At 50.3% G+C, this 115,343-nt stretch carries 110 protein-coding genes, 2 tRNA genes and 1 pseudogene (2 of these 113 only partly in view); 49 read left to right on the top strand and 64 right to left on the bottom strand.

Features of this window, described 5'->3' with window-relative positions:
• The 3 genes in view from NWE93_09345 to wecB are tightly spaced (each overlapping or abutting the next) and all read left to right on the top strand, a layout consistent with a single transcriptional unit that may run on beyond the window.
• On the top strand, positions 1-269 hold the 3' portion of the coding sequence (locus tag NWE93_09345; GenBank protein ID MCW4000432.1) for a hypothetical protein. It extends 250 nt beyond the left edge of the window; the window shows 269 of its 519 coding nt (coding positions 251-519); its start codon lies off the left edge, out of view; the stop codon is at positions 267-269.
• Positions 266-2,296: a minichromosome maintenance protein MCM gene (locus NWE93_09340; protein MCW4000431.1), complete on the top strand. Its 2,031-nt coding sequence runs from the start codon at positions 266-268 to the stop codon at positions 2,294-2,296. Before NWE93_09345 ends, NWE93_09340 begins: the two co-directional genes overlap by 4 nt.
• Positions 2,297-3,400 (top strand): UDP-N-acetylglucosamine 2-epimerase (non-hydrolyzing), encoded by a 1,104-nt coding sequence (wecB, locus tag NWE93_09335; protein ID MCW4000430.1) that lies wholly within the window; start codon positions 2,297-2,299, stop codon positions 3,398-3,400.
• Here wecB and NWE93_09330 read toward each other — a convergent pair.
• The 6 genes from NWE93_09330 to NWE93_09305 form a co-directional block, all read right to left on the bottom strand.
• Positions 3,397-4,167, bottom strand: a complete 771-nt coding sequence (locus NWE93_09330; GenBank protein ID MCW4000429.1) for a PAC2 family protein — start codon at positions 4,165-4,167, stop codon at positions 3,397-3,399. The two genes, wecB and NWE93_09330, sit on opposite strands and share 4 nt — an antisense overlap.
• Positions 4,148-4,330 carry an RNA-protein complex protein Nop10 gene (locus tag NWE93_09325; GenBank protein ID MCW4000428.1) on the bottom strand — a complete coding sequence of 61 codons (183 nt, stop codon included), beginning with the start codon at positions 4,328-4,330 and terminating at the stop codon, positions 4,148-4,150. Before NWE93_09325 ends, NWE93_09330 begins: the two co-directional genes overlap by 20 nt.
• Entirely contained in the window at positions 4,330-5,115 is a 786-nt protein-coding gene (locus NWE93_09320; GenBank protein MCW4000427.1) for a translation initiation factor IF-2 subunit alpha, read from the bottom strand. The genes NWE93_09325 and NWE93_09320 overlap by 1 nt, the downstream gene beginning before the upstream one ends.
• Before the next feature lie 12 nt (positions 5,116-5,127).
• Entirely contained in the window at positions 5,128-5,325 is a 198-nt protein-coding gene (locus tag NWE93_09315; GenBank protein MCW4000426.1) for a 30S ribosomal protein S27e, read from the bottom strand.
• A 20-nt stretch (positions 5,326-5,345) separates the two neighbouring features.
• Positions 5,346-5,621, bottom strand: a complete 276-nt coding sequence (locus NWE93_09310; protein ID MCW4000425.1) for a 50S ribosomal protein L44e — start codon at positions 5,619-5,621, stop codon at positions 5,346-5,348.
• Positions 5,622-5,756: 135 nt separating this feature from the next.
• A complete protein-coding gene (locus tag NWE93_09305; protein MCW4000424.1) occupies positions 5,757-6,854 on the bottom strand; it encodes a hypothetical protein in 1,098 nt (365 codons plus the stop codon).
• Between the two features lie 193 nt (positions 6,855-7,047).
• Here NWE93_09305 and NWE93_09300 point away from each other — a divergent pair, with 193 nt between their 5' ends.
• Positions 7,048-8,292: a hypothetical protein gene (locus NWE93_09300; protein MCW4000423.1), complete on the top strand. Its 1,245-nt coding sequence runs from the start codon at positions 7,048-7,050 to the stop codon at positions 8,290-8,292.
• 142 nt (positions 8,293-8,434) lie between these two features.
• Here the strand turns inward: NWE93_09300 and NWE93_09295 are convergent, their stop codons facing one another.
• Genes NWE93_09295 through NWE93_09285 form a run of 3 tightly spaced genes read right to left on the bottom strand, consistent with a single transcriptional unit; the run spans position 8,435 to position 9,434 of the window.
• Entirely contained in the window at positions 8,435-8,776 is a 342-nt protein-coding gene (locus NWE93_09295; protein ID MCW4000422.1) for a cupin domain-containing protein, read from the bottom strand.
• An 11-nt stretch (positions 8,777-8,787) separates the two neighbouring features.
• Positions 8,788-9,138, bottom strand: a complete 351-nt coding sequence (locus NWE93_09290; GenBank protein MCW4000421.1) for a DUF86 domain-containing protein — start codon at positions 9,136-9,138, stop codon at positions 8,788-8,790.
• Positions 9,135-9,434 (bottom strand): nucleotidyltransferase family protein, encoded by a 300-nt coding sequence (locus NWE93_09285; protein MCW4000420.1) that lies wholly within the window; start codon positions 9,432-9,434, stop codon positions 9,135-9,137. Before NWE93_09285 ends, NWE93_09290 begins: the two co-directional genes overlap by 4 nt.
• Positions 9,435-9,980: 546 nt before the next feature.
• Here NWE93_09285 and pcn point away from each other — a divergent pair.
• From pcn to NWE93_09265, 4 genes are all read left to right on the top strand, one after another.
• On the top strand, positions 9,981-10,736 hold the full coding sequence (pcn, locus tag NWE93_09280; protein ID MCW4000419.1) for a proliferating cell nuclear antigen (pcna): 756 nt from the start codon (positions 9,981-9,983) through the stop codon (positions 10,734-10,736).
• Between the two features lie 11 nt (positions 10,737-10,747).
• Positions 10,748-11,776 (top strand): hypothetical protein, encoded by a 1,029-nt coding sequence (locus tag NWE93_09275; GenBank protein ID MCW4000418.1) that lies wholly within the window; start codon positions 10,748-10,750, stop codon positions 11,774-11,776.
• A 53-nt stretch (positions 11,777-11,829) separates the two neighbouring features.
• Positions 11,830-12,573 carry a polyprenol monophosphomannose synthase gene (locus NWE93_09270; GenBank protein ID MCW4000417.1) on the top strand — a complete coding sequence of 248 codons (744 nt, stop codon included), beginning with the start codon at positions 11,830-11,832 and terminating at the stop codon, positions 12,571-12,573.
• A gap of 71 nt (positions 12,574-12,644) precedes the next feature.
• Entirely contained in the window at positions 12,645-14,336 is a 1,692-nt protein-coding gene (locus tag NWE93_09265) for a hypothetical protein (protein MCW4000416.1), read from the top strand.
• 507 nt (positions 14,337-14,843) lie between these two features.
• Here the strand turns inward: NWE93_09265 and NWE93_09260 are convergent.
• Entirely contained in the window at positions 14,844-16,055 is a 1,212-nt protein-coding gene (locus tag NWE93_09260; GenBank protein MCW4000415.1) for a hypothetical protein, read from the bottom strand.
• Positions 16,056-16,355: 300 nt separating this feature from the next.
• Between NWE93_09260 and NWE93_09255 the strand changes: the two genes are divergently transcribed.
• Together NWE93_09255 and NWE93_09250 are read left to right on the top strand one after the other, a co-directional pair.
• On the top strand, positions 16,356-17,597 hold the full coding sequence (locus NWE93_09255; GenBank protein MCW4000414.1) for a DNA primase small subunit PriS: 1,242 nt from the start codon (positions 16,356-16,358) through the stop codon (positions 17,595-17,597).
• Positions 17,590-18,210 carry a hypothetical protein gene (locus NWE93_09250; protein ID MCW4000413.1) on the top strand — a complete coding sequence of 207 codons (621 nt, stop codon included), beginning with the start codon at positions 17,590-17,592 and terminating at the stop codon, positions 18,208-18,210. The genes NWE93_09255 and NWE93_09250 overlap by 8 nt, the downstream gene beginning before the upstream one ends.
• On the opposite strand, the gene NWE93_09245 is transcribed toward NWE93_09250, so the two are convergent.
• The 5 genes from NWE93_09245 to NWE93_09225 form a co-directional block, all read right to left on the bottom strand.
• A complete protein-coding gene (locus NWE93_09245) occupies positions 18,173-19,219 on the bottom strand; it encodes an archaeosortase/exosortase family protein (GenBank protein MCW4000412.1) in 1,047 nt (348 codons plus the stop codon). The two genes, NWE93_09250 and NWE93_09245, sit on opposite strands and share 38 nt — an antisense overlap.
• Positions 19,220-19,306: 87 nt before the next feature.
• Positions 19,307-19,660, bottom strand: a complete 354-nt coding sequence (locus NWE93_09240) for a transcription factor S (protein ID MCW4000411.1) — start codon at positions 19,658-19,660, stop codon at positions 19,307-19,309.
• 66 nt (positions 19,661-19,726) lie between these two features.
• Complete coding sequence (locus NWE93_09235) at positions 19,727-20,308, bottom strand: DUF99 family protein (protein ID MCW4000410.1); 582 nt, start codon at positions 20,306-20,308, stop codon at positions 19,727-19,729.
• 60 nt (positions 20,309-20,368) lie between these two features.
• Positions 20,369-20,650 carry a DNA-directed RNA polymerase subunit L gene (locus NWE93_09230; protein ID MCW4000409.1) on the bottom strand — a complete coding sequence of 94 codons (282 nt, stop codon included), beginning with the start codon at positions 20,648-20,650 and terminating at the stop codon, positions 20,369-20,371.
• Positions 20,651-20,663: 13 nt separating this feature from the next.
• On the bottom strand, positions 20,664-21,251 hold the full coding sequence (locus NWE93_09225; protein MCW4000408.1) for an exosome complex RNA-binding protein Csl4: 588 nt from the start codon (positions 21,249-21,251) through the stop codon (positions 20,664-20,666).
• A gap of 156 nt (positions 21,252-21,407) precedes the next feature.
• Here NWE93_09225 and NWE93_09220 point away from each other — a divergent pair, with 156 nt between their 5' ends.
• On the top strand, positions 21,408-21,995 hold the full coding sequence (locus NWE93_09220; GenBank protein MCW4000407.1) for a DUF4256 domain-containing protein: 588 nt from the start codon (positions 21,408-21,410) through the stop codon (positions 21,993-21,995).
• Between the two features lie 8 nt (positions 21,996-22,003).
• Here the strand turns inward: NWE93_09220 and NWE93_09215 are convergent, their stop codons facing one another.
• From NWE93_09215 to NWE93_09200, 4 genes are read right to left on the bottom strand one after another with little or no spacing between them, the layout of a single operon-like run.
• Positions 22,004-22,702 carry an METTL5 family protein gene (locus tag NWE93_09215; GenBank protein ID MCW4000406.1) on the bottom strand — a complete coding sequence of 233 codons (699 nt, stop codon included), beginning with the start codon at positions 22,700-22,702 and terminating at the stop codon, positions 22,004-22,006.
• Positions 22,663-23,664, bottom strand: a complete 1,002-nt coding sequence (dph2, locus tag NWE93_09210) for a diphthamide biosynthesis enzyme Dph2 (GenBank protein MCW4000405.1) — start codon at positions 23,662-23,664, stop codon at positions 22,663-22,665. Before dph2 ends, NWE93_09215 begins: the two co-directional genes overlap by 40 nt.
• A 53-nt stretch (positions 23,665-23,717) precedes the next feature.
• Entirely contained in the window at positions 23,718-26,138 is a 2,421-nt protein-coding gene (ppsA, locus tag NWE93_09205; GenBank protein ID MCW4000404.1) for a phosphoenolpyruvate synthase, read from the bottom strand.
• Positions 26,135-26,680 carry a 50S ribosomal protein L16 gene (locus NWE93_09200; protein ID MCW4000403.1) on the bottom strand — a complete coding sequence of 182 codons (546 nt, stop codon included), beginning with the start codon at positions 26,678-26,680 and terminating at the stop codon, positions 26,135-26,137. The genes ppsA and NWE93_09200 overlap by 4 nt, the downstream gene beginning before the upstream one ends.
• Before the next feature lie 169 nt (positions 26,681-26,849).
• Between NWE93_09200 and NWE93_09195 the strand changes: the two genes are divergently transcribed.
• Both NWE93_09195 and NWE93_09190 read left to right on the top strand, forming a co-directional pair.
• On the top strand, positions 26,850-28,142 hold the full coding sequence (locus tag NWE93_09195) for a methyltransferase domain-containing protein (protein ID MCW4000402.1): 1,293 nt from the start codon (positions 26,850-26,852) through the stop codon (positions 28,140-28,142).
• Positions 28,143-28,213: 71 nt separating this feature from the next.
• On the top strand, positions 28,214-28,714 hold the full coding sequence (locus NWE93_09190) for a cytidine/deoxycytidylate deaminase family protein (GenBank protein ID MCW4000401.1): 501 nt from the start codon (positions 28,214-28,216) through the stop codon (positions 28,712-28,714).
• A 66-nt stretch (positions 28,715-28,780) separates the two neighbouring features.
• On the opposite strand, the gene NWE93_09185 is transcribed toward NWE93_09190, so the two are convergent.
• The gene (locus tag NWE93_09185; protein MCW4000400.1) at positions 28,781-29,713 is read right to left on the bottom strand and encodes a hypothetical protein; all 933 of its coding nucleotides are present in this window, start codon (positions 29,711-29,713) and stop codon (positions 28,781-28,783) included.
• 613 nt (positions 29,714-30,326) lie between these two features.
• On the opposite strand from NWE93_09185, the gene NWE93_09180 reads away from it, so the two are divergent.
• On the top strand, positions 30,327-30,863 hold the full coding sequence (locus NWE93_09180; GenBank protein ID MCW4000399.1) for a hypothetical protein: 537 nt from the start codon (positions 30,327-30,329) through the stop codon (positions 30,861-30,863).
• 230 nt (positions 30,864-31,093) lie between these two features.
• Positions 31,094-31,906 carry a hypothetical protein gene (locus NWE93_09175; protein MCW4000398.1) on the top strand — a complete coding sequence of 271 codons (813 nt, stop codon included), beginning with the start codon at positions 31,094-31,096 and terminating at the stop codon, positions 31,904-31,906.
• 148 nt (positions 31,907-32,054) lie between these two features.
• Here the strand turns inward: NWE93_09175 and NWE93_09170 are convergent, their stop codons facing one another.
• From NWE93_09170 to NWE93_09150, 5 genes are read right to left on the bottom strand one after another with little or no spacing between them, the layout of a single operon-like run.
• A complete protein-coding gene (locus tag NWE93_09170) occupies positions 32,055-32,459 on the bottom strand; it encodes a 30S ribosomal protein S19 (GenBank protein MCW4000397.1) in 405 nt (134 codons plus the stop codon).
• A gap of 16 nt (positions 32,460-32,475) precedes the next feature.
• Positions 32,476-33,216, bottom strand: a complete 741-nt coding sequence (locus NWE93_09165; protein MCW4000396.1) for a 50S ribosomal protein L2 — start codon at positions 33,214-33,216, stop codon at positions 32,476-32,478.
• A gap of 18 nt (positions 33,217-33,234) precedes the next feature.
• On the bottom strand, positions 33,235-33,495 hold the full coding sequence (locus tag NWE93_09160) for a 50S ribosomal protein L23 (GenBank protein ID MCW4000395.1): 261 nt from the start codon (positions 33,493-33,495) through the stop codon (positions 33,235-33,237).
• A complete protein-coding gene (gene rpl4p, locus NWE93_09155; protein MCW4000394.1) occupies positions 33,495-34,280 on the bottom strand; it encodes a 50S ribosomal protein L4 in 786 nt (261 codons plus the stop codon). The genes NWE93_09160 and rpl4p overlap by 1 nt, the downstream gene beginning before the upstream one ends.
• 12 nt (positions 34,281-34,292) lie before the next feature.
• Positions 34,293-35,306, bottom strand: coding sequence for a 50S ribosomal protein L3 (locus tag NWE93_09150; GenBank protein ID MCW4000393.1), 1,014 nt, complete (start codon positions 35,304-35,306; stop codon positions 34,293-34,295).
• A gap of 609 nt (positions 35,307-35,915) precedes the next feature.
• Here NWE93_09150 and NWE93_09145 point away from each other — a divergent pair.
• The 3 genes from NWE93_09145 to NWE93_09135 all read left to right on the top strand — a co-directional run bounded on the left by NWE93_09145 (position 35,916) and on the right by NWE93_09135 (position 38,976).
• On the top strand, positions 35,916-37,463 hold the full coding sequence (locus NWE93_09145) for a HEAT repeat domain-containing protein (GenBank protein MCW4000392.1): 1,548 nt from the start codon (positions 35,916-35,918) through the stop codon (positions 37,461-37,463).
• Between the two features lie 34 nt (positions 37,464-37,497).
• On the top strand, positions 37,498-38,484 hold the full coding sequence (locus NWE93_09140) for a radical SAM protein (GenBank protein MCW4000391.1): 987 nt from the start codon (positions 37,498-37,500) through the stop codon (positions 38,482-38,484).
• Positions 38,485-38,851: 367 nt separating this feature from the next.
• Positions 38,852-38,976: transfer RNA gene (locus NWE93_09135), tRNA-Ser, on the top strand.
• Between the two features lie 155 nt (positions 38,977-39,131).
• Here NWE93_09135 and NWE93_09130 read toward each other — a convergent pair.
• The 4 genes from NWE93_09130 to NWE93_09115 all read right to left on the bottom strand — a co-directional run bounded on the left by NWE93_09130 (position 39,132) and on the right by NWE93_09115 (position 46,486).
• Entirely contained in the window at positions 39,132-41,702 is a 2,571-nt protein-coding gene (locus tag NWE93_09130; protein ID MCW4000390.1) for a PQQ-binding-like beta-propeller repeat protein, read from the bottom strand.
• A 141-nt stretch (positions 41,703-41,843) separates the two neighbouring features.
• Complete coding sequence (locus NWE93_09125; protein ID MCW4000389.1) at positions 41,844-42,641, bottom strand: hypothetical protein; 798 nt, start codon at positions 42,639-42,641, stop codon at positions 41,844-41,846.
• Positions 42,642-42,763: 122 nt separating this feature from the next.
• Positions 42,764-43,567: a hypothetical protein gene (locus NWE93_09120; GenBank protein ID MCW4000388.1), complete on the bottom strand. Its 804-nt coding sequence runs from the start codon at positions 43,565-43,567 to the stop codon at positions 42,764-42,766.
• A gap of 405 nt (positions 43,568-43,972) precedes the next feature.
• Positions 43,973-46,486, bottom strand: coding sequence for a PQQ-binding-like beta-propeller repeat protein (locus NWE93_09115; protein ID MCW4000387.1), 2,514 nt, complete (start codon positions 46,484-46,486; stop codon positions 43,973-43,975).
• A 257-nt stretch (positions 46,487-46,743) separates the two neighbouring features.
• Here NWE93_09115 and NWE93_09110 point away from each other — a divergent pair, with 257 nt between their 5' ends.
• Both NWE93_09110 and NWE93_09105 read left to right on the top strand, forming a co-directional pair.
• Complete coding sequence (locus NWE93_09110; protein ID MCW4000386.1) at positions 46,744-47,481, top strand: hypothetical protein; 738 nt, start codon at positions 46,744-46,746, stop codon at positions 47,479-47,481.
• Positions 47,482-47,538: 57 nt separating this feature from the next.
• Positions 47,539-48,114, top strand: a complete 576-nt coding sequence (locus tag NWE93_09105) for a nucleoside 2-deoxyribosyltransferase (protein ID MCW4000385.1) — start codon at positions 47,539-47,541, stop codon at positions 48,112-48,114.
• On the opposite strand, the gene NWE93_09100 is transcribed toward NWE93_09105, so the two are convergent.
• The 7 genes and pseudogenes from NWE93_09100 to treZ form a co-directional block, all read right to left on the bottom strand.
• Positions 48,109-49,092, bottom strand: a complete 984-nt coding sequence (locus NWE93_09100) for a radical SAM protein (GenBank protein MCW4000384.1) — start codon at positions 49,090-49,092, stop codon at positions 48,109-48,111. The genes NWE93_09105 and NWE93_09100 overlap by 6 nt on opposite strands.
• Positions 49,093-49,196: 104 nt before the next feature.
• Positions 49,197-50,177, bottom strand: coding sequence for a radical SAM protein (locus NWE93_09095; protein ID MCW4000383.1), 981 nt, complete (start codon positions 50,175-50,177; stop codon positions 49,197-49,199).
• Between the two features lie 205 nt (positions 50,178-50,382).
• Entirely contained in the window at positions 50,383-51,135 is a 753-nt protein-coding gene (locus NWE93_09090; protein ID MCW4000382.1) for a hypothetical protein, read from the bottom strand.
• Positions 51,136-51,197: 62 nt separating this feature from the next.
• Positions 51,198-52,670 (bottom strand): annotated as a pseudogene (malQ, locus tag NWE93_09085) (4-alpha-glucanotransferase).
• Positions 52,671-52,683: 13 nt separating this feature from the next.
• Entirely contained in the window at positions 52,684-55,269 is a 2,586-nt protein-coding gene (treY, locus tag NWE93_09080; protein ID MCW4000381.1) for a malto-oligosyltrehalose synthase, read from the bottom strand.
• A gap of 3 nt (positions 55,270-55,272) precedes the next feature.
• Positions 55,273-57,708 (bottom strand): DUF3536 domain-containing protein, encoded by a 2,436-nt coding sequence (locus tag NWE93_09075; GenBank protein MCW4000380.1) that lies wholly within the window; start codon positions 57,706-57,708, stop codon positions 55,273-55,275.
• Complete coding sequence (gene treZ / locus NWE93_09070; GenBank protein ID MCW4000379.1) at positions 57,701-59,533, bottom strand: malto-oligosyltrehalose trehalohydrolase; 1,833 nt, start codon at positions 59,531-59,533, stop codon at positions 57,701-57,703. The genes NWE93_09075 and treZ overlap by 8 nt, the downstream gene beginning before the upstream one ends.
• 174 nt (positions 59,534-59,707) lie before the next feature.
• Between treZ and NWE93_09065 the strand changes: the two genes are divergently transcribed.
• Positions 59,708-60,976 carry a glycosyltransferase gene (locus NWE93_09065; GenBank protein ID MCW4000378.1) on the top strand — a complete coding sequence of 423 codons (1,269 nt, stop codon included), beginning with the start codon at positions 59,708-59,710 and terminating at the stop codon, positions 60,974-60,976.
• A 49-nt stretch (positions 60,977-61,025) separates the two neighbouring features.
• Here NWE93_09065 and NWE93_09060 read toward each other — a convergent pair whose 3' ends face one another.
• The gene (locus NWE93_09060) at positions 61,026-61,418 is read right to left on the bottom strand and encodes a hypothetical protein (GenBank protein MCW4000377.1); all 393 of its coding nucleotides are present in this window, start codon (positions 61,416-61,418) and stop codon (positions 61,026-61,028) included.
• 75 nt (positions 61,419-61,493) lie between these two features.
• Between NWE93_09060 and NWE93_09055 the strand changes: the two genes are divergently transcribed.
• The 5 genes from NWE93_09055 (at position 61,494) to NWE93_09035 (ending at position 67,910) form a co-directional block, all read left to right on the top strand.
• Positions 61,494-63,587 carry a radical SAM protein gene (locus NWE93_09055; protein MCW4000376.1) on the top strand — a complete coding sequence of 698 codons (2,094 nt, stop codon included), beginning with the start codon at positions 61,494-61,496 and terminating at the stop codon, positions 63,585-63,587.
• 347 nt (positions 63,588-63,934) lie between these two features.
• Positions 63,935-64,705, top strand: coding sequence for a hypothetical protein (locus NWE93_09050; GenBank protein ID MCW4000375.1), 771 nt, complete (start codon positions 63,935-63,937; stop codon positions 64,703-64,705).
• 358 nt (positions 64,706-65,063) lie between these two features.
• Positions 65,064-66,227 carry a magnesium transporter gene (locus NWE93_09045; GenBank protein ID MCW4000374.1) on the top strand — a complete coding sequence of 388 codons (1,164 nt, stop codon included), beginning with the start codon at positions 65,064-65,066 and terminating at the stop codon, positions 66,225-66,227.
• A 123-nt stretch (positions 66,228-66,350) separates the two neighbouring features.
• On the top strand, positions 66,351-67,505 hold the full coding sequence (locus NWE93_09040) for a hypothetical protein (GenBank protein ID MCW4000373.1): 1,155 nt from the start codon (positions 66,351-66,353) through the stop codon (positions 67,503-67,505).
• A 51-nt stretch (positions 67,506-67,556) separates the two neighbouring features.
• Positions 67,557-67,910: a hypothetical protein gene (locus NWE93_09035; protein MCW4000372.1), complete on the top strand. Its 354-nt coding sequence runs from the start codon at positions 67,557-67,559 to the stop codon at positions 67,908-67,910.
• Positions 67,911-67,991: 81 nt separating this feature from the next.
• Here the strand turns inward: NWE93_09035 and NWE93_09030 are convergent, their stop codons facing one another.
• Entirely contained in the window at positions 67,992-68,306 is a 315-nt protein-coding gene (locus NWE93_09030; GenBank protein MCW4000371.1) for a hypothetical protein, read from the bottom strand.
• Positions 68,307-68,384: 78 nt separating this feature from the next.
• Complete coding sequence (locus tag NWE93_09025) at positions 68,385-69,641, bottom strand: adenosylhomocysteinase (GenBank protein MCW4000370.1); 1,257 nt, start codon at positions 69,639-69,641, stop codon at positions 68,385-68,387.
• Between the two features lie 153 nt (positions 69,642-69,794).
• Here NWE93_09025 and NWE93_09020 point away from each other — a divergent pair, with 153 nt between their 5' ends.
• Both NWE93_09020 and NWE93_09015 read left to right on the top strand, forming a co-directional pair.
• Entirely contained in the window at positions 69,795-70,403 is a 609-nt protein-coding gene (locus NWE93_09020) for an ATP-binding protein (GenBank protein ID MCW4000369.1), read from the top strand.
• A 10-nt stretch (positions 70,404-70,413) separates the two neighbouring features.
• Positions 70,414-71,277, top strand: coding sequence for a PHP domain-containing protein (locus NWE93_09015; GenBank protein ID MCW4000368.1), 864 nt, complete (start codon positions 70,414-70,416; stop codon positions 71,275-71,277).
• Here NWE93_09015 and NWE93_09010 read toward each other — a convergent pair.
• From NWE93_09010 to NWE93_09000, 3 genes are all read right to left on the bottom strand, one after another.
• Positions 71,274-72,278, bottom strand: a complete 1,005-nt coding sequence (locus NWE93_09010) for a phosphotransferase (GenBank protein MCW4000367.1) — start codon at positions 72,276-72,278, stop codon at positions 71,274-71,276. The genes NWE93_09015 and NWE93_09010 overlap by 4 nt on opposite strands.
• 216 nt (positions 72,279-72,494) lie before the next feature.
• Positions 72,495-73,118, bottom strand: a complete 624-nt coding sequence (locus tag NWE93_09005; protein MCW4000366.1) for an orotate phosphoribosyltransferase — start codon at positions 73,116-73,118, stop codon at positions 72,495-72,497.
• Between the two features lie 193 nt (positions 73,119-73,311).
• A complete protein-coding gene (locus NWE93_09000) occupies positions 73,312-74,283 on the bottom strand; it encodes a phosphate uptake regulator PhoU (protein ID MCW4000365.1) in 972 nt (323 codons plus the stop codon).
• Positions 74,284-74,500: 217 nt separating this feature from the next.
• On the opposite strand from NWE93_09000, the gene NWE93_08995 reads away from it, so the two are divergent.
• Positions 74,501-76,105 carry a DNA-directed DNA polymerase II small subunit gene (locus NWE93_08995; GenBank protein ID MCW4000364.1) on the top strand — a complete coding sequence of 535 codons (1,605 nt, stop codon included), beginning with the start codon at positions 74,501-74,503 and terminating at the stop codon, positions 76,103-76,105.
• Here NWE93_08995 and NWE93_08990 read toward each other — a convergent pair.
• Complete coding sequence (locus tag NWE93_08990; protein ID MCW4000363.1) at positions 76,097-77,338, bottom strand: orc1/cdc6 family replication initiation protein; 1,242 nt, start codon at positions 77,336-77,338, stop codon at positions 76,097-76,099. The genes NWE93_08995 and NWE93_08990 overlap by 9 nt on opposite strands.
• Positions 77,339-78,136: 798 nt before the next feature.
• Here NWE93_08990 and NWE93_08985 point away from each other — a divergent pair.
• Positions 78,137-78,568: a hypothetical protein gene (locus NWE93_08985; GenBank protein MCW4000362.1), complete on the top strand. Its 432-nt coding sequence runs from the start codon at positions 78,137-78,139 to the stop codon at positions 78,566-78,568.
• Positions 78,569-78,611: 43 nt separating this feature from the next.
• On the opposite strand, the gene NWE93_08980 is transcribed toward NWE93_08985, so the two are convergent.
• The 4 genes from NWE93_08980 to NWE93_08965 form a co-directional block, all read right to left on the bottom strand.
• Positions 78,612-79,358 (bottom strand): MarR family transcriptional regulator, encoded by a 747-nt coding sequence (locus NWE93_08980; GenBank protein MCW4000361.1) that lies wholly within the window; start codon positions 79,356-79,358, stop codon positions 78,612-78,614.
• Between the two features lie 328 nt (positions 79,359-79,686).
• Entirely contained in the window at positions 79,687-80,166 is a 480-nt protein-coding gene (locus tag NWE93_08975) for a hypothetical protein (GenBank protein MCW4000360.1), read from the bottom strand.
• 507 nt (positions 80,167-80,673) lie between these two features.
• Positions 80,674-81,507, bottom strand: a complete 834-nt coding sequence (locus NWE93_08970) for a carbon-nitrogen hydrolase family protein (protein MCW4000359.1) — start codon at positions 81,505-81,507, stop codon at positions 80,674-80,676.
• 10 nt (positions 81,508-81,517) lie between these two features.
• Positions 81,518-82,333: an NAD+ synthase gene (locus NWE93_08965; protein MCW4000358.1), complete on the bottom strand. Its 816-nt coding sequence runs from the start codon at positions 82,331-82,333 to the stop codon at positions 81,518-81,520.
• 124 nt (positions 82,334-82,457) lie between these two features.
• On the opposite strand from NWE93_08965, the gene NWE93_08960 reads away from it, so the two are divergent.
• The 3 genes from NWE93_08960 (at position 82,458) to NWE93_08950 (ending at position 86,578) form a co-directional block, all read left to right on the top strand.
• On the top strand, positions 82,458-82,721 hold the full coding sequence (locus tag NWE93_08960; GenBank protein ID MCW4000357.1) for a hypothetical protein: 264 nt from the start codon (positions 82,458-82,460) through the stop codon (positions 82,719-82,721).
• A 120-nt stretch (positions 82,722-82,841) separates the two neighbouring features.
• A complete protein-coding gene (locus NWE93_08955) occupies positions 82,842-86,270 on the top strand; it encodes a DNA polymerase II large subunit (protein MCW4000356.1) in 3,429 nt (1,142 codons plus the stop codon).
• Positions 86,271-86,401: 131 nt separating this feature from the next.
• On the top strand, positions 86,402-86,578 hold the full coding sequence (locus NWE93_08950; protein MCW4000355.1) for a hypothetical protein: 177 nt from the start codon (positions 86,402-86,404) through the stop codon (positions 86,576-86,578).
• On the opposite strand, the gene NWE93_08945 is transcribed toward NWE93_08950, so the two are convergent.
• Complete coding sequence (locus NWE93_08945) at positions 86,575-86,862, bottom strand: nucleotide pyrophosphohydrolase (GenBank protein MCW4000354.1); 288 nt, start codon at positions 86,860-86,862, stop codon at positions 86,575-86,577. The genes NWE93_08950 and NWE93_08945 overlap by 4 nt on opposite strands.
• 356 nt (positions 86,863-87,218) lie before the next feature.
• Here NWE93_08945 and NWE93_08940 point away from each other — a divergent pair, with 356 nt between their 5' ends.
• A complete protein-coding gene (locus NWE93_08940; protein ID MCW4000353.1) occupies positions 87,219-87,389 on the top strand; it encodes a preprotein translocase subunit Sec61beta in 171 nt (56 codons plus the stop codon).
• Between the two features lie 12 nt (positions 87,390-87,401).
• Here NWE93_08940 and NWE93_08935 read toward each other — a convergent pair whose 3' ends face one another.
• Positions 87,402-87,698 carry a hypothetical protein gene (locus tag NWE93_08935; protein MCW4000352.1) on the bottom strand — a complete coding sequence of 99 codons (297 nt, stop codon included), beginning with the start codon at positions 87,696-87,698 and terminating at the stop codon, positions 87,402-87,404.
• Positions 87,699-87,946: 248 nt separating this feature from the next.
• Between NWE93_08935 and NWE93_08930 the strand changes: the two genes are divergently transcribed.
• On the top strand, positions 87,947-89,752 hold the full coding sequence (locus NWE93_08930) for a DUF2070 family protein (GenBank protein ID MCW4000351.1): 1,806 nt from the start codon (positions 87,947-87,949) through the stop codon (positions 89,750-89,752).
• Here NWE93_08930 and NWE93_08925 read toward each other — a convergent pair.
• Positions 89,749-90,288, bottom strand: coding sequence for a ribonuclease VapC (locus NWE93_08925; GenBank protein ID MCW4000350.1), 540 nt, complete (start codon positions 90,286-90,288; stop codon positions 89,749-89,751). The genes NWE93_08930 and NWE93_08925 overlap by 4 nt on opposite strands.
• Positions 90,285-91,124 carry an NAD(+)/NADH kinase gene (locus NWE93_08920; protein MCW4000349.1) on the bottom strand — a complete coding sequence of 280 codons (840 nt, stop codon included), beginning with the start codon at positions 91,122-91,124 and terminating at the stop codon, positions 90,285-90,287. Before NWE93_08920 ends, NWE93_08925 begins: the two co-directional genes overlap by 4 nt.
• A gap of 213 nt (positions 91,125-91,337) precedes the next feature.
• On the opposite strand from NWE93_08920, the gene glgP reads away from it, so the two are divergent.
• The 3 genes from glgP (at position 91,338) to NWE93_08905 (ending at position 95,253) form a co-directional block, all read left to right on the top strand.
• The gene (glgP, locus tag NWE93_08915; GenBank protein MCW4000348.1) at positions 91,338-93,503 is read left to right on the top strand and encodes an alpha-glucan family phosphorylase; all 2,166 of its coding nucleotides are present in this window, start codon (positions 91,338-91,340) and stop codon (positions 93,501-93,503) included.
• Position 93,504: 1 nt separating this feature from the next.
• Entirely contained in the window at positions 93,505-94,704 is a 1,200-nt protein-coding gene (locus tag NWE93_08910; protein MCW4000347.1) for a PAS domain S-box protein, read from the top strand.
• A gap of 156 nt (positions 94,705-94,860) precedes the next feature.
• Positions 94,861-95,253 carry a translation initiation factor IF-5A gene (locus tag NWE93_08905; protein ID MCW4000346.1) on the top strand — a complete coding sequence of 131 codons (393 nt, stop codon included), beginning with the start codon at positions 94,861-94,863 and terminating at the stop codon, positions 95,251-95,253.
• Between the two features lie 47 nt (positions 95,254-95,300).
• Here NWE93_08905 and NWE93_08900 read toward each other — a convergent pair whose 3' ends face one another.
• Complete coding sequence (locus NWE93_08900; protein ID MCW4000345.1) at positions 95,301-95,507, bottom strand: hypothetical protein; 207 nt, start codon at positions 95,505-95,507, stop codon at positions 95,301-95,303.
• Between the two features lie 491 nt (positions 95,508-95,998).
• Here NWE93_08900 and NWE93_08895 point away from each other — a divergent pair, with 491 nt between their 5' ends.
• The 8 genes from NWE93_08895 (at position 95,999) to NWE93_08860 (ending at position 101,791) form a co-directional block, all read left to right on the top strand.
• Positions 95,999-97,345 carry a signal recognition particle protein Srp54 gene (locus NWE93_08895; protein MCW4000344.1) on the top strand — a complete coding sequence of 449 codons (1,347 nt, stop codon included), beginning with the start codon at positions 95,999-96,001 and terminating at the stop codon, positions 97,343-97,345.
• 15 nt (positions 97,346-97,360) lie between these two features.
• Positions 97,361-98,695: a tRNA pseudouridine(54/55) synthase Pus10 gene (locus tag NWE93_08890; GenBank protein ID MCW4000343.1), complete on the top strand. Its 1,335-nt coding sequence runs from the start codon at positions 97,361-97,363 to the stop codon at positions 98,693-98,695.
• A gap of 10 nt (positions 98,696-98,705) precedes the next feature.
• Positions 98,706-99,002 carry a 50S ribosomal protein L21e gene (locus NWE93_08885; protein MCW4000342.1) on the top strand — a complete coding sequence of 99 codons (297 nt, stop codon included), beginning with the start codon at positions 98,706-98,708 and terminating at the stop codon, positions 99,000-99,002.
• Between the two features lie 11 nt (positions 99,003-99,013).
• A complete protein-coding gene (locus NWE93_08880) occupies positions 99,014-99,352 on the top strand; it encodes an RNA polymerase Rpb4 (GenBank protein ID MCW4000341.1) in 339 nt (112 codons plus the stop codon).
• 63 nt (positions 99,353-99,415) lie between these two features.
• Positions 99,416-99,982, top strand: a complete 567-nt coding sequence (locus NWE93_08875) for a DUF655 domain-containing protein (GenBank protein ID MCW4000340.1) — start codon at positions 99,416-99,418, stop codon at positions 99,980-99,982.
• 10 nt (positions 99,983-99,992) lie between these two features.
• Positions 99,993-100,811 (top strand): 16S rRNA (adenine(1518)-N(6)/adenine(1519)-N(6))-dimethyltransferase RsmA, encoded by an 819-nt coding sequence (gene rsmA / locus NWE93_08870; protein MCW4000339.1) that lies wholly within the window; start codon positions 99,993-99,995, stop codon positions 100,809-100,811.
• Positions 100,795-101,409: a class I SAM-dependent methyltransferase gene (locus NWE93_08865; GenBank protein ID MCW4000338.1), complete on the top strand. Its 615-nt coding sequence runs from the start codon at positions 100,795-100,797 to the stop codon at positions 101,407-101,409. Before rsmA ends, NWE93_08865 begins: the two co-directional genes overlap by 17 nt.
• Before the next feature lie 52 nt (positions 101,410-101,461).
• On the top strand, positions 101,462-101,791 hold the full coding sequence (locus tag NWE93_08860; protein ID MCW4000337.1) for a hypothetical protein: 330 nt from the start codon (positions 101,462-101,464) through the stop codon (positions 101,789-101,791).
• A gap of 138 nt (positions 101,792-101,929) precedes the next feature.
• Here NWE93_08860 and NWE93_08855 read toward each other — a convergent pair whose 3' ends face one another.
• Positions 101,930-102,571, bottom strand: a complete 642-nt coding sequence (locus tag NWE93_08855; protein ID MCW4000336.1) for a class I SAM-dependent methyltransferase — start codon at positions 102,569-102,571, stop codon at positions 101,930-101,932.
• 102 nt (positions 102,572-102,673) lie between these two features.
• Between NWE93_08855 and NWE93_08850 the strand changes: the two genes are divergently transcribed.
• Positions 102,674-103,279, top strand: a complete 606-nt coding sequence (locus NWE93_08850; protein ID MCW4000335.1) for a hypothetical protein — start codon at positions 102,674-102,676, stop codon at positions 103,277-103,279.
• A 90-nt stretch (positions 103,280-103,369) separates the two neighbouring features.
• Here the strand turns inward: NWE93_08850 and NWE93_08845 are convergent, their stop codons facing one another.
• From NWE93_08845 to NWE93_08795, 11 genes are all read right to left on the bottom strand, one after another.
• Positions 103,370-104,155 (bottom strand): fibronectin type III domain-containing protein, encoded by a 786-nt coding sequence (locus NWE93_08845; GenBank protein ID MCW4000334.1) that lies wholly within the window; start codon positions 104,153-104,155, stop codon positions 103,370-103,372.
• Between the two features lie 404 nt (positions 104,156-104,559).
• Entirely contained in the window at positions 104,560-105,345 is a 786-nt protein-coding gene (locus tag NWE93_08840; protein MCW4000333.1) for a hypothetical protein, read from the bottom strand.
• Positions 105,346-105,455: 110 nt separating this feature from the next.
• Positions 105,456-105,534: transfer RNA gene (locus tag NWE93_08835), tRNA-Arg, on the bottom strand.
• An 85-nt stretch (positions 105,535-105,619) separates the two neighbouring features.
• Positions 105,620-107,230 (bottom strand): ATP-binding protein, encoded by a 1,611-nt coding sequence (locus tag NWE93_08830; GenBank protein ID MCW4000332.1) that lies wholly within the window; start codon positions 107,228-107,230, stop codon positions 105,620-105,622.
• 120 nt (positions 107,231-107,350) lie between these two features.
• Positions 107,351-108,952: a lysine--tRNA ligase gene (gene lysS, locus NWE93_08825; GenBank protein MCW4000331.1), complete on the bottom strand. Its 1,602-nt coding sequence runs from the start codon at positions 108,950-108,952 to the stop codon at positions 107,351-107,353.
• Positions 108,953-109,029: 77 nt separating this feature from the next.
• Positions 109,030-109,368, bottom strand: coding sequence for a hypothetical protein (locus NWE93_08820; protein MCW4000330.1), 339 nt, complete (start codon positions 109,366-109,368; stop codon positions 109,030-109,032).
• Positions 109,369-109,379: 11 nt separating this feature from the next.
• On the bottom strand, positions 109,380-110,360 hold the full coding sequence (locus NWE93_08815) for an SPFH domain-containing protein (GenBank protein MCW4000329.1): 981 nt from the start codon (positions 110,358-110,360) through the stop codon (positions 109,380-109,382).
• The gene (locus NWE93_08810) at positions 110,360-110,899 is read right to left on the bottom strand and encodes a hypothetical protein (protein MCW4000328.1); all 540 of its coding nucleotides are present in this window, start codon (positions 110,897-110,899) and stop codon (positions 110,360-110,362) included. The genes NWE93_08815 and NWE93_08810 overlap by 1 nt, the downstream gene beginning before the upstream one ends.
• Positions 110,900-110,968: 69 nt before the next feature.
• Entirely contained in the window at positions 110,969-111,706 is a 738-nt protein-coding gene (locus NWE93_08805; GenBank protein MCW4000327.1) for a hypothetical protein, read from the bottom strand.
• 10 nt (positions 111,707-111,716) lie between these two features.
• A complete protein-coding gene (locus NWE93_08800; GenBank protein ID MCW4000326.1) occupies positions 111,717-113,102 on the bottom strand; it encodes an NAD(P)/FAD-dependent oxidoreductase in 1,386 nt (461 codons plus the stop codon).
• Positions 113,103-113,185: 83 nt separating this feature from the next.
• Complete coding sequence (locus tag NWE93_08795; GenBank protein MCW4000325.1) at positions 113,186-113,536, bottom strand: cupin domain-containing protein; 351 nt, start codon at positions 113,534-113,536, stop codon at positions 113,186-113,188.
• Positions 113,537-113,602: 66 nt separating this feature from the next.
• Here NWE93_08795 and NWE93_08790 point away from each other — a divergent pair, with 66 nt between their 5' ends.
• Both NWE93_08790 and NWE93_08785 read left to right on the top strand, forming a co-directional pair.
• A complete protein-coding gene (locus tag NWE93_08790; GenBank protein MCW4000324.1) occupies positions 113,603-114,061 on the top strand; it encodes a PadR family transcriptional regulator in 459 nt (152 codons plus the stop codon).
• A gap of 323 nt (positions 114,062-114,384) precedes the next feature.
• Positions 114,385-115,343: the start of a PQQ-binding-like beta-propeller repeat protein gene (locus NWE93_08785; protein MCW4000323.1), read on the top strand. Its footprint extends 1,513 nt past the window's final position; the window shows 959 of its 2,472 coding nt (coding positions 1-959); its start codon is at positions 114,385-114,387; the stop codon falls past the right edge of the window.

Below are 115,343 nucleotides of genomic sequence, written 5' to 3'. Positions count from 1 at the left end.
TCCGCAGGTTCCTACGGGACTTAAAAGATCAAGCTGCGCAAACCCAGCAGTCAGAAAAATTCCAGGAATACGACCGCACCAAGCATCTGGCACGGGACATAACCAATTTGCGCCTCAAAAAAATCGTTGCTCTTGCAGCGGGTCCAGGGCAAGGTGAACAGGTTATAGGTAAACTTACTAAGGAGGAGAAAATCCTCTACGAGCAGCTTGTCAAAATCATCTCTCAGTGGAAAGCAAGAATTCTCGAGAACGGAGCAGATAAGCAATGACGCTGGAAGCGATGGATCCCCAGCAGCGATTCCAAGAGTTCTTCAAAAAAGAGAAATACAGAGAGAGAATCGCGCAACTCGCCATAAGCGGCAAAGGCTCATTAACCATAGAGTTTGAGGAACTCTACAACTTCGACCAGGCCTTAGCTGAGTTGTTGCTGGCTAAACCCGAAGAGTACCTCCAGCACGCCGGCAAAGGCGCCTACGACCAACTTAAAATCGAAGATGCCGAATACGCAGAGAAAATCGAGAAAATCATCGTCCGCGTTGTCAAGCTGCTGGGCAAAGAGCAGCTCCGCCGATTAGGCTCACGAAACATGAGTCGCCTTGTGATGATAGAAGGCATCGTTGTCCGCGCTACACCAGTGCGTCCGATGGTGCAGATCGCCGCCTTCAAATGCAAACGCTGCGGCACCGTAAACCACATCGAGCAGACAGGACAGTTCCTCAAAGCCCCCGCCGTGTGCATGGCGCCTGACTGCGGCAGAGATGGCCCCTTCGAATTCAGCCAAGAAGAATCCCAGTTCATCGACTCACAGGACCTGCGGCTGCAGGAAAAACCCGAAGACCTCCCGCCTGGGCAGTTGCCACGTGTTTTGGCGGTTAAACTCATCGGGGACGAAATCGTGGACATCGCCCGCCCCGGAGACCACGTTTCAATCGTAGGTATCGTACGCGCCTTTGCGCCTTCGCTTATGGGCATGGGGAAACTACGCACCTTCATCCTGCAGCTTGACGCCAACTCCGTGGAGCTACTGGGCAAAGAACCAGAAACCTCGCCACCCACCCCCGAGGAAGAAGCGCAGATTCTGCGGCTTTCCCGCGACCCCAAAGTCCACAGCAAAATCATCGCCTCCATTGCACCCTCGATTTTTGGTAACGAGCACCTCAAAGAGGCAGTGATGTATCTGCTCTTCGGAGGAGTCTCAAGAAGCCTTCCGGACATGAACATCAGAGGCGAAATGAATGCTTTAATAATTGGAGATCCTGGGACAGCAAAAAGCCAGATGCTCCAGTATGTTTCCCGTATTGCGCCCCGTGGACTCTACACTTCAGGCAGAGGAACCACCGCAGCAGGCTTAACCGCAGCCGTCGTACGCGAGAAAGGCGGTTCCATGTCGCTGGAAGCAGGAGCTTTGGTGCTAGCCGACAAAGGAATTGCCTGCATCGACGAAATGGACAAAATGCGTCCTGAGGACCGCGTTGCCATCCACGAAGCCATGGAGCAGCACACGGTTTCCGTCGCGAAAGGCGGCATCGTCGCCACCCTTAACGCCCGTACAGCCGTTTTGGCAGCCGCCAACCCCTCGCTAGGCCGCTATGAACCCAACCGCACCGTCGCCGAGAACATTTCGTTACCAGTCACCATCCTTTCCCGTTTCGACCTTATCTTCGTCTTGCGCGACGTGCCTAACAAGGAATCAGACAGCAAAATGTCGCGGCACATCCTAGAAATGCACCGCAAAGGCCTCAGCCCCGTCGAAGCCCAAGTGAACGCTGAACTACTGCGCAAATACGTCAGCTACTCCAAATCCGTCAAGCCTGAACTCAGCGAGGATGCACTTAAGCGGCTAAGCGACTTCTACTTAGCTATGCGTTCCGCCAGCGAAACCGAGGGGTCACCCGTCGCCATCACCGCCCGCCAGCTTGAATCGCTTGTCCGCGTCGCCGAAGCCCGCGCACGCGTTGCCCTGCGCCCCACAGTTACCGCGGAGGATGCAGAAGCAGCCATAGCTATCATGAAACGCTCGCTTGAGGAAGTCGGCATCGACTTATCCAGCTTCAAAGTGGACATTGACTTGATTATGACGGGTCGCCCCAAGAGTATCCGTGACCGCTTGGGCATAGTGATCTCCACTATCATGGAGATGGAGAAGGTCACCGGCATCGTGGAACGTGATGCCTTAGTTAACGAGTTGGAGACCAAGCATAAGATTCCACGGGGAGAAATTGAGCGTATGATTAGCCAGTTGCTGCGTGAGGGCACGGTTTATGAGCCGCGAGAGGGTTCTTTAAAGAAGACGTAGATGGAGGCTTATGGCGTGGAGCCCGTTGTTGTGGTAACCGGGACTAGACCCGAGATAATTAAGATGGCGCCTATCATCCGCGCCCTACAGAAAGCGGCTTTGCCCTACATGTTTGTGCACTGCGGCCAGCACTACGACTACAACATGGCTCAGCAGTTCATCGAAAACCTCGAGTTGCCCGCGCCCAGTCACTGGCTTAAAATCGAGTCTTCCTCGCCGGGTGCGCAGACCGCTGAGATCATGATGCGGATGGATGAGTTGCTGTCAAAGAACCCATGCAGCATCGTTTTGGTTGAAGGCGACACCAACACGGTGCTTTCTGCGGCGTTGGCGGCGAATAAGCGGGTGGTTCCGATTGGGCATGTGGAGGCTGGGCTGCGGAGTTTTGATTTACGCATGCCCGAGGAGCATAATCGCCGCTTAACCGACCACATATCCAACTATCTCTTCGCGCCCACACAGCGCGCCATCGCTAACTTGGAAGATGAGAAGGTGTGGGGTAAGGTTTTTCTCACCGGCAACACCGCCATCGACGCCGTCAATGAGCATTTGCCGATTGCCGAGAAGAAATCGAGGATAATGGAGCAGGTGAGGTTTGGCGAGTTTGTGTTGGCGACTGCGCATCGCGCCGAGAATGTGGATGACCCCGCGGTTTTGGAGTCGTTCATCGGGGTTTTTGAGGAGTCGCCTTTGCCCATTGTTTATCCGATGCATCCAAGGACCAAAAGGCGGCTGGAGGAAAACGGCAAACTCTCCGCGCTCATGGAGATGCCTAACGTGCTGGTTTTGCCGCCGCTGGGGTACCTGGATTTCTTGATGCTGGAGAAGATGTGCCGCTTAATTATCACTGATTCAGGCGGCATCCAGGAAGAAGCCACCGCGCCCCAAATTCGCAAGCACGTGCTGGTTATTCGCCTCAGCACCGAGCGCCCCGAAGCTGCGGAGGCAGGCTTTGCCAGGGTGGTGGGTACAGATAAAAACCGCATCTTAGCAGCCATGAACGAGGCGCTTGCATCAGAAACGCCCTTGCCCTCTGCGTCTCCGTTTGGCGGCGGCCATGCTGCCCAGAGAACAGTGGAGATAATAAAAGAAAATTTTGTTTAGGAAATATAGGTGGTTTTCTTGTCTTCTTGCTTGCGGTTTTCTTCAGCTTCAAGCACGCGTTTGGCTTCGATCTGCTGGAGCTTAGTCACCATGGTTTCGGCTTTCTGGATTTCCTCGTCTAGGCCTTTAAGGTCAAGGTCGAAGTTGAAGGTGGCGCTGAGCACTTCAAGAACGCTTTTGGCGGCTTGGGGATCGGGGAGGTAACCGCGGGTTTCGCCGAGCAGGCAGATGGCTTCGATTTGCTTGAATTTGGAGAGTCCCAGGATGAGGCCTGCGGTGCCGACGATGGGGCTGCCGGATTCGCTTAGGGTGGCGCCGCCGTCAAGGGCTTTTTGGAGTAGGCTGGGGTCGGTTGCGGCTATGTAGACTTTGGGTTTCTCTTTGGGTTCCATGCGGTAGCCGCCGATGGTGGCGATGGTTTTTACGCCGTGGCGCTCAGAGAAGTCGAGCATGCGGTCGGCGATTTCGTATTGTCCCTCGATGGTTTGGGATTGGCTGTCGCCGGTGAAGAGGAGGATGTCGTTGCCTTTGGGGTTTTGGTAGTAGTAGAATGCGCCGCGTAGCAGCCGCACGTCGCCCTTCTTGTTTACGAGCACAAAGTAGGGGAAATGCGGGGAGTAGAGGTAAGCGATTTTTTTGGCTTTCAGCTGCTTGATGAGGTAGCGCAACGCGATTTTGCCCACAAGGCCCAGGCCGGGCAGGCCTTCGATGAGCACGGGGTTGCTGGGTTGGATCTGCGCGAATTCTTTAATGTAGGTTTCCTTCACTTTCTTGGCTCCTTTTTGCCGCCATGCGGTACTTGAAGTATTTGTCGTCGGGTGAAAATTTGGGTGGATGAGGAATATGCACTGCGCCGCCGCATACTGGGCACACCGTCTTGTTGAGGGTGTATGCGCTGCATTTTACGCATCGGCGTAGCTGCCAAACCACTATTTTTCCCTTCTAAAAGTGCCCTGTCCGCCGGCTTTGGTTACGTTGCCGATGACGTTGTCGGCGGTTTTCTGGATAACATCCTCTGCGCGTTTATAGTTCTCCGCCTGCACCTCGATGCTGTATTTTGGGGCGGCGATGACGTAGAAGGTGATTTTGGCGTCCTTGATTTTTTCGCCCTTTGCTTTGCCGAAGGCTTCCTTGATGACTTTTACGCCGTTGGGTTTAGAAACTTTGATTTCCAGTACGCCCCGCACCTTGACCATCTTTACGTGGATGCGTTCCTCGGCGACTTGGCTGAAGGCCTCCGCGATTTCCTGGGGAACGCCGATTTCGGTGAGTGCTTCGGGGCCTTCGATGGCTGCTTTTTCGAAGCCCTCGTAGAGGTCATATTTTGCCTCGATGACGGTGCCGGCTTTCTGGTAAACTTCCTCGCTGGTCATGCCCAGTTTCTCTGCGACGCCTCGGAGTAATGCGTCGGCTTTGCGTTCTTTTTTCCAGGACATGACTTTTTCGATGCGTTCCCGTTTGGTGACGCGGCGCAGCGAGAGGTCTATGTGGCCTTTATCGTGGTCGACTCTGAGAACTTTGAGGACGAGTTTTTGTCCTTCCCGCACGAAGTCGCGGATGTTTCTGATCCATGAGGAAGAAATTTCGGATACGTGTAGAAGGCCGCGTTTGTCGAATTCGTCGAGTTTAGCGTAAGCGCCGTAGTCCGTGACGGTTTCTATGGTGGCGATGACGAGGTCGCCGACTTCGGGCCATTGGGGCTTACGCTCAGCCATCTTGGCGGTCTCCTACTCGAGGACGGTGAGGACTTCGCCGTTGATGTTTGCTCTTCCGCCGGTGGGTTCAGCTAAAACTTCGCCGCATACGTTGCAGCTGATTTTGTTAACTGTGTTGCTGAAGACGAGTTGCTCGTTGCCGCATTTCTGGCATTTAACGCGCAGAAACACGCTTCGGGGCTTGGGGATAAGTTTATTCCAATCAGACATAACTTTTTTCTCCTATAAATCTAAACTAATGCTAGTTTCCTTAGGCGTATACCGTCTTTATGGTACATGAAATTGCATTTCTTGCACTTCATACGCAGAGTCTGCTTCTTAGTGGTTTTAGCAAACTCATGCTGCAACGGATACTTTTGTCCGCCGTATCCTTCCTTTTCGCGTTCATGGTGGCGTTCGCCCCGCGCGAGGGCTCGGCGTTTACCGGCTTTATAGAGGGATACAGTGTGGATTGTGTGAGCTTTACATTTAGGACAGTACGTGTTGATTTCTTTAGGAACGTTCACGTTATTCACGACCAGCTTCCAATTAAGGAAACACACATACACTTATACTTTATGACATATAAACAAAAAAGACTACCCCTCTACTTAAGACGCGGTTGTCAAAACGATCTGCAACCATCGGACGATCTTTTACTGTTAAGTGTATTTTGAGGGATTTATAATACTCTCAAGATTTGTTGCACGATTAGAATGATTCTTTTCTAGATCGTTGATCAACTCTTTCTCTCGTTCGTCTGCGTATTGTTTTATTTCATGTATTTTTGGCAAATACCTTTCTCTAATCAGATTTGATGCAAGCGTAAGCGCTTTGATGTTGTTTTTGGTCAAATCTTCGTAGTTCTGAACAACTCCATAACCTTTCAATGAATCAGGCAAGTTTTCGTTCCCTGATAGGGCTTCTATTTCAAAGGGGTCCTCGGGAGGATGAACAGAAGTTAATTCCTCAATTATTTTTTCAGTAATCCTTTTGCCAGGTATGTCATCAAGTAAAGCTAACGTTTGATTGTACGAAACCGTTGACAGCAAATAGTTTCTAAACCTATTGGTTTCGGAGTACTGATAGTGAACCGGCTCTTGAGCAAGCAGTCGTTCAATAGATTTAAGATGCTCAGATACATGGTTTTCTAGGTACTTTGAATCGGTATACAGCCAAGCCTTATAGTTAATCAGGTATAAAATCTCTTTCAAGTAATCTCTGTCTTTGCTATTCGTTTTATAGGCTTTTTTTACTAAATCTCTACTTTCGGCAAATTCCTCATAATTTCCTCTCATTGCAGCATTACGCCCAAGTCCAACACAAGTGAAATTGGTGGAGCCAAAGAAAGTACCGTATTGAACAACCTGTTCGGATAAACAAAAATTATAATAAAGTAGAAACTTCGCATGATTCAAAAACTCTCGATAAGGAGAAAAAACAACAACATAACATTTGTTTCTCAAAGTGTCAAGAGCCGTTTTCTGCAAAAGCCTCATTCTTCCCCTAAAATATTCGGGGGTTGTTGTCCTAACCAGACAAATACAATTGGGATAGAGATTTGCAATATCAACTAATCGATCAATTAATCTTACACCAGCCAAAACCACGTTCGGCATTATTAAAAGACTAGAAGCGTAGATAATAGAAGTGGCATTATGCTTGTTGGCAGCACAATTCCTAAATGCAAACTCTGCCTCATCCAGATGATGCCAAAGTGATACTATAGGGTCGTTAGATTGAGGTTGCTTAATCTTCATACGCTTGTCTCAAATAGCTCTGGTATAGTTTGACATATTTGGTTTTTGGTAACGATAGTATAAAATCGAAAGCCCCTTTACAGGGTATTAGCAAAGTCACCATAGCCTGAATGGTACGTATATAGCAAGTAACATAGCGATGCAAAAATTTATAGCTGTAATACGATTGAAAGGATAGTTTGAGGAAAAAGAGATGAAGCGCTCCTTACTAGCAACCGTTGCCGGGATTATTATTTTCGCAATCCTGATTGGGTTTATGGTTGGTTGGATGTGGTTTGTTGTTACTATTAGAATTCACACAACCTCAGGAGTTAACGTTATAACAAACTGGGGCATTTCAATAAATGACACAATCACCAATACGACGACGCTAAATGAGATTTCAGCTCAAACAGCGCCTACGGTAGTCAATGGAATTATTGCGTCAACGAGTGTCATAATAGGGTTTATGGCAACTTTTAGCGGCATTTTTTTAACGAATATTTCCAAAGATGACCGTAAAACAGTAGCCTTTATCATTACTGTATTGGCGAACATTCCCTTAATAGTTATTTTCCTTTTCTTCAGCCTTTTGAATATCGCTGGCGGCGAGGTATTTTTTGGGCTTGCTATAAAACTTGCTTGGATGGCTTTCCTTCTCGCCCTATTTATGATTGTCAGTATCTTCATAGTTGCAACATACGTTATCCATGAAAGAGAACGCCTAAGCGGAAGCAAGAAAGAAGAACTAACGCAAACACCACTTAGTCATAAAATTACGTTAAAATGTAATGGTTGTGAGTTAGAAGTAACTGGGATGAACTCAGAAGAAATTGATAAGGTCTTACGTAGTTGGAAGGATAACATCAACGTAGCCGAAAACAAACTTTCAAACAATCCTTCTGTTGCACCAGAAACAAACGGCGATAAAACTTTGGGATGCCCATATCCAAGTAAGCTGCAAGGAGGCGCACAAGCGCAATCAAACAATTTCAAAATTGGCTTAAAAGGGACAATAAAACCTAGAAACATATTGGGAATAGTGGTAGGTTCCGAGATTGAAGTTTCATGGGAGATAACTAATCTAGATTCACGACCTTTTCCGGGAGACACGCTTTATATCATAATGAAGCCACCAAACGATCAGTTTGTCCAGTTTAAATACCCAGTTAAGCCTCTTCAACCAGACGAAAAAACTATAATTAATAAGAATGAAGAGGGCAATCCCCTAACTACGAACGTTCTTGCACCGGGTTTTACACTATTTTCAGCCCATATAGCTAATGTGGACATTTACTCGCCGCCCAATCAATATAGACATCCAGCAACGAGTTTTCTTTCGATGTTAGGTAAGTCCAAAGAGGAGTTATACTCTCTTTATGGTTTGCTTATCGCTTCATCAGGATTACTAATTACATCAATAATAGGTCTTATACAACTCTTCCTGAATTCCACGTAATTTAAAATGACAATACGGCGAAGTTTGGTAACGAATTTCCTTTTTCTGATTGAGGCTATAAGCCATTCGTCGTGTTCTTTTTTATGGTTTGGCGGTTTTTACTTGTTGGTGGGCTTGGTAGCTTGGTCAGGTTTTGTTGAGGCTATTTTTGTATGCGTTGTCCTCCGAATGCGTGGATGGTTCTTGTTCCTGCCGTGCGTTTGCAGGCGTGTGGTGTGTCTTTTGGGATGTGATATTCGTCGCCGGGCAATAGGTCGATTTCGCGGTTGCCGATGAGCAGGGTGTATTTGCCTTGGATGCAGACTACGTATTCGTCGTAGGGGTGGCTGTGGGTTTTGCTGGTGCCTTCTGTGTGGGCGGTCCAAAAAGCGATTTGCGCGCCGTTGTTGGCGGTGTAGTAGTAGCCTTCGATGCCATCGCTGTATTGGTTTTGGGCGGGGACTTGGTTTTGGGGGTTTTTCATAAACGCTGGGAAATCATCCATTGACAAGCACCTTATGTTTCTTTTTCAATCATTTCTTTAATTAGTGGTTTTAGAGGCGGAAGCTCATATTTCACTATTGACCATAAAACTTCGGGTTTTACGTTGTAGTATTCGTGGGCTAGCTCGTTTCTGGTTTCGCGCATTCGTTCCCATGTCCGCCAAGGAATCTTCCGAAACTCATACTTGACGGTCTTTGGAATTTTGTCTACCGCTTCCCCGATAATGATTAAGTCAGTTATTATGCCACGGACAACCAACCTGTTTTTGGTGAAGTCTTGTTCTGTTAGGTCTTTTGTGAATTGCTCTATCTCATCAATCGCATCATAGATGTCTTTGAGAAATAGGGCGTAGCTTCTTGTCATATTGGGATGGCTTCTTGGAGGATTTGTTCCTTCAGTATTGGTTTAATCGAGTCCTTTGGGACTAAATCCACTTTTATCCGAAGTTTTGCAGTTAAAAACTCTTTTACGTCCAGTAGTTCCCAGAGGCTGTAGGGCTTTGAGAAGGTTATGAGTAGGTCCAGGTCGCTTTTTTGGGATTGCTCTGCTCGGGCGTAGGAGCCGAAGATTTCGATGGATGAGACGTGGTATGTCTGCTGCAGGGTAGGCATCAGGGTTGCAAGTTTGTTTTTTATTTGTTTGGTTGTCTGCAGAGGCATCACCTTTGCGAACCCTATCCTAGTGCTTCCATCCCACACGTGCGGGCATCATTGCTTCGGATAGGCACTTACTCGCAAATACTACTAGTGCAGTAATCATTTAAAATTTTGCGCTAGCACAAGTAATCATCGCCTAAGGGTCAGAGGCCGCGGGATGAGATGCGATCTGAAGATGCCAGGTAGCTGCTTGGAAATCAGCGGGCTTTTGGCCCCGCCGTGGGGTCGTGTAGGGTACAAAACGGTTTATAGGAGCCGGCTGGGTTGTCTGCTGTTACGGGCGAATATACCGAATGGGCCATGCTAGTGCCCGACTGCACTGCGCTGTTCACTGTTTTCTGTTGCCTACATCCTCATCGCCGATTTAGCCTATAAATAGAGGGGGGGTAGAGGTGGCAGAGCAACAGCGACTGGGCGTATGTAGCCCTTTGCGGCTTAAGCGGCTGTTTTGGGGGTTTTTGCAGGCTAAATTTATATTGGAAGACTGTACTGATAAGCTAATATAACGCTGTACTGTATGCATAGGCGAGGAAGAGAGGTATAAACTTCATGTTTAAGCTTAAAGTTTCAGATGCAAAGCTCCTAAGAGACATGGCAACCGCCATCTCCATCCTTGTGGACGAAGCAACCTTCAAAGTCGAGCCCGATGGACTCAAGCTACGCGCCATGGATCCCAGCCGCGTCGCCATGATCGACTTCGAATGGCCCAAAGCCATATTCCAAGAGTACGAAGCAGCTGAACCCAGCAAAATGTGCCTCAACATAAGCGAACTCTTAAAACTCCTCAAACGCGCCGGAAAAGACGAAGCCGTCGAATTATCCCTCGACGACAAAACCGGCAAACTCCTCGTCAAAATCACAGGCAAATACAGCCGCAACTTCACCATGCCCACGCTGGAAGCATCCGAGGAAGAGGTGCCGACGCCCAAAATCAGCTTCAACGTCAAAGCCAAAACCACCACGTCGGGGCTAAGCCAAGCCATCGAAGACGCCCAGCTCGTCTCAGACCACGTACGCATCGAAGCAGACCCAGAAAAAATGACACTTTCCGCATCGGGCGACTTGATGGGCGCAAACATCATCATCCCCAAAGGCAGCGACGCACTCCTCGACCTCGAAGTCAAAGAGAACGCCAAAGCCACCTTCAGCCTCAGCTACCTCAGCGAAATCATCAAAGCCGCATCAGCCACAAGCGACATCGCCACCCTCGAATTCAGCTCGGATATGCCCATTAGAATCGATTTCCAGCAAACTAAAGAGGGCAAACTCACCTTCTTTTTGGCGCCAAGAATCGAAACGGAATAGTGCGGCAACCCATGGAGTTGGCGTCTGCATTATCCGTCGAGGACTACGCCAAATATCCCTTTCTAAAAAAAGCCTCCAGCAAAATCCAGGAACTCGAACTCACCATCCAAAACATCGCCGAAGACCCCCAAGTGCTGGACCGCGCCCAAAACCGCGTGGAAAAAGCCATCATGGAAGCCCACACCGGCGAACCCGCACGGGACAAACGCACCGAAATCTCCTCGTATGCAGCCTCGCTGATTCTGGTTATCGCCACCAAAAACAGCTGGATAAAAAAACGCTACGCCCTCGCCGTCGCCAAAACCGCCTACACCCAGCTGCGACTCGAGAAAGCCTCTAAACAAAAAATCTACGCGGTTGCACAGGACTTCAGCTGGGACATAAACGATGGCGCACCCTACAAGGACTTCAAGTTGGGCTTCAATTTTTACCTCAAAAACGCCGGGCACCTCCACGGCGCAACCTGGAAACTCACCAACCAAATCCTCGACCACGGCATGATTTACCTCGGCAAAGACAAAGCCGCACGGCTCCTGCAGGAGGAAATCAAAAGCCGCGTGGAAAAACGCCTCGACATCGGCGACCTCAAAAACCTCCCCGAGGACATAAACCTCATCGCCAACCACCTTTCCGAGTTGGCGCAGCAAATCATGGGGCAGGAAGTGGAAGAGATGCCTAAAACCGTGGTGCAAGCAGCGTTTCCACCCTGCATAAACGCGCTCTACGCCGACGCCGCCGCAGCACATCACCTCAGCCACATCGGCCGCTTCACCTTAACCTCGTTTCTGGTTAACATCGGCATGTCCGCGGAAGCCGTCAACGAGATGTTTAAAACCTTCTCAGATTACAACGAACGCTTAACCCGCTACCAAATCGAACACATCGCCGGCGAACGCGGCTCAGGCACACATTACACGCCGCCGCAGTGCTCGGTTCTGCAAACCCATGGCGTATGCAAAAACCGCGACGAACTCTGCCGCCGCATCTACCACCCCCTCAAATACTATTTAGTGAAGCAGAAGGCAAAAGATTCAGCCTGAATAGCCCGTTAAGGTTTATTAATTTACAGTCACTGCTATAAGTTGAGAAATTTATGGGCGACCAATTATCTGGAGATTTCTCTTCAAACAGCGAGATAGGCGTGATTTTACCCACCTACAACGAAGCAGATAACATAGCCCGTTTGATAAAGGATATTCAGCAGCTGAATTTAAACGCGGCGATTCTGGTCATCGACGACTCCAGCCCCGACGCAACCGCTGACATCGTCAAACAAAACCAAGCCAACTATGAGAATCTGGTGCTTCTTTGTCGACCAAAAAAATCGGGGTTAGGCACCGCAATCACGGATGGCTTTAAGATTTTTCTCTCAGCCCCCAAACCGCCCAGATACGTCTTCACTATGGACGCTGACTACTCCCATGACCCCAAAGACATACCAAAACTCTTAGAGGTCATGCGGGAATCCGAATCCGCCATAGTTATCGGCAGCCGATACAGCAGAGGAGGAAAAATAGACGGCTGGCCGCTGTCACGTAAAATCATCAGCCGAACCGCCAACGCCATCGCAAGGGCCTCTTTGGGGCTGAAACTGCAGGATTGCACCAGCGGCTTTCGCTGTTACTCCACGGGGTTTCTTCGGGAAGTCATCGGGAACCTGCATAGCCACACCTATGAAATTCAGATTGAGACGGTTCGGCAGGCTGCGTTGCGGAATTTTCATGTTAAGGAGACTCCGGTGTTGTTTGTGAATCGGAAGCGGGGTAAATCTAAGCTGACTTGGACGGAAATAGAGAGTTTTCTGTCTTACACTTTCAGGGCTGTTCTGCGGTCTTAGATTCGTTTTTTATCTGGATATTAATTAAAATATAGCTGGAACCATTTTTAGTGAGAGGACAGGCTGGCGGTTTGAGGCTTAAAGTAGACGGCAAGTTTAGGGTTGTTTTCTTTGCTGCATTGGCTTTGCTAGTGCTGGGGGTAATGTTCGGTGTCGTAAGCATCTACCCCGCTGCCACAATCCACACGCGGTCAAACGTGATGGTTAATCAAACCTTCCGCTTAAGTCCCCATGAAATCCACCATCAAGGGCTAGGAGCATTCGAAGGAAACGAAAAACTCACCTTAACCGCCACTAGCTCAGACATATTTGTCAAAGAATTTTCTCTATCCACCTACAATGGCTCCCGATACAACCTCACCACATCCGAAAACATAACCTACAGTTTCCAAGCCGCCGCAGACTACTACGAAGCCGTTTTCTCCACAAACCAATCAGGCACAATCCACTTCGAAGCGCAAGTGGAGCGTCCATTGGTTCTTTTCCCCTTTGAGGCACTTAACCTGGCAGGCAAAATCCTCTTTGTCGCCGGTTTAGCTTTGGCGACGCTGGCGATTTTAGGTGGGGGTCTTTCAAAGTTGATTTCTAATCAGGCCATCAAGACCTCTTTGCCCTCGCTTGAGGGGGTTGATCGACGCCGATTGTTGGCGCTTGTGGGGGTTTCGCTTGCGTTTTGGTTTTTGGCTACCTGGGTGCTTTTGCCTGCGCTTGCGCCGAATTCTCTTGGAACCCTGGAGAACTGGTACACTGACCATGCTCGCCATTCGTATGTTTCAAGCCTTTTCCTCAAAGACGGCTTCGCCGTGTTTGGGCAACCGCTGGAAACGCTTGCAAGCCACGATAACTCATTTTACATGTTTGTAACGTGGCCTGAAATGTCGCATCTTTATCCGCTGGGCAGCATCTTCATCTTCTTGCCGTTTGGGGTTATGTTGCAGAATGGGGTCTTGCCGCTTCTGGTTTTCCAGCTGGAAATCTCGTTTTTCCTGCTTGTTGCGCATGTTTGCCTTTTCTTTTTCATGGTTTACTTCCTAAAGCAGCCCATTCATGTGAGCCTAAAACTGGTGGGTTTTCTGATTGTTTATTTGTCGCTGGTTATTTACGCTGCCAACGGCATGTTTGATTCTGTCGCCTTCTTTTTTTCGCTTTTCGCCGTCTTCATGTTCATGACCGGCCGCTACGACAGGTTCTTTTTGTTTATCGCTGTTTCGATTTTCATCAAGTACCAAATGGCGCTTTTCTTGTTTCCTTTGATGATTGTGGGGATTTTGATGCTCCTTAAAAACAACAGCCTACCCCGCCTGCTGCGTAACTGGGCGGTGGTGCTGGGGACAATATTCTTGCTTATCAGCGGCGCCACTGCATACGTAAGTGCACCCTATCTGATGGGGACTAGACCTGAAATGGTCATGAACGGCGTCAACGCCTTTGCGCCTCGCCCCCAAATCACATGGAATATACATGCCTTCGCTGTGCTTTTCACGCTTGCCGCCACAGTAGTTTATGCGCTCTATATGCTAAACAAAAATCGTCTCCTTACGCTTTCAGCGCTCTTCCTGCTCGTGCCCAGCTTCTTTTTGCCGTATTTCCAGAACTGGTACATACCCTTCATTTACGCCAACGTTTTTCTGGCGCAGGACAAAAAGCAAGCCACAGCAACCGTCCTTTGGTTAACTGTCCTTGTCGGAGTGCTATATACTGGCGGGTTAGGCTTCAATTTTATGCAGTTAATCGGCAACTTTGTTGGGTTTTTTTGGGGTTGACAGGTGGACTTGGGGTGTTCTACGATGAGTCTGCTGCTTTGTCTTGGATTGGTCAAAATTTGCCGGGTCCCTTTTTTCTTTAGTTGTGTTGTGGGCAAGGCGCCTTTACACAACAACTACCTGCGGCTTTTGGGAGCGGCTGCTTTTCCGCTTTAGGCTGTTTAGGCGGTTGCTGGCGGGTTGTGCAGTATGCCACAAGCAGAACACCAAAAACTTTAGTCTCCTACATATAGAGTCATAACTGCTGCGTCTGCTGCTCCAACAGCCTCTACCCCCCTCTATTTATAGCAACATAGAAGCGGCATCTGCTGCTCCACCACTACCTCCCTCCCCATATAAAAAGAACAAAAATCTGGCGCTTACTGTTTTTCGGTAGTTGTTGTGGGGCACCCCTCTTTACTCAACAACAACCCAAGGTTTGCCTAAAACAACGCTTTTTGGAAATAGACTTTAAGGTTTATGCAGATTGGTGGTGCAAGCTGCCACAAGCTGAACGGGCAGAAGAATCTATTTTGCTTTAGGCTGTTTCCCTTTCACAAACAGTATAACGCCTACCGTGGTGGCTAAAACTGCAGCTAGCGCTACCCAAACGATTGGGTTAGCGAGGAAAGAAAACAGGTCCAGCAGGCTTCCTAAGGGACCACGCGACCTGGTTGTGTCACCTGAACTTGTCGGCGAAGCCGAGGGCAGCGGAATTTCATCTGAGCTGTTCCAGTAAACAACTGACGCGTACTGCCGGCTGCTTATTAATCCAAGGGCATCATCATAGATTATATCCAGGTTAGAGCCATGCTGCTCTATTATGCCGCTTAATTCAACACTGATCGGGGTGGACAAGAGGTCTGCTTCCCAGAGCCCCCAGATTTTGTCGTTTGGACCCCTAAAACCATAGGCGTATGCTTGGGGCAGCACATAGGCGGCGCGCTCACCAACCGGAACAGGGTTTCTGGGGTTCTGTTTTGTGTACTGCCAGAACTGCTTTAACGCAGCATGATGCTCCTCCTTTAGGGTGCCAGCTGTGTATTGTTTGTTTGAATCGAAGACCATTATGTATTTTGCTCCGCTATCGTAAGCCAGTACAAGGTCAGCGTAGAGTTCAGGGCCCGATTCCATGTACGGCGGCTGCTTGAATGTCCAAGTTATCATTGCGCCCCAGTCTTTGTTCTGGGCGGTTGCGGCGCCTCTGCAGAGGGCAACATTTAGTTGCCTGCTGTAGTTCCAGCCTAACTGGGCTAAAACAACATCGTATCCGGCTTGATAATCAAACCAGTAAAGGGCATAATCGGAGGTGAACAAAGTAACCTCGTCGCCGCCGCTGTAGCCATCCCTAAACCAGCTGACGGCATCGCTTGCTTTCTGGTTAAATTGTAGTGTTGCATCAGAGTAGTTTTCTGCCTGCTCCACAGTCATCCACCCATAAACATGATCCAGCTGGCGCCCCCCAATCTCGTCAGTGAAGTAAATACCCAGAAACTGATTGCCCCACCGCTCCTTAGCGGTCTGGACCCACTCTGACTTGGACGCGGAGAGCCAATTGTAGTCCACCGGGTACTCTTGATAGACAACGAAATAGAGGCCTTTATCGTAGAGGTACTGGCAAGCCTCCTCAAGTTTCAACCGGTCATGAGTGACGGCAGTGCATCCCAGCACAAAGAGGTTAGTGTAGGGGCTCACCTGGTCAGCTAACTGCTTAACATCTTCCACGTCGCCATATGCCATATCGATTCCAACGAAAAAATCAGGCGAACCCTCAGCCTGGGCAGTAAAGAGGGGAAAAGCGCCTATGAACATAGAGCAAAGTAACAGGAAAAGCAAGGAGAAACCGTACATTCGAGGCTGCATTAACCGTCTAGGGACCCTAAACCTATTTTAAACTTGCCCAAAAACGGCTAATGTGGGGGCTCTGCGCTTTGTCGATGAAAATTCAGAGGCTTCACCGTGTTTCTGGTTTGGGTAGGGTATAGTTAAATTGTTGAACCATACAATACCATACCAGATTTAGCTTAGGAAGCGTTGGGGTTGGAGGCTGCCAGAGAATTCGTTTACCAGAAATTCAGCGAATTCTACCGTGACCCCGCCAACCCGGTCCCGTCTCCACCTTCTCCAGAGCAACGTGAATTCGGCTACCTCATGTTCAGGGAACGCTTCATGGTGCGGCACCGCAGATTCAACGACATCAAAAACCTCCGAGCCGTCCTCGCCGACACAGTGCCCTCCGACGTCTACCACAGCTGCGCCTACTATGAAAACCCCGACTACGACATGGACAAGAAGGGCTGGGTAGGCAGCGACGTAGTCTTTGACATAGACGCCGACCACATCCCCACCGCCTGCGACAAAATGCACGATGAATACCGATGCGTCAAATGCGGGTTCAGCGGCAGAGGCATCACCCCCGAGGTCTGCCCCAACTGCGAAAGCACCAAATTCGAAGCCAAAACCTGGCCCTGCGAACTCTGCATCCAATCCGCCCGCGAAGAAACCGCCAAGCTCCTCGACATGCTCCAAAACGATTTTGGCTTCTCCCAAAGTGAGGTCCGAGTGTTTTTTTCGGGGCACCGCGGCTACCATGTGCATCTGGAAAGTGAGGTGGTGCGTGGGTTGGATGCGATGGCCCGCAAAGAAATCGTGGATTACGTGACGGGGCTGGGGGTTTCGGTTCTTGATCCGGAGGCAAAAGAGGATAAGAGGGGTGGTGGCAAGCGTGGAGGAGCAAAGAAGTTTATGCTGCATGACTTCGGCTGGAACCGCCGAATAAAGGTGGGGATGGAAAAGTTTCTGCAGACCGCCAGCCAAGAGGACCTTAAAGCCGTGGGGCTCCGTAACAAAGCGCTCTTCGACAGCAAAGAAGTCGCTATAAAACGTGCCATAAACGAGGGGTTATGGGAAAGCGTCCCCGGCGTCAGCAGCCAAACATGGCTTAAACTTGCCGAGCACATCCGCGAAACCCAAACCGCCAAAATCGACACCGTCGTCACCACCGACATCCACCGCCTCATCCGCATGAACGGCACCCTGCATGGCAAAACGGGACTCAAAAAAGTCGAGTTTGCCCCAAATGAACTGCAAGATTATGACCCCTTTGTTGGAGCGGTAGCTTTTAAAAAGGGCAACGTGAAAGTGTTTGTGTCTGATGCGCCGGAGTTTAGTTTAGGGGGAGAAACGTTGGGTCCTTTCAAGAAGCAAACTGTGTTGTTGCCGACTGCAGCGGCGGTTATGCTTATCTGCAAGAAACGAGCGGAGATTTTAAGCGATGTATGACCTGCTGTATGCGGCTTGGAGACGCGAAATCGACGACGTCACGCTGGGCGGGTTGCAGCCGGACTTCTACGTTAAAATCGCGGCGTACCTTGCGCACCTCAAAGAGGACCAAAGTAAACCCGCGGAGAAGAAAACCGTTAAAACCAGCCTGCTTGAGCATGAAGCCCGCAACGTCGATCGGATGCTTGGGGAACTGCTGGATATGCGGTACAGAAAAATCCTTAAAACCATAACTAAACTCCACAAGGCACCCTTAGAGCTGCTTACAGCAGAGGAAGCTAAAATGTGCGAGGGCTTTGTTGGCTTCTCTGAGGCATACCGCGTTTTCGCCAAGAACCTCAAGCAGGGCGAGCATATAGTGCATGTTGAACCTCCGCCCCAGCAGCCGCAGCAGATGCAGGATATCCCCACTGTTAAAGTCATCATTAAACCCGAAGCCCACGTCACCCACAAGCGCCTTACGCTGCGCTTCACCAAAAACATCCCCGCCATCATGGGAGCCGACATGAAGTCTTATGGCCCCTACCAAGCTGAGGATGTGGCGTCTTTGCCCTCGATGAACGCGCAGATATTGGTTAAGCAGGGGCTGGCGGTTTTGGTGGACGCTGCATAAATTTCTGGTAGGCAGCGGTGGCGGCGATGATTATGAGGGGGTAAGCCACTATCCAGGTCATGGCGTAGAGGGGGCCATAGTAGAAGTGGAACATGTCAACTTCATGCGAGTACACGCCGTACTGCATGCCTAAAACGAATATGTTAGCGATCCGCAGCACATTAATCAGGTAGGTGACAGCGGCGCCGAACACAAAAAAGCCCACTTTTGCCTGCCAGCTGATGTTGAGGCGTTTTAGGAAAAGCAGCGCCACCGCAGTGAAGATAAGGAGGCTTTCAATGCCGGCGCAGGGCCAAGCAATCGCAAACGTCGCCGACCCCACAGACCCCGAAACCGACAGCGTAGGCATGCCGCTTACGAAATCGGTTCCCGAAGCCACCTGATAACCCATCAAGCCCAGGACGCCGCCGGCAAGCGATGCCGTGGTGGGAACCAATAGCTGAAACGGCGTGAATTCCCCGTAGGGAAACATGTTGTCGATGGTGTAGAGGACGCCGATGAGGGCGACGAAAAGCGCGGGGAGAGCAAACCCCAAGAGACCCCGTTTGCCGAAAGCTGCGAAAACAACCACGCAGAACAGACCACAGAAGGCAAGGTACTCGATGGCAAGCGGCATAGAAGCGGCGAATGCTACCCCAGCCTGCTGCATCCAAGCCGCGATGGCGCCGTTTAACCCCAAATAGTACTCCAAGACAACGTAGACTGAGGGAAGCAAAAGAACCAGTGCGTAAGCTGCGGCGGCTGCACGGTTTTGGAGGTTGATTCTATTTTTTATCGATTCCCAGCCTAAAATGAACTCTAAGGAGATAAGCCACACAAAGAACAGCTGGAACGTCCTGCCCTTCCACATCAACTCAAAGGATTGCTGCGCTGAAACGTTAAGGTAGGGGTCAGGGGGATTGAGGAGGTAGAGCAGCGCCAGGGGAGCAACGAAGGCTATAAGCGGCAGGGTTTTAACCAGAAAATCCTTCTGCAGCAGGCGTCTGGGTTGGGCTGGAGTATCTTTCACGCCGAACACAACCAATCCATGTGGATGCGGTTTAAAAAAGGATTTGTCCAAGACACGCCATGGCATGCCCTGGAGAAAAAAAGCGGTTTAACTGTATTCCCTAAAGGTGTAGTTGCATTTGGTGCACCTGAGGAACTGCGTCGAGGACTCGTCGGCTCCGCGGGTCTGTACCTGCCAGACATAGGCGGTGTTGTTGCCGCATTTGGGACATTCTATCCTGACGGTCGGTAGGGTGCTTAGTTTCTGCTCTTCCTTGCCGATTACAGCTACGAACTGCTGAGGGCTATGCTGGATGACCTTAGCCACTTTAGGCTCAATCTTCTCTGCCTCTTCAGGTTTCTTGTAGCCGCATTTAGCACAGGCAAGAACCAGAGTTGCTTCCTTGCCAGCCTTGGATTTCTTGGGCTCAAGACGCGAGCCGCATTTAGGGCAAAACTCCATAGTTCTTCACACTGGGGGGATTTCCTTAGCACAGACGAATTTATACCTTTTCTAGGTTTCAAAACTCTAATGCGTGATCCCCGAGGCGATGAGGTGGGCAACACGCAGCGGTTCAGGGTAGCCGCCCCTTTTAGAAGTTAACTCGAGAAGTACCTGGGCATCCGTCAGCGTCAACCCCGCCAGTCCCACGTAAAGTTTAGCGCCCCTGTTCCTTACCGCGTGGACCTCGCCGGCGGCCTGTATGATGCGCCAGCGCTCCTCCGAGTTGGGCAGATGAGAGAGGGCACGGTGGATGTCGTCTAAGTCTGGCTTGTTCTGGGTCACCGCCACCACAGGCAACCCCACGTCAGCATGGAGCTTTTGGATGTCCACGACGTTAAATCCCGCGAAGGTAACTCCGCTAAGCATCACCAGCCGCAGCTGCCGCCGATGCGGCGAAGCCTTAATCATCTCCGCGATTTTCTCGGTGGCGTCTAAACCATCTAAGGCGATTTTAGTGTGCATAACGCCTTCTATGGAGCAGCCGCCGCGGAAAACCACGCCGACTACGAGCACCTGCCCCTCGGTGTGTGGAGTGAATTTGCCGTCGTCTACTCCGAGTACCCGGATTTCGGGTTTTATGGTGCCTAAGGGTTTGGGGCTGCTCAAAGACAGTTACCACTAGAGCATAAGGGAGGTTGGGTTAAAAACAGTTAGGGAAAGGGGAAGTTAAGCGGTTACGGCGCGCTCAAGCTCTTTGCCGAAGGCGTCGTTGAGTTCCCGAATCTTTGCCACTGCATCCACCAGTGCATCGACGGGTTTGCCGCCTTCCTTCATGCGCAGGTAAATGATGGGGCTTGACGCCAACGGATGCGGCACATCGTAGCCTGCGAAGTCCACGCGGGAATCCTCAAGGAGCCGCTTTTGGATCAGGTTACAGAGGCCATGGCTGGAGCCTTCGATTTCGATTTTAAGCTCAGTTTCAGATTTCTTCAACACGTTAATTTTCACTTGCTATTCCCTCTCAGAGTGGTTCTTTCCCGTAATCTGGAGCGATCTTGCGTCCCTCCACGTTTCCGCATTTGGGACACCGCAAATCATAGCGCTGTGGCTGCTGTTCAAGCAGGGTTCCGTCGCGGCTGCAGAAAGCATGAATAATCCCCAGGTTCTTATCGTTGGTGGACAGATGGAAAATCTGGTTTTTCTCGCTGATCACTTTTGCCCTGACGATGTCGCCGGGTTTGCATACATCGCTCATGGAGTCTATGTAGCGGTCGGATACGTCGCTGACGTGGAGGATGCCGCCGAAGCTGCCGGATATCTGTTTTTTGCCGACGCGGAAGATTTTGACTAAGACGTTGTCGGATTGTGCGTTGCCTATTTGCCCGATGACGACTGTGCCTGCTTTGGGAACCGTCGCCGATTTAGCTACGGGGTAGACGCTGACGCGGCGGTTCTGCAGATCCACCAGGGAGCGCCCCACGATTTTGCTGAATATAACGCCGTCTTTCACGAAGGTTCCTGAGTCAGGAATGAACTCTTCGATAACGCCCAATCGTTCGCCGGGCAAAACTAGTTGTCCGCTTTTTTCTTGAGGAGCTTTCAATGCCATGTTACTTCATCACTACAGGGTAAATTATAAAGCTTAATTTGATAAGTGCATATGCTTAGTTTCCAATCTGCGCAATAAACCTTTTGATAAACAACAGAATAAGCCGCAGACGATTAACGCCTGATTTCTTATAAGCTCCAATGCTAATAAAGAAGTATGCCTAAATCATCTGTTGCTTCTACATCCAAACAGTTGCCGCCAACCCAACGCCAAGAACTCCTCAGCGCTCTTGAAGCCCGTTTTCAGAAAAACACTAACCGCCATATGGGACTTGAATGGGCTAAAATAGAAGCGAAGCTGGAAGCGAACCCTGAAAAGTTGTGGTCACTTGGCGAAATGGAGCGAACCGGGGGCGAACCAGATGTTGTATGGTGCGACCAAAAAGCGGATGAATACGTTTTCTGTGACTGCTCCCCAGAGACCCCGCAAGGACGACGCAGAGCCTGCTATGACAGCAAGGCGGAGGCGGAAGCAGCGAAAAAAGGGGCTCGACCAGCAGGCAACGCCGTTGACATGGCAGCAGCCATGGGCATTAAGTTGTTAACTGAAGAGCAATATCGGGAGCTGCAGAAACACGGAGAATTCGATACGAAAACGTCAAGCTGGATAAGTACTCCTGCTGAAATTAGGGACCTAGGCGGAGCCCTTTTTGCAGACCGCCGCTACAACCATGTCTTTGTCTATCATAACAGTGCGCCGTCATGGTACAGTACAAGGGCGTTCCGCGGCGTTCTCAGGGTTTAATGTTTGGGTTAACTTGGCTTTTGGATAACGTATAGGTCTATGACGAAGTCATGTTTGGCTTTGCTGTGGAACTCAAACATCCGGGGAATCGTCATGAGCATCGCATACACTGCCTCGACTTCGCCGCCGTGTTTTGCTATGAAGTGCTCCAGAAAGCCGTTGGGCTGCACCTGCACCATGCCCCCACCTGACTTAAGCAGGCGGATGAGGCGCTGGTCAACTTCGGGGTGACTATGCAGCGAGTAAACGCGGCTGGCAACTTGCAGCGCCTTCACCAAGAAAGCGCGATCGGCTTCGCGGGTTTGCACGCCAAAGGGCGGATTCTGCAGCACCACATCAAACTGCCCTGCGACGGCGGATATATCCCCCAGAATCCATTGCACCCTCTCCTTTAAGCCTGCCTTCTCCGCGTTTGCCCTCGCGGTCCTTATGGCTTGGCGGTCAACATCAACGCCCACAACCTCTTTTGCGCCCAGAAAAGCTGCGCCCAACGCCAGCCGCCCCGTCCCGCAGCCTAAATCCAGAATCCGCTTGCCCTCGATGTCGCCGAAACTGTATGCGGCCAGATAGAGCATGTTGGCGGCGATTTGCTCAGAACTGGTGTACTGTTCAAGATGCGCCTGCGGATTAGGCATAGCCGCCAGCGAGCCAAGGAAAAGTTCAAGGTCTAGTTTTCGAATAAGCCTTTTTTGAGCATGTCCGTCCATGAGACCTCGCCGCAGACCACCCTGAACTCGTTAACCGTTAACATCGGCTTCTTGAATTTGCCGGGAGCATCCAGCGAGATCCTTGGGCACGCTGTGTTCACATAAGCGTCGATTGAGGTGAAATCAAGCAGCACCTCAGGGGTTAATTCTCTGCCAGCCAACACAAACGCGGCGCGCCCAGTTTTTTCAGCCATCGCCTTCACTTGCAGGGCATAGTCGAGGTGTTTCTGCCCGGGTTTTAAGCCCACCAAGATGCTGATGGATTTGGCGTTTTTGGCTTCCTGGATGCCTGCGTAGCGTTGTTTTAGGATGCGACCTGCCTCGTCATCGACTGTGTAGGCTCGGCTGTCGTAGGGGTCAGCGACGACTGTGGGTTTGCCGGTGGCTAACGCGACGCCGAGGGCATGGAACATGCCGCCTCCCAGGAAAAGGAAGGCGTCGACCTGCCGCGTGATGGCGGTGGCGTTGCTGTAGTTGCAGCCTATAACTTGCCCAGCGTAACCCATTTGGCCAGCGTCGCCTACAAACACAACTTTGCCTGCTTGGGTAAGAAGCTGCTTGGCGGTTTCCACTGTTAGGATATGCTGGATTGAGGTAACTAAGCCGACGCTGCGGTAGGAACTCAAAAGCGGAAGTGCTTGAGTTACGGCGGCGTCGATTTTGATATCGGAGTAGGCTTCTATGTAGAGCGTGGGGGTTTTTTCTTCCTTAACGAGCCGTGTATGCCCAAAATGCACGATTAAGTCCACGCCTAAGCTTGCAGCCTCGGTTTCGGCGATGTCGCAGGCGCCATAGCAGGGATCAGAGGAAATGATGGGTACGGCCCCGTAGTCCTCCACCAGCTTAGCAAGCCGGGTAGCCTGAGGCTTAAGTCCCTGAGGCATCTGCAGCAGCACCCGTTTAGCGTCAAGTCTAACTATCTGCTGCTTTATTCTCTGTTCCTCAAAGTCGAATCCTGACATCTTCTATCCACTGATAGGTGAAGATAAAATAAAAGAAATGGGGTAAAGTGGGGCTATGGAGTCCATTCCCAGTCGGGTTTGGGCTTTTTGAGGGGTTGACCCCGTGCAAGAGCAGCTTGCTCGGCGAGACGCTCAAGGATGATTTTCTGCTCGACGCTAGCTACGTTTTTGCGGGTGGCGACGACTGCGTCGTTGTTGACTGAGATGCTGTCGATGCCTACGCGGACCAAAAACTCTGCGAAGTCAGGCAGGTTGCTGGGGCCTTCGCCGCAGATGCTTACGGTGCAGCCGTTTTCGTGGGCGGCGCGGATAAGGTGTGCGATGATGCGTTTAACTGCTGGGTCGCGTTCGTCAAAGTAGCCCATTTGGCCCAATCGTTCGCTGTCGCGGTCAATCATGAGGACACCCTGGGTCATGTCGTTTGAGCCTATGCTGAAGCCGTCGACGAGTTTGCTGAATTCATCAGCCATGATGCCGATAGAGGGGGTTTCAGCCATAAACCAGATTTTGAAGTCCCGGTTGCGTTCCAATCCCTCTTGCTTGAGGATTTCCAGCACCGCCTTGGCTTCCCAGAGCGTGCGGACCATCGGAAGCATAACGTAGACGTTTTTAAGGCTCCATTCTGAGCGGCACTTCTTGATGGCTTTGCATTCCAGCCGGAAAGCCTGCTCATACCATTTGCTGATGTAGCGGCTGCAGCCTCTCCAGCCCAGCATCGGGTTTTCCTCTAGGATTTCGTATTTGTCGCCGCCTTTCAGGTTGCGGTACTCGTTGGTTTTGAAGTCGCTGAGACGCACCACGACGGGGCGGGGTTGAATTGCTCGTGCAACATGGGCGACTGCGTCTGCGAATTTATCGATGAATTCTTGGCCTTTGCCCTCCTCGATGAATTCCATCGGGTGCTTGCCGATGCTGCTTGCCATGATGAATTCGGTGCGCATCAAGCCTATGCCCTCAAAAGGCAGATTCTTGTATTGCTCAATCATCTCGGGGGTGCCTAGGTTCATGTAGATTTTTGTCGCGGTTACCGGCGCTGCTTCCGCAGCAACCGTCACGGAGTTGCCGTTGCTCTGGGATTTTGTTGCCTGCTCGAGGTAGCCATCGTAGATTATGCCGTTCTGTGAGTCAACGGTGTATTCGGTTCCTGTCTTCATGACCTGTGTGCCGATTTCGGTTCCGACGACGCAGGGGATGTTGAGTTCTCGGCTGACGATGGCTGCGTGGCTGGTGATGCCGCCTTTATCGGTGACTATGGCCGATGCCATCTTCATGAATGGGACAAAGTCGGGGTCAGTCATGGCTGTGACGAGGATGTCTCCTTTCTGCATCTGTTTGCTGGCGTCTTCGAGGTTAAGCACAACTTTAGCTATGCCTGTGCCGTAGCCTCTGCGGCCAGCGGAGATGCCTCGCACAACAACTTTTAGTGGACCTAAATTGTTTTCTTCCGTTTTGGTTGCCTCCTGTGACTTTAAACCGAAAATTGTTTCTGGACGCGCCTGAACCAGCATCATGTTCTGGGGGTAGGTGAGGTCCTGATCGATTGCCCACTCGATATCCATGGGTTTGTTGTAGTGGGCTTCGATGCGTTTAGCTAAGCCTGCAAGGTAGAGGAGTTCAGTGTCGGTTACGCAGACCTGCTTCTGCTCCGCCTCGGGGATGTCAAGGTGGATGGTTTTGCCCGTTTTGGGGTCACGGATGTACTTCACCGTTTTCTTCGCGATACGCCGCTGCTTAATCTTCATGGCGGCTTTGTCAATCACGAAGTCATCGGGGTTCACGGCGCCCGACACTACGGTTTCGCCGAGTCCAAAGTTGCCTTCGATGACGATTTCGTCATGGTTGCCCGTGACGGGGTTAATTGTAAACATGACGCCGGCAGCGCGGCTGTTAACCATCTTCTGGACGCCGACGCTAATGAAAACCTTCTCATGGGGGAAACCCTTTTCGTTGCGGTAAAAGATGGCTCGGGGCGTAAATAGGCTGCTCCAGCACTTCACGACTTTCTCGATGAGGTCGTCGGAGCCCTTCACGTTAAGGTAGGTTTCCTGCTGCCCCGCAAAGGATGCGTCAGGCAGGTCCTCGGCGGTTGCGCTTGAACGCACAGCCACAAAGGTGTCTTTAAGGCTGAATCGCTGGTTTAGTTCGATGTAGGCGGCTCTTATGGCTTCCTCGATGTCTTTAGGCATCTGGGTTTTCTCGATGAGTTCCCGGATGCGTTTGGATGCTGCCTCGTACTGCTTGGGGTCGTTGGGGTCAATTACGGTGGCTTTGATAATTTCGTAGATTTTCTCAGCGATTTTCTTTTCGACGATAAAGCGTTCATACGAGTAGGCTGTTACTGCAAAACCAAAAGGAACAGGGAGCCCAGCATGAATCATTTCGCCGAGGCTGGCGTTTTTGCCGCCAACAATGGATACGTCAGTGTTTCTTAAATTATCAAACCATAAAACAAGCTCTTTGTCTTTGGCGCTCAAGCGGTCTCCGTCTCCGGGGAGGCTTTCTCAACAGGGGCTGCTGGGGAAGCTTGAATCTTGGAGATTACAATCTTGCAGGCTATGGGGAGTTTTGCGCTGCCTCGCTTGAGGGATTCTTTGGCTAATTCTGCTTGCCCCGCCTTTACGCGGACGGTAATGAGGGTTTGGCCGTCTTCGACTTTAGCGGCTGTGCCCACGGCTGTGCCAAAAGACCGCCTCATTCCCTGTTGAAGTCGGTCTGCGTGTGCTCCGAAGATCATTTTGTTTTCGCGTAGGATAATGTGTGGGTAAGGATGGACAATCATGAGGTAATCGTTAACTAGTTTATCCATCAAGACACGGTTGGTTGCGACGCGTGCTGCTTCCAGTGCGCAGTGGCGAATTTGAACTCGCTGGGTTGATATAAGCTGGCCCTCTATGTCGAATTGGCCTCTAGTATCGCCCATTGTGAACTTGACGATTTTTGGTGGCGGAAAACCTCGAGCGTACTCTTTGCGTGTGTATGCTCGGTTCTTTACGTGTCTATAATTTCTTGCGTGCATGCGACGTCACTTTCGGTAGCAATACTCACACCTTTAAATATTTAAACGATTTGTAAAAATATTGCGTTGCCCCCGTGCTTTTCTGGTATTCTAACCCATCCCCAACAAACATTCAACCGCGACGCGTCCGTCATTTACTTATATAGGCTGAGTGCTTTTCTTTTCCCAAATGTCCACGCAGTTGTTTATCGCAGGCAAAAACTGGGTTCTCTCGCTAGCGGAGCTGGCAGCCTACTATAAAACCCGCAACGTACCCTTCAAAATCGAGTATTTCTCAAGGGAATTCTTCACCCTCACCTTCCCAGAGGCCACGGGCGCCAAAGTCATCGATGACCTCGGAGGAACCATAAAAATCGCAGAAGCAAAAAACACCCTGCCCACCCAAACAATCAAAGAAGCGTTCCTGCAGAAAAACAAGGCAGCCCAAAAACAACTTGCGCAAACCATAGCCCAAAGCCCCATCTTTGGCGGCATGCTCGCATCGCCCCAAAAAGTGCTCTTCGGCGTCAGCGTCTACTTCACCGACAACACCCTTCACCCCGTTGCGGGGCGCATGCAGCGCTTTGTCGGCAGCGCCATCAAAGACGAGTTGGCAGCCAAGGGCAAAAAATCCGATTTTATGGGTTACTCCAGTGACCGCAGAGTCCAACTTAGCCACGTGGAAGTTCTCAAAAAGCAGCTGGTGGAAAACCAGGCTGAGGTGCTGGTTTGCATCGGCAAAAAAACCACCTGGATAGCCTCCACAGTGGCGGTGCATAACCCCTTTGAGTTCCAGAAAAGAGACATCTACAAACCCAACCAACGCAAAATCTTCGCCATGCCCCCGCGGCTGGCAAGGATGATGGTGAATCTTTCCGCCTGCACCAAAGGCAAGACGCTGCTGGATCCATTCTGCGGCGTCGGCACCATACTGCAGGAGGCGCTGCTGGAGGAGGCATCCGTTGTGGGGCTAGACGTGAATGGCTGGTGCGTGGAGGCGGCGGAGGAAAATTTGGAGTGGCTAATCGGCGAGTACGGTTTGAAGGGCGCGGAGTTCCGTGTCATGCAAAGCGATGTGGGGAAATTAACGGCGAAGGTGGGCTTGGAAAGCATGGACTGCATCGTCTCCGAGCCTGATTTGGGGCCTGCACTCAAAGATTTCCCGACTGTTGCTTACGCGGAGAAAATCGTGGAGAAACTTGAGCCGCTTTTTCATGGCTTCATCGAACAAGCCTACGCCGCCTTAAAGCCCAATGGGCGGCTGGTGCTGGTGACGCCCTACATAGCCACGCGGTCAGGTGAAGCCGCTACCATGCGAGTGGATGAGCAGCTGGAGCAGGCTGGGTTTAAGCGGGTTTACGTCTTCGAGCGAGACATGTTTAGCGAGGAGTCGGATGTGGCGCGGCTGGTGCATTCGGGCTCGCTGGTTGAGATTGATGAGCGCCATAAAGTCGGCAGAGAAATCCACATACTCCAAAAGTAGCTGCCAAACGCTAAGCCCACAATTTATTAATTTGTGTGTTTTTATCTTCCTAAACCTTAGAAGGCACCTTGATGGCAACAGAAAATAGCAACAATCATTCACGACCAAACTGGGACCGATACTTCCTTGACATGTGCGAAGCCGTCGCTGCACGCGCAACCTGCGACCGCGGCAAATGCGGCGCCGTCATCGTTAAAGACAAACGCATCATGACCACCGGCTACGTTGGGGCACCCGCGGGGCTGCCGCACTGCGACGAAGTCGGGCATGACATGCGCCAAGTCACCAACGGCAACGGAGAAATCACCCAGCACTGCGTCCGCACACTCCACGCCGAGCAGAACGCGATTTTGCAGGCAGCGCGGTTTGGGATTCCCCTTGAGGGCGCAACATTGTTCTGCAAGATGACGCCCTGCCGCACCTGCGCGATGATGATAATTAACGCGGGGATTAAGCGGGTGGTCTGCGAGAAACGTTACCACGCCGACGCCGACACAATTGATATGTTCAAGCAGGCAGGCATCGAGCTCACCATCATGAATAATGAAGTCATGAAATACGACAAACAATAAACCGCTTACCGTATGATTTCTAAAAACGATCAAAAGAAAAAGGGAAGTTTTACTGATTAAGTATTGCTATGCTGCCGTTACTTGTACGGAATCTACGAAGAAATTGGCGCTCATTCCGTTATCGTCAATCGCTACAATGGCTATGTATCGGAAATCGTTCCACCAAGAACCACAGTATATCCAATGAGGTCCTGTACCATCGCCATATACCGTCAAACAGACAACTTGGTCCCAGTCATAGTAGTTGTTATAGGAAACAAAGACGTAAACATGCGAATAGTATCCTGTACCCGAGTACCCCCAGAGATTGATTCCGCCCGTCGAAGTATCGGCCATCTGACCAATTATTAATCCGCCATCACCATAGTTTCCGCCCCAAAGTTGAACATAACTTCTGTCGTTGTAGTCGCCTACTAATCCGCTTGGATTATTGACTGCACCCTGTCCCCAAGTTGTAGGTGGTGAAAGATAGTTTGATACATAATGCTGTCTTAGCATTTCCCAGTGGTAATAATTAGTAGAGCCAGGCCAAGTTCTCGCAGCTATACCTAGGGGTCTTGAACCACTTGCCCATTCCCAAAAGGTAGTTTGTCCATATCCCATGTATGTTTCAAAATAAGGCACATTTGTAAGTTGACCGCTTGATGTAACGCCTTCTATCGCACTAGCAGGGGAGAAACAATTTGTATTGTAAAGCATATTAAGGCTCGGTATATCAAAATGCCAAGTGCTTATCGCCCAAGGGGTTTGTGTAGTTGTGTCAGTAATTGAAAATGTTATTGTGCCTCCATTTGGTGCAATCGAAAAGCTATAGCTGTGTCCGGGTACATAATCGATTGGAATATTATAGTATTCGAAATCATCTGGACTGTCTCCTGGTCCCCGAATATCGAAAATCGCCCAAGTAATAGAATCATCATCGTTAAATTGGACCGACATCTGGAACCAAACGCAATTATTAACAGATGTTCCATAAGCAACATTCAGAGGCAAATACATTATGCAATCACCTTCATCGAGTCCATCGATTGTATTAGATACCGCGTTAAATGTGCCAGTTAGACTGGAGGGTAATTGACCTCCCCCCGTAGTTGCCCAGTAGGTTATGTAGCCCCAACGATTTTGTCTCAACGTATCAAATTGTAAGGTAGTGCGATTACTATCCGGATCTTGAACTAGCCGAGGTGTCCATACAGGTGAGATTAATGTTGAATTAACTGCTGGTTCAGGTTTATACTCTGTTAGATTCGATTGTTGATTCCTTAAGTTACCGCTTGCGTTGTTTGCGATTATATCTGAACTTAAAATCGAGGGATTAAAGAAAGTTGAGGGCTTTTATTCACTGATATTTGGGCATTGACACCACATATCTGGATTGCGCCTGCAGTTGTAGCTAATGATAATATTAAGAGCAGCGAAAAAATTGCTTTTGTTCTTTTCGTTTTTTCCACTTCCTGTTTTTAGGGAAAATAGCTTTTCCCAAGTAAGCATACATCAGTAATAATATATAAAAATAAATCAGCCTCAGACTCAGAATAAAAAACATCCGTTTAAAAAGACTTAAATAATAAATGTCGATAGTATAAAGTTAATGATTCGAAAGTATAAATGCTTGGCAGCATTAAGTAGTCTCACCCTCATAATTGTCATAACTCTGTTGCCAGTTCTATCAAGTCAACCAATAAACTCGAGTAATAACAGCACTGTTTATAGCACCCCTCAGAAGAGTAACGAAGCCAATTCAAACGATAGTGAAGAAAACAGTTCCCCAGACCACGATATCAATATAGTATACACGCCGTCAGTAGAAAAATTATTGAATGGACAAATCGTAATTAATGCCAGTTCATACTATTCTTACGAGTTTACACTCAAGGATTTTTCTTGGGCTCGGCTTGAGGGCAACTTTACAGTTTCGGGAGATAGCGGTGACTGTGTGAGGCTATACATTTTGGATAACGCAAACTTTAGCCGTTGGCTTGTTAAAGAGAGTTTTGATGCTGTTTATGATACAGGCGAAGTAAATGCTGCCGACCTATCTGTCCTGTTGTTGCCAAATACGACTTACCATATCGTCTTTGATAATACCTTTTCAAGTTTTGGCAAAGAAATCGACAGCCAAGTAAACGTGTTGGTTCAGTCAAAGTGAACTATTCGGTCCACCATTGAAAATGTTTAAGCAAGCAGGCATCGAGCTTACCATCATGAATAATGAAGTCATGGAAATACGACAAACAATAAGCTGCTTTGTTTTACTCGTTTTAAGTTCGCTGGAGTTAAAGCTTAAAACAAAAACAGAGTACCTTGTAGCTGTGAAGAAAGTAGGAAAGTTGCTATGCTTAGCCTAATTAACTCAAACTAAACCCTGAGGTGCAATCGATGGTTGATTTTGACCCGTCACTCTTTGGCATTACCATGGGGCAACTGACTGGGCAATACCGGACAGAATACAGTTGGCTGTCGCCTCTGCTACACATTGTTACGTTGGCACTCATTTTCCTTGTTTTCCGCTATGGGCAACGCTTCCAGAAAGCCTTCACAGTCTATTTTATATTGAACTATGTGTGGCTGGTGGTTTTTGTTGGAGGCTGGTTTAGTCTTCAACTGTTTCAGCGGCTGGGAATCCCGTCGCTGGCGATGTATGCAGCTACGCCTGTGTTACTTCTAGTCATCCTTTATCAGTGGATACAGGAATACCGAAAGCCTCAGTTAGACTTGGATTTTAGCAGTTTTGAGAAGTGGCGGTTGTTGATTGTTGTGCCGTTTTTCATCTGGGGTTTTTGGTATCCACCCTACACTTGGGGAGTCGGTTTGAACTTTGACCCTAAAGAGCTGCTGTTTGGCGCTTATGGGTTGATGGGGTGCCCTACAACGATGATTCCGCTGGCGCTGCTGTTTTTGAAGTATCCAAAGACAAACCGCCCGCTCTTCTATGCCCTAACCGTTTATGCCTTGTTCATCGGGGCAGCTATGGTGGCGCTGCAGTACGTTCCAGACATCCCGTTCTTCTTCATCGGTGTGGCCTCTCTGGGCCTGATAATCGGAGCCAAAATTAAAGGAAAGTCTAAGCTAAGAAAAACAAAAGCAGAATTCACAGAATCAGGCACCTACACGTTTGCTTTACCCTCAAAGAGCATGACTGTTAATCATGTGCATGTGAACTTCTGGGGAAAACAAGGGCAGTATAAGTAGAGGGGGGATAGACGTGGCAGAGCAACAGAAGTGCGGGGGCTTGCGCATGCGTTTCCATATACTGCCTATATAAAAGGGGCTATAGATCTGCGCAAGCGCAACTGGGCTTAAATAAACAAAAAATTAAGAAAATAGATGAAAAGAGGGCTTATTTTAGCGGCACATACATAGATGACCGCGAAGCGCCGATACCTGGAGTTCCATGGCGCACTGGCTTGTTTGTGATGGCAAACTCGCCGAGGTAGTGGCCAATCATTTCAGGTCGGATAGTCATGGCGACGAATTCTTTGCCGTTGTGCACGCTGATTTTTGCACCCACCATCTCTGGCAGGATAATGAGGTCGCGCACGTGGGTTTTGATTCCGCCTTCCTTCTCTGCTTTTTTGCCTTCTTTGGCAGTGCGGAGTTTCTCAAGCAGTATACGCTGCTCTGCGGTTAATCCGCGTTGGAGGCTGCGGCGTTGGCGGCTGGGAAGCATGTTGATGAATTCATCCATAGACATCGCTGAGAGGCTTTCGAGGCTGTGACCGCGGAAACTAAATTCTTTTGGCATTTTCCATTCTCCTTTTTTATCTTATAGCTCGTTTCTTTTTCTGGCCTGGACCACGAGCGGCAATTAAGCCGACTTTCTGTCCTGGCGGTGCACCGTGACTTGTAGTTGTGGTTCGGCGAGCGCTGCGTTTGCTGCTACCATAGGGGTGAACAGCGGGAACCATTTTTCTGCCGCTGGTACGTGGATACTTGTGGCCCTTCGCCTTCATCAGGTGGAATTTCTCGCCTGCCTTAAGGAAAGGCTTATCGATACGGCCAGAAGCGGATATGACGCCGATGGTTGCTAAACAGTAATCGTTAACATAGCGGGTGCGACCGGAAGGCAACCGAATCATGGTGCCCTGAGGAGTGTGACCCACCACAGTCGCGTAGGCGCCACTGCTGCGAGCCATCTTGCCGCCGTCGCCAGGGCGAAGCTCAAGATCGCAGATCAAAGTTCCCTCAGGCATCTTGCCCAATGGAAGAATGTTGCCGATTTCAGCAGGGGCTTTTCCGCCGTAAACAATTTCTTGACCTGTGTAGACGCCCTCAGGAGTGATGCTGTAGATTGATGAGCCATCCTCGAATTCGATAAATGAAAGCGGGGAACCTCGACCGGGATCATGAACTAAATCCACGATGACGCCGACGAGTTCAGCTTCAAAGGATTCCTTGGGGGCAATAGCTGGATATTTTGCGGGTGCAACACGTTTGTGAGTGGAAGCGCGGAAGTTCTGTCCGCCACGCCCTCTTCTTTGTACACGGATACGTTTTCCCATAAGTCAAGCCACCATATGTTAGAGTATTCCAAGTTTAATCGCGACGTCAGATGCACGGAACTCTGGCATCAGCTTCACGAAGGCTTTCTTTTCGCCCTGCGGAGTGATAAGCAGATTGATTCGTTTAACCTTCACTTCATACATGGTTTCAACAGCGCGCTTTATGTCTGCTTTATCCGCTTTAAGGTTAACCATGAAGATGAGTTTGTTGTCTTTCTCAACCATCAAGCTGGCTGATTCAGTCATCAACGGAAAAAAGATTACATCATCAATGTTCATTATGCTGCTTCTCCATATAGAGTTGAAAGTTTCTCGATTGCGCCGCTGCTCCAAAGCGTCAACCTGCCCGGTTGAGTACCCGGAGCAAGCATCTCAGTGTTAAGGTTTGTGACGCTGGTGACTTCGACGCCTGGAAGGTTACTGGCTGCTTTAGCAAGGCTCTTGCCCTCCACAACCACGATGAGTGGACCAACAGCCTGCTTCATTTTTCTGCCGCGATGTTTACCTTTACCTGCGCGGACGTTGCGGCTTTCGCGAACCCGCGTGAGTTCGGCGGTGAATCCGAGGCTTGCGAAGGCGTCTTCGACGTCTTTGGCTTTGGTTAAAGCTTCAAAGGCGTTGTCGACTACCAGCGGCAACGCGAGGACTTCCTCGATTTTGTGTCCGCGGGCTGCCACAACATCTTTCTCTGCAGTGGCTGCGATGGCGGAGGTTAAGGCGAGTTTGGCTTCTTTTTTGGGTATGGCTTTAACTATGATTTTCTCTGCGCGGGGCGGATGAGGCTGTCTGCCTTTTACGGTGCTGGGGGCAAACGCTGCTCTGCCGCTGCCGCCTTTAACGCGGGGAACCCTTGCGGTGGCGCTGCCTGTGCCGCGTGACTCTGCCGTGGTTCGTTTGCCAGCCATGGGGTCTCTGCCCTGAGGCTGGAGGCGATTGGACTGTATGGCTAGGACTGCACGTTTTATCACGTCGGGTCTTAGCGGTGTAGAGAAAACCTCTGGGAGAGTGATTTTCCCGTTGGATTTGCCCTGTAAATCAAAGATTTCTGCGGTTTTCTGTGCCATGTGCTATTCAACCTATTTTCCTTGAGGAGACTCCAGTGAGATATATGTTACTTGCGGCGGCGCCTCGGGGACTTCAGTGGGTGGACGAGCGGGAACACGGAGTCGGATGGTGCGTTTTTCGGTGCCGGGGATGCTGCCTTCGATAACCATGTAGGGGCCATTGACTTCGCCGTAGCGGACATAGCCGCCTTTAACGGTGACTTCTTTGCCGTCTTTGCCGATTTTGAGGATGCGCTTGTTGAATTCGATGCGTTGATGATAACCCATTTGGCCTGCGCGGGCAACGCTGTACATGAGGTGATGGGGGTTCCAGGGGCCGAGTGTGGCGATGCCGCGTTTGGTTTTTCTGCCTTTATGCTGCAGGCAAGTTACGCCCCAACGTTTTACTGGGCCTTGGTAGCCTTTGCCGACGGTTACGCCTGCGATGTCGATGTATTGTCCGTCTTTGAAGACTTCTTCGGGGGTGACGGTTTTTCCGAGCAGCTGTTTGGCGTAGTCGATTTGCTGCTGGATTGTTCCGCCGCCGATTTGGATTTCGCAGGTTTCCGGTTTCTTTTTGCAGAGGCTGCTTTGGCTGGGCTGGGTTGCGGTGATTACTCTGACCACAGAGGTGCTTTCGAGGTTGGTTTGGATTTTCTCAAGCATGGCGTCTGTGTCGAAGCTTTCCGGCAAAACCAGTAGCCGATCTAGGCTTGCCGGCGGCTCCTTCATCCAGGCCTCAGTGAGGTTCTGGAGTCCATAAGGCGTTTTAGTGTAGGTTCTGATACCGCACACCATAATTGGCGGGGTTTCTAGGACCGTGGCTCCACGCATAACTTCTTTGCCGAAGTTTGGTGAACGCTTCCGGTCTTCGATAGTGAATATGTAGGTCATGCCTGCTTTGTAGGCTGTGAAACCAAGTAGCCTAGGGCTATCCGCGTCGATTTTTGGCCAGTAGCGTATGCGCGCAACTGGACTCTTGGCGCGTTTCCTAGGTAAATAAGCAAGTGAACCATGTCTTGGAGCGTGATGTTTACGATGTCCCATTGTACTTCCGCTTCGCGCCTTTAGCAAATAGTACATGAGGTTATAAATGTTGCCGTCTAAAACGCAAAAGCCCGGCGAAACGCAAAGAAAGCCAAAACCGCACCTCAGAGGCACATAGTGGCTAAACCCTGCCTGCAGATAAACAAAACACTACAACAATAAAACCGTTCTGCCCCGATTTCTATAGCCCCTTTTAAATAGGCAGTATATGGAAACGTATGCGCAGCCTATGTGGACTGCTGCTGCTTGAGGGCACCTATCCCCCCTCTATTTATAGAATCAACCACAGGCTCAACCTATCTGCCGCACCCCTACGCCACAGACTTTAGCGTCGGGGCATTGAAAAACTCTTTAGGTTTGAACCGTAAAAGTTATCGCGCCAGAGATCACATCAAAGGGTGCCAGATTAACTACTGGCGGGATAGCTGGTGGGCTTCGCGCCCGCAGCGGTTCGAATCCCTTCCCCGGGACCAACTTTTTCAATTGCAAAAAATTTTCACATTATTAACAAAACCTAAATAGATAAACAATCTAATGATACACAATAGCTTTGGGCTATGGTGACGAAAGTTGCATCTTTTTGGTTTATCAAAATCAAAGGTAAAAAAAATGCAGGCTAACGGCGACATAGACGGCTTGATAAATGCACTGGAATACAAGAAAGATCCCTCAGTTAGAATAGAGGCATCACGTGCCTTATTTATGATTAGAGATAGACGCACAATCAACGCATTAATTGCGGCACTCAATGACCCAGTGGTTGAAGTGCGCCAAAACGCTTCAGCCACATTAAGGGACTTAGTGGATGACCGAGCAGAAAATTCAATGCATCTTGCGCTCAAAGACACAGATTATTGGGTACGTCAAAACGCGGCATACATGCTCTCGAGAACAAACGGCGAACATAAAATCGATGGGCTACTCTATTTGCTTGCAGACCGGAAGTGGAGATCACGTCCGGAGGCGGCAAAGGAACTAGGTGAATTGCATAATGAGCGAGCAGTTGAGGGGTTAGTTGCGGTCCTCAATGAGTCGGATGATGATTTAAACCACTCGTCAATTGAGGCGTTAGGAAAGATAGGCGGGGATAAAGCGCTAAACACATTGATAGCTGCCCTTCATGATCCGAAAGCCTCCACTCGCAAAGATGCGGCAAAAGCACTAGGAATAATTGGAGACCGCCGTGCAGTAGAATCATTAATTGTGACCCTTAAAGACGAGAACAATGCGGTCAAATTACAAGCAATTGATACTTTAAACAAAATAGGCGATATAAAAGCGATAGAGCCCTTGGCGGATATTCTTAAAGATGCAACTGTATGCAAACCTGCGGCAGAGGCTTTGGTGAAAATCGGTAGAGAAAAAGCGCTAAATGCACTCATACTTACTCTTCAAAACCAAGATGTAAATTCACGCAGATGCGCTATTGAAGCATTAGGGTCTATTCATAATTTACAAGCTACAAACGCATTAGTTCCTCTGCTTAAAGACGAAAGCATCGAAATAAGAAGACTCGCAGCGACAAGTTTAGGTGAAATAGGCGATTCACAGGCAACTGACGCTTTAGTTGCAGTATTTAGAATGGACAACGACTTCTCTGTTCGCAGAGCAGCTTCCAGAGCATTAGGACAGCTGAACAGTCCTTCTTTTAGCATATCTCCCGAAGAAGTTGACCAAAAACTCAAGTCAATATTTGATCCAGCTAATTTCAATTATACGCATAAGTTGAATTTGAACAAATTCGAGGAATCCAAACTTTCTAGTGAACTTGAGGCTTTGAAAAAGGAACTCGATCTTTTAGTTCCTCTGTCCTCTCTTACAGATACAGTCGTTTATTGGACGATATACGCATCAACATTTGAAGCCGAAGAAGTGACTAACATCGGAGGATGGGAGACCACGAATCTTACACTTATGCAGTCTAATGAAGCAATTAGCAATCTCTGTAATTATGTCTCTCCCGTTACAAGTAACATACTACACCTGATTTCACAGAAAAAAGACATCAGCATCTATTATTCTGAAGGCTGCCCAGAGATCGAAACAAACTACGTTACCAAAGAGTTGAGTTTTCAAAATCAACGTGAACAGGCACTAAACGAATTAAAAAAAAGGAGTAATCCTCCATATGATATTCAAAACTACAAAAAATCTTAAGCAAACACCATATTTCCCTTAGAAAGCGGAGAAAATGTACAAGAAACACCCCATTAACAAAATCTATGTTCACCTTACGCATGCCTGTAATCTCAATTGCAAATACTGTTATTTTGACGCAAGCGAAGTCATGAAAAATGAAATGTCAAGTGACGAATTTTACAGACTCTGCGAGGAAATATTGACAATCTCCCCAAAAAAAGTTGTCTTTACAGGAGGCGAACCCCTGCTTCGAAGTGACCTCCTGAATATTGCAACTTATCTTCGTAGTTTGGACCCATATAAAAGAACTCTAATGTGTCTAATGACAAACGGGAAGCTGATAGATGAGGAAAAAGCAGGTTGTATCGCTCAAGTGTTCGACGAGGTACGGGTTAGTATAGATGGCCCAAAAGAAATCAACGATAACCTCAGAGGCCCAGGTTCATTTGACGATGCAATGAGAGCGATTCATTATTTTAAGCAGGCAGGAATTTATCCGAGCCTCAGCATAACTGTCACTTCGGCAAACCTCCCCCATCTCTCAAAGTGGTTGTCTTTTATACTTAAGGAAGGGATTGCGACAAAGTTTCACTTGACGCAATTTAGACAAATTGGCAGAGGCTCTCTTCAACCTGCTCTTGACTGTTCATCTACTGAGATCAGATTGGTTATGGCTGATTTTTGGCAGCGACATTTCGGTATCCCCTTAAACCAAGAATCCATAAAGAAGCCCAGCCTCATAAGTTGCGGTAACTGTGGCGTTGGCAAATACGTTAACATTCTTCCAGACGGTTCAATCTATCCATGCCATGTTTTGTCTTCGCCAAAGTTTTTTTTGGGTAACATAAAAGAAAATAAATTAGCCGCCATTATTGAGGAATCCAATCTCTTAAAGCAACTTCTGAACATAAATTTCATAAATTTCAAAGGTGGGAGCGACCATTTGAAGCAAATTTTAGGTAATACAGCATGCCTTGGCGAGGTATACCGTGAAGCTCCTAAAGAACTCTTGGATGCTATAGAGTCGTCCATAGTTTGAATAGTTAGCTTTGGCTTCGTGGCAGGAACTGAGGGTTTGCTGAGACCCTTACCGAAACCAAGGAGAAAAACAAATGCACATGATGTCTACACATTTTCGCCCAGAAAGTATAAGGAGTAAGGAGTCCCAAGTTCGTTGAACTTGAAGAACCGGTAGTCCAAGAAGTGCTTGTGCCAAATAAGAATGCCATCAGGGACACCTTGATTATGGCTTGGAGACAATAGTCCGTTGAGCGCTGGTATCATGTTCCGACGGGCGTTGAAACTATTACTGTGTATCCTTGCGCTGTCCGTACAGTACTGTTTAAGCGATTTCACTAGACAAATTGAAAAACTCTTTATGCGGGAACCACAACTCTATCTGCGGAGCCGGGGTGGCGGAGTGGTTATCGCGCCAGCCTCGAGATCATATCAAAGGGTGCCAGATTAACTACTGGCGGGATAGCTGGTGGGCTTCGCGCCCGCAGGGGTTCGAATCCCTTCCCCGGCGCCAAAATTTTAGAGTTTGCTGAGGCCCCGGCAAAATCTTTAGGAGAAAGACAAATGCAACACGATGACCATGCAAATATCATCGCGATTCCAGAGCCTTCTCAGCCTCTATTTAGCGTACCGTTTCATGAATTAAAAAAAGAAGAAAGGGGTGGCTTTTTAGGGCCTTTTCTTGAGCATCAAGATTGCTAATATTGCTCCGACTGCGAAGATTGCGACGATTATGCCTGCGACTGCTGGAATGAAATAGGCGTCGGCGATGGAAGCTGGTGCAGCGGTTGGTTGGGGTGTTGCAGCGGGTGCGTCGGTTGCGGTGAAGTAGGTTGATGCTACTGAGCTGCCATAGGAGTCTGAGCCTGCGAAGGATGCGATGACATTGTACATGCCTGAAACTTCAGGTGCCCATGTTAAACCGTAGACACCGTTTGTGTCGCTGGTGGCTGTGCCTATGTTGATTACGTTGTTGTTGGGGTCGATTGCAGTTAAGGTTACAGAGACACCGGTTGCGTTGGTGGGCTTTGAAGCTTGCATGTGGAGATACTGCATCCAAGCACTCATGGATTCATCAGATATTGCAGCGGTGCCTTCCTGGGCAGGTGACATGTCTAAGACTGTGCCAGTTATGGTGAATTTCTGTCCAACTGTTAGCTCTGTTGAGGGTGCCGAAACGGTTGTTTGGCTTTTGCCTTTGCCGTAGCAGTAGGTGATTCCGTCTAATCCGTTGGCGTTTACTAGGTATCCGTCGGCTATTGCGCAGGGTCTGACGCCTGGAGAAGCTTCCATCATGGAGGGCATGCTCCATATGCCTTCGCCTGAGGTAGCGTTAATGCAGTGAAGTTCCCATCCGCGGGTCAGAGGTTCAGTGGGGGTGTGTTCAGTGTTAACAGCATAGACTTTTCCGTCAGCAATCAAAGGTTCTATACAGAAGAACGGATAGTTGTCTTGGTAGGGGCTGTCGTATGGATATTTCTCTTTCGCTTGGTATAGCCATGAAACTTCGCCTGTATCCCAGTCATATGCAGCTACGCCGTCGTATTGCGTGAAGATAATGTTTCCACCGTATGAGGCAATGTCGTAAGCGCCGAAGGTTCCCCAAGGCCAGCTTGACATTTCGCTCTTCCATAGGAATTTACCGTTTTTGATGTCCCAGCAGTAGAAGTAGCCGTCTTCAAAGCGAACTGCAACTTTTCCGTGATCTGCAACAGATGCAGGCCAGACATTGTAGGGAACATCAGCCATTCTGGTCCATAGTACTTGTCCAGTGTAGATGTCGACTGCGGTAAGGTTTGCATCTATGCTTGCGCCCATAGCTGCGTTGTATCCTGACGAGGAGGTAACAGCTACGCCTGCTTCGTAATCAACTAGACTGCTTAAGCTGCTGTAGGGCCAAGATATGTTGCTCATGACACGGAAGCCAACGTTCACAGTAGCCATGTTCAATCCGTAATCGCCTTTCACTGTCCAGTTTACGAGTCGGTATCTGTTGGGGGCTGCTGATGCACCTAGGTCTTGCACGCTTAGGAAGTAGGGGTAATCCAAGTTAGCATATAGGGTACCAGTCGTCAGGGGAGCAATTGACACGTTGTATGGTGAGGTACTGCTTGCACCTGTTGCTACTGCACCAGTGAAGGGGTCGTAGCATATACAACGGCCTCCGCCCACGTAGGTCAAGAAGGTTCTTCGTCCCCATTGTGGGTCAGCGCCAGGTACGTCTCCGTAGCCAGTGTTGAATGTCACCATTGTAGGGATCTGTGTAATTCCCGGCTGTTCCCATATCGTTTTACCGGTCCTTAAATCATAACAGGTCCAAACGTTGGTGGCAACTCCGTTTATCGATTTGGGAATTGTTTCGTAGCATCTGCCAGCATAAATAATTGATGGCGAACCACCTTTAAGACTAGTCCAGGTTGTTCGAGGAATTATTGCGTCAGCTAAGCCGCCTATCGCGTACTGCTTCTTCCACACTACGTGCGCAGATTCGGGTCCTTGAACGTAAGGAAGATACTTGTAATTGCTCATGTATGGGTTGGTTTCATCTGGCCAGTAGTCGTCGTCTGGATTGCCCACTACGCCGGTTGCTGGATAGTAACCTAAAATACTCCACCATTCCCTGTTTGCTGAAGCTATTGGACGTTCCCAGTAATCGGCTGGAAGAGCAGATTCAGGGCGAATCGCCACCGGTTCAGCTTGAACAGTAAGGTTGTAGGGTCCATCCGAGCTTGGCTTATAGTAGACTGATTGTGTGAAACTTGTCACTTGGCTGCCGAGTGCTCCGCCGCCTGCGACTGTGTAGTTTCCTGTGGGGTAATATGCGCCTGGGAATATGAATTCGATTTTCCATGTGCCTGCTTCGTCGGGTGTAAAGGTTGCCCATGATGTTGTGTCTGCACGATAGGTTTCTTTTGTGATGACTTCTTTGTTACCAGAGGGATCAGTTATCACCAATGTGAAGTTGCTGAGGTATCTGCTTGCGTGTGTTGGGGGAGATAGCCACATGAAAGCGGTAACGCTCTGATTTACGCCTACGGGGTTAGGGTTAAAGCTAAGGTGCGAAATAGTGCTTAATGTACTGTCCGGTGTAACGCCTGCGGGAAGGGGTATTGAGCCTCCTTCTTGCATGTTAGTGTACGTCGTCGTTTGCGCTTCTGCAGAGAAATTAGTTATACCTAAAGGTATAGCCATCGCCGCAATCAGCACAAAAATTATCATTGCCGATAGTTTTTTGTTCATTTTCTTTTCTCCAATTTGTAAGAGCAGAATAGCCCATAATTTGTATTTAATAAATGGCGGTTGCCAGCAACAGACACAGGCGCTTGCTAAATCTGGCGAGAAAAAAAATGGACAAAACCGCTAAAATACCGTGTGGATTTATCAAAATATTGGCTTAGAAGACCGCCATCTCAGTTCAAAACAATCCTGGATTAACCCCACCATTGCCGGATTGTCTATTAGTAAGCTGTCAGCCATAGGCTGAGAAATCATGGGTTTGGTAGTAAGGAAAGCTTTCCTCTTGTCCCATAATGAGACTGTTGTTCCAGGTTTAGTAACATCCTTTTTTACCTCTGTGTTTTTAAGGTTTTTTAACACCTCGAATTTCGGCGATATCTCTCTGTCAGGTTCTACGTAAATTATGAGCCTTATGACGACACCCTTAAACGATAGCGCCTTAAACAAATCAACAAAAACATCCATTCTGGCTTCAAGATCCTTATAAAAAAGCAGACCATCATGAGTCCGCTCGGTTGAGTCAACCAATTCATCGAGCTTTTTTAGCGTTAATTTTCCACCGGGCACCAAAACAAACTGCCCTTCCTCTGCTGCGCTTGCCTCCTGACGCTGCTTATGTTTTCTGAGGAACTCTTTTATTTTCACCTCAGTCTTTGCATGAGACCTTCTCTTGCGTTCGAGTAAAGACAAAACACCTTCGTTCACTGATAAGGATTCGAAGGTTGTTGGGTTTGTGATGAACTTCTCAACTAGCTTGAGCTCTTGGAGTTGTTTTATTGTGCGATAGACGTTTGCTCTATCAATGCCTGAGTTACAGGATACAGATTTAATCGTTGCTTTCCCCATCTGAGAAAGCACCAGAAAAACTTTGGATTGCCGATAAGTCAACCCAAGGTTTATCAGCGTTTGAATATCATCGGTATAGCCATCTTCACCGGACATACTATCAAACTTTTCTTTGAAGACCCGTCAAGCCTTTTATCAAGTAACCGTATTTATAAACTTGTGGTTGCTGGCAGCATACACAGGTTCGAATAGCAAAACGAAGACACTGCAGCTGGAAATCATTGTAGCATCGGTTTAGAATTACGCCAGAGGAGACTAAAGTATTCTTGAATTACCCCTACAAGAGCCGCGTTATCCATAAATAAAAAAGCGTTCAAAGGATCATAAATCTTCGGCATCGTGGAAACCAGCGCTGTCTTCCCGTCATATATGGCTAATGTGGTTCGAGGGCGTTTTTTTGTTAACCTAACTTCTATTTTTTCTAAGCCGCTAAACTCCCTGAATTTTTCAGGAAGATGCTTGTCACTCTTCGAGAAAACGATGACTTTCATTTCTACGCCTCTTTGCAGTAGCTTTCTCCATACGTCAGCAACCAAATCAGGCATATATTCGAAGTCTTCCCAGTAAACAATGGCTTCATGGGTTTTGGTGGTTGATTCAAGTTTTTCACTGATTTTATTGAACATGATTTTTCCATCTGGCAAGAGGGAAAAATTAGAGTATTTTTCATGGGCACTTGATTTATGATCTTTCGGATATTTTTCAAGCAGGATTTTTGCTTCAGCTTCGTTTTCTTTAAATTTAATTTTGCTTTGTTCAAGTAACAATAATATGCCCTCGTTTACCGGTAACGGCTTGAATGCGGTTGGTTTCGTGTCTAGTTTTTCAACTATCTTGAGGTCCTGCAGTTGTTTTATTGTGCGGTAAACGTTAGCTCTATCAATTTTTGACGTTGAAGAGAGGTTATTGATTGATGCTTTCCCCAACTGGATAAGGATAAGATAGATTTTTGACTGACGAGGAGTCAGACCTAGCCCCGCTAAAGTCTGGAGATCATCAGAGCCTCTATCTTCAGGAAACATTTGTATGAAATAGGGTCAGTAAGTATATAAAAATTTTCAAAAACCCATCGCATTCCAAAAGCTGAAGCCAAACCTTGACCCGCTCGGATGCTCAGGCTGGAATCCGCGGGGCGCACCTTCACTTCGGCAGCCAGTAACTAAGATAGTGCACTATGCAGGCTATTTTTGCTTCAAACCTACCGTAGAAATAAGAACTTAGGCACGGCACATCATTCACATAGGCAAAAACAGCGGATTGAGAAGCAGAAATTGAGGGTTTGCTGAGGCCCGGCACCGACACTAGGAGAAAAGACAAATGCAAACACGATGACTATGCAGTTTCATCATGCAATACCGAGCCCTTTCAGCCCTCCAACTCCAATGCTTTTCCAAAAAAAGGGAAAGGATAGTTTTGTTTTGGTTTGTTTATGGTCGCTTGCGGAGCACCAGAATTATTGCTGCGCCGACTAAAACGATCACAACAATAATTGCTGCAATGCCTGGAAGCAGATACGTGTCAGCCATGGATGGTGCGGGTGAAGGCGAAGGTGCGGGTGTTGCGGCTGCGGGGTCAACTGCGAACGAAGTCACTGCATGTGATGGCCAATAGGATTCGCTGCCTGCAAAGGAAGCGTAGACAGTGTATTGTCCTTCGATGTCTGGTTTCCAGTTGAAAGTGAAGAAGCCATCTGTGGTTTTGGTTGTTCCGATTTCGCGGTAGTTGCCGTTTCCGTCAACAACGCTAAGGGTAACTGGAACGCCTTCGGTGTCTGCTGGTCTTGCCTGCTGCATGTAGAGGTATTCCATCCAGCCGCTCATACTTTGGTCAGCAACTGCTGGGACGCCCTCTGGGAATCGTAGTGCTAATTCGCTTTGCTGTGTGCCTGGCGATGTGTCGATGACTCTGCCACGGATGGTGACTGAGGAACCTAAGGTTGCAGCATTCATGGGTGCATCAACGGTAGTTGAGCTGGTGCCTTTACCGAATGTGTAGAGTTCGCTGTCGTAGTTGTTGTATTCAAGCAGTTTGCCGTCTGCGACAACTGTGCCTGTAGCCCAAGAGGAAATGTTCCAGACTGGAGTGCCGTCAGTAGCGTTTATTGCATAGACTTTTGCGCCACGCCAAAGTGGATCGTTGGGTGTGTGCTCGTTTGCGGTTGCAAAGACCACGCCGTCTGCGATTGAAACGCCGCCGTAGAATGGATAGTGACCGTATACTGTGTCGATGGTTGCGCCGCTGGAGAATTCCCAAACGGTTTTGCCTGTCTTAATGTCGATTGCGTGGACAACGCCGTCGTAGCCTGCGGTGAAGATTTTGCCGTATGCAACTTGCGGGTTAGGTGCGCCTGCGCCAGCGAATGATGCACTGTACATGCCATATGAGTCAGCGTAGGGTTCAGTTGGGCCCCAGAGTTTCTTGCCTGTTTGAGCATCGAAACCATACCATTCGGTTGTTTCCTGCTTGAACCATGCAAAGCAGCCTTCAGTTACGGGGCTAAAGTTGTATTGTGGGCGTATAGTGTAGTCAGTTAGGTTCATGATCCAGAGGTTTTTGCCAGTTGCTGTATCGTAGCCTGCAACGGTTCTGACTGCTGGGTCAGCTTCTCTGAAGGCGGCTGCAGTGATTAGTACGCCGTCGCCAAAGGAGCTGAGGGTTTGACCGGATATGTCGGGGATTGTCACGTTGTACATTAAGCCGTCAGCCCAGTTGTAGGTTTTTGTAAGGCTCGGTGAGAAGGTCAATTCATCGGTGGGGTTGATTGCTTTAGTTGAGTTCCACAGAGATAGCCATTTTGCGTTAGCGTTTAAAGTGTAGACTAATACGTCACCGGTTTCTGACATGGCAACTTTTGTTGCTGCTTGGCATCCGGTAACCTTCAGCAATGCAAGACCTGTGTAGGCATCATACATCGTGGAGGTGCCTGAAGCGTAATTCCAAAGGTATGAGTTTACGCCGTGAACGTTCATGTTTTCAGTTGACAATAGTTGACCGAAAGAGATTCTCGTGCCGTTTAAGAACCAGAGTTCTTTGCCGGTTGCTAAGTCAACGCATGACAAGCCCTGTGAGGTTGCTGCGGGGCCATATGTCGGGTGGTAGTATAGTCTGCCGTTGAGAACAACTGCGCTTGCGCCATAGTTGAATTTTGCTTGATAGGATAAGCCAGTGTAGTAGTCTGATTCGTTAAAGTTGTCGCCTACGATGCCTCCGAAGGACTGCGGGATACTCCAGAGAACGTGTGAGGTTTTTGGAGCTGCAGAGTATGGGTTGAAGGTTCCGTCTTCATTGCATCCTGTTGCGAACTGCAAGGGTAATCCGAGCCAGTTTCCGCCCAGTGTTTCCCATTCATAGTTTCGTGCGTCAATCGGTCGGGTCCAGTATTCAGTTGGAAGGGGTGCGCCTGGAGTAGCATATATGGGCTCTTCTTGTACAACGACTGTTACTTTCTGGGTTTTGCTTGGTTGGTAGTAGTCGGTGGTTATGTTAGCGCCAGCAACGCGTGCACCAGTAAGCCATTCGCCTCCATAATTAACCTGGAAGGTGTAGTTGCCTACCGTGTCAGGGACATAGCTGGTTGCTGCTGAGCCAGTGGCATCAGAAGTGAAGGGGCCGAAGGTTTCCATTTCGCCGTTTGGCTTTGTGACTTCTAAGGTGAAGTTTGTAAAGGGAATAGCGCGTACGGTGGATGTTTGGACTGCTGGGACCGGCGGAAGTTTGTCTAGCCACATGACTATGGCGAGTTTTTGGTCGACACCGACGGGGTTTGGTCCAACCGAGAGTAGCGCGTAGGTTTTTATGGATATACCTGCCTCTGCGCTAGCGGTTTGGGTCATAGCCATCATCGGTAAAGCAATAGATACTGTGATGAGCAGCGTTAGAAAGGCAGCGGAGTAGTTTTTGGATTTACGGATTGATTTTACTGCGTTTATGATATTTTTCATTTTGTATTCTCCTAAGTTTGTAAGTCAGTAGTGCAGCGTTTTTCGTTAATAAGAGTCACGAACAATTTGTTTTAACAAAAAAATGTTTAAAGAAGCCATTGAATCGTAAACCATGCCAAGACTTATTGGCAAAAAACAGCTTATTCAACAAAAAATCAGGCGCTAGAACGTAATTAGCTGCCGATAAGGTTGGCTGGGAAAAAGCAAACGATAGAGGAGAAAAAGTCATAAAGGTAAAATCACAATAGCTTGGCGACATGTGGGACCTAGTAAAAATTACGATTGAGCTATCAGAAGTCATCTCTGCAGTCATCTGCTTTGTACTTGTATGGTTCATGATGAAGCCATATCGGCTCACAGGAGAAAACAGCTTCCTGGGCTTACCCCTTGGCTTTGCGTTCCTAGGCATCTCCTTTACCCTCTCAGCCATAGCATACTCCCAGGTTGGCAACCTAGCACTAGTGTGGGTTCAGTTCTTCACCAGAACCTTCGCGTTCGTCTTTATCGCTACAACATACATGTTTTCTAAAAGAGATTCAAAAAGCGGGCAACTTATCGCAGAAATAACCATTAGCCTGTTAACAGTTGCCCTTGCCGCCATACTAATTGTGGTTTTTGTTGATCCAAAATATGCCTATTTAAGCTACCTCAGCGCCAACGTGTACATAAGGATCTTTAACTTGATTTGCCTCTGCTACATTTCACTCTACACGCTCCGCAGCCACGTAAAGGACGCTGACCCATCAACCATCTGGATTCCGTTAAGCTTCATTTTCCTAGCAATAAGTCAGTATTCGCTGCTGTTCTGGTATCTGGACGCAAGCTCTTCAGCGCTCGCTGGATCACTCTTCACAAGATATGTGGGGTTAGCAATTTTCCTATTCATCGCTTACCGGTCCTTCTACAGCGTAGAAAAAAAGGAACGCAAAATCGAGGACCCCGTTCCGCAGCGGCAGGTTGAGGACGACGCAGCCCAGTCCATAGCCGCAAGTTAGGGTTCGACTAAATCAAATTTTAATACTCTTCTACGCTACAGTCTGCTGGAGTTAAGTATGTCTAAGCGGGTGTACCTTGCAGGTCCAGAAGTATTTCTAGCCGACGCTAAAGAAATCGGTAAGAAAAAAAAGGGTTTATGCCGAAAATACGGGTTTGAAGGCGTTTTCCCAATCGATGTAGAAGTAGATGGGGAAGGCAAAACGGCAAGGGAACTGGGTTTATGTATCAGCAGCATAAACGAAGAGCTTATTCGCAGCTGCGAAATCGTTGTTGCAAACATCACGCCGTTTCGGGGTCCAAGCGCAGATGTGGGAACCGTCTATGAAATGGGCTATGCGCATGGCTTAGGCAAAAAAGTGTACGCTTACACCAACCTATCCGCTTCATTTACGGAGCGCACCGTAAAAGCCCTCGGTGACCAGGTTAACCGCGGCGTGGATGGGAAACTGCGGGACCGATGGGGCATGTTCATAGAGGAAGTTGAGTTAACCGATAACTTGATGGTGGACGGCTGCATATATGCAAACGGCAAAGTGCTGGTGATAGAGGAAGCCCCTGAAAACGAGTTATTCACGTATTTAGGCGGCTTTGAGAGGCTGCTACGGCAAATCCAAAGCCAACATGGTCTATAGCAGATTCTTTGCGTCAGACACCAGATTTAGCAGGTGCAGGGGACTAAGGGCATAGGTGTAGCAGTAGCCGCGGACACAGGTGCGGATGCAAACGTTGCATTTCTCTGCGGCGGCAACGTGGTTTTTGAAGAGGCTGCTTGCAAAGTAATCGCTAAAGGAGCCGCGGTTGAGGTCATAGGTGTGGTTGTAGGTGCAGTTGAAGATTTTGTTGTCCGCCGAGACATACACAAACATCTTGGGAAAATGACATTTCCAACTTCGATGCTCGACAAAATGTTCAAGAACCTGTTTGGTTTCCATGAGGGGATAACCCATGTTTTTTAGCCTCAGCAGCCTATCGTAGAAGAAATTCAGTTGCGGCTCAGCTAAGCCGTAGTCCCCCACGGGCACCACTGATCGCCCCGCTTCAAAGCTAGATGCAACGGTGGGTTCCACCGAGTTGAATGAGATGCCAACATGCATTTTCTTGGCGAACTCCGCCATAGGTTCAACCACATCATAGTTTAGGCGGCTGATGGTAGCGACCAGTACTACCCGGGCATCGCCTGCCGACCTGATTCTGCGGATACCCTCAATCACTTCATCAAATGATCCGGGTCTTCCCCTTATGAAGTCGTGGTAGCGGTTGCAGTAGTCAAGGGACACAAAGAGGAAATCGATGTCTTTGAGCACCTCTGCCTTTGCAGCCAGCAGTGAACCATTGGTGTTCATAGTGGTCAAGAAGCCTCTGTTCTTGGCGTAATGCACCACTTCACCTATGTCCTCGCGAAGGGTAGGTTCTCCCCCGAAGAGGTAGTAACCCCGCATTCCACAGCGGTAGGCCTGGTCAAGGAGCTGATAAACCTTTTCTGTAGATAAATCCTCGTTTCGCCGCCGCGACATCTGCCAGTAAGTGCAGGTTTTGCATCTGGAGTTGCAGTCGTAGGTTATTGCATGCGCCAAAAAAAAGGGGGTATGAGTCATCCGCGACTTAAGCATCGAGTATGCTACGCCTAAAAATCTGGCTTGATCGCTGATTTCCCGGGAGGGTTTTTTCTTAGCGGTTTTTGGTGTGTTTATGTTTCTGCAGTCTCCTTTCCGGGTTATCTTTTGAGTAATTTAAGGTAGAATTTTGGGTTAGAAAACAGCTCTTCCTTTACTGCACGGAGGCAGGTTTGCCTGGAAGCCATGGAGCCCTCTTTAAAGCAGTTAATCAGGCAGAAGCGGTTATCGCAGACGGAGCTATCAAAGTCCAGGGGAGCGAGGGTTTGGCATTCTTTGAGGTTAAACAGTTTGGGGCGCCGATAACAGGGGAAGACGTTGAGGTTGCAGTCGATGACAAAGGAGCTTTTGCCTGCATTACAGGGGTACTTCATGGGTATGCCATCATGCGCCCTCAGCACATCCCGCATGTAACCTGTGACGGTAGCAACATCTGCGCCCTGAAGCTTAAGCTCCAAAATTTTTGCCACCATACCTCGCAGGTTAGCCGCTGCATCTTGGTTGCCGAGGTTGGAGAGTTTGCTGTCCACCCTATAGGTTCCGCCGTTAGAGGCGCTGTAGGGATAAGATAGCGCGAAGGAAACGCCTAATTCATCGTTGATGTAATGCAGCGTTTTTTCGACGTTATCGACGCTCCAGTTGGGGTTCAGAAAAGTTATGGCGTAGGTTTTCAAGCCGGCCTCCTTAGCCGTTTTTATAGCGTCCTTTGCTTTTCTAGAAATACCCGCTACATGCTTTGTCTGATCCCAGATTTCCTCGTTGTAGTGGTCAACAGAAATCGAGAGGACGTCTAGGCTGCCCCGGAGTTGTCTGATGGTTTGGGAAGAGATCGTGCCGTTTGTAGTTAAAGAAGTCACCATCCCCTTTTGTTTGCCGTAGATGCAGGCGTCAACTATGTGGGGGTAGAGGCTGGTTTCTCCTCCGGTAAAGTAAACTACAGAAAAGTTGTTCCGTGACAGAACGTCGATTGTGAATTTTAATTCTTCTATGGGCATATCGTAGGGAGAGGAAGCCCAGATGTTACATCGGTCGGTGCATTTTGCGTTGCAGCGAGTTGTCACCTGCACAAAAGCGAATTTCAATTCGCCCCTATTCTTCAAAAAATGAGAGAACGCGTTTAAAATGACTGCGCCATTCAGGTGGATTCATCCCCAAAACTTACAACAAAACGGCGGAGAATACTTCTCCAATATTTGAAGCGGCGAGATGGGCTAATAAAGATTGTTAAGACTTGGCTTAAGCCTGAACTACTAGGGTTTCACCGCCTCAGGATGGTTGCAAAAAGGGTTATGGGGTGTAGTTGTATGCTTTTTCGATTATAAGCCCCTCTTGGAATGTGCCCTGCCAATTAATCGTCGCTGAGCCTAAACCAAGATCGCTAGAGGTATCGTACTGCACTGCTATGGTGTAAATGGGAGCTGCGACCACGGGATACTGTAGAGTCAGGTTCCAGAGGCCGCTCATGTAGCAGTAGGTTTCTGAGCCCACAATTCCCTCCGTAGTCGCTTTTCCGCCGGTCCATGCGAGGGCCTGCATGTAGGAGGCGGTTTCATTATGGAATGTTTTAACATAATTCATTGTTAAATCACGGATTTGCGCCTGCGAAAGTGCGCCTGAAGTGGACACCAAAATGTCGCTGCTTACCTCTTTTAGTATGCCGTTTTGGTAGGTGCCCTTCCAGATGACTGTGGCTTCCGGGGAGGAGTAATTAGCGCTGATGCTGTAGAGGGGGCTTTTGACCACGGGGTAGGTGACTTGAATTTGCCAGTTGCCGCTGGTGAAGAGATAGGTTTCAGAGCCTAAAACGCCTTCCTCGACTAGACCGCCTGTCCAGGAGAGGTTGCTGGTTAACTTGGCTGTTTCAGTGTGATTAGCGACTAGGTAGAGAATTGTTTCGTCGCGGATTTGCTGCAGAGAAGCAAGGTTGGAATCGGAGTCTAGACTTTCCCTGTAGGACCATGCGAGGATGCCGCTGCTGACGAATATGAATACAACCGCGGCTAAAACCACTGCCGTGAATCTGTTGAGTTTTATCCGCATTTCTCTACCTCGCTGCTAGGATGCGGTGAATGCCTATTTAGCGTCTTCGCTTACAGCCCAAGCTATGCCCTGCTAAACTTCAAGGACAAATCGCCTAGCATAGCCAGTTTGCCGCCTTCCAGCTGCCTCTTGGTCACCCGCCAAGCCCAGTTCCCAGCGGGGTACCTTGGATTATTCATCCGAGCCGTCGCCCCCAGCCCCAGAACATCCTGAAGCGGCACAATACAAAGGTCAGAGGCAGAAGATGCGGCTAACTCAACTACTTTAACGCTGACTGTGCTCTCCGTGACTTTTCCGCCCGCTGCCTTGGAGAGGACTCGGCGCTCCTTTTCTGTGGCTTCCTCTGTGTACCATCCTCGGACGGTGTTGGTGTCATGGGTTCCCGTGTAAACCACCGAGTTCACAGTGTGGTTTCTGAGCAGATGCGGGTTGTCGGCTTGGTCGTCGAAGCCAAACAGCATAACCCTCATGCCGGGGACACCCAACTGTGTAATGGCTTTTTTGACGGGGTCATCGATGTATCCGAGGTCTTCGGGTATAAAGGGCAGCTGTGGATAAGCGGCTTTGACTTTTGCAAAGAAAGCTTTCGCTGGCGCCTTAATCCATCGTCCAGACTGGGCTGTTGCAGCTCGAGCAGGCACTCTCCAGTACGCCACAAACCCCCTGAAGTGGTCCAGCCGCAGCTGATCGCAGAGGCTTAGGCTGTGGCGTATCCGCTTTATCCACCATTCAAACCCTGTTTCCTCATGCCTCAGCCAATCATAAACGGGGTTGCCCCACAGCTGCCCCGATGCGCTGAAGTAATCCGGGGGGACGCCTCCGACGTAGCGGGGTTTGCCGTTTTTGTATAGCATGAAAAGCTCAGGGTGTACCCAGACGTCGGCGCTGTCGTAGGCAACATAGAAGGGCAGGTCACCGACGATTTGGATTCTGCGGCTGCGGCAATACGCCTTCAGCTGGCACCACTGCCTAAAAAACAGGTATTGGCTAAACATTACCTGTTCAGCCTCCATTTTATGCAGTTCCAGTTTTCTGCTGACGGCTTCTGGTTGGCGCCTACGCAGCGAGGGCGGCCACTGATGCCACGGCAGCCCCGACTTAGCATGAAGCGCCACGTAGAGGGCATAGTCGTTTAGCCAACTGCGGTTCTCTTCGCAGAAAACACGAAACTCGCGGGCTTGTTGACCGGATGCTTTGAAGGCGAGGTAGGCCATGTTGAGGACGGCTTGCTTCTGCGGATAGACTGCTTTGAAGTTAACTTGGTTGGCCCGCTGAGGCTGCGGCATGGGAGCTTTTGGGATGAACCCTTCTTGGGCTAAAAGTTCGGGGCTGATTAAGAGGGGGTTGCCTGCGTAGGCGGAGCTGGCCTGATATGGGGAGTTGCCGTCTGTGAGGCGCGTGGGCGAGAGGGGCAGAATGCTCCAGCAGCGCTGCATTTGGGCGGCAAGTAAATCGGCGAATCGAAAGCTTTCGGGACCCAAGTCGCCTATGCCGAAGGCGGAGGGCAATGAGGTGATGTGGAGCAATACGCCGCTGGCGCGTTTTTTGCTAGCCGTTGCTTTTCCCCCAGAGCAACGCTACTGGGAATTTTTCTAAAATGTCGGAGAACAGTAGCCGCCCGCTATGCACTCGGTGGGTTCTGTCGGTAAATATGTCGGTTAATTCGTTAGGTGCACTCTTCGGCAGTTCAATGTAGGTGTCTGCCCAATCGAGTTCGCCCCAAGCCATGGATGATTCGCTGTTGCTCTCAGCAGGCCTCCCTCCCCTTATATAAAGCAGGCCCGAAGGGTAACGCTGAACCACCGCAACCGCCCAGTCTGCGTCTTGATTCCGACAGAAAGCCACAGCGTGCCTTGCATGTTTGCCCTGCGGAGCCAGCGGATGATATGTGCCCTGCTCGAAGAGCCGTTTTTGGCTGCTGCGGAACCGAAGCGCCCTATAGATGAGGTAAAGTTTGGCTTTTCCATCAGAGAAATCCGACAGTAAACCCGGCAGTTGAGTGGGCTCAAGAGCGGCTACTTCCGACAGAAGAGACTTTGCAACGGTTAAATTGACGGGTCCTCGGTTATCGGGGTCCACCAAGCTGAGGTTCCAGAGTTCGCTTCCCTGATAGAAGTCGGGAACGCCGGGGCAGGCGACTTTAAGCAGGGTCTGGCTGAGGCTGTTTAATGCGCCTAGACACGCGGTTTTCTGCTGCAGCGGCAAAAACGCATCCAAGAAGGCGCGGTCAGGAAGAACTGCCCTGACGAAGTCGGCGACGGCCTCCTCGTAGGGCAGATTCGGCGAAAGCCAGCTTGAATGAGTCTTCTGTTCCCGCAGCGCCTTAACCATGTGCATCCCAACCCGCGCCGTAAAGGTCTCCCTCTCTGATTTAAGCCACGGGTAGGCGCCAAGAAGCGTCTGGTAGAGATAATATTCCATACATGCGTCGGGTGCAGGGGTGCCGTCAACGGTCAGTTTTTTGGCTGCATTAATTTCGCGCCACAAAAGCAGGCTGGCTTGGAATTGCCCGGGAAGCTCGCTTAGCACCGCTAGCCGTGCCCGCACGTCTTCGCCTCGTTTACTGTCATGAGTGCTGGTGGCGTTAAGAGTCAGCGGCCAGTTTTCCCTGCGTAGCTCATTGAAGCGGTGAAACTCCTCTAAAGAGATTCCAAATTGACTTGGATTGGAACCTACCTCGTTAAGCGAGAGCAGGCGACTGTAGCTGTAGAGCGCCGTGTCCTCGAAGCCCTTCGCCATGACTGCGCCGCTGTACTGCTGAAACCTCATAACTGCCTCCAAAGCGTCAGGTGAAGCGCGGCTGGCTTTAAGGATGAAATCAACCGCGGAGTAGCCGTCGGCGAACTGGGGACTGCGTTGCCGGGCACTCCACAGTGCATCCTTGAATGCGGCGTCGTCGCGGTGGCCCTCATCGATGTATGTGCGGTAAATGGGAAAGCAAGTCATCACCTCAACAAGGGCAGCTAGCAGTCCCCGGCGGCTCCAGGGTTTTCGGTAGGCAGATTTACGCAGAGAATCATCGAAGAGCCGAGCTAGGTTACGTGCATCACCCATAAAGGAGGTTAGGATGATTGATTTTTTTTCTCTGTAGAGCATCTCCTCGAAGGCTTCAGATTCGCCTACAAAAGACCGGTAGATTTCATCGAATGCGGCTTCGTTTTCATTCTGCACCAGCAGTTTGTTTACGCGGTCACAGAAATCATAGCCGGTGGTACCCTGAACCGGCCAGGAGAGGGGCAGCTGCTCTTGGCCTGTGAGGATCTTCTCCACCACCAGGTAGGTCTGGGGGAGACAGCTTCGCATATGCTCAAGATACGCTTGGGGTCCAGAGAGGCCATCGATGTGGTCAAACCTAAGAGCGCTGAATCTGCCTGATTGCGCTAGCTCAAAAAAGAGCGTCTGCATCTGCTCGAAGGCAGCGGGGTTCTCCATGCGTACACCGATTAAGTCGATGATGTCAAAGAAGCGGCGGTAGTTAATGTGTCGCAGCGCCGTGCGCCAGTGAGATAAACTGTAGTGTTGCTTGACAAGGATTGCGTCGAGGAATTCGGGGCGGCTGTTGTATTTCTCAAGCGTTTGCTCGACGGCGCCGTCCATTTCCAGATGCTGCTGCGTCGCCAAGTTAACTGGAAGCTCAAATGCTCCAGCCTTAATTTTGAATTCTCCATCATTGACTAGCCTTATTTGCCCTGACTGTAGGCTTTTACGGTAGGGTTCAGGTAGAAACGGCGCCATAAGCTTGCCGAAAAGCTTGGCGGAGGGGTGGTTCCAGTCGACATCAAAGAAGCAGGCATACGCTGACCCCGCGCCCTTTGAGAATACGTCTTTGATTCGCAAGTTCTGAACCGAGTAGGAAGCATGGTTGGAAACTATGTCCTGCAGCCAGCCCAGCCCTAAAGCCGCCGCTGCATCCGACACTTCCTCGAAGCCGGCTCGTCCGCCCAAATCATCGCTGATGCTGTCGGGATCAGTTACGTCGTAGCCGTGGAGGCTGCCTTCTTTGGCTTGGAAAATCGGAGATGCATAGATGTGGCTTATGCCCAGCGTTTTAAGGTAGGGCAAGATGTCTTTGAGGTCGCTGAAGGTGAAGCCCCTGTTAAGTTGGATACGGTAGGTTGCTGTAGGCGCCTTCAAAATCTACACCAGCCTTATCCCTAAAAGGTTGCATAGTTCATTGAAGGCAGCAACCCATGTCTTTGAATCTTCATCCTCATGGTCCTTCACGGTCTGATACTGATTCTGGACGATTGTAAAAACGATGTTTTGGGATTCCCAAAGGTTAAGCGCTATCGGCAGCACGATGAGCAGGCGAATCAGTTCCGTGGTCCTCTTAAGGGCTTCTATGTCCCTTGGGTTCATGGCGAGTTTGCTGAGTTCAGAGGCGATTTTCTGGCTGGCCTGAAACCCTAAAAGCTCAGAGTCAAGCTTCACCGATAGGGAACGAGAATCCCCGATGAGTTTCTCGAGTTTTTTCAAATCAACCGATTCCTCATAAAGCAGGTTTTCCATATCCATGTTGATGACAATTTCAGCGGCGGACCGCAGGGGTCTAGGCGATGGAATACGGCTTTCCTTCATAAACCGCAGCAGGGTAGAGTTATCATGGTAGATGATGTCATAGAGGTCTTTGGCTTTCTTTAAGCCGTCCTCAACGATGTACTCGAGGATGAAGCGCTGATCGTCTTTGGAGAGGTCCTTAAGCGAATAGCTATCTTGCCCCAGATGCCGTGCTAACTCCACAATTATCTCGTTTATCTGGCCTTTCTCGAAGCTTGCAACCAACTCGCTGCGCATCTTGCTAAACAGGTGCTTTTTCATGTCGGCTTTAACGGCGCAGGTAACGTTATGGTCGCCCATCCAGATGGCGGCACAGCTAAAATTTTCTTCTTCAAGCGTGACTTTGGAGAAGATGGTGGATTGATTTACAATGAGGCGGAATTTGCCGTCGTCCCGTTTTACTTCGCTGTCAACGGATGCACTGAAGCAGTAATTAGGCATCTTGGGCAGGGTGGGAGCGGATTGGATGTTCTCTGCGAAGATTTCTCGAATGGTGTTTTGGGCGCTGATTTTTGCGAAGTCAACAACGGCGGGTTTGATGAATATGCTGTAGATTTTGGCGCCGTTTTTGAATTCAGGTATGTTGCTGGGCGCTTCCCGCAGGATTTTTACGTAGGGCGTTTCGAGGTCTATGTCGAATAGTTCCTCGGCTAGCTGCATTGAGCGGGCAGCATACATCATTACCTGCACGGTTTCGATGCCTGAGATTTCATCGAAGAACCAGCCGCAGCTTGTGTACATGAGCATCGCGTGCCGCTGCATCTCCATCAGCTTGATTACACGCCGCACCTCCGCCTCAGTCAACACGCGTGTTGCATGCTTAAAAAGGAAGTTGGTGATGGATTCTTTGGAGCGATCCCAAATCACTTCGATGTAGTCATCCCGGGCAGCCCAAGGGTCCTTGAGGTACAGGGAAGCATCCGCCTCAAAACGGGGAAGCAACGCATCTCGAAGCATATCCATGGCTTCCCGCAGGGGCTTACGCCAAGCCTGATGCCAACCCGGCCTGCCCATGTTGTCTCCGCAGTCACTTCTCCACCGCTCAACACCATGAATGCAGCTCCAAGAAGTGTTCTGCTGAATCTGCACTTCATGCTGGGGCGGATGCTTTTCGAGGAATTCTCCGAAGTTCGTGAGTTTCGCAGCTTCATTTAGCACTATATGGTAGATGCAGTATGCCAGCGTCATGTCGCCGTGGGGGTGATGGTGCCCGTAGAGTTCGCCGTCGCTGGCGACGCTTTCAATCAGCGCCTCTTCACTGTTGTCTTTGAAGGCGTCAATTAACCGTTTAGCGAAGGCTTCTCCGTTGTTAAGCAGGTTGCCAAAGGCGATGTCGCTTGCGGTGCGTTTATCAAAGAAAAACAGCGTAATAACTTTCCCAGAGGGCAAATCGCAGCGGTAGGCGCGTCTGGGGTCTATTTTACTATCCGACACATCCAGCCACTCCTCCTTGCCTATCTGCCTCATCTTGAGTGCTTGATGCGGAGAAAGAATCGTGAATTTCATGTTGTTCTCTGCCAGAACCTCCAATGTTTCGGTGTCAACGGCGGTTTCAGGCAGCCACATGCCCTCGGGGAACCGCCCAAACCGCTTCTGGAAATCAGCGATTGCCCATTTCACCTGCGTCTGCTTGTCATGCCGATTCGCCAGCGGCATAATCATGTGGTTATAGACCTGCGCTATGGCGGAGCCATGCCCCGAAAAGTTATTCATGCTTTCGCGGTCAGCGTTAAGGATAGCCTCGTACACCTGCGGCTTTGCCCTTGCCAACCAATGCAGCAGAGTGGGCCCAAAGTTGAAGCTGATACGAGTGTAATTGTTGATTAAGCCGATTATGCGCCAATCCTGATCCATCACCCTTGACACCGCGTTGGGGGCATAGCATTCGGCGGTTACGCGTTCGTTCCAGTCATGGTAGGGCTGCGCGGATTCCTGGAACTCAACTTCTTCAAGCCAGGGGTTTTCGCGTGGCGGCTGATAGAAATGGCCATGGATGCAGATGGAGCGCTCAGCCAACCGGCAGCGTCTCCTGCGGCTCTTTATAGTAGACAGCCAAGCCGAAGCCCCCTATCACCTGCGTTTCCCCCTCCGCGGCTGAAGAAGACAAAGCTGAGGCTTTATCGGCCGCTGAATAGTCGGCTGAATCAAAAATTTTGCTGTATCCGCCGCCTTCGAAGGGAAAAGCATAGCTAGCCGCGTCTTTTCCAAAGTTGGCGACAACTCCGGCTGCTGCCTCACCACCCTGCTTATCCATGAATAGTAAATTTCCCTGGATGCTGACCTGCCTGATTTGCCTCTCAGCCTGCACCCTAAAGAGAGGGTACTTTCGCCTCAGCATCAGCAGGGCACGGTAATACGACGCAACCTCCTCGCCTCTAGCCGAGTAGCGCAGTTGCCAGTTAAGCTTTGAGCGCTCATAGGTCTCGGCGCTTTGGGGATCAGGGGCTTGGCTCTGCCAGTGGAAATGCGCAAACTCCCGTATTCTGCCCTCTCTTACCGCGTCGCCAAGCTCCGGGTTCTGGTAGTCGGTGAAGAAGAGAAACGGCGCTGTTTCCCCGTATTCTTCACCCATGAAGAGCAGCGGCACATAGGGCGAGAGCAAAACAACGCCAGCGGCAAGCTTAGCAGCTTCGGTGCCTGCGATGGCTGAGAGGCGGTCTCCGCTGAGGCGGTTGCCGACTTGGTCGTGGTTCTGCGAGAAAACCACCAGTTTCCATGCGGGTATCCACCTGTAGGATTCGCTGGGTAATCGGCGCTTCATATCGGGTTCTTGTCCCACGTAAACGTAGGCGTCACTTAGGGCGTCAGCTAAATCCGGCAGCCCCCCGTAGAGGCTATAGTATCCTTCCTTCTCTCCAGTGAGCAACGCAAAGAGTGCATGCTGGTAATCGTCTAGCCACTGCCCATCAAACCCCCAGCCTCCCTTCTCGATTGGCGTGAGCACCTGGGGGATGTTGTAGCCGCTTTCCGCGACCAGATGGATTTTTCTGCCTGCGCCCTCAGCGTAATGGTGGACTTTCTGGTTTAGCTCAGCTAGAAAGTGGCATGCGCTGCTGTCATGCATGGCGTATATGGCGTCGAGGCGGATGCCGTCGAGGTGGTAGTGGCTTAGCCAATGCAGGGTGTTCTCCAAAAAGTAATTGCGTACTCCCCCGTTTTGTTCTCCGTCGAGGTTAAGGTTGGAGCCCCATTGCCCCATGCTTGTGCTGGGAAAGTAGGGTGCGTAATTGTTTAGGCAGTTGCCCTCTGGGCCCAGATGGTTGTAGACGAAGTCCACAAACAGCGCTACCCCATGCTGATGGCAGACGTCAACGAGGGCTTTGAGGTCGTCGGGTCGCCCGTAGCTGTTCTGTACTGCAAAGGGAAACACGCCGTCGTAGCCCCAGTTGCGTTTGCCTGAAAACTGGGCGATAGGCAACAACTCTATGGCGTTTACACCGAAGTCACAGAGTTCAGCGACGTGTTCAGCAGCCGCCTTAAAGGTGCCCACCCCAGTGAAGGTGCCCACATGCAACTCATAGAACACCAGATCCTTCAGGTCCAATCCACGCCAACCGCGATCACTCCACCGGTAAGCATCGTGGTCAATTACCTGCGAGGCGCCAAAAACGCCATCGGGCTGATAATGCGACGCTGAATCAGGCAAGCCCGCTTCGCCGTCGAGCTCATACATGTAGAGGGTTCCGGGTTCAAAGCCCTCTGCAACATGCGCCCAGTAGCCGCCGCCGGCTGGGTCCATGGCTAAATGCTGGTTTTCGCCGGTGAGCCAAAGCGTGACTCGGCTTCGGTTTGGAGCCCACACTGTAAAGTGACAGGTACCATCTTGATAATCCGCTCCCACACGCAAAGGCTTTTCCTCACAACGTCAAAGCGGAGCTTTAGGGTCAACAAAAGGGCGCTCAAAATCATGGGGGACCTAGCTGTTTAACCGTTAAAACTCCAACAAACATTATTAGTAGAGGCGACCTAAATAATATTTTGTCCAAAGCGTTGGAACTGTTTTTGAGGGCTTTTTGTGTTAAACGTTGAGTTAACTAGGAAAATCGAGCTTAAAGACTTCGATAACGTCGCGTCCCCTGACCTCATAGAGGCTGTGCGGGAGCTAGGTGAGAAGTTAAAGGGGAAATCGGTGACGCATGTGAACTCCACACCCTTCGGGGGAGGCGTAGCGGAAATCCTCCACAGCCTAGTACCGTTGATGCGCAGTGTAGGTTTGGATGCTCACTGGGAAGTCATCAAGGGCGACTTTGACTTCTTTACCGTTACCAAAAAAATCCATAACGCCCTGCAGGGCATGAATATAATGCTCAGCAAAGAAGACGAGAACATGTATCTTGAATTTAACAAGATGAACAGTGAACTCTCGATTCTCGACACAGACATCGTGATGGTGCATGACGCCCAACCCGCCGCCCTGATACAGTATTATCCTAACCGAAAAAACAGTTGGATCTGGCGCTGCCACGTCGACCTCTCCACGCCCAATTTAGCGGTCTGGGGATTTCTGGAACCCTACATCAGCCAATATGACGCCGCTGTCTTCACCGCCAAAGAATACGTTGTGCCCAGCCTCAACGTGCCTAACCTCGCCATCCGCCCCCCCAGCATTAATCCTCTAAGCGAGAAGAACCGCAGCCTCCCCGACACGGAGGTGCTTTCGATTCTGGAGCGCTTCAACATCAGAGCGGACCGACCCATCATCACTCAGGTGGGACGCTTCGACCCCTGGAAGGACCCCTCAGGCGCCATAGACGTGTACCGGATAGTTAAGCAGCAGATTCCAGAGGTGCAGTTGCTCCTCATCGCGGGGATGGCGGCTGATGACCCTGAAGGCTGGCTTTACCTTGAAAAGTCAGCTAGACACGCAGGCGAAGACCCCGACATTCATTTCCTCACTGACCTTAAAGGAGTCCGCGAGCGAGAAGTGAATGCATTTCAAAGTGCCTCCCAGGTGGTTTTGCAGATGTCCACGCGTGAAGGCTTCGGTTTAACGGTGGCGGAGGCGCTTTGGAAAGGTGTTCCAGTGGTGGGGCGCCGTGTTGGTGGAATCCCGCTGCAGATAATAGACGGGGAAAATGGCTATTTGATAAATACGGTGGAGCAGGCGGCTGAGCGCACGCTTTTTCTTCTAAAAAACAGGGAGGCGGCAAAGCAGATGGGCGCTAAAGGCAAAGAGTTTGTGCGGGAGAATTTTCTGATACTGTGTCAACTGCGCGATTACATGAGCTTATATGGTGTGCTGCTTGAGGAAAAAGGTTCTGGGGAAGAGGCAGCTAGCCCATAGTTGGTTCTATCTTGGTTTTTTTGAGAAATGAAAAAGGGTATGGGCGGGGTTAAAAACCCATAATGGAGGCGCCATCGCCGTGTTCATGGTCACCTTCTTCGGTGATGTGATGCCAAACATGCAGTGCTAGACCCGTTGATGCGCCGGCGGCTAATCCGATAAGCAGGAAGGTTAGCCAGGTGTAGCCGAAGACCATGCCGACGACGGCTAATACATCAAACACAATGGCCATGGCAAGGTAGCCTGCGCACCATGTTTTCATGCTCATGCCGCGGGGTTTGTTGATGCCGATGACGCCTAGGTACCCGAACATGATGACGAAGCCGACTAAAGCGTAGATTAAGTTGAAGTCGAAATCCAATGAGTCCACCTTTTCGTAGACATATGCTTTCAGGCGGAGGTTAATTAGGCTATCGAATCTATGCTGCAGCGTCAGATGCATAATCGTCTAGCAGCTACGGTACCGCTAGCTTTTTTTACCATCAAAGGGGACTCTTAAGTTTTAGGGGTACCATACATGACCAACTTTGATGTTAGACAATGCCATAAATGGGCTCAGCTGCTTGTTGATCGAAAAAGTAAGCTTGATCAGGCAGCAGCCGCTATAGGAGCAGGCGATTTTGAAGCTGCAAAGGCGCTATTTAACCAAATCTTTAGCGGCGTCCCAAGCGGCAAACAAGCTGACCCAGGCATGATGGGCTCGCTGCTCTATCATATGGCTATGGTTACTAAGATGGAGTCAGAAACAAAGGTGCTCCTCACTGAGCTAAACGCCCAGTTACCTAACATCAAAGCTGCCCTAGCCAGGTTTTACAACGAATTCTACTCTGACGCAGAGGAACTCACCAAAGAGTTCATGATACTAAGCTACGATGCAGACGCAATCGCCGAAACCAAGCACCTGACCTCCGAAGAAAAAATCGCTCTCATCACAAAGCTAAAAGAGCAAACCAAACAGGCAGAGGCGCAGCTAAACAGCAACAACCCCGCTGCAGCAGAAGCCGTGGAGAAGCTGTTTGGTGACTGGGCGCAACAGGTGATTTTGATGCGGCTGCAGCAAGAATACGAGACCATCAAGGGGTTGCTGGTGCTTTCTGCGTTTGTGAAACTGTTTGGTTTTGAGCATGTGGAAGCTGCGATGGCGTCTGTGCAGGACAGGTTTGGGCAGGAAACCGTTAACATTGCTCTTGATGTTACCTTGAAGGTGGGTATGCGTCGGGAGAAGCTGCAATCGGTTATGCTGGCTGACCACTTTATCAAGATGGTGATGGATGGAGCGGCACTTGACGGCAAAATGGAGTTTCTCAACTGCCCAATCTATGGCAGCCACAGGTATGCTCAGGAAAAATATGGCATCGACCCCCAGGTTTCCGCCCTTTTCTGTAATCACTTCTGCTTTGCACATGCCAAAGCCATGCTTAACACGGTTCTGCCGTTTCCCTTCACGTTGTGGCAGCCTAAACTTATGGCTAAGGACGGCTTATGCGAGTACTACCTTAAACTTGCCTACTCGCCCCAGGCAGAGACCAAGGACCGGTTTGTTCCCCTTGTCTTGTCCTATAACGTTACCGCTAAATGTAACATGAAATGCAGCCACTGCTACATCAACGCCTCCGAAAAGCAGTTGCCCAACGAATTATCCACCCAAGAAGCCAAGATGGTGATTGACCAAATCTGCCAGGTCAGCAGTCCCCTGCTTATCCTCAGCGGCGGCGAGCCCCTGCTGCGCCCTGACATCTATGAGCTTATCGAGTACGGCGTAGAGAAGGGGCTGAAGATGGGGTTGGGAAGCAACGGCTACCTCATCGACGACGCCGTAGCTAAGAAGCTTAAATCTGCAGGTGTAGCCACGGTCTCGATCAGCATTGACTCAAGCATCCCCTCGCAGCATGATGAGTTCCGGGGCGTTGAGGGTGCATGGCAAAAAGCAGTTGACGCCTGTAAGGCTCTGCGGAAACACAACGTGCTTGTCCAAGTTAACACGACGCTTACACATGACAATTATGGCCAAATCGACGACATCATGTCTCTTGCCGAATCGATTGGCGTTGAAAACTTTCATCTTTTCTTCCTTGTGCCTACGGGACGCGGGGTGAAATTGGAGGATATTTCGCCGGAGAAATACGAGGAGATGATAACTAAAACCTTCGCTAAAGTCCACCGGCACCGCCTAAACGTAAAGCCCAGCTGCGCACCCCAGTTTATGCGTATCGCGCAGGGCATGGGCCTAGATATGCGTCAGTGGGTCCGCGGATGCCTCGCCGGCATGCATTACTGCCGCATCTACCCTAACGGCGACGTAACCCCCTGTCCCTATCTGCCTATTAAGCTGGGGAACCTGCGTGAGGTGAGCTTTAAGGAAATCTGGTTTAACTCACCGGTCTTCAAGAACCTGCGCAACCCCAGTTGCCTTGAGGGCAAATGCGGCGACTGCGAATTCAAAGTGGTCTGCGGCGGCTGCCGAGCCCGAGCGTATGGCTTATCAGGGGACTTTGTCGATTACTGCGGCGACCTCCATGTGCCCACCGAGCAGAAAAGCGATTACTTAGCCGAGGACCCCTGGTGTGTGTATCAGCCTAAAAAGCAGCAGGCAAAAACGTCGGAGCCTTAAGGGCTTAGCCGCCAAACAGGCAGCAAACGCAGCCAGATGCCACATTGCCGCCGAGAAGAGGGTATAGGGCGGCGTCACCTTTTCTTTTGCTGTAAATCAGTTTGGGGGGTTTGTTTTTTATTAGTTGTTGTTGTGGCAAGGCGCCTTTACACAACAACTACCTGCGGCTTTTGGGGGCGGCTGCTTTTCTGTTTTAGGCTGCTTAGGCGGTTGCTGGCGGGTTGTGCAATCTGCCACAAGCAGAACAGCAGATTATGTTGATTTACTGTTAACTAAAACCACCGATTGCCTTTGGGGTAAACAACTGTACCTCAAAACCTATCTTCCCAGCCCCATACCGAAAGCACATGAGCCTCCCAATATATGCCCGGCCAATGTATTTTGGGCCAATCGGAATAAACGCAACCGTCCTTGCAGTCGCTTCAGCTGTTTTCTTAATCGCAGTCTGCCTAAAAATCAAACAGGGACAAACCAAGTTGTTTGAGTTGACCCTGCTGCTCTTTTTACTGGGCTTTGTCTTCCAGACCTTCCACGGCATCATAATAGTGCACATATTCCCCATCTCTCTGCCTGAACGCCCCTTATTTGACAACGGCTTAACCCTCAACTACGCCCTCACAAACCTCATAGCCTACACTGCTGTGCCTATTCTGGCCATATTTGCCTTGAATAGGCGCCTTACAGTTGACGACTTCGGTTTTAGAGTTAGCAACTGGAAAAGAACCGTTGCCTTTAGCGCCGCCGGATTAGTTTTTGCATCCGCCTTTTTTTTGGCGACTGATTTCTTCTTTCACCAGCAGTGGGTCCAAGGATACACCAAAGACGGAATGATCCTGTGGATTTTGCTTGTCAGCGTAGTCTCAGTTATGCTGCAAAAGGTGTTCTTCGTCGGCTTCCTCTTCAATCGGTTCCTCGGAAAAGAAAACGTGCTGCTACTGGCGGTGATAGCGTGGCTGGCCTATCAGAGCTATATGTCTAACTCGCTGCCATGGCAAATATGCAGTGCACTCACCTTCGCCACCACGCTTTGGGTAACTTGGAAGACAAGAAACGTCTGCGGCGCATGCCTAATTGCAGTCCTTTTAAGCCTGATTGAAATCACGCTGCAGTTGCTTTAGAAGAAACCAGCGGGCATGCATGCCGCCAGTAATAGTATGGGGACTCACCTCTTAGCGGGTAAACCTTATACATAATCTATTTAAGGAAAAGTCATCTTTCAGAGTTACAGGCAGTTAAAGTGAGGCTTTGGCAGCCCAAACACGGCGCGATAAGTGAAGTGTGGACCGCCAAACAAAGAGGCGAAAAATTATGGTAAACGTCCACAGCACCAATCTCCAAAAAAATAGGTCCGTAGCGCCAACCCTTCGCGTAGAAGGCAACCGAAGCACAGCTTATGGCTCATTTAACCTAAAAAGCAGCGGATGCTAGGAGGGCGCCAACATAGGACATGCTGGCATCTCTAAGGGTTTCTTTGGCATGTTTAAAGAAACCTCACTGGCATGTCTCTTTGACATCGGCGGCTTAATCGCTGGCTTCATGGTTGCCCTGCAGCTGGGCCTCTTTAACGAGTCCCCGTGGGCTATCGCGCTTTACCCCGCCGTCATCAGCGTAAAAGGCGTCCTCACGGGTTTGCTTACAGGGCGACTGAGCACTGCACTGCATTTAGGCACTGTGTACCCGAAGTTTTTAGGCAACACCAAAAGCTTCCGTAGACTCATCAGCGCCATGATTGTTTTAACTTTGGCGACAAGCGCAACCATAAGCGCGATATCGATTCTTTTCGGCATCCTCTTTTGGGGAGTCACCGTAAACGAGTTTCCAGCCATCCTTTCCGTGATGCTTGCAACCCTCTCTTTGGGGCTACTTATCACCCTAACAACCGTAAAAGTCACCTTTGTCTCTTTCAAACGCGGCCTCGACCCCGACACCATCGGGTACCCGCTGACCTCTACAGTCGCCAACATAATCATAACCTTCCTCTACATCGCCGTCCTGAGCCTCTACTTCTCGGGGGGGCTGGGGCAGTGGACGATAATTATGTTCGGGCTCATCAACGTGTTTTTGGTACTCTTCATCGTTCCGATGAGCCTCCGAGACTTAGAGTTCCGCAGCATAATCAAGGAATCATTGCCCACGATGCTTCTGGTGGCGTTTATGGTTAACATAACTGGAACGTTCCTCAAGGGCATCAGCGACGTCGTAGGCGGACAACGAGTAATCTTCACTGTGTACCCCGCCATAATTGACATGATAGGCGACGCAGGCTTAGTGGTGGGGGCGGCGGCCACAGTGAAACTCACCCTGGGAATTTTAACGCCCACATTCTCCTCCATTAAAAAACATGCCAAAAACATTGTGAGCGCCTGGGCATCGACTCTTCTGCTCTTCGTCTTCACGGGTATGCTGGCGCTAGCCATCAATGGCGTTTTAACCGTCGAGGGCGTCGTGGCTTTGCTGCCGATTCTTTTAGTCGCCAACGTGATTGCCTTCTCAGCGGTCATCCTGATTACTTATGCAATTTCGATTTTAACGTTTAAACGCGGATTGGACCCCGACAACTTTGTTATCCCCCTCGGAAGCGCCTTGGCCGACGCCTTGACCACGATAGCGCTCTTTATCGCGATTTTACTCTTCCTTTAGAAACTGAGCACAAGTAAAATATGCTAGGATAGGTATTCTATGGTTTGGAGTGCCCTTTTAAAGTTGCACCATTTCGAAAAATTAGAGTACAAACCTATCCCCGTCAGGCAATTGTTGCTTGAAATGAAGAACCTCTCCGAATTAATGATCGACCTCGCCTATTCCTCTGCCCTCTACAACGATAAAGACCTCGCCGAGGACGTTTTAGCGCTGGAAGACCGCGTGGACAACCTCTCCTATTTGCTTGATATGGAAATCATGGTTGCTGCACGAGACCCCAAAGACGCCGAGCAACTCATAGGCGTCTCCACGGTGGCGGCTTCCACCGATAAAATCTCTGACGCCGCAGCCGACATCGCAGGCATCGTAACCCACGACATCGGGGTGCATCCCATCGTCGGGGAGATCTTCGAGAAAGTCGAGGAGCGATTAATGAAAGTAACCATAAAGCCCAACTCCTCGCTTATCGGAAAACAAATTGATGAATTAGACTTGGCTGCAAGCATGGGCGTAGACATAATTGCTATCCGCAGAAACCACGATTGGATTCTAAACCCCAAAGAAAACGAAAGGGTCTATCAGGGCGACACCCTCATCACCCGCGGCGCACCCTCAGGCATCGAGGAATTCAAGGATTTAGCCGAAGGCAAACTCGCCACCATAGACACCGAGAAACGTGCGCAATTCGAAAAAATCGTATCTGAATTTGTGGAGCTGAAAGACACCTCGGAGTTAATGATGGATCTAGCTTACTCCTCACTTATGTTAAACAGCAAAGAGTTAGCTGAAGAAGTTGAGCAGCTAGAGGAACGCATGGACACGTTACACACTGACTTTGAATTGCTGGCTTTGACAAGCGGCTTTAAGAAAGAGGAAGCCTCAGGTTTTCTGGGGTTAATCCGCCTTGGCATCGCAACCGAGAAAATAGCTGATGCCGCCGCCGACATGGCTGAGGTGGTTCTGCGTGGAGTGGAGCCCCATCCGATTCTCAAGTTAGCCATCGAGGAAGCTGAGGAAACCGTTGAACAAGCCTGCGTCGCCGCTGATTCGCCGCTGGTCGGCAGGACCCTGCGGGAAGTGCGGGTCCACGATGAAACCGGAATGTGGGTGCTGGTGATTAAGCGTGATAACCGCTGTCTGCGTCCACGCAAAGACACCAGGATTCAGGTGGGGGATGTGCTGGTTGCAAGCGGCTACGCTGAGGGCGCGGATGCGCTGCATAAGCTGGCGTCTCCTAGCCAATCCTGCGAGGTTGAAGAGGAAGAATCAATATTTTAGCTTCATCAAAACTATAAGCCCCAGCGTCTATACCCACAGGAATGGTGAGTGATGAGTACGGGTGAGAAGAAAAATTTTGTTTGCCAGAACCCTTCTTGCCAGCAGACATTCACGGCACCCCTTAAAACGCTGAACCTCCAAGCAGACCCCACCGAGCCCTACTATGCCTGCCCATTCTGCCTAACCAAGATTGAGGAACCCACCATAGAACTACCGCAGGCCCCCCTTAAAGAAGAATCAACCCAGAAAAAGCAAAGTGAAAAAAGTACAGGCAATCCGTCGGAGTGCAAGTTCCATATGGGCTACTTAAGTGAGAGGACGCAGAAGGAGCAGATTCCAGAGGATTGCATGTTGTGCCAGAGCATCGTTGAGTGTATGCTTAAGAGAATGCGGGACGAAACCTAGTTTTGGCGGACAATCGGCGTCTCATGCTTTTGGTTTGATGAAAAAAACTAAAAGGAAAAAGGATGAAATGTAAAAGGAGGATTATTTAGTTTTGTTGGTGGCTGTTTCTTCTTTTTTGTCTTCGATTTCAGTTGTGATTTCTTCGATTGGCTTGGGCGGGGGGGTTGTTGCCATTGTCCAGCCGATCCATGCGCCTATGAAGAGGATTGCGACGAACGCGATGAATACTGGCGCAGCTATAAGCCAATATGATACGGCAGCAGTGCTTGGTAGCCATGTCCAATTCAACGTGGACACTATCCATGGATAACCAAATAGTGCAACTATGTAAAGTACAGCGACGATGACGCAGACTGCGAGGATTGCTCCACCTATTCCTTGATCTTTGCTTACCATTTAGTGATTCACCACTTTAGTAGCCATGTATTCGCTTAATCAATTTAAAGTTTGTCATGTTTTTTGTTACATGACCGATTAGGTTGTCCCCATTTCCCATGTGGAAAGGTACTTTTTCTGTTCATCCGTAAGCTCATCGATCTTAACGCCCATTGTCTGCAGCTTCAACTCAGCAACCTTCTCGTCAATATCCTTGGGCACCACGTAAACTTTGGTGTCAAGCTTATCTGATTTAGCGATGAACTCCGAGCACAGCGCCTGATTAGCAAAGGACATATCCATCACTTCTGAGGGGTGACCTTCCGCAGCCGATAAGTTCACGAGTCTGCCCTCCGCGAGCAAATAGATGTGTCGGCCGTCTTTAAGCGTGTATTCCTCCATGTTGGCGCGCATGGTTCGTTTAGATTTAGAGAGAGCCTGCAGATCCGTTAAGCTGATTTCCACGTTGAAGTGGCCGCTGTTGCATATGATGGCGCCATCCTTCATCTTCTGCATATGCTCCTTGCGGATGACGTTTATGTCGCCGGTGGCGGTTACGAAGATGTCGCCGATGGGAGCTGCCTCAGACATGGGCATAACCCGCAAACCATTCATAACTGCCTCCAACGCGCGGGTAGGCTGAACTTCGGTTGCAATCACGTTGGCGCCCATACCCTGAGCCCGCATGGCGATGCCGCGGCTGCACCAGCCGTATCCTCCGACGACGAAGTTTTTGCCTGCCAGCAGCACTGAGGTTGCGCGCAGGATGCCGTCGATGGTGCTTTGCCCGGTGCCGTAGCGGTTATCGAAGAGGTACTTGGTGAAGGCGTCGTTGACGGCGACGATGGGGTATTTGAGGCTGCCGTCCTGCTCCATGGCTTTTAGGCGAACCACGCCGGTGGTGGTTTCTTCGGTTCCGCCCTTCAAGTTTTTAATCAGGTCCTTGCGCTTGCTATGCAGCATACCCACGACGTCTGCGCCGTCATCCATGGTTATGGTGGGTTCGAATTCGAGGACATTCTGGATGCATTTGTAGTAATCCTCGGTGTTCTGTCCCCTCCAAGCAAAAACGTGAACTCCGCTATCTGCCAACGCCGCGGCTACGTCATCTTGGGTTGAAAGCGGGTTTGAGCCGCAAAGGGCTACGTTGGCGCCGCCTGCAATGAGCACTTTAATGAGAACCGCGGTTTCCTTGGTGACGTGAAGGCATGCGGCTAGGGTTTGACCTTTGAGAGGCTTTTCGGTTTCAAAACGCTGTTTGATGATGTTTAGTACGGGCATGTGTTTAGCTGCCCATTCAATCTGTAAATGTCCTTGAGGTGCAAGGCTTTTATCTTTAACTTGGAAGTTTTCCATGGAACAGTCCTTCTTTAAAGTGATTGTGTGTGTTACTCCTTATTTAGAATTTACCTACATTTCATAAGGTGTAAAGTGTGTCTATCAAGAACCTGCCTAGAAAAAAGTTAAGTACACCCTAACATAAGCTAACTGTATTTAGGGTGCACTGTAATGAAAGAAGCTTTTGCAGAATTTGTTAAAGAAAAACTGGAACCAAGAACTCTTCTGATAACCTGTGGGTTGCCGGCAAGCTACAAAACCGAAACCTCAGAGCAAATCGCCAAAATCAAAGGCTACACCATCCTACGCAGCGACCTAATTCGCCTCGAAGTCCTCAAAAACGAAGATATCTTCGACGTGAAAGTCGCGGGGAACATGAACAAGCGCCTATCCGTCTACGATGAACTCTTTAAACGCGCAGACGAGCTAGCCAAAAAAGACACAGAGGGCGGCATGATATTAGACGCTACCTTCGTCACCCAGGAACTGCGGGAACGCGCCGCTGAAATCGCCGCGAAAAACAACCTGACTTTTGTGGTATTGCAGACCAGTTGTCCACAGGAGGTTTCGCTGTCCCGGATAAGCAGGCGCACCAAAGAAAAATATGAATCCAACGCCCTCACCCCCGAAGCCTACTTGGCTAACAAAAGCAAATTCGAACCCGTCGATGTGGAAGCGCTTAAAGCCAAGTTTCCGAAGCTCAGAATCACCCATTTAACCGTCGACACCTGCCACGACGAAAAAGAACAATGGTACATCGTCGCCCAAGAAAAAAGGTAGCAGCATAGCGATGATTGACCTGCATGTCCACTCGGCGGCCTCCGACGGCAAATTCACGGCGGCACAAATCCTAGGTGAAGCCAAACAGCGCAGAATCGGTTTTTTATCGATAACTGACCATGATAACATCAGCTGCCAAACCCAGGCGCTGCAGCTGGCAAAGCAGGCAGGCATCTGCTATGTCACGGGCGTTGAGTTAAACGTCACTTTTTCGCATCCCAACTATACGGAGGGGAAGGTGGTTTCGCTGGATTTTCTGGGTTACCAATACAACCCAGAGGATCAGGCGCTGCTGGGTAAGCTTGAGTTGATGGCGAAGTACCGCCAGGAGCGAGCACATAAAATTCTAGGTAACCTCAACGTGGAATTTGAAAAGGAAAGTATTCCTCCCTTAACAGAGCAGGATTTCCGCCGCATCGAGGAATCCGTCGACGGCACATTGGGCAGGCCCCACATCGCCGACTACCTCATAAGCAAGGGCATAGTGGCTAGCCGACAGGAAGCCTTCGATAAGTACCTGGTGAAATGCGATGTCCCCAAATATCCCCTCTACCTCGAGGAAGCCTCAAAACTTATCCGCGGCGCCGGCGGCAAACTGGTCCTGGCACACGGCAACGACCCCCACGGCACCTCGCTAGCTGCATTAACTAAGAATCTAGCCGAGCAAACAGAGATAATTGGGGATTCCATGCTGCCCTACATCGACGGCGTAGAATGCTGGCATAGCCGCCACACACCAGAAGCCACCAGCCATTACGTCGCATTCGCCAAGGAGCACGGCTTGATGATGACGGGGGGCAGTGACTGCCACCAGAAACCCGTCGTGATGGGTTCGGTTGCAGTGCCTGACTGGGTTGCAGACCAGTTCAGCTAAAGGCTCTTTGCGTATTTAGCGGCTAGCAAAAGATACGCCGATGCCTCGTGGGTGGCAGATGCTTTTTCCTCAGCGGAAATGTTTGGGTCGTCAAGTCGGAAGCTAACTACTTTTCCCCGCACATATGCTCGGTAGCACTTATAGAAGGGCAGCACCCGCAAAAGCTCAGCGTCCTTGGAGTAGGCAAGGTACTGCGAGACAAAGTAGTCGGATAAATCGCTTCGACTCTGGTAATCAAGGTCCATAGCGAGGAACGCCACGTCTGCGGCTACGTCACTGTATCGGAAGCGGTCGTTGAATTCGATGGCGTCGAAAATACAGATTTTATCCGTGACAAAGATGTTGCCTGAATGCAAGTCGCCATGGCAATCTCGGATGCGCTCGTCTGCGATGCGCTCCTCAAAGAGGCTGCGGTTCTGCAGCATGAAGCTGGCTATTTTGTTTTGCATATAATCGAAATCGGTTTTGCTTACGGTTTGTCCAATGTATTTTTGGGTCTGCGCAAAATTCTCGTCCCAATTCGTCTTGATGATTTCCATTGAACCGAACTGGCTGATCTCGGGGTTAGTCTGGGCGGCGCCATGGAATTTAGCCACTATCTCAGCGATGGCGTCTATGGTTTCTTTTCCTACCTTGCCCTCCTCAAGCAGCTTAGTCATGATGCATTCCTGAGGCAGCCGCTTCATTTTAAGCGCGTACTCGACGGCTTCTCCGTCTCCGCCTACCCTAAGTCCGCCGCCGACTCGGGTTATAGGCACCACGGCCAGGTAGATTTCGGGGCAGAGTCGCCTGTTGAGTTGTAGTTCTTTCTCGCAGAAGAGGCGCCGTTTTTCGAGGGTAGAGAAATCCAGGAAACCAAAGTTCACGGGTTTCTTGACTTTGTATACATAGTTTTCTGTGACGAAGACAAAGGAGATGTGGGTCTGGATAAGCGTGATTTCGCCTGTTTTTTCAGGGTAACTTTGGGGGTTTAGGAGGGCTTGGGATATTTCTGTAGGCATCTTTTGTTTCTTCCCTTGGCTATTGTGGGGTAGCTAGGCAATAAATACTAGGGATGCCATTGGATAGGTGACGTTCTATCAATTAGAAAGGGATTAGGAAGGTTAAGAAAGTGATTGACGAAGCAAGCGAAGCTGATTTGTTGAGTTACCTCGAGAAGTCGCTTTTACAGAGCGGTTACTCTGAGAGGGTTAAAGAAGTCATCATCCACTATTACATTAGCCAACATTGAACTGTTTAATGTAATCTAATACTCGATCAGCCTGCTCTTTAGAGATGCGCCCGTTACCATACAGCGAAGCGACCACATCAGAGATTTTGGCTAAGGCATGCACGCGGTAACCGTGTTTTTCAAGGTTCTCTTTGCCACCGTGCTCCCGATTCACCACCACCAGCATATGCTTAACGTTGGCGCCGAGCTCCAAAAGCGGCTTCACTCCCTCAACCTTGGATAAGCCCTCGCTGACCACATCATCGAAGAACAGGATGTTTTCGCCTGCTGCCACGTCGGCGCCCGCGGTTCTGCCTGTGACGCCGTAGGCTTTCTCTTCTTTGCGCACGATAACACAGGGCATGTTGAGTTTGACGGCTATGCTGGGCACAATGAGAGCGCCTTTAAGCTCGATGGAAGCTAACTTGTCGATGTGCTCGGTAGCTTGGATTTCCCGGATTTTCTCTGCTGCAGCCTCCGCGATTACGTCAAGCTGAACGGGGGCGGCTAGCACGCGGGCTAAGTCGATGTAGTAGGGGCTGAGGGCTCCGGATTTGATTTTGAAGCTGCCAAACCGCAGGCACCCCGACTGGTAGAGGGCTTCTGCGATTTTATCGGTGACTGTGGACATGTGGTTTCCCATCTGTGAATGTGAACCTGCAGATTTAACCCTTACCAAGGCCTAAGGAGCAAAGAAGCCTCTTGGGTCGATCCATAAACAGGATTGGTTATCGCCCTAAGCATTGCGGGGTAATCGTGGGATACAGCCCAAGCATCATTGACTCTATAAATAGAGGGGGATAGGTGAGTGAGCAAGAGCTGCTTTAAACTACAAGGTCCGCTATGTCTACGCTGCGCTCGTAAATCTGCCTCAGAAAAGACACGGAAGCCAGGATTTGCGGCATCAAATCCACCGAGGACTCCTTTGCGGCAACCTCGATTTTAGCCGAGTCAGCATCGATTTTTGATCTCAAGTTACGGGCGCATTCAGCTAGCGAGATGTCTTTGCCTAAAAAGGCTTTGAAGGCTTGGTCGTTGGCTTCGCAGCAGGCCAACTCTAAATCCACCAGCAGCTTTCGCAGGTCCTCAGAGAGTTTTGCGCCGTTTAGCCCCAGAGTGGTTGACGCCATCTGTACACATGCGTCGCCGATGCCTTCGATGAGGCTTGCGGCTAGGCGGTAGTCGAGGCATTCGATGGGGGTTATGGCGAGTTTTTCGCTGAGTCTTGGATTCTGAATGATGGTACGCAGAATTCGGACAAGCAGAAAATAGAACTTGTTGTTCTCGACATCACGTTCAATTACGTTTTTGGCTAAATCCAAATCTGAGGTAACAAAGGAGTTGGCTGCGTCCCGAATCATCCTTGCCGCGCTAGCTTGGTTACGCTGCAGAATCTTCTCGGGCGAAGTGAAAGGCTGCTGCATCAAGCACTGCAGCGACATCATAGAGGGCGTTTCCTCCACAATCATCAAGCCTGCTAAGGAGTTAGCTGTGGATTTGATGAGGTTACGGACGTTGGAGTCGATGCGGTCTTTGGCTTCCACTCGAATGACATCGTAGCCGAGCAGGTAGCGCCCCACGATTTCGCGGCCCAAAAAAGGGCTAACCTTAAGAGAAGCCACTTTTGGCTGCTGCTCCACATCGTATTTGGAGTCTACAAGAAGCTTACCGTCGGAGGTTACATCTAAATCAACTAAACTGCCTTTTTGCAGCCCGTTTTCTTTTGCCCATTCGCGGGGTAAACAGACAAAAAAGGTCCCTGTTGGCGTCTGCTGAATCTTACGTAAGTCACCCATGAAGCACACCTTGATACAATGCATCTAAACATTAAAGTGCTTATATAAATTTCTACTAATCCATTAGATTACAAAAACGGCCAAACATCAAGCAGCATCAATAGCGCCAAGCCGAGGGTTAGCCAGAAATCGGCTGCAAACAAAAAACAGTAAATAACCCAAAAGCCATAGAGCCTAAACACCAAGGGGCAGGTAACGGGAAGAAGGGCTTAAGTGGATGAGTGCGGAGGAAAAACTTCAAAAAGCAATCGAGGCAACAATCGCGGCAGGCTACCAGCTGAACTGCGAAGCCTTCGAGTTCCTCACCCAAAACGCCCAGACCAGCGATCCCCTTTCCCTGATGAACCTTGCTCTGCAGAGGATGGAGGCGCTGCAGGATAAGCCCATCTTTATCGAACGCAGCTTTTTAGAAGACGTAATGCAGCAGGCCATGGCGCCCCCCGAACCCATAATCGAGCCGCCAAAGGCAATCTACCAGGAGCCCACAGCGTCACCCAGCTACCCAGAGGTATCGGCCCCCGCTGCTACCCCTGAGGTTGATGCCGCCGACTATTTCTATCCAGAAGCCAAGTACATACCCTCCGAGCTCCAAATCCTCGAGGACCCCACGGGCAAGTTGACCTCCAACGGCACCCTCGGCGAGTACGTAGGGCTCTTTCAGGATCGCTTCAGACGCATCGAAAAGCTACTTCGCCAAAGAATGGATGTACGAGCCGCCACGCCCATCGTTGAAGCCCTAAAGTCTCAGCCGAAAACCAAGCTTAAAATCATCTGCATGCTCACCGAGAAGCGGGACTCCAAAAACCACATGATTCTCTCAGTGGAGGACCTGCAGGGAAGCGCAACCATCCTGATTCCCCAGAAGGCGCCTGAGGACGTTAAAAAAAGGGCGCTTATGCTTTTGCCTGACACTGTGTTCTGCGCCGCCGTAATTAAAACCCGAACTAACCTGCTTATGGCAGAGGACATTATCCTTCCTGAGGTAGGCAGAAAACCACCGCAGCGCGCGCAGGAACCAGTCTACGCTGTGTTAACCTCTGACATACATGTGGGCAGCACCAAATTCAACAAGGCAGCGTTTAAGAATTTTATCCAGTGGCTCCGCGGCAAATATGGTACAGCTGAGATGCGGGAAATCGCCGGCAGAGTCAAGTATCTCCTGATTGCAGGCGACATCGTGGACGGCGTAGGAATCTATCCTGATCAGCAGAAAGAACTTACCATCCGCGATGTCCACAAGCAATACAATTTCGCGGTAAAATATCTTGAGAAGGTCCCTAATTACATCGAAATCGTGATAGCGCCCGGCAACCATGACGCGGCACGTAAATCTCAGCCTCAGCCCGCCATTCCCCCCGGTTACCTCACCGCGATTGAGGGCAAAGCAAACATTCACTCGGTGGGCAGCCCATGCTTTTTGAGTCTGCATGGCGTCGAGGTGTTGATGTACCATGGTGTAAGCCTCAACGATATAATCGGGGTTGTGCCAGGCATGGATAATGATCACCCCCAGAACTCCATGAGGCTGATGATGCAGAGCCGTCACCTTGCACCCGTCTACGGTGGAAAAACGATGCTTTCCCCAGAGAACCGTGACTACATGGTAATTGATAAAGTCCCAGATATTTTCCATGCAGGCCACATCCACGTTATAGGCTACTTTAACTACCGTGGGGTGCTGGTGGTTAATTCGGGTGGCTGGCAGGAACAAACCGACTACATGGAAAAGCTTGGTTTGACCCCTACGCCAGGCAAAGTGCCGGTGGTGAACTTGCAAACTCTAGAAACGATAGAGCTTGATTTCACTAAGCCGTCAGTCTGAGGGTTTATGGTTGCTTTTAGGGGAGTACCCTAGCAGTTGGCTGAAGCGGGCATCCTCGGTGAAGACATCTCGGATTAAGCCCCGGGAAATCTCGAGGCGAATCTTTTTGGTTCTGCCATATCTGCCCATGCTAACTACTTTAGCGTTAACTAAACCCATCGAATCAAGTTCATTAACCAAGGTACCTAAACGCCGCTGAGTCAGCAGCCCCGCACCCATCTCGCCGCAGAGTTCATTGTAGATGTCATAGATTTCTCCTGTGGTGGCACTGGGCTTGTTGAGGTGATATACGCTGAGCAGCACGAGTTTAGAATGCAACGTCAAGTTTTTGAGGGCCTCCACGACGCGGTTATGCTCTATGTGCTTTTCTGCTTGGCGCACATGCTCCTCCGTTATGGATTTTGCACTTTGACGCTCCGCAACCTCGCCTGCCACCCGCAGCAAATCCAGTGCACGTCTCGCATCCCCATGCTCAGCCGCAGCAAGCGCAGAGGAGATGCTTAAGGCGGATTCAGATAACACGCCATCCTGAAAAGCAAGTTTTGACCGCTCCATCAAAATGTTTCGGAGTTCCGCTGCGTCGTAGGGTCTGAAAACTAGTTCTTCTTCGCTTAGGGAACTGAAGACGCGTGGGTCAAGAAATTCTTTTAGTCGCAGATCGTTGGATATGCCGATGATGGAGACTTTGCTTTTGCTGAGGGTCTCATTTATGCGGGTAAGCTCATACATGAAAGCGTCTCCTCGATCCTTGATTAGAGCGTCGACTTCATCAAGGACTATAATGAAGATTATTCTGGATTGGTCAAGGCCCATTCGGAACCTATCGAAAACTTCACCTACAGAAAGCCCAGTAAAGGGTATGGATAAACCAACGCTTTGACTGAGGCTGGCAAACACACGGTACTCTGAGCCGGTCATGCGGCAGTTGATGTAGCAGAATTTGACTTGTGCACCGTATTCTTTGGCTTTGGATTCAAGGTGGCTTAGGACATATTTTGCGACCGCAGTTTTTCCGGTGCCGGTTTTGCCGTAGATGAATATGTTGGAACATCTTGCGGATTTAAGCACTGGAGCAACGGTTGAGCCTAAGAGGCGGATTTGGTCTTCTCGATGTGGAAGTCTGTCTGGTAAGTAGTCGTGTCTTAGAACTTCGCGGTCCCTGAATAGTTTCGGCGCGTTAACGAAACTTTCGAATACATCGTCGAGTACGTTTGTGTTGCCCGTTCTGCCCACTCTCCCTGTTTCAGAGGATGAACCGTTATTTCGAGTGGAACAGATAAAGCATGCAGTACAAAAAACTGGTTTAGAACAGCAACATTCCTAAAAGAGGATGAAAACAGGCGATAACAAGCAAGTAAACAGGGAAAACACACACCCCAACGTTTCTACTGGAAAAAATCTTACTAAAATTAATTTTCCTTATTATTATAATATATATAACTATACTCTGAGTGGTAAATAGCAGTTTTATATATTAATGATACCTGTCTAAAATCCTAAACAGATTCGCTGTGAATATTTTTTCAGGCTCTCTAAACTTCTTTTTTACCGCTAAAACTTCGAGAGGAAACATAGGGGTGTCCCTTCAATGGGAAAATCCATGAAAAAACCGCTAAAACATCCTTTTTTAACGCCAACTACCTTAGAACTGAAACGTGACAGGTTCCTATCTTGACAAGAATTTTTTCTGCCGAGATCCCTGCTTTTTTTCCTTCACAAATCTGTGAATACATGTGAAATATCAATAAAACTGCTGGTTTATCAAGGTTCTTTCCGCCTGATTTACCCTAATTATGTCCTTTTACAGTGAAGTAGCCACCCCTTCGTTTCTACTGGAGAATGGGAACTAAGCCTTAACTAAAATTTTTTTCCCTTTCCATTCACATGTGAAGCTGGTAATTGCATAATCAATCCAAAAACAGCATATTTACCGATTCCGAGCCTAAAATGAGTTTTTTAATTTCCCTTAATTCACCATCACAGTTATAAGCAGTGAATAACAAAGATTGTGAACACCTAGGTGTCAACCATATGCCGGCTCGCAAAATGCGCGTTGAGCTCTTCGATAGCGATGGTAATCGATACACCATTGCCTTTGAGGGTCAAGTGACCCGCGATAAAGCTCTGCGCCTACTGGATCTCGTCGAATTGCTAGGCGGCGCACCAGGCGAAAACCCAGCTGCAAATACCGGTTCAGCGATGCCTAACCGCAACCTCTCCCGCTTCGAGAAGGTGCAGCTTGTTATCCAGAAAAACTTCCCCCTGATATGGTTCTCATCCAAAGATATCCAGTCTGTTTACGAGCAGGAACTCAAAGAACCCGTCAGTCTAAGCACAATTTCTACTTACCTATCGCGGATGGCCGCTAAGGGTATGCTTATGCGCACCGGCGGCTCAAACAGCCTCAAGTATAAGACAGCGCCAAACATTCCAGCGGCAACCATCAAACCACACATAAAATAGGGTCTTCACAACACTTCACAAAATGTAATTACTCTCTACTAGTTTATACCGCTGGGTTCTCTGCCCTTGCCAGCAGCGGCTCCATCTCTTTTTTGATGCTGTAACGGAACGGAATCTTGCCTGCCTCCCTCTCCAAGTAACCCTCCTCGTAGAGCTTCTTCATAAGCCGAGCTGTATGTTCCCGGCTGAGCTTTACATGCTCCTTTATTTCAGGCGCAGTTTTGGGGCCCTCTTTGGAAAGCATCTCCAGAACAGTGATCTCTGTTTCTGTCAAGGCGGATAGGGCTTTATCGCGTTTAATCGGTATCGGCGGCAGCGCAACCTCAACTTGGGGCTGGAGGGGCCGAGCGATGGAGAGTTTTTGGATTTGCTCCTCGAACCCGCTGATTTTGTTTCGCAGCGTTTCCTGGGTGGCTTCTATGTCTTTTAGTTTCGATTCAAGGCCCTCAAGTCCCGAGAGGATAGTGGTGCTGGCTTGGCTGGATTCAGTGAGGTTTTCTGTGATGCTCTGTGACATCGCCTGATATGATTGGCTAAGAGTGCTAAGTTGCTCCTGTAGCGGCTGCAATTTTCTCTCGAGGTTTTCGGCTTTTCTGTAGCTTGATTCAGCGGAAACGTTGGTTCCATCTACTTTTGCCACCATGGATTCGAAGCGGTTTGATTCACGTTTAAGTTGCCGATCGAAACTTAGCACGATATCTTGGATGAAATCACGGGCTTTGACGTATTCTTTGTGGGCCATGCGGATTTGTCGGTAGTATTCATAGGCAGCTACCGCTGTTACAGCCACCAAAACGCCTAAGATTACCCATGTGAGGTCAGCCGTGATGTCATCACCTGTGATTCAGCCGTGACTTAACCGTGATTTTAGCGGTTGCATCACACATCACAGTATTTCCCATGGATTTTTAAGGTTTGCGGTATCAAAATCACATCAAACTATGACATCACACATCACAGCCTTGCAGAAAGCCTCTTCAACGGTTGCGTTCATGCCATAAAGGAAGGCAGATTTGGGCTTATTTTGCTGATTTACCTTATATTCAGTCGAATTATTGAAGGTAATTAATACTTCAAAAAATGGCTACAAAAGATGGGAAAAAGTGTGATTTGTGACGTCACAAGAGCTCTTCTGATGGGCTAGAAAGCCGTTTTAGGCTCGTTTCAAGCTCCGTTCGGATGATTTCTATGACTTTTAGATGGTCTTTTAGTTCCTCTTCCTTGTTAGGCATGTCCTGGTGGGCCTCCACATATTCGTGCAGTTTATTTGCTATTTCGAGGTACGGGTCAAGAGTTGTGGTCTCAAAAACCCCCAAATATCCTAGAAGTAGCACTGTGTAGATGGATTTAATCACGTTTTCACGGGACTGTTTTAAAGTCCTATTAAACGATCCGCGGCTTATTTTTGCCTTCGTTAGGCGTAAGGCGGCTTTATCGTCGTACTTTAGCTGTTTGCCTGATATATTTTCGGCTAAAACGTCAATGAGCAACGTTTCAAGCTGGGTTTTAGTTAATTGGCTGTTTTTTGCCAGTATCTTTACAATGGGGTCATTTAATGCCCCATTTAACCATGCAGTTACGCCGTCTTTTAGCTTCAAATTAGCGCTTTCCTCCATATGCCAAATGGATACAGTTTTGTATACCTACCCTACTTTTTAACCTTTGCAAGGGCTCATTAGCCGACACATAGGAAGATTAACGCCTTTAAACAGCCTTTAAACGCCTAAATCGACCGATATTTTGCTTGTTTCACTTAAAGACGCAAGAATTTACACAGTTAACACAAATAGCGCTAAATTCCACGGTATTTGGACGGTCAATAACCCCTTAACTTTACACAAAAAATGCACTTTTGCAAAGCCCCCAAAAAAGCAACCGTGCATTTTTGACATATTCAGCAAAATAAAACACAGTTTTTCATCCCCAAACCAACATCAAAACACCGCTAAACCCCCAAAAAAGCCCCTGTGATACCCCAAAAAACCGTCGTGACGTCACCCCTCACAGCCAAATCACGGTGATTTCCCCATAAATCACTTGATATCACAGCCCTGTGATGCAGCTGTGATACCGAAAAACAACAAGTGAGCTTATATGTGACCTGCCTAAAACTGCTCCGAAAGCTCCCCAAGCTTACGGTAAAGCTCAGGCCGCAGATCCCTCAGCGTCGGAATAAAGGATTCAGCCGCACGCAGGTCCACAAAATCCGCCTCGCAAACCACAAAGTCCTCCTCATCATACTTTGCCCTAGCTAAGACGTCCCCTGTTGGGCTGACAAGTCGGCTTCCACCCCAGAACTGCATGCCATCCTCCAATCCGGCGAGGTTAACGTAGGCAAGATACGCCGTATTCTCCAGCGCCCTAGCAGCCGTGAGGATTTCAAAGTAGCTTCGACGCACCGCTGGCGAAGCAGAGATGCAGACAAGAAGCTGCGCGCCCATCAGTCGAGGCAGCCTAAACACTTCGGGGAAGAACACGTCATAGCATATCGTTAAGCCCACGGTGCCTAGCTTGGTTTTTATGGCGGCGGGCTGGTAGCCTGGGCGAAAATAACGTTTCTCTTCAAAGACGCTGTGGGTAGGCAGATACATCTTGCGGTACTTGCCAAGCAGCCCCTCTGGACCCACAAGGACAGCGGTGTTATAGATGGTTGCCTGCGCCTTCTCCGAGCGTTCAGCCATGCCAAAGATGATATGCATCTGCGTTTCCTTCGCCAACGCCTCTATCCGCTTTACCGAGGGCCCGGGGATGGGTTCAGCTACCTCGAAGAGAAGGTCATGGAGCACATAGCCAGTCAGCGACATCTCTGGGAAAATGGCGAGTTCAGCCCCCTCCTGTTTGGCGCGTCTTGTTAATTCCTCGATTTTGCTGAGGTTGGCTTCTTTGTTTTCTCTTCTACAGCTTATTTGGCAGAGGGCAAGCTTGATTTTTTCCTTCATCGCGTCCACTTCAGTAGGTGTGTCTTGGGAGCCTAAAATCGTTTGTGACCGTTCGATACCCCAGCTTAGGTGCCATTGGCAAACAACGCTTATGCTCGTTGGCTAGCCAGCGGCATTTAACTTGGTCCACGACTGCTCTGTCGAGGCTGAGTTGCTCAGCGATTTCCATCGGCGACATGAAGCGTTCCAGGCCATAGAGGATGAGGTCTAAGGTCTCGAATTTGATTTCCAGCTCCTCCTCGGCTTTTTGATTAGGCCAGAGCGCAGGCGTCGAGGGCTTGTAGGCCAGTTCCTTGGGGATGCCCAGATGCACGGCTAGCATGCGCACCTGGCTCTTGTAGAGATCAATGATGGGTGCTATATCGGCTGCGGCGTCGCCCCACTTGGTAAAGTAGCCCATCATAGTCTCGGATTTATCTGAGCTGCCGCAGACGATTCGGTTTTGCTTGTTGGCGTAGTAGTAGAGGAAAACCATTCGGGTTCGGGCTTTGATGTTTCCCTTGCACAGTCGATCGGTGGAATCGAAGATTGGGATGCTCTTGTAGGTGCCTTCCACTGCGGGGGTCATGTCGCAGATTTGGGATCGGAGCCCAAAGAGGTCAGCGACGGTTTTGGCGGCGTCGAGGTCTTGTTGGCTTCGGGTTTCCGCTTCGGGAAGCATAAGCGCCAAAACCCTGTTGCCTCCTATGGCTCTGCTTGAAAGAGCCGCTATGGTTGCGCTGTCCACTCCGCCGCTGAGCCCCAGTACGATGCCTTCGGCACATGCGTTCTCTACGCATTCTTTGATGAATCGGCGGATTCGGTTTTCCACCTTAGAAAAATCCATGTCTAACACAGCAGGCGTCAACTTCAAGGTACTACGCAGCCTCTTACAGTCAACGATAGTAGGCAAGTATTTAAGGACAAGCACAAATATTAATCAACACTACCAAAAATCGAAGGTTACTTGTATGGGGCGAAGAAGGAAAAAAGTTGTACATATTCCAAAGAAAAAGCTACCGAAATTCTTCTCTTGCCCAAGATGCGGAAAAGAAACCGTGTTGGTGGAGATCTTCCGTGAAGAAGGCGGACGCTCCATTGCCCAATGCAGCAGCTGCGGGCTTAAGGAGGAATTCACGGTTCGCCCCGCGCAGGGTGAAGTGGACGTTTACTGCATGCTAACCGACCGCGTTTACGGCAACCAGAAAAGAACGCCAGCAGCAAAACCCCAGTAGCTCTGGACGCCCTTTCTAGCATGTACATTTTCCGCCTTGTTGTTTCTTGACTTTTTCTCACTTGGCTTTAGGAAAGCCAAAATAAGGCTCCCTATCATATCTTGCCTGTGAGCTGTCGCTTTGAACATCAGTAAAGGCTACCAAAACTACCTTGACGCCCTAAACAAGGAGTTAATGCACATCTACCAAATCAGCGACAGCGCCCGATCCAAAGGCTTAGACCCCGCGCTTAAAACCGAATGCATCATCGCCCAAGACATCGCTGACCTCGTCGAGGGTCTGGTGGGACCCAAAGGCGTCGCAGTCAGCATCCGTGAACTCAGCAAAACCAAGCCCCGAGAAGAAATCGCCTTCGTAGTCGCCAAGGAAATCGCCCAGGGCAAATTCGCCCAAACCGACGAGGAGAAAACCGAGGAGAAGCTAGCTGAGCAGGCTATTCGTACGGCGCTTGCCATTTTCACTGAGGGCTTAACCGCTGCGCCCATCCAGGGTATCGCTCAGGTTAAGGTCAAGAAGAACGCTGATCAAACCCGTTATCTCGGCATATACTTCGCCGGTCCCATCCGCTCGGCAGGCGGCACCGACCAGGCTTTAACGTTGGTGGTGGGGGACTACGTGCGGCTTGCCCTCAACTTAGACGTGTACAAACCCACTGAAGAGGAAATCTCCCGCTTCGTAGAGGAACTGCGGCTTTACGAACGCGCCGTAGGCCGCTTCCAATATCACATCCCCGACGCGGAGCTCCGCAAAGCCCTAAACCTTGTCCCCGTCGAATGCACAGGCACCGAATCAGACCCCGTCGAGGTCTCCTCCTACCGCAACCTGGAGCGGGTTGAAACCAACCGCGTCCGCGGCGGCGCCCTACGCGTCATCAACGACGGCATCGTCGGGCGTGCACAAAAGGTGTATGTGGTTGTTGACAAGTTCGGCTTTCATGAGTGGGATTGGCTTAAGAGCTTCAAGAAGAAATCCGAGAAGAAATCTGGCGGCTTCATGGACGACGTGATTGCTGGGCGACCCATCTTTGCATTTCCCTCAACCCGCGGCGGCTTCCGCCTCCGATATGGCCGCTCACGTAACACAGGCCTCTCCGCCGTAGGAATCCACCCCGCCACCATGCTGGTCGTCGAGAGCTTTCTAGCCGCAGGCACCCAGATGCGCCTGGAGCTGCCTGGCAAAGGCGGCGTCACCATGCCTGTGGACAGCATCGAGAAACCCGTGGTGCTGCTTAAAGACGGCTCGGTTGTTCGGGTTTCGCTGGAGAACTTTGTTGATGTGAAGGGCAGGGTCCAGAAAATCCTGTTTTTAGGCGACATGCTTATTGACTTTGGAGATTTCCTCTACAGCAACAAGACGCTTCCGCCCTCAGGGTACGTGGAGGAATGGTGGAGCAAAGACCTGCAGAACGCCATTTTAGCCAAATATGGCGGCGACGCCTGCAAAGCCTCAGAAGCCTGCAAGCTCCCCTCCGACAAACTGGAGAACTTCATCTATGATCCCTTTAAGAACAAGCCCACCGCCAAGGAAGCCGCAGCCATAAGCCAAGTTTTAGGTGTGCCGCTGGCGCCAAACTGCATCTTCTATTGGACTGGAACACCCACGGTGGAGGATGTTTTGTGCCTCCGCAGGTGGCTGGGCAGCTGTGAGGTGGCGCTGCAGGATGGGTTTGCCTGCAAAATCACAGGTGAGCCGGACAGCGAGGCCTTAAAGGTGCTGCGTAAGATTTTTGCTCCCTACCGAATAATCGATGGCAAAGCAGTGATCATTGGCAATGACGCGGCTTCCTTAGCCTTCACGTTGGGCTATGGCACCCCACGCTTCACTGAGGACATGCAGGCTTCATCTGTGCTGGAGCTGCTGGCGGCGCTCTGCGGCGTGACGGTTAAGGATAAGGCACCTACCTACGTGGGGGGACGCATGGGCAGACCCGAAAAAGCCAAGCACCGCGAAATGAAACCCAACGTACACGTGCTTTTCCCCGTCGGTTTAGCAGGGGGCAGCCACCGGGACTTGATGGAGGCAGGCAAAAAAGGCCCCGTTTTTGTTGAGATGGTTAAACGCAAATGCCCCGAATGCAAAACCTACACCCGTAAAATCCAATGCGCCACCTGCGGCGGACCCACCTTCCCCGAGAAGGTTTGCCCCCGATGCGGCAGACCCCTCAAGGACAGCTACTGCGGCAGCTGCAAAGCCGAAGCCATCCTCTATCAGCGTCAACCAGTGAATTTCAAAGAGGTAGTGGAATCCGCCAGCGTCACCCTTGGCTATCAGGCTCCTAAGATGCTGCGGGGCGTGAAGGGCTTAACGAACCTTGACAAGACCCCTGAGATGCTTGAGAAGGGTATCCTGCGCGCCAAATACGACTTATCCGTCTACAAGGACGGCACCATACGCTTCGACGCCACCAACGCGCCGCTTACCCATATTACCCCCGCGGAAATCGGCGTTTCAATCGAGAAGATGCATCAGATGGGCTACCATGCCGACACCCACGGCTTACCCCTCACTGACCCCAATCAGGTCTGTGAACTTAAACTCCAAGATGTCGTTGTTCCCTGGTCGGCCGGAGAGTACTTTCTAAAAATCGCTGCCTTCATCGATGATTTGCTGGTGCGCGTCTACAAGCTGCCACCATACTATAACGTTAAGAAAGCCCAGGACCTTGTGGGGCACCTCATCTTCGGGTTAGCTCCTCATACCTGCGCCTGCATTCTGGGCAGAATCGTCGGCTACACCGACCGCAACGTCATCTATGCCCATCCCGTCTGGCACTCAGCTAAGCGCCGTGACTGCGACGGCGACGAAGACGCCATCATGCTGGGCTTAGATACCCTGCTGAATTTCTCAAGGATTTTTCTGCCTGCCCAAATCGGCGGCATCATGGATGCTCCGATTCTACTGATTCCAGTTTGCAACACCAAGGAGGTGCAGCGGCAAGCCCACGACTTCGATGTCAGCGCATCTTATCCGCTGGAGTTTTACCGTAAATCCTGGGAAAAAGGCGAATCCCGAACCGTCAGCGCCTTCATGGATACCATTAGCCACCGCTTGGACACTGAAGCGCAGTTTGAGGGGTTCCAGTTTACCACGCCCTGCACCAACATCAACTTGGGCAACGCTAACAGCAGCTACAAAGAATTCAAATCCATGATAGATAAACTCAACATGCAGCTTGAGCTGGGAGAAAAAATCGATGCCGTAAGCGCTAAGAGCGTGGCGCTAAAAGTCCTCAACACCCACTTCATGCGTGACATCGCAGGCAACCTCCGCGCTTTTTCCACGCAAGGATTCAGATGCAGATCATGTAACAGGAAATTCCGCAGACTCCCCTTATCAGGTAAATGCCCAACTCCTAATTGCGGCGGCCAACTAACTCTCACCGTTTACCGCGGCGGAATCGAGAAGTACCTGGATGCGGCGCAGCAATTGGTCGACAAGTATGGCTTGCCGAATTATTACACGCAGCGCATGGACCTCATTAAAGAGGAGCTTGTCTTGATGTTTGATAACAAAAAACCCAAGCAAGCCAAGCTTTTCGATTTTGGTTAGCTAAACCTTTTCTACCTAACCGCACAATCAATAATCGGTGATGAGCCATAAAAGACACATGGCACCCCAACGCTTACCTCAAAAGCATCCGCAACGTCCACAGCGGCTTAGCTGCACGAACCAAGATCCTGGTGCTGCTGGACAATCAGGGCCAAAACGCAACTAAACTTGCCCTGCAAAGCGGCTTATCCTACAGCGTAGTTACCCATCACCTGCGGCTTTTAAGTTGCGAAGGAACCGTCCAGCGCAGAGGCAATCGTCGCTATGTTTGGCTCTCGACGGGTCTGGGGCAGAGGCGACTGGGCTAAAACGTGCATCCGCAGGGGTTCTGGCCGCATTTGGGGCATCGATGAGGATACTTGTCTAAGGCGACTTTCTCAAGGTCTATGCCCATGATGTTTGCCAGCGATGCCAGCCAGGCGATGACGTCGGCGAATTCTTTTTCGGTGGCGGCTCGGTCGCTGCCTTTAAGTTCCTCGCCTAACTCCGCGACTTCATCTACTAGCCAATTGTAGGTGCCTTCGATTCCGCGTTCGCTGTCGCGTTTATAGTAGAGTTGCTTCATCATTTCTTGGAATTCACGTATCTGCACTGGTTTCACCGAAGAGACTGGTGTTTGGCGGTATTAAAGGGTGTACGCATTGTTTTTTGTGGGTTTTGTTGATGCTTTTGTATACGGAAGCTGATGTATGAAAAAACTATAGACCCAAAGCAGTCAAAGAGGACGTGCTGTTGCTCTGCCAATCTATCCCCCCCTCTATTTATAGTATCCACGTTTTCGGCAAAACCTCACATGTGCCTACTCTTTCACCATAAAGTCTGCTGTGACTTCTAATTGGCTATAGCTGGATTTGTGAATTCAGCAGTTGTTTTCTATCGGGTTGGCATAACATTAATTAGTTAAAATCGGCACTTAGGCTGGTATCAACATCTTTGGATGCGACCTCTATGGGTATGAGAAAACGAAAGAAAGACTCCGGTCCAATGCCTGCTGCAAGCGCAGGGCTGCTGCGGTTCTTCGAGGAAGAAACCGAAGGCATCAAAATCCGCCCTGAACTTCTCGTAGGTATGGCTGTGACTTTGATTGTTGTGTCTGTTTTAGCAAAAATCTTCTTCTAAAACCTTTATTCTTTATCCTCTTCTGGGCGCCGCGGGCGGATGGAGAACTTCTATTCTTTGAACCGAGTTTAGGTGCACAAAAAGCTCACTGCGCTCCTCTCGGCTAGCTACCTGCGGAATAGGCTGCGCTATGGTTGAGCGAAGCACGATGGCGTCCGCGTCGGAGAGCCAAATTCCCGATGGCTGATTTGTAACTGCGGCTAATGTGCCTTCAAATCCATATGCTGGATCTAAAATTACCCGGATTTTTTTTCCGATGTTGCGTTCCAGCATGTTATAGATTGACGGCGGCAATTCTTGCTCTGGCATAGATAGGACTTCAGGGAATAGTAATGATGGGCTTCTTTGCATAAAACGGTATCTCCTCGCGGGTATGGTGCTTTTTTGGGTTGAAGCAGCAAACCTCCGCTTTTTGGCCCTTGTTTTTGCCGTTTTTATGTTAAAAAAGGGTTGCTTGCCTGTGCTGTTATAGAAAATCCTGTAATTAATGACAACCCAAAAGGTCCCTGTAAGCTAAATATTAATAGGGCTATCCAATTCCATAGTGAAGACACGCCATGGAGCCCGACCGTTCCCTTAACAGCTCAATCGACAAAGCCAAAAAACACTACTCCTCCCTATTCTCCCTGCCCACCTACCGAAACTCCCTGCTAGCCATCGCCGCCATCTGCCTGGCAGGCGTCACCCTCACTGCATTGCCCTTTTTGTCTCCCCTCTACAGTTTAGCGCTGGGCATCCTCACACTCGCCGCCACCCTAATAGCCGACTCGACAATAAGCAAAGTTATCCTAAAAGACGACCCCATCTTTAACACGCGGCGAACCTCCGTGGTGTCGTTTACCTGCTGGTTAATCTGGATTGCTTTGCTGGCAGTAGGCACAGCTTTAGGCTTCTTTTTAGGTGGGCTGCTATGGGTTAAGCTTGCCCTGATAGGCTTTGGAGCGGTCCTTACCCTGCGTTTTCTAGTGCTCTCGTCGGTGGCAACCGGCGGCGCATGGCGGCAAATCGCCGCGGCAATCCTCCAGCCCCTCCTAGTCATCGCTGCTTTCCTAGCCCTTTGGCAAGTCTCCATCCTTGAGGTTTTACCCCTTTTACCCTTCATCATCCTTGCCCCCGTAATCAGCTACGCAGCCGTCTACCTGTTCCTGCAATCGATTAATCGTCTGGGAAAAAGCAGCTACGGATTACCCGCGATGCCGCTGTTCCGCGCCTTTATCACCAACTGGGTCACGGATGCAAACGCACCGCTGGAGACATACCTTGAAGAGATGGGTCAAGACGCCGACATCGATGTTACCCTGCTTAAATTCGATGCCTCTAAACCTAAAGCCGCCATCATCATGCCGCTTGTGCATCCGGGTCCATTCAAGAACATAGGCAGCAGCCTTTTGCCGTCGCTTCTAAAGCATGGCTACGAGGAGCAGTATGGCTGCAGCGCCTGCACGCCCCTGGGCATATTGGGCCATGAACTTGACTTAGCCTCGCAGGCTCAGAACCAAAAAATCATTGCTGAAGTGCTCTCCAAAGCCAAGTTTAAAGCCGCCTCCGACTTAGCCTCCCCCTTTTTGGTGGCAACCGACGGCGCCGCAACCGCCAGCTGCCAAATCTTCGACAACACCGTCCTTATTGCCTTCTCGCTGGCACCTCAAACAACAGAGGACCTGCCACAGGAGCTGGGACGCCTCGTCACAGAGGAAGCCAACCGCTATGGCTTTGAGCATGCGGTCATCGTTAACGCACATAACTGCCTTGGCGAAGTCGACGACACCGCCCAGCACGTTGACGAGCTTAAGCGTGCCGCCTTCAAATGCCTGCTTAAAGCCACCGCAGAAACCAAAAAGCCGTTTCAAGTCGGCTCCGCAACCGTGTACCCAAAGGAATTCACCCAGAAGCAGGGCATGGGAACAGGCGGCGTAACCGCAGTCGCCGTTGAGGTTGCGGGCCAAAAAACCGTGTATGTGGTGCTTGACGGAAACAATATGGTGCCGCATCTGCGCGAGAAAATCCTCTCTGCCCTATCTGAATCAGGGTTTGATGCAGCCGAAGTCTTCACAACCGACACACATGCCGTAAGCGCCCTGTCCACGGGCAGCCGCGGTTACCATCCCCTCGGCGAAGCCATCGACCACCAAGCCCTCATAGGCTATGTTAAACAAGCCGCCCGAAACGCCGCCGCCGACCTGGAAGATGCTAAAGCCGGCTGCATCCAATTCACTGTTCCAAACGTGCGGGTTATCGGTGAAGAACGCTTAAAATCCATAACTGTCCTGGTGGATGAAGCCATCGCGAAAGCCAAACGCGTCGCGCCCCCAGTTTTCGGCGTGGAGGGGCTGCTTTTGATTCTGCTTTTGCTTCTCTTTTAGGTTTGAAGTTGCCGTTTTGGTTTGCGTTTAAGGGGGGTGCCGCAGATTTGGCATTCCTGAAGTTTGCTTGTGCCGGGGTACTGTTTGTGGCAGGCGGGGCAGTAACGTATCCACTCCAGCATCCGCTTGATGCCATAGGTGGAGCGCGACGAGAACTCTACGCCCACTTTGACGGCGACGTTTTGGATGGAGTAGTCGTCGGTTACGATTTGGGGCAGGTAACCCTCGGCTTTAAGCTGTAGCGCCAACGCTAGCAGCTGCATGTCCGCCTCTGAGAGTTTATGTGCATCCCCCACTTTGCCCGCCGAAGCCTCCGCGGCATCTCGGTATTGCTTGCTGGGCTCTTGGATTCTGACTTTGCCGCTTTCCAAGGCAGCCTCAAAACGCATTTTCACCATCGAGTCACGCCTGATTTCCTCCACCACCGCCGGCGCAGTCACCAGCAAGTCAGCTGAGGCGAAGGGGTCAAAGCCGCCGACAAACGCGGAGGTATCCAGGACCGTTATGCGAGGCTGATTTGGGGGTTGCGTGCTCATTCGGTTCCCTTAAAGAGCAGCCTATTGCGGAGTCTATCATAAAAGTTTGCTTCAAAACGGATAAACGACGTTACGTTTTGGGAGCGGGTTACCTTCACCGTTAACTCGTCGGTGCATACGGTTTTGCGGTAGCTGCCATCAATCATAACTAGCATCTTTTCGGGGCGCAGCACATTAAACGTTAAGGTGGAATCCGCGGGGAACACCAGCGAATGAAAAACAGTCAGCGAACAAATCGGGGTAAGCACAAACGCGTCGACCTGCGGGTCCAGCACTGGTCCGCCGGCGGAGAGCGAGTAGCCTGTGGAGCCGGTTTGGGTGCCGATGATTAAGCCGTCTGCTTGGCATTTCAGGATGGGTTTGCCGTTCTTGCAGATTTGGGCGTAGAGAATCTTGGAGGGCTCACCAGTGGAGATGACAACGTCGTTTAGGGCGTCGGGAAGCTGCTCTTTGCCGGCTTGAACCGCCATCTTGGCGGATTTCTCGATGCGAAAATCGCCCTTCAGGGTGCGCTCCACGGCTTCGCAGGCGCATTTAGGCTCCACCTCGGTTAAGAATCCCCTTACGCCCATGTTGACTGCAAGGATTGGCGTGTCGGGTTTAGGGATGTTTATGGCGGTGCGCAGGATGGTGCCGTCTCCGCCGATGGTTATTATGAAGTCAGTTTGCATCTTGCTAAGTGGAACAAAGCGTTCTTTGCTTGAAACGATGCCGGCAAGGGTATCTTCTATGTAAACCTCCAAGCCCTTCTCTGCAAGAAACTCGGCTAGCTCTTCAGCGAGTTGTAACGCAGGCTTCTGGTCGAAGCGGGCGATTAACCCAACGCTTTTGAACACTTTTCCACCGCTTTGTAATTAGCGTGAACCCATTAATCTATATTAACGTTCGCGGAGGCAAAGCGCCATCTATCTTCCAGACCCCCCTAAAACGCAGCTATAATCGAAAGAAACATCTTTTATTTAGTTTCGGCACTATCTTACTGACGTTAGGGGATAAAGTTTCGGCGCGTGCCCCTAACTTGGCTTCTAAAAACCCACGAGGATACCCAAGTGACGGCTGAAGGTTACAGCGAAACCAGATTATCGGTGATTCCTCCACGAATCGGCAGACTATTCGAGCTAGCTAACAATCTGTGGTGGAGCTGGAACGAGGGCGGCCGCCAGGTTTTCCGCTCGCTAGATTATGCTCTTTGGAGAACCAGCGGACATAACCCCGTTAAGCAGCTGCGGACCATTGATCCCCAGAGGCTGGAGGCGGCTGCGCGTGACCCCGCTTTTCTGGAGCTCTACGATGCGGTGATGCAAGAGTTTGACGCTGAAATGTCCCGACCGCCCCAGTGGTGCGGCCAAACCAGCCCCGATGTGCCCAAAGGACCCATTGCCTATTTCTCCGCGGAGTACGCCATCCACAATTCCCTACCCATCTACGCGGGTGGCCTTGGCGTTTTAGCCGGCGACATCTGCAAGGAATGCTCTGACCGCAGCTTGCCTCTAGTGGCGGTGGGGTTCATGTATCCTCAGGGTTACTTCCGCCAGCGCATCTCCGCGGAGGGCGAGCAGCAGGAAGATTACCTTCAAATCGACTTCAACGATGCACCCATCAGTCCCTGCGCCTGGCCCTATGGCTGCGGGCCCCTTATCCCCATTGACCTCGCTGACCGCCAGGTCTACGTGAAGGTTTGGCAGGTGAGAGTGGGTAGAGTAAACCTGTATTTGCTTGACACCAACGTCGAAGAAAACACGGAGGCTGACAGAACCCTCTCAGCGCGCCTCTACACCGCCGACCAGGAAGAGCGGCTTCGCCAACTAATCGTGCTGGGCGTAGGAGGCGCTAGGACGCTGCGGGAGCTGCATATTGAACCCGTGGTTTGGCATGCTAACGAGGACCACACCGCCTTCATGATGCTTGAGCGGTTGCGGCTTGAACGTGCACAGGGCGCCTCTTTGGAGCAAGCCATCGAAAACGTCCGAAGCTGCACGGTCTTCACAACCCATACACCTGTCCCGGCTGGCCACCACGTTTTCAGCCTCTACCTGATGGACCGCTACTCCCGCAACCTCTGGGAGCCACTGGGCATCGACCGAGGCACCTTCGCTAGGCTGGGGCAGTATCCGGGGCTGGATAATGATAGGTTTAACCTCACCGCGTTTGCTTTCCGGCTTTCCAGCCGCTCCAACGCCGTGTCTAAGCTGCATGGGGAAGTCACGCGGCGGATGTGGCAGGTGCTTTGGCCCAGAAAAACCGCTGAGGAAGTCCCGATTCTCTCTATAACCAACGGCGTGCATCTGCCGGCTTGGCAGGCCCCCGAGATAGGCGCGCTCTGCGAGAAATACCTCAGCCCTGATATGCATAAGCGGCAGGACAGCCAAGAGTACTGGGACTGCATCGACTCTGTACCTGAGCAGGCGCTATGGCAGCTGCGCCAAACCTTGAAGAGCCGCATGATGCTCACTGTCCAGGATCGCGCGCAGAGGCGATGGACGCATGGTTCAGCGGCGCCCCAGCAGTTAACCGCCATGGGCACGATGCTGGATCCCTACGCCTTAACAATCGGCTACGCGCGTCGATTCACCGAGTACAAGCGACCCTACCTGCTCCTCGCGGACATGGAGCGCCTAAAACGCATCATCACCAACCCCGAGCGGCCCGTGCAGATAATCTTCGCAGGCAAATCACACCCGGCTGATTACCAGTCAAAGCTGCTGCTTAAGAGGGTGTATGAGGTTGCGCTTGACCGGGGCTTTCAGGGACGCATCGCCTTCATCGAGGACTACGACCTCAACTTGTCACGTGATCTTGTCCGAGGAGTCGACGTGTGGCTCAATACGCCTAAGCGGCTGCAGGAGGCATCGGGAACCAGCGGCATGAAGGCTTCGCTTAATGGCGTTGTGAACTTCAGTGTCCTTGATGGATGGTGGGCAGAAGCCTACAACGGCAAAAACGGCTGGGCCATCGGGGACTTTACGGTGCCCCGCGAGGAGGAAGACCGAAGCGACGCCGAATCCCTCTACAGTCAACTCGAAAACCAGATCACCGCCCTCTACTATGAACGGGACCGACGAGGCATCCCCAACGGCTGGATAAGCGCCGTGAAAGAAGCCATAAAAACCGTTACGCCCAGATTCAACACCTGCCGCATGATGAAGGAGTACACTACCCAAATGTATCTGCCTGCCTCCAAACAGGCAAACCCCAGCCCAGAGGAGAATGAATAGGATGGAAACATCAAATTTGGCGCAGTTCTACTTTGATTTAGCCGACGTCTTTTTAGTCGCCGTCAACAGCAGAGAAGTCGTTGTTGACGTAAACAAGAAAGCCCTTCAAATTCTAGGCTACCCCAAAGGCGAGGTTGTCGGCAAAAACTGGTTTGAAAGCTTCGTTCCCGCCATCAAGCGCGCTGAGGCCAAACGGCTTTTCCATGACATGCTGGGCGGTACGCTTCGCCACGTGCACTACGAGCATCCAGTCGCCGCCAGAAACGGCGAAGAAGTCGTCTTTAACTTCCATAACGTTTTAGTTACCGACACTGACGGCACTGTTATTGGGGTTTTAAGTTCAGGCGAAGATGTTACGGCGCGGTCAAGAAAGGTGTGGTCTCAAAATGAAGTTGAGAATCGCCTGCAGGTAACCTTGGATTACATGATTGAGGGCTACCAGATAATCGATTATGACTGGCGCTACCTCTACGTAAACGACGCTGCCGCTAAGCAGGGACGCAAATCCAAAGAGGCGCTTTTAGGCTACACGATGATGCAGGTTTACCCCGGCATCGACAAAACCTTACTTTTCAGTTACCTGCAAAGCTCCATGACCAACCGTATTTCGCATCAAGTCGACAACGAATTCACCTATCCCGACGGCTCCAAAGGCTGGTTTGAACTCCGAATCGAACCGATACCTGAAGGAATCCTGATTCTGTCTTTGGATGCAACTAAGAAAAGGGATATTGAAACCGAACTCAGCAACTATAGGGGGCGACTTGAAGAGGTCGTGGCGGTCCGAACCTCCGAATGCGCCAAAATAAACGAGCAGCTCTCGTTGGAGGTTGAGGAGCACAGAAAAACCGTGGAGGGCCTCAAGCTCCGAGCCGCCGTCCTGGATAACACGTTGAACGCGATTTTTCTGGTTAACACCAAAGGCGACTTCGCATACGCCAACGACGCGGCGTCGAAGGCCTACGGCTATAGTGTAGATGAGTTCTTGAACCTAAACATCGCTGCTTTGCTGCCGCCCTCGGATGCCTCATCCGTGAAGGATCTGCTGAGCCGCATCATGTTAAGGGGGCAGGCGAATCTGGAGATGGTTCATCTGCGCAAGGACGGAGCCAAACTCCCCGTGAAGCTGGCGTCTAATCTGGTGAAGACCGAGCATGGCCAATTTATCCTCTTTGTGATACAGCGCCTCTACCACCGCTAGCGGACTTTCTCATTCTCTGCATTTTTGCTTTTTTAAACGTAAAAATCTCTGGTATACAACACGCCACTAAGTCACTTTTACGCGGGCGTGAACCTTAATCTATATATGGGTGTAATTAGGAATTGCATTAAATAGAATCTTTACTGTGGTGAGTGTATGAGCAAACCAGTAGACGTCGGAGAACTACGCGTTGGCGGGTACATGATGATTGAAGGCGAACCCTGCCGCATCGTTGACATAGCCAAATCTAAACCAGGCAAACACGGCGCAGCCAAAGCCCGCATCGTCGCAATCGGCGTATTCGATAACCAGAAAAGACAATTCGTTAAACCAGTGGATGCAGGCGCAGAAGTCCCCATAATCGACAAGCGCCCAGGCCAAGTCTTCGCAGTTAACCCAACAGGCGTCCAAATCATGGACCTAGAAAGCTACGAGTACCTCGACGCCCCCTTCCCAGAAGAGGAAGACCTAAAAGCAAAATTGACCCCGGGCACCGAGATAGAGTACTGGAAGATTCTGGGCAAAGTCAAAATCGTCCGCGCAAAGTAACCGCTTTCTTCTGCGGCTTTCTTTTCCATTTAGTCAGCTTTGCTTTTTTAGCTCCACCATTTCCAGCCGAGCCGACTGAAGGCAACGTAGAGCGCCAACAGCAAGATTCCCCAGCTTAGCGGGATACTGGCAACGAACAATATGAGGTTGCTCTCCAGCGGCAGGTAAGTGTAGCTCGCCCAGAAGCACAATGCAGCTATCCCTACTAGTAACAATACAAATATCGATGCGTGGATTACCCGCTCAGCGCCCAACACTTTTCACCTATAAAGAAGAGTTAAGGGTTGCTGCATTAAAATTTATCCAAACCAACCACAAAAGTTGTTGCCGTTGCTTTCTGATGTTTGTGAGTCTATTAGCCGCCTAATGGTTAACCTATGAAGAAAACCTGAAGAGGGGGAGGGAGGTAGTGGTGGAGCAGCAGGCGCCGCTTCTTTGTCTCTATAAATAGAGGGGGGTAGGTCTTTGGGAGCAGCAGCAATCGCCCCAAAATGCACTTTTATGGTGAAGCAGAAACCGCGGCTCTTCACAGAAAGAAAAAACAAACAACCTGCCAAAGTTTATGTTCTAGCATGGCGCTTTTTTGGTGAAGCCAATGATGCATGAAGAGCCGTCTGAATTGTGAAGAACGCTAAATGGGGAATTATTTATCCTGAGGCTTCAACCCCGCGGATTCAGGTTTAAACGTTGCTTTGTTGTGTAATCTTTATCTAAAAGAACAATAAAGTGATAGGCGGAGACCCAGATGGCACTAGACAAGCTCAGTTCCTCATTAACCGACGCTATTAAGAAACTGTTCAAGGCAGGCGTCGTCGACGAAGCAGCAGTGAAGGAACTTGTCCGCGACATACAGCGGGCGCTTCTGCAAGCAGACGTAAACGTTCAGCTAGTGCTCCAAATCAGCAAAAACATCGAGGAACGCGCCCTTAAAGAAAAGGTTCCCCCAGGCGTCTCCCGACGTGAACACGTCATCAAAGTAGTCTACGAGGAACTCACCAAATTCGTAGGCGACAAAGCTGTCCCCCTTAAAGTGGAACCCGGCAAAAAGAAAACCATCATGCTCGTGGGCATCCAGGGCTCAGGCAAAACCACCCACGCCGCCAAACTCGGGCGGTACTTCCAGAAACGCGGCATAAAAGTCGGCTTAATCGCCGCGGACACCTTCCGCCCGGGCGCCTACGCCCAGCTTCAGCAGCTAGCCACCCGCATCAACGTGCCTATCTTCGGCGACGCCAAAGCTAAGGATCCCGTTAAGGTGGCTAAAGAGGGCTTTAAGCAGTTTCAGGACCGCGACCTCATAATCGTGGATACCGCTGGCCGCCATAAGGAAGAAAAAGACCTTATTAAAGAAATGAAGGACATCGAGAAGGGCATTCACCCCGACGAAATCATCATGGTTATCGACGGCACCATCGGGCAGCAGGCGCTGGCGCAGGCAAAAACCTTCCATGAAGCCACCCCCATCGGCGCAATTATCGTCACCAAACTCGACGGCTCCAGCCGTGGAGGCGGCGCACTCTCCGCAGTCGCAGCCACCGGCGCACCCATCAAATTCATAGGCACCGGCGAGAAAGTCGAGGACATCGAAGCCTTCGTGCCCAGCCGCTTCGTGGGGCGCCTGCTTGGCATGGGAGACCTTGAGACGCTGCTGGAGAAGGTGCATGACGCCGAAATCAAGGTTCCCCAGAAGAAGGCCAAGGAGATCCTCAGCGGCAACTTTACCCTAACTGACATGTACGAGCAGTTCGCGGCAGTCAAAAACATGGGTCCATTCAGCAAAGTGATGAAGATGCTGCCGGGTATGTCGGGTTCAAACATTCCTGATGACATGTTAAACACCGCGGAGGGCCGATTGGACACCTGGCAGGTTATCATCCAATCTATGACTCCTGCGGAAAAAGAGAATCCGAAACTGCTTAATTCCTCTCGTGCACGCCGCATCGCACGGGGCAGCGGAACCAGCGAGAAAGAAGTCAAGGAACTGGTTAAACAGTACTTTAACATGAAGAAGATGCTCAAGATGTTTAAGCGCAAAAAGAAGCTGCCGTTTGGGCTGGGCGGAAAAGGCGGCATGCCGATGGGCTTAGGGTAAATGTAGGTTACTGCGATGGATGTTTTAGAGAAAGCATACGAGTTACTCAGTAAATACCCGCTTTGCGACCACTGCTTAGGCCGCCAATTCGCACAGCTGGGCTACTGCATGGAAAACAACCTCCGGGGAGCAGCCCTCAAAGTCAGCCTCGTCATGGCAGCTAACGATTTAGCCACGCAGCAGGCATCGGAAGAAGGCATTGAGCGCCTTAGGGTCTTAGCATCCAACGGCTTCTGTGACGCCGCCAAAAAAACGCTTGAACACCTCAAAAAAAGCGTCCCCACAGAGGCCGCCGACGCCAAATGCCACCTCTGCGACGGCAAATTCGCTCAGGTTGAAACTTTAACCCAAAAAGCCCTCGATGCACTCAAAGAATACGAATTCAAAACCTTCCTAGTCGGCATCGAGTTGCCCATCGCCGTCGAGGAGCGGGAGGATGAATTCAAAGGCACTCAAAACATCAGCTACGGCGAAAGCATCCGCCACGAATTCGGCAGAGTCTTCGGTAAAGCATTGGCGAAGGCAACAGGCAAAGAAGCCGAGTACCTCACCCCCGAAGTGGTTCCAGTCATCGATCCATTCCAGGAAAAAGTCAAAGTGCAAATTAACCCGCTTTTTGTAGGCGGCAGATACCGCAAACTCGTCCGCACCATTCCCCAGTCTGAGTGGTTCTGCTCCAGCTGCCATGGCAGAGGCTGCGAGAAATGCGGCGGCACAGGCAAACTTTACCCTGAATCAGTGGAGGCCTTCACGTCTAAGCCGCTGCTGGAAGCAACAGGCGGCGAAGAATCGTTTTTCCATGCCTCCGGCAGAGAAGACATCGATGCGCGTATGCTGGGTTCAGGCAGACCCTACATCGTGGAGGTTTCTAAACCCAAAAAACGCGCCGTTGACCTCAAGGTGATTGAGCAGGCAATCAACGCTGGCGGCTTAGGCAAAGTTGAGGTTTCCGAGTTGCATTTCGCCACCAAAGATGATGTGCGGCACCTAAAGAAGGGGGAGGGCGCCCAGAAGGAGTACCGTTTACTGGCTGAATTCGAACATGACCTCACCGACGAGGGCTTGCGTATGATAGAGGAGAAGCTCACGGGGGCATTGATAAAGCAGCAGACGCCTCTGCGTGTTGTGCATCGCCGCGCCGACATTGTGCGGGAAAGGTACATATATAAGCTTGAAGTTAAGAAGGTGACGCTTAAGAGAGCTCTGCTCCTAATTCGTTGTCAGGGCGGACTCTACGTGAAAGAATTGGTGTCTGGAGATGAAGGACGTACAGTACCCAACGTGTCGGCTTTGCTCGATAACCCAGCGAAGACGCTTAAGCTTGACGTTCTCAACGTAATCATGGAATAGGTGAAATAGAATGAAAGGTTCAAAAGGCTACTACACTGGCACCCGCAGTCTTCTGCGCAAACCCACTCGTGAAAAAGGCAAACCTAAAATCAGCAAGCTCCTTCACGTATACGAAGCCGGTAACCAGGTTATCATAAAGATGGATTCCAGCACACAGAAAAGTATGCCTCATAAGCGCTTCCACGGCAAAATAGGCTTTATCGTTGAGAAGCGGGGCAGAGGCTACGTGGTCAGCGTCCCACAGGGCGAAGCCATAAAAACCATAATTGTGCGTTCGGAGCATCTTGAGCCCTATACAGGTACGTGAGTGAAAGTAAAATGAGCAAGAGAGAAGTAAGCGAAAATCGGCTAACTCTGCCAGAAGTCAAAAAGGTACTGGAAAGCATCGGCGAGGAAAACCTTGACCAGTTCCAGCGCCGCACCCTTGACTACGTGAGCAAATTCAGCAAAGTTGAGCCTCAGAAAGCTGAAGAACTCTTGCAGACGCTCATCAAAGAATACGAGCTAGACGAAGCGGAAGCTGTCCAAATCATCAACTGCATGCCTGAAACCGTAGATGAACTTCGTGTCTTCTTAGCAGGCGGACGCAAAATCATCGAAACCCAAAAACTGAATCAAATCGTAGAACTTTTAAATGAAAACCGCCTCCTCAAATAGGTAAATTGGCTAAAGTGTTTTTAACTAGTTAACGGAAATACATTAGAGGCACAAGTGACTGCTATGGAAAAAAGGTATGAAGAGAACGCTTACGTACTGGACTTTCTATCCCACGGCAAACCCGGAGTCCGCCCCACTGGACGCGCAGGCTACCGTGCAGGCGCCCTTATCCAATGCGTCGGCGAAGAATTTTTCACGGTCCTTGAGGCGCTGGTGAAGGAGGGGCTGATGTTAAAGCCCGGCGACCGCGTTCACGTTGGCAAAGACAGCCGCGAAGAAGTCACCTACATCATCGGCCGCATAGGCTACGAAGAGTTAACCGCCGCTGCAAGAGCTGAGCTTCCAAGCGTCATCAGCAAAATCGTTGCTAACCGCGAGAAGTGGTTTGTTAACTTCTTTAACACTGCCCGAGCCATAACACCCCGTATGCATGCCCTTGAGCTTGTGCCCGGCATCGGCAAAAAATACATGTGGCAAGTCATCAACGAGCGGCAGCGCAAGCCCTTTGAAAGTTTTGATGACCTCCAAAAACGCACTGAGTTGCCTAACCCCGTGAAGTTGATTACTAAGCGGGTTATGGAGGAGCTTGAGGGCGACAGCAAATATCGCCTCTTCACGCGGGCACAGTAAGGCAAAGCAGATGAGTCAAGAGCAAATCGAGCAGCTGCTTTTAACCCACCACATCAACCCTAACAGGCTGCTGGGACAAAACTTCATGATAGAGCCCAGCTTGTACCCCCAACTCGCCGACTACGCAGATCTTCAACCGTCAGATGTGGTTTTGGATGCAGGCGCCGGCTTTGGGTTTTTAACGCGGTTTCTGCTGGAGCGTTGCCGAGGAGTCGTCGCCGTCGAGAAGGACCCGCAGCTAGCCGCTTTCCTACGTGAACACCTAAGGGGCAAAGCTAACGTTTCATTGGTGGAGGGCGACGTGCTTAAAGCGCCTGTGCCTGCCTTCAACAAAGCCGTCTCTATTCCGCCCTACTATTTGTCCTCTCATCTGGTGATGTGGCTGCTTGAGCGCCATGTGGACTGTGCAGTTATGATTGTGCAGAGGGAATTTGCCATGCGCCTCGTCGCGTCGGTAGGCAGCGAGGAGTACGGCTGGTTAACGGTGGTTGCGGCGCAGCAGGCGGAATCAGAGGTGCTGGATTTGGTGCCAAAAACCCTTTTTTACCCTCAGCCCGAGGTTGATTCGGTGATATTGCGGCTAAAACCCCACAGCACCCCTGCGTTCACGGTGAAGAACCCCGCGGAGTTTAAGCAGCTGGTTAAGTGGCTTTTTACGCAGCGCAACAAGAAACTGGCTAAAGCCCTTGCGCCCTACCTGAAAAGCAGCCGAAAAATCTCTAAAGCAGACGCAGAAAGCCTTGCCCAGCGCCTGCCCCACCATGAGCGGCGGGTAAGGGAGCTTTCCCCTAAAGACTTCGGAGCAATCGCAGATGTCCTCCCAACTTAAACGAGTCCACTTTGGCCCATGCCGCTTCGACGTCGATGAGGAAGTGTATGAGCCAGCCGAGGATTCTTTTCTGTTCGCTGAAAACCTGCATGTCAATGCGGGCGCGGAGGTTTTGGATGTGGGCACGGGCAGCGGTATCTTAGCCGTAACGGCGGCAAAGCAGGGCGCCCACGTTACCGCAGTCGACGTGAACCCCTATGCCATACATCGCGCCAAAGCCAACGCAGAGCTAAACCTCGTCGATGCAGCAGTCAGCTTTATCCGCAGCGACCTCTTCTCGGCGCTATCCTTGGCCGCCAAGTTTGATTGGGTCCTGTTTAATGCGCCGTATTTGCCCTCTTTGGAGGATGAGGAGGAGTCGTGGCTTGCGCGGTCTTGGGCAGGCGGCGCGGATGGGCGGCTGGTGGTGGACCGCTTTATTTCGCTGGTGCCGGCTTACCTCAACGTGGACGGTCGTGTTTTGCTGATGCAGTCCACGCTTACTGGCTTGGAGGCGACGCTGCGGGGTTTCGCTGACCAGAACCTGAGGGCGCATGTTGTCTCTTCGTTGCCGTTGCCCTTTTTTGAGACCCTGACGCTTATTGAGGCTCAACGGTGAGTGCAAGAAACGCTTTAAGCTAGAAGCGCCCCATTAATTTTGGTGTATAGTTATGACTCTTTGGTTTTATGTTAATACAAACGATGACCCCAAAACCGTAGGCGAGGTGGTCTGCGCTTTTAACTACACGGAAGGCGAGCACCCCAACGATAAGTACTCATGGATTATGCAGGAGGGCCGAGATGAGCCGGGTTACTGGGAAATCCGCGGGAAATACGCTGCGCTCAAGGACCTCACCGAAATCGGCATTGTCTACCGCGTCGGCGACACAGTGGTCTTCTCGGAAATCGACGATGAATTAGCCCCAAACGTTATCGATCCGCTTATCGGCAAATACGGCTTTGACAACGTCAAATGGATCGTTGTGCCGCTGATAAAGTAGCTTTGCGCTCCAAGCGACCTATCCCCCCTCTATTTATAGGGTCATAGCGCAAACGTCTGCTGCTCCACCGCTACCTCCCTCCCCTTAGATAAAGCAAGCATCAAATTTGGCAGCGGAAGCTACAGCGTCGAAGCCTGCTTATTCCTTATGGGCTACAAGCGTGTTCCAGGGCGTCTGCGCCTTCAAGAAGATTTCAACCTCACTGAACCCAGCCTGTTGCAGCTGCGCCGTCAGGTCGCTTGGCGATTCAAGATGCACATGCGCTCTCTTGATGGTTTGGGCATGCTCGACTTCGTATCTGCCGTCCTTTATCATCTCATTCACCAAAAGCAGGCAGCCGCCCCCCTTAAGCACGCGGTACAGCTCCCCAAAGGCATCCGTCAGGTTGCCCCAGAAATAATATGTTTCCACAGCCGTCACAAGGTCAAAGGTGCCGCTTGAAAAACCCAGCTTCTCCACCGAACCCCGCAAAAACCCCATCCTACCATCCACTGTGTGCGCTTGGTTATTTTGCCTGGAATATTCCACCATGTCTCTTGAGCAATCCAGCCCCACCGCCCAGCCTCTGCAGGCGAGCTGCGCCAGTTTACTTAGGGTGTTGCCGCCTCCGCAGCCCACATCCAAAACCGAAAAGCCAGCCCCCACCCTAACGTGGCCTAAACCCCACTCTGTCAGGGCGTCGTGTTCGCGGTTCATTAACGCTGCAACTTCGCGTCCCTGGATGCCATGGGGACATTTGAACTGGGCCATGAAAGTGTCGTCTCTGATGCTGGTTGACATGGAGGAACTATTGGCTGGGGCTGCTAAAAGCTGTTTGCGGGTGAAGCGGGAGGGTTTTTGGTGGTTTTGGTTAAAATATCTGTGCTGCCAACATGAGTATGTATGCTTGACTATCTCGTGTTTGTGGCAGCCTTCGCCTCGCTGCTTGCCGCCTTAGCCTACATCCGCAGCATGTTCCGCGGCCAAACCATGCCTAACAGGGTAACCTGGTTCATGTGGTCAGTGGCGCCCTTCATAGCCACCGCCGCCTCCCTCTCAAGCGGAGTAGGACTAGCAGTGGTGCCAGTTTTCATGTCGGGATTCTCGCCTTTCCTCATCTTCACCGCTTCCTTCTTCACCAAAAAAGCCTACTGGAAATCCGCCCGCTTCGACTACATCTGCGCTGCCCTCTCGGGGCTAGCGCTTGTCCTCTGGTTTGTAACCGCGCAAGCCAACCTCGCCATCGTCTTTGCCATATTAAGCGACGCATTAGCCGCCGTGCCCACCCTCACCAAAGCCAGACGCAGCCCCCAAACCGAATCCATCTGGCCATACCTCGTCGGCGCAGTGGCGCCGGCAACGAGTTTTCTTGTCGCCGCAACCTGGAGCTTCTCGGCGCTGGCGTTCCCCGCCTACCTGATAGCGGTGAATGTACTGCTGGTGGCTTCGGTGTCCAGAAAAAGGTTTCCAAAAAAAGGATGGCTATTACAGTTTTTAAATAAAATCTAGGAGAAAACCAACCGAAAAACCGTAAGCAAGTACGCTTCTTAAAAAAAGTAATATTGGTGTTTGTGGCCCTTCGGTTTGGTACCTTTGTTATTACTTCCTTCTTCGAGTAATTAATAGGGCAGCAACAACAATCAAGACCAAGGCAATAATGAATATTATCGCCCCTATTATCACTGGGGATACCATCCATTGTTCACTTATTAAAGGCGCACTTGTGGGTTCCGGTGTTGGTTCCGGGATTACTAACGTCGCAACATTTGAGTTAGCGGAATACTGTCCGTTGTTTCCTACCTTGTCTATAATTTGAAATTCATAGGTGCCTGGACATAGACCAGTTACTGTATAGGTATTCTGTGTAGCATCGGTTGATGTGGTGAGTATTGACCATGAGCTTCCTTGTGTTCTCATTTGTATTGTATAGCTTTTGAAGGGTACCGAAGAAGAATATGTATTGTAAACAATCCACCTTAAGCTTGCTGTAGTTAACGTGTTAGAGGTTATTTCAAGGGCAGGATTAGCTTTAGTCCTTACTTGCAAGGTATTGGACGGGGTTGTTCCAACTAGAGAACCAGAGTCTTCAACTTTAAAATAGTAATCGGTGTTAGGAATTAATCCACCAATAAAGGTAGACGTTTGGTCTTTGCTATCGGTACTCCAAAAACTTTTCCACGGTCCATTTACTGATGTAGAATAAAAGGTTTCATATTTACTAAAAATCCAATCATCTGATTTTGTCCACTGTAAGGTGACTGTAGTTTCGGTTTGAGCAGGTGAAGATAGTGTCGGAGAATACGCTCCTTGAACATAACTAGCAGAATAAATAAGCAAAAGCATCAAGCCAAGAATTACTAAGATATAACTTTTGTTTGGCATCATATATTTCACATTCTTAATAATAACCTAATTTTATTTTTAAAAGTTTCTATTTATTCTATTTTGAAAATTCCATAATCAATCAAGCGTATAGACTCCATAAAAAAGAAAAAATTTGAATTAAGAGATACTTATTACGTTTGGCGATTAAAATCGGGGGAGTAATGGATTTCCCGACAGGCTGAGCTATAATCAACAGGCTTTTTCTTGAGGACCAGTGGCAGCCCCGCAGTCGAAATTATTACTTTGGGAAATTGGCGGTCTAGATTTAACGTCTCAAAGCTATCTTATTGCCCCTTCTATGGGTTTATGCAAAATATCTCATCTTAGTATCAAACGGCAAGGCGGCTTGCATACTGCTTGTTAACTCCCACCATCAGAGCAGCGCAAAATTTCTAATCTACCATTTAAGGAGGAGGCGGAAGAGGTCGGCTCATTTCATTTATTAGCTCCATCATAGCGGGTACCTTAGCATTTACAATATCTATGATTGGATTATACTCCTCAGTTTTTGACCTGTGTTTCACTGCCATCGCTGCTGCCCAAGGCCAATCTACAAAAGCCATGGCGCCCTCCATTATGTTCCAAGGATGCACAATATGCATTGTGTAGTTGGTACTTGTGACCATTTTGATCGGTTGAGGCGCTAAATCTTTCTTCTTATCACCCGCGAAAAGCCAGAGTTCGGAGACCACAATTTCTACTCTTGGCATACCAAGCATGGTTTTAGCCGCTGAAACGCCTGATAGCACCTGCATCGTCATTGCAGGCCCGTTTGACGTGATGGTGTAGGTCATCTTCATTTGTTTTAGAAGGCCACCTTGATAGAATTTCTGGATAAATCCATAGTTTCTTTCTGTGAAAACCGCTAAAAGATTCTTTGCTAGGACGGAATCAAAAATCACTTCACATAAAATTATTCTTCCCGTAATCAACGTGCTGAGTTGAACAAGTAACAGTCTCTTGTCGGTAAGCATGAGTGTACCCGCCAGCCTCTGACCGCCTTGACGACCAGTCATGGTTTTCATAGTGGTGATATCTTTTCCCGCGTACATGCCGGCTTCATAAGTGAGCACACGTGCCTGTGCCAAATTGGCGGTGCCATGAGGTTCAAGCCTTGCGGCTTCTGTCCAGAAAAGCAGCGTTTCTTGGGGGAGCAGGAAATGCCGATAGCTTTCCAACTGGTGACTCAATTAAATCACATCTTCAGTAAATCAATGCTCACAGATTAGTTTAATAAATTTTTTGATTATTTTTTATAAACTAAAACAAGTATGGATAGAATGAATTTCTAAAATTAGATTGGCGGGCCCGGAGGGATTTGAACCCTCGATCTCCGGCTCCGCAGGCCGGTGTAATAATCCGTACTATACAACAGGCCCAACCTGTCATGTGCCTCCAATTCTGGGGGCAGAATAGTAAATACTTTGCTCTCCAACTTAAGAATAGTGGTGCCAGAAAGCAGAGTTAATCCAGTTGCTTTGGGAAGATTATTTTGAATTGGGTGCCTACGCCGGCTTGGCTCTCAAAGCTTATGGTGCCTCCCTGCGCCTCCACCAGCCGCTTAACCACCGCCAACCCAAACCCCTGTCCCTTCGACTTCGTCGTCATAAGCGGCTGAAAAATCCGTGGCTTAACCTCATCGGGGATCCCTACGCCTGTGTCCTGCACGGTGATGGCGACGCCCCCGTCTTGGCGGGTGGCTCTCAGGGTTAATTTGCCTCCGTTAGGCATAGCCTGCACAGCGTTAGTCACCAAGTTAACAAGTATGCGTTTTAGCAGCGTGGGATCCAGCCTAAGTTTAGGCAGCTCAAGGTCACATTTGGCGAATGCTTCAATGTTGCCGGGGATTTTTACCGTGAGCACCAGGTGAGGCAGCATCTTGCAGAGGTCAACTTCAGATAGCTCCGGCTTGAGGGGACGAGTGAAATCCTGCAGGTCAGCGATGATTTTGTTCATGTACTCGATTTGCTCTTGGATGGCGCCTAGGCCCTCCTGCAACTCCTGTTTGCATGGGCCGCCCGCAGATTCATCCACGGTCTGCGACATCAAATACAGCTCCCCCACGATGGCTTGCAATGGATTTCGGATATCATGCCCAATCATGCCTGCGGTCTGCCCAATCGCCGCCAACCGCTCCGCATCCTTAAGCTGCTGCGTGCGTTCATCCACAAGGTGCTCGAGGTTTTTAGCGTACTGCTGAAGCTTATCCTCGATCTGTTTGCGCTCGGTTATATCCTGTTCGATACCCATGACTCTTAAGGGGCTTCCGTCTTGAGCGTATTCGCGTACCGCCTGATCTGTATGGATATACCGCACGGCGCCATCTTGCCGTATAATGCGGTAGTCAAAACTGATTGGTTCCAGTAAGCTGCCTTTAAGCAATCTTGCCTTAAGCTTCTGGCGATCATCGGGGTGAATGTATGTGAAGTATTCCACAAAGTTAGGGCCAAACTCTCTAATGGGGAGCCCAAAAATCCTAAAGAGCTCCTCAGACCAGACCGCCCGGTCCTCTTTGATGTTGTATTCCCAGCTGCCTAACTGTGCGATTTTCTGGGCCATCCTGAGGCGTTTCTCGCTTTCCTTAAGCGCCCTCTCAGCTTTAACGGCGTCAGTGACATCCAACAGTATAACCAGGGCATACTCTACTGCGCCAGCCTCACCAAAAAGCGGTCTTACGATTACGTTAACGATGAAATAGCGCCCGTCTGGCCGAGCTATGGTGACAAGGGTCCCCTGAGATGGCTGCCCCATTAGTGCGCGGTAGGCAAAGAGTTCCTCGGCAGGGCAACGTTTACCATTCTGAAAGCGGATGTCGAGTTTCTCTGCAAGCTGCACAAGAGTGATGCCGCAGGGGTTGCCTCCATAAATCTCGACGGCTTGGTGGTTGGCGTAAACTATTTTTCCGTTATCGCTTTCGAAGACCACGATGGCGGATAAGACGTTCTCGAGGATTTCTTCAAGCCTCTGCTTGGTTAGGGCGCTAGCGCAGGGTGGAGAAGAGTTAATGGAGGCGGCTTCTCTATCGTCAACCTCATCGATGTGTTTCTTTGGTTTTACCTTCCGGTTTTCTGACAATTCAACCAGATTCTAAAAACGCCAACCACTATAATGTAGAGAGGGAAACAAGTAAAGTTTTTTGGTAAAGCAACCTGCGCTAAGCAATAGGGTTCAAAAAGGGGAGAAATTCCGCGGTGGCTAACTGCGTTTTAGCGCCCGCTCCAACGCCGCAACCACGTTCTGTTTGCCCATGGCAAGCACATATGGTCCAAGCCGTGGCCCCTGAGGCGCACCCATCAGGATCTGATAGAGCACCTTAAAGAAGTTGCCGGGTTTTATGCCGCTGTCCTTGGCTGAGGTGAATATGGCGTTCTGGATGGCGTCTGCGTCGAGGTCGGTTTGCAGTTTGGCAACCAGCGCGGTTACCGCTTTCTTTTCGTCTTCGGAGAGTTCCACTTCGGTTTCGGTGATTTCGTCGAAGTCCCGTGTCCAATTCAGGGCGTAGTCTATGCGCTGCTGCAGCCCCGCGTCTATGCCCTGATCCTTCTGGAGGTAGCCGTAGCTTTGAAGCTTCTCGGTGATGTAATCGCTTTGGGATTCTTTGGGTGCCATCTTGACAAGGAAAGTTAGCAGGTTGTAGGGGACATGTAGGCTGGGCTTGGCGGGGGGATTTAGGAGATAGCAGTACTCAAACAGGCCTCTTAGGCGCATTTTCTCTTTCTCGCCCACCTGCTTTCTGCCAAAATAGACTTCCTCCATGTAGTCAAGCTCGTTCATGTAGGCGGGGATGTCTGAGACGTCGAGGCTGCGGGTGCCCACAAAGCGCTTAAGCATCAAAAGCAACAGCGACTGCGGCGAACCATAGTTAAACCACACCTGCGGCGTGAAAACGTTGCCGGCGGATTTGCTGATTTTTCTGCCGCCTTTATCGAGGAACATCTCGTATTTGGCGTGGCTAGGCGGCTCAAACTTGAGGACTTCGCGGCAGATGCGGTCGTTTATGCGCACGGAGTCAGCGATGTCTTTGCCGTAGGCTTCAAAGCGGATATCCAGCGCCCGCCAGCGTGCTGCAAATTCGCTTTTCCATGTGAGTTTGCCTTCGCCGCTTTTGATGTCGACTTCACCTTCGTGGCCGCATCCAGCAATTTTTTTTCCGCGGATTTCTAGGCCCTCGCATTTGTAGGTGACTTTGTCTGTTTTAGGGTCAAATTTGTATGCGCGGGTAGTGTAGAGGTGACCACAGTTTTCGCAGACCGCGAAGAACGGCAGAACCTCAGTGTAGGTTTCCTGTCCCACTTCCTCTTTGACGATTTCGCCGACTTGTTTGGCGTTTGTGAGCAGGGTCCGGATTTCGTTTAGCAGCAACCCTTTTTTGTAGACTTCGTTAGCTGAGTAATACTTGTATTCTATTCCGCATTTTTCGAGAGCTTCCAAAAGCAGGCTGCTCATATGTTTACCATAGCTTTCATGGCAGCCGAACGAGTCGGGGATGCTTGAAACGGAGTAGCCAAGCCACTTCTCCATATCCTTAGACATGCCAGCGGGGACTTTGCGTAAGCCGTCTTTGTCGTCGCAGTAAGCCACAAGCTCCGAGTTGACGCCCTGGTCTTTGAGGGCCAACGTGACGGCGTAGCTGCGTGTGGCGTCGCCTAGGCTGCCGATGTGGGGAAAACCCGAGGCGCCCAAGCCCATTTCGGTGCGGACCACGCTCATGTCCCGCTTTAGGGTTTGTTCTCGCTCGATGACTTTTTTTGCCATCAGATCGTACCATGTGCCGTGACCGACGATTTCTTCACTCATAACAGCGTTCCTTCAGCCAAACACAGAATGCAGAGATATAAAAAAATGTTTAGAGCCAAAAAAGGGCTCAACCGAGATTATTTGCGTTTTAGTGCGGCTATGATGGCTAATGCGGCAACAACCAGCAGTATCACGACCACTGAGTAAAGCCAGTTGACGCTAAACAGCGCCCATGCCCCGCCTACGGCGATGGCGACTAAGCCCAGGGCGGCGGTGCTAAACGCGGTGCGCTCATACATGACGGGTTTGCCCATCCGCATCGCGCCCAGCGCTAGCAGCCAGAGACCCGAAAGCAGCAGAACCACAGGCACAATTAGCGTCCAATCAATCAGCCCTGCCGCGTAGAGCAGGATGGCTACTACGAAGGTGAGGATGACGACGCCGATTGTTAAGAGGTTGCGGTTGCTCTCGCTCATGGTTGGGCCGCCTACTCGATTTTTTGTCCGCATTCAGGGCAGAATTTGCTGTTGGCGGGGATGGATTTGCCGCATTTGGGACACGTCATGGCTTGTTGGCTGGGTGGTGTGAGGTTGGTTCCGCAGTTGGGGCAGAACTTGCTGGTAGCGGGCACTTTTTCGCTGCATTTAGGACAGATAACCAGCGCCGCCACCGGTGCCGCCTGGGGCGTGCCCATCTGGTTCATGACCTGCGGTATAAGCACCATGCCTGCGCCCAATGCGCCTGCTCCGCCTCCGCCCTGCCCAAGGCTTGCCGCTGCACTCTTCACGGTTTCCATGCGTAGCACGTCGCCGGCGGCGGTGTTGCCTGTTTTTAGCCAGAAGAGGCGTTCACGGTACTCGGGTGTGGTGTCTATGCCCTCGAAGCGCATGTCGGTGAGTTCTATGCCGACGCGTTTGAAGTAGTCGATGAGCGTGTTTTTGACGATGACGCTGGTTTCGTCGAGGCGTGTGAAGACTGAGACAAGGTCGTAGTGGCTGAGTTCATCGATGATTTTCTCGTTAAGGAAGCCCCGTAGGAAGCTGTTGACGCCCTCGGTGGTGAAGGCATGTTGGCCGCCTACCACTTCGTTGACGAAGAGCGAGGCGTCGCCGACTTTAAACCAGAATTGCCCATAGACCTGCAGAGGAGCAAGCTCGGTGGTCTGCGCGCGGGTGCCCCATTTGCCTGCGAAGATTTTGGTGCTGATGAAGAGCACGGTGGCTTTGAAGGGTTTGTTGCCACCGAAACCCGCTAGCCTCGTCAGTAACCCAGTGATTAGGGGCAGATTCAGGGTGGTTAAGGTGTGGCGTCCCGCTCCAAAGACGTCATAGGCTTTGCCGTCGCGGAAGAACACCGCCATCTCATATTCATGTACGATTAGCTGAGCGCCCCATGTGATGTCTTCGGTGGGGTAACGCCAGAGGATGTCTTCGGCGCCGACGTTTGTCCATTCAATTACCTGCGGCATTATGCATGCACTCCCATGATGACTTCTTGTCGTTTATCAAAGGCGTCTTCGAGCAACTCAAACTTGTCGGTGACGCTTTGGATTTTATCCTTAAGGTTCGTGTAGTCCCCCGCTAGCAACGCGGCTTTGAAGCCGTCGATTTCGCTGCCAAGGGCGTTAACGTAGTCGAGGAGACGGTTGTCGTAGGCTATCATCTGGTCAAGGTTTGCCTCCTTGATTTTGACTATGTCAAAGAAGCCTGAGTAGCCATAGGATGCGTGGTTGACTTTTTCGGTGATGCGGTCCATCTTGGCGTTTAAGCGGTCGATGTCAGCTAACACGTCAAGATAGCGTTTATCGGCTATACGCTGCGCGATACTGCGGACCGTATCCTTGTCTTTGCTTAGTTTAAGGGCAAGGTGGTTACGGATAAGTTTGTCTGATTCGCGGCGGAGCTCCTTCTCTTTATATCCTCGGAAACCCGGAAGAGCCGCGGCGATTTTCTCGGAAAGCCTCATTTGGCTTTTCGCTTCTGCATATACATCTTTGTTTTCGCTCATTTACCAAATCCTCCCATGCATTCATCTCGATATAAAAACCGGTCGCTTTTAAAGATTATCAAAGAGCAGCTAAAAGCGAGTGTTGGGTATGTCGCCTTTGATCACTATGCCTTTGGCGCCGCCTATCAGCATCTGGTAGTTTTTGCCTTTGTATTCATAGCGGATAAACCAGATGGGTGCATGCAGATAGACCATCTGCTTAGGCGTCAAGGTTGTGGTGGCTTCTATGACGCGGTCGATGTCTTCTTGGAGCAGGAAGCGGTGGTGCGTATCGATTTGTTGGCGGGCTAATTCGGTTGCCTGTTCCCGCTCGATTTCGCTGTTGAGGACTTTGGCGTAGCCCTCGATTTTGCGGAAGTCATAGGGTATTTTGCCCTCCAATGGGATGTCGTAGGCTTGGGTTGGGAAATCTGAGGCTTGCCTAGCCAGAACCAGCCAGTCATATTTCTTCTTGATTTCGCCTTCTTTAACAATCGGGGGGGCAATGCGTTCAAAGATGCCCTTGTACTTGGTGGATGCTTCACAGCTAACCACCCAAAACGGCAGGTAAACCAGATTTTTCTCAAAGATCTTGGATTTCTTGGCTAAGTCGCCGGGTTTCATGAAGCCTGAACGCATCCAATCCCGAATCAACCCCTCCATCTGCTCGGGGCTGTACCTGTTTAGAAGAATTGAGTGTTCAAAATTGAAGGCTTGCCCCGTCTCGATGACGGTGGTGAAGCCGCAGTACTTGCATGAGGCAACCAGTTCTCCAGGGGTGAAATCGACGGGGGCGCCGCAGTGGGAACATCGGATGTTCTGTGCCATAGCCATGCATTTATTCCTTCAACAAGTTTTCTCGCTTAAGAATTTCACGCGCCACGATGACGCCTGAGGCGCTGGCCTGGATGAGTCCGCGGGTGACGCCTGCGCCGTCGCCGATGGTGAACATGTTCTCGATTTTGGTTTCCAAGCAGTTGCTAAGCTGAAGGTGACTGCTGTAGAATTTGACTTCGACGCCGTAGAGCAGGGTTTCGGGGGAAGCAACGCCTGGGGCGATTTTGTCAAGGGCCTCAAGCATCTCGCGGATGTCGGTGAGGTAGCGGTAGGGCAACACGAAGCTGAGGTCGCCTGGGGTGGCGTTTTTGAGGCTGGGAGTCAGCACGCTGTGGCTTATGCGTTCGGGGGTGCTGCGTCTGCCATGGTTGAGGTCGCCGAGGCGCTGCACCATGACGCCGCCGCTTAAGAGGTTGCTGAGCCGAGCGATGTATTTGCCATAGGCGATGGGTTCTTTGAAGGGCTCAGTGAACTGTGTGCTTACCAGGATAGCGAAGTTGGTGTTGTGGGTTTTGGTTTCCGCGTGGCTGCCGCCGTTGACGGTTAAGACGCCATCGTAGGATTCGGTGGTGACTTCGCCATGCGGTGACACACAGAAGGTGCGGACCTGGTCATCGAAGCTGCGTGAGAAATAGACGAGTTTGGGTTCATAGAGGATTTTGGTGAGATTCTCCATAACTGACGCGAGCAGCTCTACGCGTACGCCGATGTCAACGGGGTTGTTGACGGTTTTGAGTCCGCGGACCTGAGCTTCCGTCTGCAGCCACTCGGCGCCGCTTCTGCCCGGCGCGATGATAACGTATTTGCCCATGATTTTCTCGCCGCCGACGGTTTCCACGCCCAATATGGTGTGGTTTTCGGCGATGAGTCCCTTAACTTCGGTTTTGGGTAGAAAGGTGATTCGGTCGTCGAGGAAGTTACGCATCTCTTTTAAGACGTCTAGGCATCGGTCAGTGCCCATGTGGCGGACTTCCTGTTTAATCAGTTTAAGACCGGCGAGGCTGGCTTTGCGTTCGATTTCGTCCACTGCCTCGTTTGGGGTGCCGAATACTTCTTTGCTGGCTCCGAATCGGATGTAGATTTCATCGCAGTACTTAACTAGCTTGTCTAGCTCTTTGGTGGAGACATACTGGTTTAGCCAGCCGCCGACTTCGGTGGATAAGGTAAGTTTGCCGTCGCTGTAGGCGCCTGCTCCGCCCCAACCGTTAAGGACGTTGCATGGCTCGCAGTGGACGCATTCAAAGCCTCGGCTACTGGGGCATTTGCGTTTGTCGATGTCGTTGCCCCGATCGATAACTAGGACGTTTAGGTTGGTGTTTTGGGTTAATTCTAACGCTGAGAAGATGCCTGCGGGGCCTGCGCCCACGATGATGACGTCATATTTCAAAGGATTTTTCCCTCTGGAACCCTGAATTACATGTCAAGGGTCGCATATATTTGTTAGTGCCCTATCGCTTGGGAAACATCAGGTTATTGTTTTGACTGCGAGGTTACAAGGAGAAGTTTAAGGGCTGTTTTCCCTATGTTTCTGATTTGATGTTGTTCATTTTGGGTTATCGTAACCACTTCGTCTGCTTGGATAGGGAAGGTTTTTTCTCCGCCGAAGACTGCGCCTTCTCCTTGGAGGACAAGAATTGTGTGTTGGGCTCTGTGGCTGTGTAGTGGACTGTAGCCGCCTGGTTGCATTTCAAGCAACTCGACTTCTGTTACAGAGACAGAGGGTTGGGTTAGCGTTGTTGTTTTGGTTTTTGTGCAGCAGGCTTCTGTTTTTTGGCGTAGACACTTGTAATGGCAGATGTTCATGGCTTTCTCAGCCGCCATGTGTATTCTTGAGATATATCTAATAAACATTTATAACCGCAAAGCACCCCTAAACATTGACCAAAAATGACTCAAAGCCCCCAATCCAACGGCATCGACGACCTCATCAGCGACTTCAGCCGCTTCTACATACTCACCATACTCTACGAAGGCCCCGCCCACGGATACAGCATCATCAGCCAATTCAAACGACGCGTCAAAAAAGAAATCAGCCCCAGCCTAGTCTACCCTTTTCTGCAGCAACTCGAAGAAAAAGGCCTCGTCAGCCACACCGCAGAGATGGTCGGCGAGAAAGAACGAAAAATCTTCCAGCTAACCGAGGCGGGACGCGGACTCTGCACCGGACTCTTCAGGCGCTTCGCAGAATTGGTTTCCATAGCCATTGCCCCCAGCCTCGACGTGTGCTCCCACTGCGGATGTAAAGTCTACGAGGGCGCCTACCGCGAAACAATCGGCGGCGTCGAGAGAGCGTTTTGCTGTGTCCACTGTGCAGCCGCATACAAACAAAACAAAGAGTTAATGTGAGACCCGACAAGCGGAAGCGCGCCAGATAAAATGTGTTCTTTGGCGCTTGAAACTGATTTGTGTCGAGCAGTTTTTTGGGTTTGGCACGCAGCTTGGATGTTTTTTGGTTTACCCTAACTATGTAAAATAGGTTTTTAGCAGGTTGTCTGGTGGGTAAGTGGGTAGTCGGTTTTCTTTTATTTCAGCAATCGTTAAATAGTGATATCTATAATTTATTTGTAATACACTCAGTTTTGAGTGTATACTGATAGGAGAAAAGTGAAAAACAAATGTTAAAAAACAAAACTACGACACTAACTATCGCTTTAATACTGGTAATAACGATGACTGTATCAGTTTTTGCACTGCCAAACACTATAGCACAAGAAGACCCGCCAAGCAGACCAAGCTACGTCTACCTTGGCGTCATCAATAACCCAATAGGCGTCAACCAGGAACTATTGCTTCACATTGGAAGTCCACATGCACTGCAGTCCGTCCAAATGGGCTGGGAAGGCATAACTGTAACTGTCACTTGGCCAGACGGTCACAACTCAACGCTTGGACCATACAAAACAGACTCCACCGGCGGAACCGGCGGCGTATTCATACCCACAGAAGCTGGTAATTACACTTTACAGGCACATTTCCCCGAGCAAGTAACAACAAGCAGCAAAGTCGGACAAAGCATGACCGCAGGCACAATAGTGCGTGAAGGGTATAGCCCACCAGTAATCCTTGTAGTGACAGAAGAGCCAATACCCCTCTATCCGGGGCATCCACTTCCATCTGAATACTGGAGCCGACCAATCGATGCTCAACTCAGGGAATGGAACACAATGGGAGGAAGCTGGCTAGTAGCCACTCCAGATAACAAGTTTGTTCCATACAACTCTGCAGCACCTGATAGTGCACACATTCTATGGACACAGCCGTTAACAGTAGGAGGCATTGCAGGCGGAGAAACCGGCGACGACGCGTTCAGTTCAGGCGATGCATATGAAGGCAAATGGACTAGCCGCTTCGTCGTATCTGGCGTTGTCATCTATACACACCACACTAGTGCACGTCCACTGGAATATTCTGCTTATAATATTCACACTGGAGAACACCTCTGGACAACGACTTTCCTTGACAACCGATCAATTACCATGGGTCAAGTACTACGCTGGGAAGGTTACAACCACCACGGCGTCTACTCATACCTATGGGTAAGCGTTGGCACCACTTGGTATGCATATGATCCCCTAACTGCACAATGGGTGTTTACGATAAACAACGTCCCTGCCGGAACTACTGTTGT

This window comes from Candidatus Bathyarchaeota archaeon (assembly GCA_026014735.1).
Classification (GTDB): domain Archaea; phylum Thermoproteota; class Bathyarchaeia; order Bathyarchaeales; family Bathycorpusculaceae; genus Bathycorpusculum.
This window is presented reverse-complemented; position numbering and strand designations above follow the sequence as displayed.

Bases quoted from the DNA above. Each gene is read 5' to 3' on its own strand.
- NWE93_09215 (MCW4000406.1), bottom strand. From the start codon at position 22,702: ATGGACGGACATGCTCAAAAAAGGCTTATTCGAAAACTAGACCTTGAA.
- NWE93_08995 (MCW4000364.1), top strand. From the start codon at position 74,501: ATGAGTGCGGAGGAAAAACTTCAAAAAGCAATCGAGGCAACAATCGCG.
- NWE93_09025 (MCW4000370.1), bottom strand. From the start codon at position 69,641: ATGGAAAACTTCCAAGTTAAAGATAAAAGCCTTGCACCTCAAGGACAT.
- rsmA (MCW4000339.1), top strand. From the start codon at position 99,993: ATGAGTCAAGAGCAAATCGAGCAGCTGCTTTTAACCCACCACATCAAC.
- NWE93_09040 (MCW4000373.1), top strand. From the start codon at position 66,351: ATGAAGAACCTCTCCGAATTAATGATCGACCTCGCCTATTCCTCTGCC.
- NWE93_09275 (MCW4000418.1), top strand. From the start codon at position 10,748: ATGGAGTTGGCGTCTGCATTATCCGTCGAGGACTACGCCAAATATCCC.
- NWE93_08810 (MCW4000328.1), bottom strand. From the start codon at position 110,899: ATGAGCGAAAACAAAGATGTATATGCAGAAGCGAAAAGCCAAATGAGG.
- NWE93_09190 (MCW4000401.1), top strand. From the start codon at position 28,214: ATGGCAACAGAAAATAGCAACAATCATTCACGACCAAACTGGGACCGA.
- NWE93_09060 (MCW4000377.1), bottom strand. From the start codon at position 61,418: ATGCATCTGACGCTGCAGCATAGATTCGATAGCCTAATTAACCTCCGC.
- NWE93_09030 (MCW4000371.1), bottom strand. From the start codon at position 68,306: ATGGTAAGCAAAGATCAAGGAATAGGTGGAGCAATCCTCGCAGTCTGC.
- NWE93_09000 (MCW4000365.1), bottom strand. From the start codon at position 74,283: ATGGGTGACTTACGTAAGATTCAGCAGACGCCAACAGGGACCTTTTTT.
- NWE93_09125 (MCW4000389.1), bottom strand. From the start codon at position 42,641: ATGTCCGGTGAAGATGGCTATACCGATGATATTCAAACGCTGATAAAC.
- NWE93_08880 (MCW4000341.1), top strand. From the start codon at position 99,014: ATGAGCAAGAGAGAAGTAAGCGAAAATCGGCTAACTCTGCCAGAAGTC.
- NWE93_08905 (MCW4000346.1), top strand. From the start codon at position 94,861: ATGAGCAAACCAGTAGACGTCGGAGAACTACGCGTTGGCGGGTACATG.
- NWE93_08820 (MCW4000330.1), bottom strand. From the start codon at position 109,368: ATGAGCGAGAGCAACCGCAACCTCTTAACAATCGGCGTCGTCATCCTC.
- NWE93_09140 (MCW4000391.1), top strand. From the start codon at position 37,498: ATGTACAAGAAACACCCCATTAACAAAATCTATGTTCACCTTACGCAT.
- NWE93_09010 (MCW4000367.1), bottom strand. From the start codon at position 72,278: ATGCCTACAGAAATATCCCAAGCCCTCCTAAACCCCCAAAGTTACCCT.
- rpl4p (MCW4000394.1), bottom strand. From the start codon at position 34,280: ATGGCACAGAAAACCGCAGAAATCTTTGATTTACAGGGCAAATCCAAC.
- NWE93_09175 (MCW4000398.1), top strand. From the start codon at position 31,094: ATGGTTGATTTTGACCCGTCACTCTTTGGCATTACCATGGGGCAACTG.
- NWE93_09250 (MCW4000413.1), top strand. From the start codon at position 17,590: ATGTATGACCTGCTGTATGCGGCTTGGAGACGCGAAATCGACGACGTC.
- dph2 (MCW4000405.1), bottom strand. From the start codon at position 23,664: ATGTCAGGATTCGACTTTGAGGAACAGAGAATAAAGCAGCAGATAGTT.
- NWE93_09165 (MCW4000396.1), bottom strand. From the start codon at position 33,216: ATGGGAAAACGTATCCGTGTACAAAGAAGAGGGCGTGGCGGACAGAAC.
- NWE93_08805 (MCW4000327.1), bottom strand. From the start codon at position 111,706: ATGGCACAGAACATCCGATGTTCCCACTGCGGCGCCCCCGTCGATTTC.
- NWE93_08925 (MCW4000350.1), bottom strand. From the start codon at position 90,288: ATGAGCACGCAACCCCCAAATCAGCCTCGCATAACGGTCCTGGATACC.
- NWE93_08935 (MCW4000352.1), bottom strand. From the start codon at position 87,698: ATGCCAGAGCAAGAATTGCCGCCGTCAATCTATAACATGCTGGAACGC.
- NWE93_08790 (MCW4000324.1), top strand. From the start codon at position 113,603: ATGACTCAAAGCCCCCAATCCAACGGCATCGACGACCTCATCAGCGAC.
- NWE93_09305 (MCW4000424.1), bottom strand. From the start codon at position 6,854: ATGAAGATTAAGCAACCTCAATCTAACGACCCTATAGTATCACTTTGG.
- NWE93_08885 (MCW4000342.1), top strand. From the start codon at position 98,706: ATGAAAGGTTCAAAAGGCTACTACACTGGCACCCGCAGTCTTCTGCGC.
- NWE93_09045 (MCW4000374.1), top strand. From the start codon at position 65,064: ATGTTTAAAGAAACCTCACTGGCATGTCTCTTTGACATCGGCGGCTTA.
- NWE93_09300 (MCW4000423.1), top strand. From the start codon at position 7,048: ATGAAGCGCTCCTTACTAGCAACCGTTGCCGGGATTATTATTTTCGCA.
- NWE93_09315 (MCW4000426.1), bottom strand. From the start codon at position 5,325: ATGTCTGATTGGAATAAACTTATCCCCAAGCCCCGAAGCGTGTTTCTG.
- NWE93_09150 (MCW4000393.1), bottom strand. From the start codon at position 35,306: ATGGGACATCGTAAACATCACGCTCCAAGACATGGTTCACTTGCTTAT.
- wecB (MCW4000430.1), top strand. From the start codon at position 2,297: ATGGAGGCTTATGGCGTGGAGCCCGTTGTTGTGGTAACCGGGACTAGA.
- NWE93_08985 (MCW4000362.1), top strand. From the start codon at position 78,137: ATGCCGGCTCGCAAAATGCGCGTTGAGCTCTTCGATAGCGATGGTAAT.
- NWE93_09240 (MCW4000411.1), bottom strand. From the start codon at position 19,660: ATGGAGTTTTGCCCTAAATGCGGCTCGCGTCTTGAGCCCAAGAAATCC.
- NWE93_09220 (MCW4000407.1), top strand. From the start codon at position 21,408: ATGCCTAAATCATCTGTTGCTTCTACATCCAAACAGTTGCCGCCAACC.
- NWE93_09170 (MCW4000397.1), bottom strand. From the start codon at position 32,459: ATGCCAAAAGAATTTAGTTTCCGCGGTCACAGCCTCGAAAGCCTCTCA.
- NWE93_09185 (MCW4000400.1), bottom strand. From the start codon at position 29,713: ATGTATTTGCCTCTGAATGTTGCTTATGGAACATCTGTTAATAATTGC.
- NWE93_08895 (MCW4000344.1), top strand. From the start codon at position 95,999: ATGGCACTAGACAAGCTCAGTTCCTCATTAACCGACGCTATTAAGAAA.
- NWE93_09035 (MCW4000372.1), top strand. From the start codon at position 67,557: ATGAGTACGGGTGAGAAGAAAAATTTTGTTTGCCAGAACCCTTCTTGC.
- NWE93_09120 (MCW4000388.1), bottom strand. From the start codon at position 43,567: ATGTTTCCTGAAGATAGAGGCTCTGATGATCTCCAGACTTTAGCGGGG.
- NWE93_08795 (MCW4000325.1), bottom strand. From the start codon at position 113,536: ATGGCGGCTGAGAAAGCCATGAACATCTGCCATTACAAGTGTCTACGC.
- NWE93_09295 (MCW4000422.1), bottom strand. From the start codon at position 8,776: ATGGATGATTTCCCAGCGTTTATGAAAAACCCCCAAAACCAAGTCCCC.
- NWE93_09020 (MCW4000369.1), top strand. From the start codon at position 69,795: ATGAAAGAAGCTTTTGCAGAATTTGTTAAAGAAAAACTGGAACCAAGA.
- NWE93_09050 (MCW4000375.1), top strand. From the start codon at position 63,935: ATGAGCCTCCCAATATATGCCCGGCCAATGTATTTTGGGCCAATCGGA.
- NWE93_09145 (MCW4000392.1), top strand. From the start codon at position 35,916: ATGCAGGCTAACGGCGACATAGACGGCTTGATAAATGCACTGGAATAC.
- NWE93_08845 (MCW4000334.1), bottom strand. From the start codon at position 104,155: ATGATGCCAAACAAAAGTTATATCTTAGTAATTCTTGGCTTGATGCTT.
- NWE93_08865 (MCW4000338.1), top strand. From the start codon at position 100,795: ATGTCCTCCCAACTTAAACGAGTCCACTTTGGCCCATGCCGCTTCGAC.
- NWE93_09105 (MCW4000385.1), top strand. From the start codon at position 47,539: ATGTCTAAGCGGGTGTACCTTGCAGGTCCAGAAGTATTTCTAGCCGAC.
- NWE93_09285 (MCW4000420.1), bottom strand. From the start codon at position 9,434: ATGCCTCTGCAGACAACCAAACAAATAAAAAACAAACTTGCAACCCTG.
- NWE93_09090 (MCW4000382.1), bottom strand. From the start codon at position 51,135: ATGCGGATAAAACTCAACAGATTCACGGCAGTGGTTTTAGCCGCGGTT.
- NWE93_09100 (MCW4000384.1), bottom strand. From the start codon at position 49,092: ATGCTTAAGTCGCGGATGACTCATACCCCCTTTTTTTTGGCGCATGCA.
- NWE93_09055 (MCW4000376.1), top strand. From the start codon at position 61,494: ATGACCAACTTTGATGTTAGACAATGCCATAAATGGGCTCAGCTGCTT.
- NWE93_08875 (MCW4000340.1), top strand. From the start codon at position 99,416: ATGGAAAAAAGGTATGAAGAGAACGCTTACGTACTGGACTTTCTATCC.
- NWE93_08930 (MCW4000351.1), top strand. From the start codon at position 87,947: ATGGAGCCCGACCGTTCCCTTAACAGCTCAATCGACAAAGCCAAAAAA.
- NWE93_09015 (MCW4000368.1), top strand. From the start codon at position 70,414: ATGATTGACCTGCATGTCCACTCGGCGGCCTCCGACGGCAAATTCACG.
- NWE93_08890 (MCW4000343.1), top strand. From the start codon at position 97,361: ATGGATGTTTTAGAGAAAGCATACGAGTTACTCAGTAAATACCCGCTT.
- NWE93_09130 (MCW4000390.1), bottom strand. From the start codon at position 41,702: ATGAACAAAAAACTATCGGCAATGATAATTTTTGTGCTGATTGCGGCG.
- NWE93_08850 (MCW4000335.1), top strand. From the start codon at position 102,674: ATGCTTGACTATCTCGTGTTTGTGGCAGCCTTCGCCTCGCTGCTTGCC.
- NWE93_08940 (MCW4000353.1), top strand. From the start codon at position 87,219: ATGGGTATGAGAAAACGAAAGAAAGACTCCGGTCCAATGCCTGCTGCA.
- NWE93_09200 (MCW4000403.1), bottom strand. From the start codon at position 26,680: ATGCACGCAAGAAATTATAGACACGTAAAGAACCGAGCATACACACGC.
- NWE93_09005 (MCW4000366.1), bottom strand. From the start codon at position 73,118: ATGTCCACAGTCACCGATAAAATCGCAGAAGCCCTCTACCAGTCGGGG.
- pcn (MCW4000419.1), top strand. From the start codon at position 9,981: ATGTTTAAGCTTAAAGTTTCAGATGCAAAGCTCCTAAGAGACATGGCA.
- NWE93_09260 (MCW4000415.1), bottom strand. From the start codon at position 16,055: ATGGCATATGGCGACGTGGAAGATGTTAAGCAGTTAGCTGACCAGGTG.
- lysS (MCW4000331.1), bottom strand. From the start codon at position 108,952: ATGAGTGAAGAAATCGTCGGTCACGGCACATGGTACGATCTGATGGCA.
- NWE93_08815 (MCW4000329.1), bottom strand. From the start codon at position 110,360: ATGCCGCAGGTAATTGAATGGACAAACGTCGGCGCCGAAGACATCCTC.
- NWE93_08970 (MCW4000359.1), bottom strand. From the start codon at position 81,507: ATGAAGGAAAAAATCAAGCTTGCCCTCTGCCAAATAAGCTGTAGAAGA.
- NWE93_08910 (MCW4000347.1), top strand. From the start codon at position 93,505: ATGGAAACATCAAATTTGGCGCAGTTCTACTTTGATTTAGCCGACGTC.
- NWE93_08960 (MCW4000357.1), top strand. From the start codon at position 82,458: ATGGGGCGAAGAAGGAAAAAAGTTGTACATATTCCAAAGAAAAAGCTA.
- NWE93_09115 (MCW4000387.1), bottom strand. From the start codon at position 46,486: ATGAAAAATATCATAAACGCAGTAAAATCAATCCGTAAATCCAAAAAC.
- NWE93_09320 (MCW4000427.1), bottom strand. From the start codon at position 5,115: ATGGCTGAGCGTAAGCCCCAATGGCCCGAAGTCGGCGACCTCGTCATC.
- NWE93_09160 (MCW4000395.1), bottom strand. From the start codon at position 33,495: ATGAACATTGATGATGTAATCTTTTTTCCGTTGATGACTGAATCAGCC.
- NWE93_09270 (MCW4000417.1), top strand. From the start codon at position 11,830: ATGGGCGACCAATTATCTGGAGATTTCTCTTCAAACAGCGAGATAGGC.
- NWE93_09195 (MCW4000402.1), top strand. From the start codon at position 26,850: ATGTCCACGCAGTTGTTTATCGCAGGCAAAAACTGGGTTCTCTCGCTA.
- NWE93_09225 (MCW4000408.1), bottom strand. From the start codon at position 21,251: ATGGCATTGAAAGCTCCTCAAGAAAAAAGCGGACAACTAGTTTTGCCC.
- NWE93_08965 (MCW4000358.1), bottom strand. From the start codon at position 82,333: ATGGATTTTTCTAAGGTGGAAAACCGAATCCGCCGATTCATCAAAGAA.
- NWE93_09340 (MCW4000431.1), top strand. From the start codon at position 266: ATGACGCTGGAAGCGATGGATCCCCAGCAGCGATTCCAAGAGTTCTTC.
- NWE93_09290 (MCW4000421.1), bottom strand. From the start codon at position 9,138: ATGACAAGAAGCTACGCCCTATTTCTCAAAGACATCTATGATGCGATT.
- NWE93_08860 (MCW4000337.1), top strand. From the start codon at position 101,462: ATGACTCTTTGGTTTTATGTTAATACAAACGATGACCCCAAAACCGTA.
- NWE93_08855 (MCW4000336.1), bottom strand. From the start codon at position 102,571: ATGTCAACCAGCATCAGAGACGACACTTTCATGGCCCAGTTCAAATGT.
- NWE93_09110 (MCW4000386.1), top strand. From the start codon at position 46,744: ATGTGGGACCTAGTAAAAATTACGATTGAGCTATCAGAAGTCATCTCT.